Annotated in this window: 109 protein-coding genes and 2 tRNA genes (2 of these 111 running past the window's edge); 83 read left to right on the top strand and 28 right to left on the bottom strand. The window is 67.5% G+C overall.

Annotated elements, in window-relative coordinates; genetic code table 11:
• The 3 genes from serA to ACLJPD_RS02030 form a co-directional block, all read left to right on the top strand.
• A protein-coding gene (serA, locus tag ACLJPD_RS02040) for a phosphoglycerate dehydrogenase (RefSeq protein WP_410869965.1) crosses the window boundary here: on the top strand, positions 1-799 show its end. The gene continues 800 nt to the left of window position 1, outside the view; the window shows 799 of its 1,599 coding nt (coding positions 801-1,599); its start codon lies beyond the left edge, outside the window; it ends in the stop codon at positions 797-799.
• 117 nt (positions 800-916) lie between these two features.
• Positions 917-1,924: a 3-isopropylmalate dehydrogenase gene (locus ACLJPD_RS02035; RefSeq protein WP_410869964.1), complete on the top strand. Its 1,008-nt coding sequence runs from the start codon at positions 917-919 to the stop codon at positions 1,922-1,924.
• A gap of 224 nt (positions 1,925-2,148) precedes the next feature.
• On the top strand, positions 2,149-2,757 hold the full coding sequence (locus ACLJPD_RS02030) for a Uma2 family endonuclease (protein ID WP_410869963.1): 609 nt from the start codon (positions 2,149-2,151) through the stop codon (positions 2,755-2,757).
• Positions 2,758-2,848: 91 nt separating this feature from the next.
• On the opposite strand, the gene ACLJPD_RS02025 is transcribed toward ACLJPD_RS02030, so the two are convergent.
• A complete protein-coding gene (locus ACLJPD_RS02025) occupies positions 2,849-4,060 on the bottom strand; it encodes an MFS transporter (protein ID WP_410871893.1) in 1,212 nt (403 codons plus the stop codon).
• 303 nt (positions 4,061-4,363) lie between these two features.
• On the opposite strand from ACLJPD_RS02025, the gene ACLJPD_RS02020 reads away from it, so the two are divergent.
• The 4 genes from ACLJPD_RS02020 (at position 4,364) to ACLJPD_RS02005 (ending at position 6,995) form a co-directional block, all read left to right on the top strand.
• Positions 4,364-5,137 carry a fumarylacetoacetate hydrolase family protein gene (locus ACLJPD_RS02020; RefSeq protein WP_410869962.1) on the top strand — a complete coding sequence of 258 codons (774 nt, stop codon included), beginning with the start codon at positions 4,364-4,366 and terminating at the stop codon, positions 5,135-5,137.
• A gap of 20 nt (positions 5,138-5,157) precedes the next feature.
• On the top strand, positions 5,158-6,633 hold the full coding sequence (gltX, locus tag ACLJPD_RS02015; protein WP_410869961.1) for a glutamate--tRNA ligase: 1,476 nt from the start codon (positions 5,158-5,160) through the stop codon (positions 6,631-6,633).
• Positions 6,634-6,823: 190 nt separating this feature from the next.
• Positions 6,824-6,895 (top strand) — tRNA-Gln (locus tag ACLJPD_RS02010).
• A 27-nt stretch (positions 6,896-6,922) separates the two neighbouring features.
• A tRNA-Glu gene (locus ACLJPD_RS02005) sits at positions 6,923-6,995 on the top strand.
• 51 nt (positions 6,996-7,046) lie between these two features.
• Here the strand turns inward: ACLJPD_RS02005 and ACLJPD_RS02000 are convergent.
• Entirely contained in the window at positions 7,047-7,748 is a 702-nt protein-coding gene (locus ACLJPD_RS02000; protein ID WP_379234662.1) for an IclR family transcriptional regulator, read from the bottom strand.
• A gap of 63 nt (positions 7,749-7,811) precedes the next feature.
• Here ACLJPD_RS02000 and leuC point away from each other — a divergent pair, with 63 nt between their 5' ends.
• The 3 genes from leuC to ACLJPD_RS01985 all read left to right on the top strand — a co-directional run bounded on the left by leuC (position 7,812) and on the right by ACLJPD_RS01985 (position 10,683).
• Positions 7,812-9,236 carry a 3-isopropylmalate dehydratase large subunit gene (gene leuC, locus ACLJPD_RS01995; protein ID WP_410869960.1) on the top strand — a complete coding sequence of 475 codons (1,425 nt, stop codon included), beginning with the start codon at positions 7,812-7,814 and terminating at the stop codon, positions 9,234-9,236.
• 37 nt (positions 9,237-9,273) lie between these two features.
• Positions 9,274-9,882: a 3-isopropylmalate dehydratase small subunit gene (gene leuD / locus ACLJPD_RS01990; protein ID WP_410869959.1), complete on the top strand. Its 609-nt coding sequence runs from the start codon at positions 9,274-9,276 to the stop codon at positions 9,880-9,882.
• 156 nt (positions 9,883-10,038) lie between these two features.
• The gene (locus tag ACLJPD_RS01985) at positions 10,039-10,683 is read left to right on the top strand and encodes an HU family DNA-binding protein (protein ID WP_410869958.1); all 645 of its coding nucleotides are present in this window, start codon (positions 10,039-10,041) and stop codon (positions 10,681-10,683) included.
• A 123-nt stretch (positions 10,684-10,806) separates the two neighbouring features.
• On the opposite strand, the gene ACLJPD_RS01980 is transcribed toward ACLJPD_RS01985, so the two are convergent.
• The 3 genes from ACLJPD_RS01980 to cofC form a co-directional block, all read right to left on the bottom strand.
• A complete protein-coding gene (locus ACLJPD_RS01980; RefSeq protein ID WP_410869956.1) occupies positions 10,807-11,727 on the bottom strand; it encodes an NUDIX hydrolase in 921 nt (306 codons plus the stop codon).
• 17 nt (positions 11,728-11,744) lie between these two features.
• Positions 11,745-13,901, bottom strand: coding sequence for an RNA degradosome polyphosphate kinase (locus tag ACLJPD_RS01975; RefSeq protein WP_410869954.1), 2,157 nt, complete (start codon positions 13,899-13,901; stop codon positions 11,745-11,747).
• Positions 13,902-13,984: 83 nt separating this feature from the next.
• Entirely contained in the window at positions 13,985-14,659 is a 675-nt protein-coding gene (gene cofC, locus ACLJPD_RS01970; RefSeq protein WP_410869953.1) for a 2-phospho-L-lactate guanylyltransferase, read from the bottom strand.
• Positions 14,660-14,690: 31 nt separating this feature from the next.
• Between cofC and ACLJPD_RS01965 the strand changes: the two genes are divergently transcribed.
• A complete protein-coding gene (locus ACLJPD_RS01965) occupies positions 14,691-15,686 on the top strand; it encodes an NAD(P)H-dependent glycerol-3-phosphate dehydrogenase (RefSeq protein ID WP_410869952.1) in 996 nt (331 codons plus the stop codon).
• A gap of 44 nt (positions 15,687-15,730) precedes the next feature.
• Positions 15,731-16,822 (top strand): D-alanine--D-alanine ligase family protein, encoded by a 1,092-nt coding sequence (locus tag ACLJPD_RS01960; RefSeq protein ID WP_410869951.1) that lies wholly within the window; start codon positions 15,731-15,733, stop codon positions 16,820-16,822.
• A gap of 66 nt (positions 16,823-16,888) precedes the next feature.
• On the opposite strand, the gene ACLJPD_RS01955 is transcribed toward ACLJPD_RS01960, so the two are convergent.
• Positions 16,889-17,587, bottom strand: coding sequence for a DUF3515 domain-containing protein (locus ACLJPD_RS01955; protein WP_410869950.1), 699 nt, complete (start codon positions 17,585-17,587; stop codon positions 16,889-16,891).
• A gap of 119 nt (positions 17,588-17,706) precedes the next feature.
• On the opposite strand from ACLJPD_RS01955, the gene ACLJPD_RS01950 reads away from it, so the two are divergent.
• From ACLJPD_RS01950 to ACLJPD_RS01940, 3 genes are read left to right on the top strand one after another with little or no spacing between them, the layout of a single operon-like run.
• The gene (locus ACLJPD_RS01950) at positions 17,707-18,711 is read left to right on the top strand and encodes a thiamine-phosphate kinase (RefSeq protein WP_410871892.1); all 1,005 of its coding nucleotides are present in this window, start codon (positions 17,707-17,709) and stop codon (positions 18,709-18,711) included.
• A gap of 11 nt (positions 18,712-18,722) precedes the next feature.
• Positions 18,723-19,406 (top strand): uracil-DNA glycosylase, encoded by a 684-nt coding sequence (locus tag ACLJPD_RS01945; protein ID WP_410869948.1) that lies wholly within the window; start codon positions 18,723-18,725, stop codon positions 19,404-19,406.
• Positions 19,407-19,455: 49 nt separating this feature from the next.
• Positions 19,456-19,707 (top strand): hypothetical protein, encoded by a 252-nt coding sequence (locus ACLJPD_RS01940; protein WP_410869946.1) that lies wholly within the window; start codon positions 19,456-19,458, stop codon positions 19,705-19,707.
• Between the two features lie 185 nt (positions 19,708-19,892).
• Here the strand turns inward: ACLJPD_RS01940 and ACLJPD_RS01935 are convergent, their stop codons facing one another.
• From ACLJPD_RS01935 to rpmB, 3 genes are all read right to left on the bottom strand, one after another.
• Positions 19,893-20,681, bottom strand: coding sequence for an enoyl-CoA hydratase/isomerase family protein (locus ACLJPD_RS01935; protein WP_410869944.1), 789 nt, complete (start codon positions 20,679-20,681; stop codon positions 19,893-19,895).
• A 74-nt stretch (positions 20,682-20,755) separates the two neighbouring features.
• Positions 20,756-21,310 carry a GNAT family N-acetyltransferase gene (locus ACLJPD_RS01930; RefSeq protein ID WP_410869942.1) on the bottom strand — a complete coding sequence of 185 codons (555 nt, stop codon included), beginning with the start codon at positions 21,308-21,310 and terminating at the stop codon, positions 20,756-20,758.
• Between the two features lie 84 nt (positions 21,311-21,394).
• The gene (rpmB, locus tag ACLJPD_RS01925; RefSeq protein ID WP_039799620.1) at positions 21,395-21,586 is read right to left on the bottom strand and encodes a 50S ribosomal protein L28; all 192 of its coding nucleotides are present in this window, start codon (positions 21,584-21,586) and stop codon (positions 21,395-21,397) included.
• A 314-nt stretch (positions 21,587-21,900) separates the two neighbouring features.
• Here rpmB and ACLJPD_RS01920 point away from each other — a divergent pair, with 314 nt between their 5' ends.
• Together ACLJPD_RS01920 and recG are read left to right on the top strand one after the other, a co-directional pair.
• A complete protein-coding gene (locus ACLJPD_RS01920; protein ID WP_410869940.1) occupies positions 21,901-23,781 on the top strand; it encodes a DAK2 domain-containing protein in 1,881 nt (626 codons plus the stop codon).
• Positions 23,782-26,040 carry an ATP-dependent DNA helicase RecG gene (gene recG / locus ACLJPD_RS01915; protein ID WP_410869939.1) on the top strand — a complete coding sequence of 753 codons (2,259 nt, stop codon included), beginning with the start codon at positions 23,782-23,784 and terminating at the stop codon, positions 26,038-26,040.
• 28 nt (positions 26,041-26,068) lie between these two features.
• On the opposite strand, the gene ACLJPD_RS01910 is transcribed toward recG, so the two are convergent.
• Positions 26,069-27,529: a short-chain fatty acyl-CoA regulator family protein gene (locus ACLJPD_RS01910; protein ID WP_410869937.1), complete on the bottom strand. Its 1,461-nt coding sequence runs from the start codon at positions 27,527-27,529 to the stop codon at positions 26,069-26,071.
• A gap of 677 nt (positions 27,530-28,206) precedes the next feature.
• Here ACLJPD_RS01910 and ACLJPD_RS01905 point away from each other — a divergent pair.
• The 3 genes from ACLJPD_RS01905 to coaD are packed head-to-tail and all read left to right on the top strand — an operon-like array spanning position 28,207 to position 32,654.
• Positions 28,207-31,605 (top strand): pyruvate carboxylase, encoded by a 3,399-nt coding sequence (locus ACLJPD_RS01905; RefSeq protein ID WP_410869936.1) that lies wholly within the window; start codon positions 28,207-28,209, stop codon positions 31,603-31,605.
• The gene (gene rsmD, locus ACLJPD_RS01900) at positions 31,602-32,165 is read left to right on the top strand and encodes a 16S rRNA (guanine(966)-N(2))-methyltransferase RsmD (protein ID WP_410869934.1); all 564 of its coding nucleotides are present in this window, start codon (positions 31,602-31,604) and stop codon (positions 32,163-32,165) included. The genes ACLJPD_RS01905 and rsmD overlap by 4 nt, the downstream gene beginning before the upstream one ends.
• Before the next feature lie 3 nt (positions 32,166-32,168).
• Positions 32,169-32,654 (top strand): pantetheine-phosphate adenylyltransferase, encoded by a 486-nt coding sequence (coaD, locus tag ACLJPD_RS01895; protein ID WP_410869933.1) that lies wholly within the window; start codon positions 32,169-32,171, stop codon positions 32,652-32,654.
• Here coaD and ACLJPD_RS01890 read toward each other — a convergent pair.
• Positions 32,651-33,166 carry a GtrA family protein gene (locus ACLJPD_RS01890; RefSeq protein ID WP_410869932.1) on the bottom strand — a complete coding sequence of 172 codons (516 nt, stop codon included), beginning with the start codon at positions 33,164-33,166 and terminating at the stop codon, positions 32,651-32,653. The genes coaD and ACLJPD_RS01890 overlap by 4 nt on opposite strands.
• A 241-nt stretch (positions 33,167-33,407) precedes the next feature.
• On the opposite strand from ACLJPD_RS01890, the gene ACLJPD_RS01885 reads away from it, so the two are divergent.
• The 10 genes from ACLJPD_RS01885 (at position 33,408) to ACLJPD_RS01840 (ending at position 43,664) form a co-directional block, all read left to right on the top strand.
• Complete coding sequence (locus ACLJPD_RS01885) at positions 33,408-34,181, top strand: DivIVA domain-containing protein (RefSeq protein WP_410869931.1); 774 nt, start codon at positions 33,408-33,410, stop codon at positions 34,179-34,181.
• A gap of 87 nt (positions 34,182-34,268) precedes the next feature.
• A complete protein-coding gene (locus tag ACLJPD_RS01880; protein ID WP_410869930.1) occupies positions 34,269-34,874 on the top strand; it encodes a YceD family protein in 606 nt (201 codons plus the stop codon).
• Positions 34,875-34,954: 80 nt separating this feature from the next.
• The gene (rpmF, locus tag ACLJPD_RS01875) at positions 34,955-35,137 is read left to right on the top strand and encodes a 50S ribosomal protein L32 (RefSeq protein ID WP_040708879.1); all 183 of its coding nucleotides are present in this window, start codon (positions 34,955-34,957) and stop codon (positions 35,135-35,137) included.
• 24 nt (positions 35,138-35,161) lie between these two features.
• Positions 35,162-35,893, top strand: coding sequence for a ribonuclease III (gene rnc, locus ACLJPD_RS01870; protein ID WP_410869929.1), 732 nt, complete (start codon positions 35,162-35,164; stop codon positions 35,891-35,893).
• A gap of 3 nt (positions 35,894-35,896) precedes the next feature.
• A complete protein-coding gene (gene mutM / locus ACLJPD_RS01865; protein ID WP_410869928.1) occupies positions 35,897-36,757 on the top strand; it encodes a bifunctional DNA-formamidopyrimidine glycosylase/DNA-(apurinic or apyrimidinic site) lyase in 861 nt (286 codons plus the stop codon).
• A gap of 64 nt (positions 36,758-36,821) precedes the next feature.
• Entirely contained in the window at positions 36,822-37,403 is a 582-nt protein-coding gene (locus ACLJPD_RS01860) for a dihydrofolate reductase family protein (RefSeq protein WP_410869927.1), read from the top strand.
• Between the two features lie 5 nt (positions 37,404-37,408).
• Positions 37,409-38,446, top strand: coding sequence for a PHP domain-containing protein (locus tag ACLJPD_RS01855; RefSeq protein ID WP_410869926.1), 1,038 nt, complete (start codon positions 37,409-37,411; stop codon positions 38,444-38,446).
• An 89-nt stretch (positions 38,447-38,535) separates the two neighbouring features.
• The gene (locus ACLJPD_RS01850; protein ID WP_410869925.1) at positions 38,536-40,050 is read left to right on the top strand and encodes a PstS family phosphate ABC transporter substrate-binding protein; all 1,515 of its coding nucleotides are present in this window, start codon (positions 38,536-38,538) and stop codon (positions 40,048-40,050) included.
• A gap of 285 nt (positions 40,051-40,335) precedes the next feature.
• Entirely contained in the window at positions 40,336-41,505 is a 1,170-nt protein-coding gene (locus ACLJPD_RS01845) for a glycosyltransferase family 4 protein (protein ID WP_410871891.1), read from the top strand.
• Positions 41,502-43,664 carry a glycogen debranching N-terminal domain-containing protein gene (locus ACLJPD_RS01840; protein ID WP_410869924.1) on the top strand — a complete coding sequence of 721 codons (2,163 nt, stop codon included), beginning with the start codon at positions 41,502-41,504 and terminating at the stop codon, positions 43,662-43,664. Before ACLJPD_RS01845 ends, ACLJPD_RS01840 begins: the two co-directional genes overlap by 4 nt.
• A gap of 59 nt (positions 43,665-43,723) precedes the next feature.
• Here the strand turns inward: ACLJPD_RS01840 and ACLJPD_RS01835 are convergent, their stop codons facing one another.
• The 5 genes from ACLJPD_RS01835 to ACLJPD_RS01815 are packed head-to-tail and all read right to left on the bottom strand — an operon-like array spanning position 43,724 to position 48,522.
• Positions 43,724-44,593, bottom strand: coding sequence for a potassium-transporting ATPase subunit C (locus ACLJPD_RS01835; RefSeq protein WP_410869922.1), 870 nt, complete (start codon positions 44,591-44,593; stop codon positions 43,724-43,726).
• A gap of 1 nt (position 44,594) precedes the next feature.
• On the bottom strand, positions 44,595-46,682 hold the full coding sequence (gene kdpB, locus ACLJPD_RS01830; RefSeq protein WP_410869921.1) for a potassium-transporting ATPase subunit KdpB: 2,088 nt from the start codon (positions 46,680-46,682) through the stop codon (positions 44,595-44,597).
• A gap of 2 nt (positions 46,683-46,684) precedes the next feature.
• A complete protein-coding gene (gene kdpA, locus ACLJPD_RS01825) occupies positions 46,685-48,355 on the bottom strand; it encodes a potassium-transporting ATPase subunit KdpA (protein ID WP_410869920.1) in 1,671 nt (556 codons plus the stop codon).
• Entirely contained in the window at positions 48,356-48,442 is an 87-nt protein-coding gene (locus ACLJPD_RS01820; RefSeq protein ID WP_110035905.1) for a potassium-transporting ATPase subunit F, read from the bottom strand.
• The gene (locus ACLJPD_RS01815; RefSeq protein WP_067449012.1) at positions 48,439-48,522 is read right to left on the bottom strand and encodes a potassium-transporting ATPase; all 84 of its coding nucleotides are present in this window, start codon (positions 48,520-48,522) and stop codon (positions 48,439-48,441) included. Before ACLJPD_RS01815 ends, ACLJPD_RS01820 begins: the two co-directional genes overlap by 4 nt.
• A 272-nt stretch (positions 48,523-48,794) precedes the next feature.
• Here ACLJPD_RS01815 and ACLJPD_RS01810 point away from each other — a divergent pair, with 272 nt between their 5' ends.
• The 10 genes from ACLJPD_RS01810 (at position 48,795) to smc (ending at position 59,795) form a co-directional block, all read left to right on the top strand.
• Complete coding sequence (locus tag ACLJPD_RS01810) at positions 48,795-48,959, top strand: hypothetical protein (RefSeq protein ID WP_410869919.1); 165 nt, start codon at positions 48,795-48,797, stop codon at positions 48,957-48,959.
• Positions 48,956-51,478, top strand: coding sequence for an ATP-binding protein (locus ACLJPD_RS01805; protein ID WP_410869918.1), 2,523 nt, complete (start codon positions 48,956-48,958; stop codon positions 51,476-51,478). Before ACLJPD_RS01810 ends, ACLJPD_RS01805 begins: the two co-directional genes overlap by 4 nt.
• 4 nt (positions 51,479-51,482) lie before the next feature.
• Positions 51,483-52,199, top strand: a complete 717-nt coding sequence (locus ACLJPD_RS01800; RefSeq protein ID WP_410869917.1) for a response regulator — start codon at positions 51,483-51,485, stop codon at positions 52,197-52,199.
• 92 nt (positions 52,200-52,291) lie between these two features.
• Positions 52,292-52,735: an OsmC family protein gene (locus tag ACLJPD_RS01795; RefSeq protein ID WP_410869916.1), complete on the top strand. Its 444-nt coding sequence runs from the start codon at positions 52,292-52,294 to the stop codon at positions 52,733-52,735.
• Complete coding sequence (locus tag ACLJPD_RS01790) at positions 52,732-53,067, top strand: acylphosphatase (protein WP_410869915.1); 336 nt, start codon at positions 52,732-52,734, stop codon at positions 53,065-53,067. The genes ACLJPD_RS01795 and ACLJPD_RS01790 overlap by 4 nt, the downstream gene beginning before the upstream one ends.
• Positions 53,068-53,098: 31 nt before the next feature.
• Positions 53,099-53,743: a hypothetical protein gene (locus ACLJPD_RS01785; protein ID WP_410869914.1), complete on the top strand. Its 645-nt coding sequence runs from the start codon at positions 53,099-53,101 to the stop codon at positions 53,741-53,743.
• Complete coding sequence (locus tag ACLJPD_RS01780) at positions 53,744-54,907, top strand: glutathionylspermidine synthase family protein (RefSeq protein ID WP_410869913.1); 1,164 nt, start codon at positions 53,744-53,746, stop codon at positions 54,905-54,907. It abuts the gene before it with no gap.
• Between the two features lie 37 nt (positions 54,908-54,944).
• Positions 54,945-55,400 (top strand): DUF350 domain-containing protein, encoded by a 456-nt coding sequence (locus ACLJPD_RS01775; protein WP_410869912.1) that lies wholly within the window; start codon positions 54,945-54,947, stop codon positions 55,398-55,400.
• 87 nt (positions 55,401-55,487) lie between these two features.
• Complete coding sequence (locus ACLJPD_RS01770; protein ID WP_410869911.1) at positions 55,488-55,982, top strand: DUF1707 domain-containing protein; 495 nt, start codon at positions 55,488-55,490, stop codon at positions 55,980-55,982.
• Positions 55,983-56,168: 186 nt separating this feature from the next.
• Positions 56,169-59,795: a chromosome segregation protein SMC gene (smc, locus tag ACLJPD_RS01765; RefSeq protein ID WP_410871890.1), complete on the top strand. Its 3,627-nt coding sequence runs from the start codon at positions 56,169-56,171 to the stop codon at positions 59,793-59,795.
• A 31-nt stretch (positions 59,796-59,826) separates the two neighbouring features.
• Here the strand turns inward: smc and ACLJPD_RS01760 are convergent, their stop codons facing one another.
• Complete coding sequence (locus ACLJPD_RS01760; RefSeq protein WP_410869910.1) at positions 59,827-60,738, bottom strand: NmrA/HSCARG family protein; 912 nt, start codon at positions 60,736-60,738, stop codon at positions 59,827-59,829.
• Between the two features lie 122 nt (positions 60,739-60,860).
• On the opposite strand from ACLJPD_RS01760, the gene ACLJPD_RS01755 reads away from it, so the two are divergent.
• Complete coding sequence (locus ACLJPD_RS01755; protein WP_410869909.1) at positions 60,861-61,634, top strand: TetR family transcriptional regulator; 774 nt, start codon at positions 60,861-60,863, stop codon at positions 61,632-61,634.
• Here the strand turns inward: ACLJPD_RS01755 and ACLJPD_RS01750 are convergent.
• Entirely contained in the window at positions 61,618-62,007 is a 390-nt protein-coding gene (locus tag ACLJPD_RS01750; protein WP_014987060.1) for a DUF2237 family protein, read from the bottom strand. The genes ACLJPD_RS01755 and ACLJPD_RS01750 overlap by 17 nt on opposite strands.
• Positions 62,008-62,160: 153 nt before the next feature.
• Here ACLJPD_RS01750 and ftsY point away from each other — a divergent pair, with 153 nt between their 5' ends.
• From ftsY to ffh, 6 genes are all read left to right on the top strand, one after another.
• The gene (gene ftsY / locus ACLJPD_RS01745; protein WP_410869907.1) at positions 62,161-63,615 is read left to right on the top strand and encodes a signal recognition particle-docking protein FtsY; all 1,455 of its coding nucleotides are present in this window, start codon (positions 62,161-62,163) and stop codon (positions 63,613-63,615) included.
• 363 nt (positions 63,616-63,978) lie between these two features.
• Complete coding sequence (locus ACLJPD_RS01740) at positions 63,979-65,295, top strand: ammonium transporter (protein WP_410871889.1); 1,317 nt, start codon at positions 63,979-63,981, stop codon at positions 65,293-65,295.
• A gap of 5 nt (positions 65,296-65,300) precedes the next feature.
• Positions 65,301-65,639, top strand: coding sequence for a P-II family nitrogen regulator (locus ACLJPD_RS01735; protein WP_110036141.1), 339 nt, complete (start codon positions 65,301-65,303; stop codon positions 65,637-65,639).
• An 88-nt stretch (positions 65,640-65,727) separates the two neighbouring features.
• On the top strand, positions 65,728-68,169 hold the full coding sequence (locus ACLJPD_RS01730; protein WP_410869906.1) for a [protein-PII] uridylyltransferase: 2,442 nt from the start codon (positions 65,728-65,730) through the stop codon (positions 68,167-68,169).
• Positions 68,170-68,301: 132 nt separating this feature from the next.
• Positions 68,302-68,616, top strand: coding sequence for a hypothetical protein (locus ACLJPD_RS01725; RefSeq protein WP_410869905.1), 315 nt, complete (start codon positions 68,302-68,304; stop codon positions 68,614-68,616).
• Positions 68,617-68,696: 80 nt separating this feature from the next.
• Positions 68,697-70,262, top strand: coding sequence for a signal recognition particle protein (gene ffh / locus ACLJPD_RS01720; protein WP_410869904.1), 1,566 nt, complete (start codon positions 68,697-68,699; stop codon positions 70,260-70,262).
• A 57-nt stretch (positions 70,263-70,319) separates the two neighbouring features.
• Here ffh and ACLJPD_RS01715 read toward each other — a convergent pair whose 3' ends face one another.
• Positions 70,320-71,111 carry a 3-oxo-5-alpha-steroid 4-dehydrogenase gene (locus ACLJPD_RS01715; protein WP_410869903.1) on the bottom strand — a complete coding sequence of 264 codons (792 nt, stop codon included), beginning with the start codon at positions 71,109-71,111 and terminating at the stop codon, positions 70,320-70,322.
• Between the two features lie 104 nt (positions 71,112-71,215).
• Between ACLJPD_RS01715 and ACLJPD_RS01710 the strand changes: the two genes are divergently transcribed.
• From ACLJPD_RS01710 to trmD, 6 genes are all read left to right on the top strand, one after another.
• Entirely contained in the window at positions 71,216-72,034 is an 819-nt protein-coding gene (locus ACLJPD_RS01710) for a nuclear transport factor 2 family protein (RefSeq protein WP_410869902.1), read from the top strand.
• A gap of 131 nt (positions 72,035-72,165) precedes the next feature.
• Entirely contained in the window at positions 72,166-73,260 is a 1,095-nt protein-coding gene (locus ACLJPD_RS01705) for a metal-dependent hydrolase family protein (RefSeq protein ID WP_410869901.1), read from the top strand.
• A gap of 208 nt (positions 73,261-73,468) precedes the next feature.
• Positions 73,469-73,906 carry a 30S ribosomal protein S16 gene (gene rpsP, locus ACLJPD_RS01700; RefSeq protein ID WP_410869899.1) on the top strand — a complete coding sequence of 146 codons (438 nt, stop codon included), beginning with the start codon at positions 73,469-73,471 and terminating at the stop codon, positions 73,904-73,906.
• The gene (locus tag ACLJPD_RS01695) at positions 73,906-74,148 is read left to right on the top strand and encodes an RNA-binding protein (RefSeq protein WP_056811833.1); all 243 of its coding nucleotides are present in this window, start codon (positions 73,906-73,908) and stop codon (positions 74,146-74,148) included. The genes rpsP and ACLJPD_RS01695 overlap by 1 nt, the downstream gene beginning before the upstream one ends.
• A complete protein-coding gene (gene rimM, locus ACLJPD_RS01690; RefSeq protein WP_410869898.1) occupies positions 74,149-74,673 on the top strand; it encodes a ribosome maturation factor RimM in 525 nt (174 codons plus the stop codon). It begins immediately after the preceding gene.
• Between the two features lie 3 nt (positions 74,674-74,676).
• Positions 74,677-75,354 carry a tRNA (guanosine(37)-N1)-methyltransferase TrmD gene (trmD, locus tag ACLJPD_RS01685; protein WP_410869897.1) on the top strand — a complete coding sequence of 226 codons (678 nt, stop codon included), beginning with the start codon at positions 74,677-74,679 and terminating at the stop codon, positions 75,352-75,354.
• Between the two features lies 1 nt (position 75,355).
• Here the strand turns inward: trmD and ACLJPD_RS01680 are convergent, their stop codons facing one another.
• Entirely contained in the window at positions 75,356-75,724 is a 369-nt protein-coding gene (locus ACLJPD_RS01680) for a VOC family protein (protein WP_410869896.1), read from the bottom strand.
• A 401-nt stretch (positions 75,725-76,125) separates the two neighbouring features.
• Positions 76,126-76,971: a LuxR C-terminal-related transcriptional regulator gene (locus ACLJPD_RS01675; protein WP_410869895.1), complete on the bottom strand. Its 846-nt coding sequence runs from the start codon at positions 76,969-76,971 to the stop codon at positions 76,126-76,128.
• A 96-nt stretch (positions 76,972-77,067) separates the two neighbouring features.
• On the opposite strand from ACLJPD_RS01675, the gene ACLJPD_RS01670 reads away from it, so the two are divergent.
• From ACLJPD_RS01670 to ACLJPD_RS01600, 15 genes are all read left to right on the top strand, one after another.
• Positions 77,068-78,684, top strand: coding sequence for an AMP-binding protein (locus tag ACLJPD_RS01670; protein ID WP_410869893.1), 1,617 nt, complete (start codon positions 77,068-77,070; stop codon positions 78,682-78,684).
• Entirely contained in the window at positions 78,681-80,294 is a 1,614-nt protein-coding gene (locus ACLJPD_RS01665) for an AMP-binding protein (RefSeq protein ID WP_410869891.1), read from the top strand. The genes ACLJPD_RS01670 and ACLJPD_RS01665 overlap by 4 nt, the downstream gene beginning before the upstream one ends.
• Before the next feature lie 55 nt (positions 80,295-80,349).
• The gene (locus tag ACLJPD_RS01660; RefSeq protein WP_410869890.1) at positions 80,350-82,725 is read left to right on the top strand and encodes a Tex family protein; all 2,376 of its coding nucleotides are present in this window, start codon (positions 80,350-80,352) and stop codon (positions 82,723-82,725) included.
• Between the two features lie 24 nt (positions 82,726-82,749).
• The gene (locus tag ACLJPD_RS01655; RefSeq protein ID WP_410869889.1) at positions 82,750-83,655 is read left to right on the top strand and encodes a hypothetical protein; all 906 of its coding nucleotides are present in this window, start codon (positions 82,750-82,752) and stop codon (positions 83,653-83,655) included.
• A 156-nt stretch (positions 83,656-83,811) separates the two neighbouring features.
• Entirely contained in the window at positions 83,812-84,153 is a 342-nt protein-coding gene (gene rplS, locus ACLJPD_RS01650) for a 50S ribosomal protein L19 (RefSeq protein WP_071929278.1), read from the top strand.
• An 86-nt stretch (positions 84,154-84,239) separates the two neighbouring features.
• Entirely contained in the window at positions 84,240-85,004 is a 765-nt protein-coding gene (lepB, locus tag ACLJPD_RS01645) for a signal peptidase I (RefSeq protein ID WP_410869888.1), read from the top strand.
• Positions 85,005-85,081: 77 nt separating this feature from the next.
• Entirely contained in the window at positions 85,082-85,786 is a 705-nt protein-coding gene (locus ACLJPD_RS01640) for a ribonuclease HII (protein ID WP_410869887.1), read from the top strand.
• Between the two features lie 46 nt (positions 85,787-85,832).
• On the top strand, positions 85,833-86,138 hold the full coding sequence (locus tag ACLJPD_RS01635) for a DUF2469 domain-containing protein (RefSeq protein ID WP_011210678.1): 306 nt from the start codon (positions 85,833-85,835) through the stop codon (positions 86,136-86,138).
• A gap of 91 nt (positions 86,139-86,229) precedes the next feature.
• The gene (locus ACLJPD_RS01630) at positions 86,230-86,586 is read left to right on the top strand and encodes a YraN family protein (RefSeq protein WP_410869885.1); all 357 of its coding nucleotides are present in this window, start codon (positions 86,230-86,232) and stop codon (positions 86,584-86,586) included.
• Positions 86,586-88,094 carry a YifB family Mg chelatase-like AAA ATPase gene (locus ACLJPD_RS01625; RefSeq protein WP_410869884.1) on the top strand — a complete coding sequence of 503 codons (1,509 nt, stop codon included), beginning with the start codon at positions 86,586-86,588 and terminating at the stop codon, positions 88,092-88,094. The genes ACLJPD_RS01630 and ACLJPD_RS01625 overlap by 1 nt, the downstream gene beginning before the upstream one ends.
• The gene (gene dprA / locus ACLJPD_RS01620; protein WP_410869883.1) at positions 88,091-89,272 is read left to right on the top strand and encodes a DNA-processing protein DprA; all 1,182 of its coding nucleotides are present in this window, start codon (positions 88,091-88,093) and stop codon (positions 89,270-89,272) included. Before ACLJPD_RS01625 ends, dprA begins: the two co-directional genes overlap by 4 nt.
• A gap of 181 nt (positions 89,273-89,453) precedes the next feature.
• Positions 89,454-90,377: a tyrosine recombinase XerC gene (locus tag ACLJPD_RS01615; RefSeq protein WP_410869882.1), complete on the top strand. Its 924-nt coding sequence runs from the start codon at positions 89,454-89,456 to the stop codon at positions 90,375-90,377.
• 435 nt (positions 90,378-90,812) lie between these two features.
• Entirely contained in the window at positions 90,813-91,178 is a 366-nt protein-coding gene (locus ACLJPD_RS01610; RefSeq protein WP_410869881.1) for a YidH family protein, read from the top strand.
• Positions 91,175-91,471 carry a DUF202 domain-containing protein gene (locus tag ACLJPD_RS01605; RefSeq protein ID WP_410869880.1) on the top strand — a complete coding sequence of 99 codons (297 nt, stop codon included), beginning with the start codon at positions 91,175-91,177 and terminating at the stop codon, positions 91,469-91,471. The genes ACLJPD_RS01610 and ACLJPD_RS01605 overlap by 4 nt, the downstream gene beginning before the upstream one ends.
• Positions 91,472-91,621: 150 nt before the next feature.
• The gene (locus ACLJPD_RS01600) at positions 91,622-91,963 is read left to right on the top strand and encodes a hypothetical protein (RefSeq protein ID WP_410869879.1); all 342 of its coding nucleotides are present in this window, start codon (positions 91,622-91,624) and stop codon (positions 91,961-91,963) included.
• Between the two features lie 12 nt (positions 91,964-91,975).
• Here ACLJPD_RS01600 and ACLJPD_RS01595 read toward each other — a convergent pair whose 3' ends face one another.
• Together ACLJPD_RS01595 and ACLJPD_RS01590 are read right to left on the bottom strand one after the other, a co-directional pair.
• Positions 91,976-92,488: a DUF1990 family protein gene (locus ACLJPD_RS01595; RefSeq protein ID WP_410869878.1), complete on the bottom strand. Its 513-nt coding sequence runs from the start codon at positions 92,486-92,488 to the stop codon at positions 91,976-91,978.
• A 61-nt stretch (positions 92,489-92,549) separates the two neighbouring features.
• Positions 92,550-93,131: a M23 family metallopeptidase gene (locus tag ACLJPD_RS01590; protein ID WP_410869877.1), complete on the bottom strand. Its 582-nt coding sequence runs from the start codon at positions 93,129-93,131 to the stop codon at positions 92,550-92,552.
• A gap of 1,145 nt (positions 93,132-94,276) precedes the next feature.
• Here ACLJPD_RS01590 and rpsB point away from each other — a divergent pair.
• The 5 genes from rpsB (at position 94,277) to ACLJPD_RS01565 (ending at position 98,606) form a co-directional block, all read left to right on the top strand.
• Complete coding sequence (gene rpsB, locus ACLJPD_RS01585) at positions 94,277-95,173, top strand: 30S ribosomal protein S2 (RefSeq protein ID WP_410869876.1); 897 nt, start codon at positions 94,277-94,279, stop codon at positions 95,171-95,173.
• A gap of 108 nt (positions 95,174-95,281) precedes the next feature.
• Positions 95,282-96,106, top strand: coding sequence for a translation elongation factor Ts (gene tsf, locus ACLJPD_RS01580; RefSeq protein ID WP_410869875.1), 825 nt, complete (start codon positions 95,282-95,284; stop codon positions 96,104-96,106).
• A gap of 168 nt (positions 96,107-96,274) precedes the next feature.
• A complete protein-coding gene (gene pyrH / locus ACLJPD_RS01575; protein WP_358187503.1) occupies positions 96,275-97,003 on the top strand; it encodes a UMP kinase in 729 nt (242 codons plus the stop codon).
• 49 nt (positions 97,004-97,052) lie between these two features.
• On the top strand, positions 97,053-97,610 hold the full coding sequence (gene frr, locus ACLJPD_RS01570; protein WP_410869874.1) for a ribosome recycling factor: 558 nt from the start codon (positions 97,053-97,055) through the stop codon (positions 97,608-97,610).
• A gap of 111 nt (positions 97,611-97,721) precedes the next feature.
• Positions 97,722-98,606, top strand: coding sequence for a phosphatidate cytidylyltransferase (locus ACLJPD_RS01565; RefSeq protein WP_410871888.1), 885 nt, complete (start codon positions 97,722-97,724; stop codon positions 98,604-98,606).
• Positions 98,607-98,609: 3 nt separating this feature from the next.
• Here ACLJPD_RS01565 and ACLJPD_RS01560 read toward each other — a convergent pair whose 3' ends face one another.
• Positions 98,610-98,990 carry a lipopolysaccharide assembly LapA domain-containing protein gene (locus ACLJPD_RS01560; RefSeq protein ID WP_410869873.1) on the bottom strand — a complete coding sequence of 127 codons (381 nt, stop codon included), beginning with the start codon at positions 98,988-98,990 and terminating at the stop codon, positions 98,610-98,612.
• Positions 98,991-99,091: 101 nt separating this feature from the next.
• Between ACLJPD_RS01560 and rlmN the strand changes: the two genes are divergently transcribed.
• A complete protein-coding gene (gene rlmN / locus ACLJPD_RS01555; protein ID WP_410869872.1) occupies positions 99,092-100,201 on the top strand; it encodes a 23S rRNA (adenine(2503)-C(2))-methyltransferase RlmN in 1,110 nt (369 codons plus the stop codon).
• A 44-nt stretch (positions 100,202-100,245) separates the two neighbouring features.
• Here rlmN and ACLJPD_RS01550 read toward each other — a convergent pair whose 3' ends face one another.
• Positions 100,246-101,049 (bottom strand): transglutaminase-like domain-containing protein, encoded by an 804-nt coding sequence (locus tag ACLJPD_RS01550; RefSeq protein ID WP_410869871.1) that lies wholly within the window; start codon positions 101,047-101,049, stop codon positions 100,246-100,248.
• Between the two features lie 206 nt (positions 101,050-101,255).
• Here ACLJPD_RS01550 and ACLJPD_RS01545 point away from each other — a divergent pair, with 206 nt between their 5' ends.
• Together ACLJPD_RS01545 and ACLJPD_RS01540 are read left to right on the top strand one after the other, a co-directional pair.
• Positions 101,256-102,392, top strand: a complete 1,137-nt coding sequence (locus ACLJPD_RS01545; protein WP_410869870.1) for a serine/threonine-protein kinase — start codon at positions 101,256-101,258, stop codon at positions 102,390-102,392.
• A gap of 43 nt (positions 102,393-102,435) precedes the next feature.
• Positions 102,436-103,395 carry a LysR substrate-binding domain-containing protein gene (locus ACLJPD_RS01540; RefSeq protein ID WP_410869869.1) on the top strand — a complete coding sequence of 320 codons (960 nt, stop codon included), beginning with the start codon at positions 102,436-102,438 and terminating at the stop codon, positions 103,393-103,395.
• A 64-nt stretch (positions 103,396-103,459) separates the two neighbouring features.
• Here ACLJPD_RS01540 and ACLJPD_RS01535 read toward each other — a convergent pair whose 3' ends face one another.
• Entirely contained in the window at positions 103,460-103,729 is a 270-nt protein-coding gene (locus ACLJPD_RS01535; protein WP_410869868.1) for a DUF2631 domain-containing protein, read from the bottom strand.
• A gap of 95 nt (positions 103,730-103,824) precedes the next feature.
• Between ACLJPD_RS01535 and dxr the strand changes: the two genes are divergently transcribed.
• The 5 genes from dxr to ACLJPD_RS01510 all read left to right on the top strand — a co-directional run bounded on the left by dxr (position 103,825) and on the right by ACLJPD_RS01510 (position 110,630).
• Positions 103,825-105,018 carry a 1-deoxy-D-xylulose-5-phosphate reductoisomerase gene (gene dxr / locus ACLJPD_RS01530; RefSeq protein WP_410869867.1) on the top strand — a complete coding sequence of 398 codons (1,194 nt, stop codon included), beginning with the start codon at positions 103,825-103,827 and terminating at the stop codon, positions 105,016-105,018.
• A 251-nt stretch (positions 105,019-105,269) separates the two neighbouring features.
• Positions 105,270-106,466 carry a M50 family metallopeptidase gene (locus ACLJPD_RS01525; protein WP_410869865.1) on the top strand — a complete coding sequence of 399 codons (1,197 nt, stop codon included), beginning with the start codon at positions 105,270-105,272 and terminating at the stop codon, positions 106,464-106,466.
• Positions 106,467-106,687: 221 nt separating this feature from the next.
• On the top strand, positions 106,688-107,842 hold the full coding sequence (gene ispG / locus ACLJPD_RS01520) for a flavodoxin-dependent (E)-4-hydroxy-3-methylbut-2-enyl-diphosphate synthase (protein WP_410869864.1): 1,155 nt from the start codon (positions 106,688-106,690) through the stop codon (positions 107,840-107,842).
• Between the two features lie 86 nt (positions 107,843-107,928).
• A complete protein-coding gene (locus tag ACLJPD_RS01515; protein WP_410871887.1) occupies positions 107,929-108,783 on the top strand; it encodes a GNAT family N-acetyltransferase in 855 nt (284 codons plus the stop codon).
• A gap of 56 nt (positions 108,784-108,839) precedes the next feature.
• The gene (locus ACLJPD_RS01510; protein ID WP_410869863.1) at positions 108,840-110,630 is read left to right on the top strand and encodes a penicillin-binding transpeptidase domain-containing protein; all 1,791 of its coding nucleotides are present in this window, start codon (positions 108,840-108,842) and stop codon (positions 110,628-110,630) included.
• Between the two features lie 21 nt (positions 110,631-110,651).
• Here the strand turns inward: ACLJPD_RS01510 and ACLJPD_RS01505 are convergent, their stop codons facing one another.
• Together ACLJPD_RS01505 and ACLJPD_RS01500 are read right to left on the bottom strand one after the other, a co-directional pair.
• On the bottom strand, positions 110,652-110,858 hold the full coding sequence (locus ACLJPD_RS01505; RefSeq protein ID WP_410869862.1) for a hypothetical protein: 207 nt from the start codon (positions 110,856-110,858) through the stop codon (positions 110,652-110,654).
• A gap of 264 nt (positions 110,859-111,122) precedes the next feature.
• Entirely contained in the window at positions 111,123-111,620 is a 498-nt protein-coding gene (locus tag ACLJPD_RS01500; protein WP_410869861.1) for a peroxynitrite isomerase, read from the bottom strand.
• A gap of 116 nt (positions 111,621-111,736) precedes the next feature.
• On the opposite strand from ACLJPD_RS01500, the gene ACLJPD_RS01495 reads away from it, so the two are divergent.
• Both ACLJPD_RS01495 and ACLJPD_RS01490 read left to right on the top strand, forming a co-directional pair.
• On the top strand, positions 111,737-113,083 hold the full coding sequence (locus tag ACLJPD_RS01495) for a TIGR03118 family protein (RefSeq protein WP_410869860.1): 1,347 nt from the start codon (positions 111,737-111,739) through the stop codon (positions 113,081-113,083).
• A gap of 242 nt (positions 113,084-113,325) precedes the next feature.
• Positions 113,326-113,743, top strand: partial view of a hypothetical protein gene (locus ACLJPD_RS01490; RefSeq protein WP_410869859.1) — the 5' portion only. 26 nt of this gene lie beyond the right edge of the window; the window shows 418 of its 444 coding nt (coding positions 1-418); its start codon is at positions 113,326-113,328; its stop codon lies beyond the right edge, outside the window.

Genomic DNA, 113,743 nt, shown 5'->3' with positions numbered 1-113,743 from the left:
CGACTCGCCGCTGTTCGACCTGCCGCAGGTCGTGGTGACCCCGCACCTCGGTGCTTCCACCTCGGAGGCACAGGACCGCGCGGGCACCGATGTCGCCAAGTCGGTGCTGCTGGCGTTGGCCGGTGAGTTCGTGCCCGGCGCGGTGAACGTCACCGGTGGTTCCGTGACCGACGAGGTCGCCCCCTGGCTCGACGTCGTCCGCAAGCAGGGCGCGCTGCTTGGTGCCATCGCCAGCGAGCTGCCCGTCAGCGTCGAGGTGCAGGTTCGTGGCGAGCTGTCCGCGCAGGACGTGGCCGTGCTGGAGCTGTCGGCGCTGCGCGGTGTGTTCTCGGCGCTGGTCGAGGACCAGGTCACCTTCGTCAACGCGCCCGCGCTGGCCAAGGATCGTGGCATCACCGCCACCGTCACCACCGCCACCGAGAGCCCCACCCACCGCAGCGTCGTCGACCTGCGCGCGGTGTTCGGCGACGGTTCGACCCTGAACGTGGCGGGCACCCTGACCGAGCCGAACCTGGTCGAGAAGATCGTCAACATCAACGGCCGCAACTACGACATGCGCGCCGAGGGCCTGAACCTGGCCGTGCTGAACTACAGCGACAAGCCGGGTGCGCTTGGCAAGATCGGCACCCTGCTCGGCGAAGCCGAGATCGACATCCTGGCCGCGCAGCTGAGCCAGGACGTGGATGCCGAAGGTGCCACCGTGGTGCTGCGCGTCAACGCCGAGGTTCCGGCCGAGGTGCAGACCGCGATCGGCGAAGCCGTCGGCGCATCCAAGGTCGTACTCGTCGACCTGGTCTGAGTTGTTCGTCCCGGCACAGCCGGGACATCGGCAGCTGCGCGCCGTCACCTCACGGTGGCGGCGCGCACCTGTATCCCGGCGCGGCACGGTCCGCCCCGACTTCGAACGGAGCAGTTCATGAAACTCGCAGTTATCGCCGGTGACGGCATCGGTCCCGAGGTCATCGCCGAGGCGCTCAAGGTGCTCGACGTGGTGGTGCCCGGTGTGGAGAAGACCGAGTACGACCTGGGCGCCGCGCGCTACCACCGGACGGGGGAGATCCTGCCGGAGTCGGTGCTGCCCGAGCTCAAGCAGCACGAGGCGATCCTGCTCGGCGCGATCGGGGATCCGTCGGTGCCGAGCGGTGTGCTCGAGCGCGGGCTGCTGCTGAAGACGCGTTTCGCGCTGGACCACCACGTGAACCTGCGTCCGTCGAAGCTGCACGCCGGCGTCACCAGCCCCCTGTCCGGCAACCCGGATATCGACTTCGTGGTCGTGCGTGAGGGCACCGAAGGCCCCTACACCGGCACCGGTGGCGCGATCCGTGTCGGCACGCCGCACGAGGTGGCGACCGAGGTCTCCAACAACACCCGCTTCGGCATCGAGCGGGTGGTGCGCTACGCCTTCGCCACCGCGCAGGCCCGCCGCAAGCACCTCACCCTGGTGCACAAGAACAATGTGCTCACCTTCGCCGGCTCGCTGTGGCAGCGCACCGTCGACGAGGTCGCTACCGAATTCCCCGATGTGACAACGGCTTACCAGCACATCGACGCCGCCACCATCCACATGGTGACCGACCCGGGCCGCTTCGACGTGATCGTCACCGACAACCTGTTCGGCGACATCATCACCGACCTCGCCGCCGCCGTCAGCGGTGGCATCGGCCTGGCCGCCTCGGGCAATATCGACGCCTCGGGTGTGAACCCGTCGATGTTCGAGCCGGTCCACGGCAGTGCCCCCGATATCGCGGGTCAGTCCAAGGCCGACCCGACCGCCGCGATCCTGTCGGTGTCGTTGCTGCTCAACCACCTCGGCAACACCGAGGGCGCGACCCGCATCGAATCCGCCGTCGCCAAGGACCTGGCCTCGCGCACCGGTACCGCCTCCACCGTGGAGGTCGGCGACCGCATCGCGGCCATCGTCTAGGACAAATTCGACGGGAGGGCCTGCACCGGTGTGGATGGTGCGGGCCTTCCCGGTTCGGGCCGACTGTTTCGGTGGAACATGTGTGCGTTGGATCGTTGAATGCGTACGCGGCTCAGACGGTGGTGTGTATCGCAGACCGTGGTGACTAGACTGATCACATCGTGGCGTGTCCAGGTGGGCGGACAGGCAGATGGAGGGTGGAAGGCCCCAGATCGGGAGGCGAGATGACGGTGGACCGCGCTGTCGGTGACAGCGGCTTCGGCCCCTACACTGTGCTCGATCTGCACGACCTGTCGGAGGACGGCAAAGGGTTCGAACTCGAGGACGGGTGGTTGGTCGAGGTGGCTGCGGGGGCTCGGCACAACTGGATCGCGCACCGACTGGCTGAAATGGTACGAGGCGCACTGCCCAACGACTCACTGATGGTTCTCGACGGCGGTGAGTGGGAGATCAGCACCCCTTCGGGTGTGCGAAAGCCTGACGTACTCGTCGTTCCTCGGGATGTCGCACGATCGGTGATCGTGGACGAGGTGCCGAAAATTTTTCCGGGACTCGACGTCTTGCTCGTTGTCGAGGTGGTCTCGCCGGGCAGCGGAAGTGAACGGACCGATCGGGTGCGCAAGGTCGGCGAGTATGCGGCGTTGGGGATTCCCGAATATTGGATCGTGGAGCATCGGCCCGGCGTTCGAGTCATCCGACTGCTACTCGATGCGGGCACGGGCACCTATCGTGCCGATCCGGCGGTCGGATCCGGCTCGGTGTTCGACACAGTGTTGCAGGGGGACAGCGATGTTCGATTATCATTCGATCCCGAGCAGCTGATCGAATTCTGACCGCTTCACAGACAAAGGCTCGCTCCGGCTGAATGTCGGAGCGAGCCTTTGCCGTTGGTGGATCGCAGAGGTATTCGACTGTGCTGGAACGCTATTCGCGGTTCGACGATGAACTGACCAGCGGTGTGGCTACTTTCGGGACTCTGGGGACAAGGGGCACGGCAGCCACGGCGGCTATCGCGGCCAAGGCGTAGACGGCGGGGAAGCCGGTGACGGCGATGACGGCGCCGAAAAGTGGTGGGACGGCAGCTATCGCGAGGTTCTGGCCGGTGTTCTGGATGCCGAGGCCGCGGCCGCTCCAGAAGGGACCCGCGATCTCCGCCACGGCGGTGAAGGCCAAACCGTTGTCGGACACCGAGATCACCGACGCGGCGACCATCAGCGGGATGGCCGCCCACCACCAGTCGGTCCACGCGGTGACGGCCAGTGCCGCCATGGTGACGGCGGCGGCGACGGCTACCTGGCGCAGCGGGCCGAGGCGGGAGCCGACGCGGTCCGACCAGGCGCCTGCGCCGATTCTGCCTGCGGCACCGAGGAATTGGGTGACGGTCATGAGCGCGCCTGCCGCGGCCAGTGACCAGCCGAGGTCGCGGTGCAGCCACAGCAGACCGAAGGTCCACAGGGTGCCCTGGGGGATGACGAGCAGGATCGAGACACCGTGGATGCGCCACAGGGTGGAGTCGCCACGGTAGGGGTTCGCTCGGTCGGCGGCCTTGGCGGGCGGGCGCGGCGGGTCGATGATGCCGACCAGGCAGCCGATCGCGGCAACGCCGGCCATGAGCGCCGGGACGAGCAGGGCGGCGGGAATGCCGTGGTGCTGGGCGACCCACGGAATGGTCATCGCGCCGATGCCGACACCGAGCGGTTGCGCGGCCTGCCGGATGCCCATGGCCACGCCGCGCCGATCCGGCGGGAACCAGCCGACGATCAACCGGCCGCTGGCGCCGTTGGAGCTGGCAGCACCGATACCGCCGACGAACAGCAGCGCGCCGAACGCGATCGGGTTGTCCACCACCGCTGCGGCGACACCGGCCACGAACATCAGCAGGGTGCCCGCCACCAGCACGATGCGCTCGCCGATCCGGTCGACGATGTACCCCCAGGCGATCAGGGTGCAGACCAGACCTACGGTCGGTAATGCCACCAGCGCGCCGGCGGACGCGAGCGAATCGCCACGAGCGGTGAGTGCGGGCAGCAGGAACGGAGTGCCGTGGATGAAGATCGAACTCGAGGTCTGCGCGAAAACGCCGAGGGCGAGCATCAACCAGCGCCTGCCGTCACGGATCTGCGTCACTTCGGCCATCGGCCGCGCGTCTGTCACGATTCTCACCTCGCCGGATTGCACGATTGCATCTCACTATCTGAGATCGGTGTCTCATTTTCTGAACATCGATGATCACGCTACACCGATGACCCGCCGATGTTGCCCACCGGTGAGGTGTCTGACGGGTCACATCGGCGCACGCGCGAATCCCGCACGCGGGCAGTGGCTTCGAATTACCTCGGTGTGATCTCGGCCACGCTGGGCTGAATCGGCTATCGAGCGACCGTTGTCGCATCACGGGCGCGTTCGGGCAGGTAGTCACGTCTCGATAGACTCCGGAGCATGCGCTTAGGTCGAGTTGCCAGTCCCGATGGAGTCGCTTTCGTCAGCATCGAAGGTGACGGCAGCGATGCCGTCGCCAAAGAGATCGCCGAGCATCCGTTCGGCACGCCGACGTTCACCGGACGGAGCTGGCCGCTGGCCGATATCCGCCTGCTGGCGCCGATCCTGGCGAGCAAAGTGATCTGCATCGGCAAGAACTACGCCGCCCACGCGGCCGAAATGGGTGGTGAGGCACCGGTGGACCCGGTGATCTTCATCAAGCCGAACACCTCGATCGTCGGCCCGAACGCGTCGATCATCCTGCCGCCCAGCTCTTCTCAGGTCGATTACGAGGGTGAGCTGGCCGTGGTGATCGGGCGGCCGTGCAAGGACGTGTCCGCGGCCAAGGCCGCCGAGGTGATCCTTGGCTACACCGTCGCCAACGACGTGACCGCCCGTGATCAGCAGCGTCATGACGGTCAGTGGACGCGGGCCAAGGGCTATGACACGTTCTGCCCGCTTGGCCCGTGGATCGAAACCGCGCTCGACCCAAGCGATCTGGAGATCACCACCGAGGTCGACGGCGAGGTCCGCCAGCGCAGCCGCACTTCGCTGTTCCTGCACGACATTCCGAAGATCATCGAATGGATCAGCTCGGTGATGACCCTGCTGCCCGGCGACGTGATCCTCACCGGCACACCGGAAGGCGTCGGTCCGCTGCAGGCCGGGCAGAACGTGTCGGTCACCGTCGAGGGTATCGGCACCCTCACCAATCCTGTTGCCACCAAGCGCTGATACAGCGAAAGAAGAGAGTCATGACTGAAGTACGGGTCCGTTTCTGCCCGTCACCGACCGGCACGCCGCACGTCGGCCTGGTGCGCACGGCGCTGTTCAACTGGGCGTTCGCGCGCCACCACGGCGGCAAATTCGTGTTCCGCATCGAAGACACCGACGCCGCACGCGATTCCGAGGATTCCTACCGGGCGCTGCTCGACGCGCTGCGCTGGCTGGGACTGATCTGGGACGAGGGCCCCGAGGTCGGTGGGCCGTATGAGCCCTACCGCCAGTCGCTGCGCCGCGATCAGCATCTGGACGTGGTGCGCAGGCTGCTCGAGGCAGGCGAGGCCTATGAGGCGTTCTCGACGCCGGAGGAAGTCGAGGCCCGTCATCGTGCCGTCGGCCGTGATCCGAAACTCGGTTACGACAATTTCGATCGCGACCTCGGTGCCGAGCAGATCGCGGCGTACAAAGCCGAGGGCCGACCGGCTGTGGTCCGTTTGCGGATGCCCGACGAAGATCTCGGCTGGAACGATCTCGTCCGCGGGGAAACCACCTTCAAAGCCGGCACCATCCCCGATTTCGCACTCACCCGTGGCAATGGCGACCCGCTCTACACATTGGTGAATCCGGTCGACGACGCGATGATGCGGATCACCCATGTGTTGCGCGGTGAGGATCTGCTCTCCTCGACTCCGCGTCAGCTCGCGCTGTATGCCGCGCTGCAGCGTATCGGGGTTGCCGAGTTCACGCCCGAGTTCGGTCATCTGCCGTTCGTCATGGGCCAGGGCAACAAGAAATTGTCCAAGCGCGACCCGGAATCGAATCTGTTTCTGCATCGCGACCGCGGATTCATCCCCGAAGGTTTGCTGAATTACCTCGCCCTGCTCGGCTGGAGTATCGGCGAGGACCGCGATGTGTTCTCCATGCCGGAAATGGTCGCGGCATTCGATATCTCGACGGTGAATTCGAATCCGGCCCGCTTCGATCAGAAGAAGGCCGACGCCATCAATGCCGAGCAGATCCGCCTTCTCGAGCCGGGCGATTTCGGCCATCGGCTGCGTGAGTTCCTCACCGCGAAAGGCCATATCGGGGCCGAAATCGACGAGAAGACCTTCCTGGTCGCCGCCGAACTCGTGCAGACCCGCATCGTGGTGCTCGGTGACGCGTGGGATCTGCTGAAGTTCCTGTTCGTCGCCCCCGCGGAGTTCGCGATCGACCAGGCCGCGGGCACCAAGAACCTCGGCGCCGAAGCCGACCCGGTGCTCGACGCCGCGATCGCCGCTGTGGAGCCGCTGAGCGAGTGGACCACCCCGGCACTGGAGGAGGCGCTGAAAAAGGCGCTGATCGACGATCTGGGGCTCAAGCCGCGTAAGGCGTTCGCGCCGGTGCGGGTGGCGGTGACGGGCTCGCACATCAGCCCGCCGCTGTACGAGTCGATGGAGTTGCTCGGGCGCGAGGCCTCACTCGATCGCCTGCGTGCGGCCCGTGGTTGGGCTCCTGCCGCGCAGTAGCTGGGGGAGCGGGTGCGGCCGTGGCGTCGTACCCGCTCCACGAGTGTGAAAAGGGTCGAAAAGCGGCTTCTGACCAGGCGATTTGTAGTTTACCCCCTAGTGTTTGGTAATCTTCTCATCGCTGCGGAACACGGCCTCGCAACACCGACAACCACTCGGTGGAGATTGCAAGGTCGGGCGTTTCGGTCTTTGGGGTATGGTGTAATTGGCAACACAGCTGTTTCTGGTACAGCCATTCTAGGTTCGAGTCCTGGTACCCCAGCAAGGTTTCACACTGTGAGATCGTCCTGGCCCCGTCGTCTAGCGGCCTAGGACGCCGCCCTCTCAAGGCGGTAGCGCGGGTTCGAATCCCGTCGGGGCTACAAAGCAGAGTAAGGCCCCCGGTCGAATCCGACCGGGGGCCTTCGCTGTTTCTACAGCCGTTTGTGCAGTGCCTCGGCGGCCGCGACCAGATCGGCGGCCCAGCGCGCGCCCGGCCTGCGACCCATGCGATCGATCGGGCCCGACACCGACACGGCGGCCACGATCACCCCGCCCGCATCGCGCACCGGCGCGGACACACTCGCCACGCCCTGCGCGCGCTCGGCGGCACTCTGCGCCCAGCCACGCTTGCGCACCTCGGCCAGCGCGCGATCGCCGAACACCGCGTCGGCGAGAACCGTGCGTTGCAACTCGGGATCGGCCCATGCCAGCAACACCTTCGCCGCCGAACCCGCGGTGAGTGGTAGTCGCGAACCGATCGGCACCGTGTCACGCAGACCCACCGGGGGCTCCAGCGCGGCGATGCAGACGCGGGCGTGCCCGTCGCGGCAGTAGAGCTGGACGCTTTCGCCGGTGATCTCACGCAGCCGGGGCAGAATGGCAGCCGCGGCCTCCACCAGTGGATCGGCCGCCCCCGCCGACAGCTCGGTGAGCGCGGGCCCCGGACGCCACAATCCGTTGCCGTCACGGGCCAGCAGCCGGTGCGTCTCCAGCCCGACCGCCAGCCGATGCGCGGTGGCGCGTGGCAGGCCGGTACGGGTGCACAGGTCGTTGAGGCCGCACGGCTCGTCGGCGACGGCGTAGAGCACCGCCACGGCTTTGTCGAGAACACCGATACCGCTATGCTGTCTCATAGAACGATACTAACGTCTCAAATGCTGAGATACCAAGTATGCCCGTCGAAAGGTGATCAAGCAATGGCCGAGCGCGCTCGCACACTGGCCGAGAAGGTGTGGGAATCCCACGTCGTCGCCAAAGGCGAAGGCGACGGTTCCTCCCGCGAACCCGACCTGATCTACATCGATCTACACCTCGTGCACGAGGTGACCAGCCCGCAGGCCTTCGACGGGCTACGCGCGGCGGGCCGTCCGGTGCGCAGAACCGATCTCACCATCGCCACCGAGGACCACAACGTCCCCACCGCCGATATCGACAAGCCGATCGCCGACCCGATCTCGCGCACCCAGGTGGACACGCTGCGCCGCAACTGCGCCGAATTCGGCGTGCGCCTGCACTCGATGGGCGATGTGGAGCAGGGCATCGTGCACGTCGTCGGTCCGCAGCTGGGTCTCACCCAGCCCGGTATGACCGTGGTGTGCGGCGACAGCCACACCTCCACCCACGGCGCGTTCGGCGCGCTGGCGATGGGCATCGGCACCAGTGAGGTCGAGCACGTGCTCGCCACCCAGACGCTGTCGCTGCGGCCGTTCAAGACGATGGCCATCACCGTGGACGGTGAATTGGCGCCCGGCGTCACGAGCAAGGACCTGATCCTGGCCGTGATCGCCCAGATCGGCACCGGCGGCGGCCAGGGCTATGTGCTGGAGTATCGCGGCGAGGCGATTCGCAAGCTGTCGATGGAAGCGCGGATGACCATCTGCAACATGTCCATCGAAGCGGGCGCGCGCGCAGGCATGATCGGCCCCGACGAGACCACCTACGAATTCCTGAAGGGCCGCCCGCACGCACCGCAGGGAGCCGACTGGGATGCCGCAGTGGCCTCCTGGGACGCGCTGGTCACCGAGGAAGGCGCGGTGTTCGACGCCGAGGTCCACATCGACGCGAACACGCTGACTCCGTTCGTCACGTGGGGCACCAATCCCGGACAGGGCCTGCCGCTCGGCGCGAATGTGCCCGACCCGGCCCAGATCACCGACGAGAACGAGCGCGAATCCGCCGAGAAGGCGCTGCGCTACATGGACCTGACGCCGGGAATGCCGCTGCGCGAGGTGAGCGTCGACACCGTATTCGTCGGCTCCTGCACCAACGGCCGGATCGAGGATCTGCGGGCCGTCGCCGATGTGCTGAAGGGCCGCCAGGTCGCCGACGGCGTGCGAATGCTGGTGGTACCCGGCTCGATGCGGGTGCGCGCGCAGGCGGAAAAAGAAGGACTCGGCGAGATCTTCACCGCCGCGGGCGCGGAATGGCGTCAGGCGGGCTGCTCGATGTGCCTGGGGATGAATCCCGATCAGCTCGAACCGGGCCAGCGTTGCGCGTCCACCTCGAACCGCAATTTCGAGGGTCGACAGGGCAAGGGCGGTCGCACGCACCTGGTCTCGCCGCTGGTCGCCGCCGCCACGGCGGTCCGGGGAACGCTGTCCTCGCCGGCCGATCTGGCCTGAGTCACACCGAGCATCCACAGATCGAAAGGGAATCGTTATGGAAGCCTTCACCGTTCACAAAGGCATCGGTGTGCCGCTGCGCCGGTCCAATGTCGACACCGATCAGATCATCCCCGCCGTTTACCTGAAGCGCGTGACCCGAACGGGTTTCGAGGACGGCTTGTTCGCCGCTTGGCGTGCCGATCCGGCGTTCATTCTCAACACCGAGCCGTACAACCGGGGCAGCGTGCTGGTGGCCGGCCCGGATTTCGGCACCGGTTCTTCGCGTGAGCACGCCGTGTGGGCGCTGTCGGACTACGGCTTTCGAGTGGTCATCTCGTCGCGTTTCGCCGACATCTTCCGGGGAAATGCGGGCAAGGGCGGGCTGTTGGCCGCGCAGATGTCACAGAACGATGTCGAAATGCTCTGGAAGCTGATCGAGGAACAGCCCGGCATCGAATTGGTTGTCGACCTGTCCGCGCGCACCGTCACAGCGGGAACCGTCGTGTTGCCGTTCGATATTGACGACTACACCCGCTGGCGTCTGCTGGAGGGTTTGGACGACATCGGCCTCACGCTGCGACAGGCCGACGTCATCGGCGAGTTCGAAAAGGGAAGGCCGTCATGGAAACCCGTGACGCTGCCGGAGCCTATTTCGCGAGCGTAATCAGCTGGGGCGCTTAGGCGCGCATCCCGGGCGGCGGTAGCTGGACGTGTGCTAAACCACATGAATTTTGGCGTGGCACATAGACTCTTGCTCAAACTGGGTTTACCGTGGTACCTAGTCGGTCCGACGACGGGCCATTAGTCTGCGGAGGATTCAATGAACAAGGCGGAACTGATCGACGTTCTGACCGAAAAGTTGGGTACGGACAGGCGGACGGCTACCGCGGCTGTCGAGAATGTTGTCGACACCATCGTCCGTGCCGTGCACAAGGGTCAAAGCGTCACCATCACCGGATTCGGTGTGTTCGAACAGCGCAAGCGTGCTCCCCGGGTTGCCCGTAACCCGCGCACCGGTGAAACCGTGAAGGTGAAGGCCACTTCGGTGCCTGCCTTCCGACCGGGCGCGCAGTTCAAGGCTGTCATCGCGGGTAAGCAGAAGCTGGCCTCGTCCGGGCCCGCCGTCAAGCGTGGCGTGAATGCCCCGGTGGCGGCGAAGAAGGCAGCAGCCAAGAAGACCGCGGCGAAGAAGACCGCGGCCAAGAAGGCGACGCCGTCGAAGGGTCCGGCCAAGACCACCGCCCGCAAGGCCGCCACCAAGGCTCCTGCCGCCAAGAAGACCACGGCGGCGAAGACGGCGGCCAAGAAGACCACGGCGGCAAAGAAAGTGACGGCGGCCAAGAAGGCGCCCGCCAAGAAGGTCACGGCCGCCAAGACCACGGCGGCCAAGAAGACCACTGCTGCGAAGAAGGCTCCTGCAAAGAAGACTGCTGCCAAGAAGACTGCCGCCCGTCGTGCTCGTTGATCCTGCCGCAGCGGGATCAGGTCGGGGAATGTGCACGTAAAAGCCGCATCACCCACCACTGGACCGAGAACGGCCCCGGGAATCCCGGGGCCGTTTCGGCTGTTTCGAGCCGGTGCGCGTGACTCAGGCGGTGAGGATTGCCGTCGACAGCGAACGGTCCATATGGTCCGCGGCGACTAATCGGTCCTCGACGAACGACAATGCCCAGACGCTGCCCTTGCGATTGCGGGCGGCGGGCAGCGTGAGGCCACCTCGCGCCGCGAGCCACTGCGTGAGATCGGGAATCACCCCGCCTTGACTACACACCACCGGCACCCCCCGATCGGTAACCAACGACAGAAATCGTTGCCGCGCGGAGCTTTTCGCTGAATCGTAACCTTGCTCGGAAAACATTGGCTCGCAATTGATTTCGGCGTTGAGCTGTTCCGCCAACGGGGTCACGGTTTGGACGCAGCGCAGTGGATCGGCGGAATAGATCTCGGATGCGCCGAACGCCAACAGATTCGGTGTCAATCCCTTCGCCTGCAGTTCCCCGGCGGGCTCGAGCGGTCGCGAGTCGTCGGGTCCGTCGAACCGATGGCGCTTGCCCGCCTTGGCGTGGCGCACCAGCAGCACGGTGTTGGTGCGCGCGGGCAGCCGGGCGAAGATCCGCACGATCTGGCGGTCCATCGGATACGACAACTGGTCCATCACCTGCGCCAGCGGGAACCAGCGCAACTGGTCGACCTCGTCGTTGACGGCGAAGTCGCCCTCGGCGGCCTCGGCGGCCCAGTAGTCGACCCGTTTGAGCTTTCGGTGGCCCGGGACCGGATAGGTGACGTGGCCGAGATAGCGCCCCAGCGTGGCGGCCAGGCCGGTTTCCTCGCTCACCTCGCGCACGGCCGCGACCACCGGAGTCTCGCCGGGATCGAGCTTGCCCTTCGGCAGCGACCAGTCACCGTACTTCGGCCGGTGGATAACGGCGATCTCCACGCCCTCGCCACCGCAACGCCACAGGAGCGCGCCCGCCGCATGGATATTGGGCCGCACCCGCGGATCGCGCATCGACGCGTCCTTTCCGCTCACGGCTGATCGGGACGACGTCGGCGCATGAGGAATGCCTGGTGATCACGCACCTGGCCGGCCTCGACATCGGTCGGACTCGCCTGCCAGGTCCCGTCCGGGAGCAGGATCCAGCAGCGGGTCGCCGGATCGAGCGCGGAGTCGAACACCTGGGCGAGCTGTGCGACGAGCTTGGGATCTTTCACCTGCACCATCACCTCGACGCGACGGTCGAGATTGCGGTGCATCATGTCGGCGCTGCCGATCCAGGTCTGTTCCTGCGCACCGAATTCGATGAGGCGAGAGTGCTCGAGGAATCGGCCGAGGATCGAGCGCACTTCGATGTTCTCGCTCAGGCCGGGCACGCCCGCGCGCAGGCCGCAGATGCCGCGCACCACGATCTGCACCGGCACACCGGCCTGGGAGGCGCGGTAGAGGGCGTCGATGATCTGCTCGTCGACGATCGCATTGGCCTTCATCCGGATCCGCGCCGCCGCACCCTGTCCGGCCAGCTCGATCTCGCGATCGATACGCTCGATGATGCCCGCGCGCACACCCAGTGGCGCGACCATCAGGTTGCGGTAGTCCTCCTTGCGGGAGTAGCCGGTCAGCGAATTGAACAGGTCGGTGAGATCGGCGCCGATTTCGGGTGCGGCGGTGAACAACCCGACGTCCTCGTACAGGCGCGCGGTCTTCGGGTTGTAGTTGCCGGTGCCGATGTGGCAGTAGCGGCGGATCGTCGAGCCCTCGCGGCGCACCACCAGGCAGGTCTTGCAGTGGGTCTTCAAGCCGACCAGGCCGTAGACCACGTGCACGCCCGCCTGTTCCAGCTCGCGCGCCCATTTGATGTTGGCCTGCTCGTCGAAGCGGGCCTTGATCTCGACCAGCGCGACGACCTGCTTGCCCGCTTCGGCGGCATCGATCAGCGAATTGATGATGGGGGAGTCGCCGGAGGTGCGGTAGAGGGTCTGCTTGATCGCGAGCACCTGCGGGTCGGCCGCGGCCTGTTCGATGAAACGCTGCACGCTGGTGGAGAAGGAGTCGTAGGGGTGGTGCACCAGCACGTCGCCCTCGCGCAGCGCGGTGAAGACATTGCGCGGGGTCTCGCGTTCACCGAACGCCGCGGGGGTGGCCGGAACGTAGGGCGCGTCCTTGAGTTCGGGGCGGTCGACGCCGTAGACCTGCCACAGGCAGGACAGGTCGAGCAGGCCGGGCACCTGGATCACATCGGCGGGGTCGACCTCCAGCTCACGTAATAGAAGCTCCAGCATGTGCTCGGTCATGTCGTCGGAGACCTCGAGGCGCACCGGCTTGCCGAAACGGCGACGGGCCAGTTCGCGCTCCATCGCCTGCAGCAGGTCCTCGTCGCGGTCTTCGTCGACCTCGAAATCGGCGTTGCGGGTGATCCGGAACGAATGCGTCTCCACCACGGTCAGACCGGGGAACAGCAGGTCGAGGTGGGCGGCGATGAGGTCTTCCATCGGCAGGAACGCCGCGATCGCCGACGGCGCGCCGGTGCGGCGAACGCGCACGAAGCGGTCGACGTTGTCGGGCACCTTCACGCGGGCGAAGTGCTCGCCGCCGGTGCCGGTGTCGCGCACCGTCACGGCCAGATTCAGGCTCAGGCCGGAGATGTAGGGGAACGGGTGCGCCGGGTCGACGGCGAGCGGGGTGAGCACCGGGAACACCTGGTCGGTGAAGTAGCCCGAAAGGCGTTCGCCTTCATCCTCGTCGAGGTCGCCCCAGCCGATGATGTCGATGCCCTCGGCGGCCAGTGCCGGGTTCACGTCGTCGATGAACACGCGTGCGTGGCGGTCGGCGAGTTCCTGGGCGCGGGCGGTGATCATCTCCAGTTGCTCCGACGGTGAGCGACCGTCGGCGGAGCGCACCGAGAGACCGGTTTCGGCACGGCGTTTCAAACCGGCGACGCGCACCATGTAGAACTCGTCGAGATTGGACGCGAAGATCGCGAGGAACTTGGCCCGCTCCAGCAACGGCAGCGACGCGTCCTCGGCCAGCGCCAGGACGCGGGCATTGAAGTCGAGCCAGCTCAGTTCGCGGTTGAGGTAGCGATCTCTGGGCAATCGTTGGGTGCTCGCGTCCCCGCCCGAGGTGATGGCGGCCGCGGGTGGCGGGGAAATCAGGGGCAGCGGCTTGATGGTTTCCGAATCGCTCACGGATCAATCATCCCTCGAGGAAGCGGCCCCGCGCATCACGACATCGCACGAAACATCGCAGCCGGTCCGATTGTGGCGATCTGCTAGCACACGGTGCGAACGGGATCACTTCTGTGCGATGAGAATCCGAAGTCGCGCAAAGTCGACTCGGTGAATTCACCGACTCCCAGCACGCGGACAACGTCGAGATCCTCGGGGGTGTCGACGTCGCACCGCAGGCCGGGCCAGTGCCCGGACAGCGCTACGGCGCCCGCGTCGCGGTGCGCGCGCGCGGAATCGGCACCGAAGCGGGGCAAAAGGCTCGCCGCGCCATCACGGACAAGCAATGCGGCCGTGCCGGTGCCCGTGTGATCGATCACCACCGAGCGGGCGCCGACGGCGGCGACGGTAAGGACGTCGGCCAGTTCGGACGCGCGCAGGGCAGGGAGATCGGCCTGCAGGGCGAGCAGATGGGCGGGCCCGTGGCGATCCCGCACGTCCGCGGCACCGGCGGCGAGCGCGGTATTGAGCGGATCGGCACCGGCCGCGGGTTCATCGATCACGTGCGCGCCGAGCTCGCGGGCGCGGGCGGCGATGAGCGGATCGGGGGTGACCACGGTCAGCGACGACAGGGCGGGCACGGCGGTGGCGGCCACGACCGTATCGGTGAACATGGCCAGCACGAGCTGGGCGCGCTGCTCGACGCTCAGCAGGCTCGCCAGCCTGCTCTTGGCCCGGTCGATGTGTTTGACCGCCATCACGGCGTGCACGGTGTGCATGGCTTCGATCCTTGCATGGCATATTGGGCTGATGACGAGGGCGGCGGTTATGGGTGCGGGGTCGTGGGGAACTGCGTTCGCGAAGGTGTTGGCCGAGGCGGGGACCGACGTCACGATCTGGGCCAGACGGGCCGAGGTGGCGCAGGCGATCGATACCGAGCATCGCAATCCGTTCTACCTGCCCGGGGTGCAGCTGCCGCCGGTGCGTGGCACCGACGATCATCGGGTCGCGCTGGACGGGGCGGATCTGGTGGTGCTCGCGGTGCCGTCGCAGTCGTTGCGGGCGAATCTGGATCTGTGGAAGGGCGATATCGACGTCGACGCCACCTTGCTGAGTCTGGCCAAGGGGATCGAGACCGGGACGCTGCTGCGGATGAGTCAGGTGATCGCGGAGGTCACCGGGGCCGAGCCGAGCCGGATCGCGGTGCTGTCGGGTCCGAACCTGGCGCACGAGATCGTCGAACGTCAGCCCGCGGCGACGGTGATCGCGTGCACCGACACCGAGCGCGCCGGGGTCGCGCAACGGGCATGTGCCACCGGATACTTCCGGCCCTACACCAACACCGATGTGATCGGTTGTGAGATCGGTGGCGCGTGTAAGAACGTCATCGCGCTCGCTTGCGGCATCGCCTCGGGGATGGGTCTGGGCGACAACTCGGTCGCGAGTCTGATCACGCGCGGGCTCGCCGAGGTGATGCGGCTCGGTGTGGCGCTCGGGGCGCAACCGGTGACGCTGGCCGGGCTCGCCGGCGTCGGCGATCTGGTGGCTACCTGCACCTCGCCGCTGTCGCGCAACCGGTCCTTCGGGTATGTGCTCGGTGCCGGTGGCTCGATGGCCGCGGCGCAGGAAGCGACCAATGGGCAGGTCGCCGAAGGTGTGAAGTCGTGCACATCGGTGCGGGCACTGGCCGCCGAGCACGGGGTGGAGATGCCGCTCACCGACGCGGTGCACAACGTGTGCCACGGGGGGCTATCGGTGAGCGAGGCGGTCGGCAGCCTGCTCGGCAGGCGGATCAAGCCCGAATAAGGGCGATAGCGCCATGACGGCGTGAACCTACTACGGTGACGTTCATGACGGAACGGATCAGGGTAGCTGTGGTGTTCGGCGGGCGCAGCAGCGAGCACGCCGTCTCGTGTGTGTCGGCGAGCAGTGTGCTGCGCAACCTCGATCCGGCGCGCTACGAGGTGATGCCGATCGGCATCACCTCCGCCGGCGCCTGGGTGTTGGCCGACGGGATCGGCGAACTGGCGTTGAGCCACGGTGTACAACCGCAGGTCGACGCGTCGGGGACCGCCCTCACCCTCGCCGCCGACCCCAGCCGTTCCGGTGCGCTGATCGCGCTCGACTCGAGCGCGGTGCTCGGCAACGTCGACGTGGTGTTTCCGATCCTGCACGGGCCCTTCGGTGAGGACGGCACGTTACAGGGCATGCTCGAACTGGCCGGGATTCCGTACGTCGGCGCGGGCGTTCTCGCCAGTGCGGCGGGCATGGACAAGGAGTTCACCAAAAAATTGCTGGCGGCCGAATCGTTGCCCGTCGGGGTGCAGGTTGTGCTGCGGCCGGGTGTCGAGACGTTGTCCGCCGCGGACCGGGATCGGATCGGGCTGCCCGCCTTCGTGAAGCCCGCGCGCGGTGGTTCCTCGATCGGCATCACCAAGATCACCGACTGGGCCGATCTTGCCGCGGCGATCGCCGCCGCCCGTGCGCACGACCCGAAGGTGATCGTCGAAGCGGGCATCGTCGGACGCGAAGTCGAGTGTGGCGTACTGGAATTCGCCGATGGCGAAGTGCGTGGCAGTGTCGTCTCCGAGATCCGGATGCCCGATGCCGACGCGGCCGCGCCCGAGTTCTACGACTTCGCCACCAAATACCTCGACGACGTGTGCGAATTCGATGTGCCCGCCAAGCTCGACGACGATGTCGCCGACGAGATCCGCGAGCTGTCGGTGCGTGCGTTCCGCGCGCTGGACTGCCAGGGGCTGGCGCGGGTCGACTTCTTCGTCACCGAGAACGGTCCGGTGATCAACGAGATCAACACGATGCCCGGGTTCACCCCGATCTCGCAGTACCCGCGGATGTGGGAAGCCACCGGGATCGACTACCCGACGCTGGTGTCGACGCTGATCGAGACAGCCCTCGCGCGCGGGACCGGGCTGCGCTAGTTCCGTTCGGCCGCAGGGCTTTCGGCGCAGTGGTGCTCGAAAGTTCTACCGCGCCAGACTGTTAACTCAAAGTTCGCCCGGAGTCGGTTCGCGGGCAGGCAGATTCGCGTTGATGGTGTCGGAGACGGTCTGTACCGCGCTGGTGCCAGAGCCGTCGGGGACGGTCAGGGCGATGTAGGTCTCGCGGTCGACGGCGAACCAGGTGCCGGTCTTGCCGACCTCGTCGCGGATCTGGAACCACTTCACGCCGTCGATGACCGTCAGCGGGGACGCGCGGTTGAACTCGAGGGGACGGTCGAGGCCGCAGCGCAGGGTGATCGGGTCGCCGCCCTCGGGGAGTTGCCAGGCGCGGGTGGCGGGCGGGGCGGGTTCGACGAGGGTGGCCTTGGTGTAGTCGCCGAGCTCGGCGGGCAGGGCGGGGAGCAGAGCTTGGCAGGCGGGGCCGTCGGCGGCGGGGGCCGGAACGGGGCCGAGGGCGAGGGGCTCGCGTTCGACGGGGGCGCGCAGGGCGATGAAGGCAGCGACCAGGACCCCGACGATCAGCACGACGGGCAGGGCGATCGCGGTGGCGATGAGTGCGGGGGAGTGGTGCGATTCGAAGTCGTCGTCCGAGTCGGCTGTATCAGCGTCGGCGTCCTTGATGGCGTCGGCGTCGCGGGCGGTGTTCGCGTCCGTGGCGGCATCGCCGGGCGACTTCGCGTCGGCGGTGGCGGTGTCGTCGGGGGTGTTCGCCTCGTCGCGATCCTCCGGTGTCGAGTCCGCCATAGCTGTGTGGTCCTTCCGTTCGCGGGTTCGCCTGCACCGTCGGTGGTGCCCGATCGCCTCCGAAAGGGTACCGTCGGGGCGATTTCATCGGTCAGCAGCACAGCGGGAAGGGGTCGGTCATCAGCGAGGACACTCGCCCGCAGACGGTTCGTGAGCTGGGCGAATTCGCCTTGATCGATCGGATCAACGCCGGTCGAGAGCAGGCCGCGCACGTGCTGCTCGGACCAGGGGACGACGCCGCGCTGATCGCCGCCCCCGACGGGCGGTTCGTGGTGAGCACCGACATGCTCGTCGAAGGCAGACACTTCCGGCTCGACTGGTCATCGCCCGTCGACATCGGGCGCAAGGCGATCGCGCAGAACGCCGCCGACGTAGTGGCGATGGGGGCGCGGCCGACAGCGTTCGTGGTCGCGCTCGGCTGCCCGGCCGAAACCCCCGTGTCGGTGGTCGAGGGGATCGCCGACGGGATGTGGATCGAGGCGAGCCGCGCCGGGGGTTCCATCGCGGGCGGCGACCTGGTGCACAGCGAGCAGTTGGTTGTCTCGGTGACCGCGTTCGGCGATCTCGGCGGGCAATCCGCGATCACACGATCCGGTGCGGTGGTCGGCGACATCGTCGCGGTGGCAGGCGAACTCGGCTGGTCCGGTGCTGGGCTGGCCGTATTGACCGGTGACGCGGACAGATCCGATCCTGAGTTCACCTATGCCCTTGCCACACATCGTGTTCCGCAGCCGCCCTACGCGGCGGTGATCGACGCGTTCGGTACGCAGACCCCGACCGCTCTCACCGACATCTCCGACGGACTGCTAGCCGACCTCGGACATCTCGCCGCGGCATCGAACGTCGCGATCGACGTCCACAGTTCGGCGCTGTCGGACCCCGAACTCCGCGCCGTCGCGAAACTGCTCGATGCCGATGCCGCGCAATGGATTCTGGCCGGTGGCGAGGATCACGCCTTCGTCGGAACCTGGCCCGCCGACATCGCGCTGCCCGCGGGCTGGCGCCCGATCGGCGTAGTAAACGCAGGCAGCGGCGTCACGGTCGATGGCATGGCACCCACCGGCGGCACCGGCTGGGAATCGTTCCGTGGGGCGGACGCCACACCCGACCACGACGAACGATAGGTTGTGCGGTCATGGGCGCCAAACCACTGTCGGAGATCATCGATCCGGGCTGGGCCCGGGCACTGGAGCCGGTCACCGACCGCATCAGCGAAATGGGCGAGTTCCTACGCGAGGAGAACGCGGCAGGCCGCGGCTACCTTCCCGAAGGGGAGAACGTGCTGCGCGCGTTCCAGCGACCGTTCGACAAGGTGCGCGTGCTCATCGTCGGCCAGGACCCGTACCCGACGCCCGGCCACGCCATGGGCCTGAGTTTCTCTGTCACACCACAGGTTTCGCCGGTCCCGCGCAGCCTGTCCAACATCTTCGCCGAATACAGCAAGGACCTCGGCTTCGATACGCCGACCTGTGGCGACCTGAGCCCCTGGTCGGATCAGGGTGTGCTGCTGCTGAACCGAGTGCTCACCGTCACCCCCGGCGCGCCCGCCTCCCATCGCGGCAAGGGCTGGGAAGCGGTCACCGAGCAGGCGATCCGGGCACTGGTCGACCGCGACGAACCGCTGGTCGCCGTGCTGTGGGGCAACGACGCACGCTCGCTCAAGCCCACACTCGTCGACGCCGAGGTGCCCTACGTCGAATCCGCGCACCCCTCACCACTGTCCGCCTCGCGCGGGTTCTTCGGTTCACGACCCTTCTCGCGGGTCAACGAACTGCTCGACGAACTCGGCGCCGACCCCGTCGACTGGCGGCTGCCCTGACCCGGGGCGTCGCCCGCACCAGAAGAGAATGATGAAGGAGCACAACCCGATGCACATCTCCACCGTTCGCGTTGCCCTCGCGACCGCCGCCGTCGCCGCCGCCATCACCGCGGGCGCAGGCTCGGCCACCGCCGCAGGCCTGCAGCTCGAGCCCTACAACGAGCAGGCCGCACCGGTGGCCACCACCCAGGTCGGCGAGGAATGGACCTCCACCGGCACCTCCACGATCTCCTCGGGTGTGAACGCGAAGGTGACCTGCCTCCTGCAGAACACCTTCAGCGCCCTCGGCGCAGCCTGCTGAATCATTAGCGGCTGGCGCCGCGGGGTTTTCGGCCCTGTGGGCCTCACATCCGAAGGGCGATACTGCGCCTTCGGCGTTCCGTCTCGCCCTTCGGATGCGAGGCGGCCGAAAACCCGTGGTGCTGAGTCCCGGCGTGGCGTTGGTCGCGCCGGGTGGGTCATTTCACTCGCGGGAGTGGGTGACTTCTAGGTGAGTCCGACGTAATTCGGCTTTCTCTTGGCCACAAAGGCGTCTACGCCTTCGCGGCCGGTGTTGCTGTTGGCGGCGGCGGCGATGCTGTCGCGTTCGGCATCGAGCTGCTGGTCCAGGATCGCTGTGGGCGACTGGGCCAGCAGCTTTTTCATGGCCGTGTAGGTGGCGCGGGGGCCGGTGACGAAGGTCTGTGCCAGACGCAGGGCCTCGGCGCGGATGTCCTCGTCGGCGACGGTGCGGCTCAGGATGCCGAGGCGCACGGCTTCTTCGGCGTCGATGACGGCGTCGGTGAGCAGGATCTCGGTGGCGCGGCTGAGGCCGACGATGCGGGGGAGCAGCCAGGACATGCCGCCGTCGGGGGACAGGCCGATGCCGGGGTAGGCGGGGCGCAGCTTCGTCGACGGGCCGCCGATCGCGATGTCGGCGGCGCAGACCAGGCTCATGCCCGCGCCTGCCGCCCAACCCTGCACGGCGGCGATCACGGGGACGGGGGCGGCCGCGAGCGCGCGGACGAAATCGTGGAGTTCGTCGGCCAGCTTGTGCAGGTAGGCACCGCGGTCGTCGGACGCGGCGAAATTGCGGACGTTGCCGCCCGCGCAGAAGTTCGCGCCCGCGCCGGTGAGCAGCACAGCGCCGACCGATGGATCGAGGGCGCGCAGGGCCGCGGTGCCCGCGTTGATCAGGTCGAAATCCATCGAGGTGCCCGCGGCGGAGGTGGCGATGGTCAGCTGGAGCACGCCGTCGATGATCTCGGCGGCGGGGACCGGTTCGGTGGTACTCATGAGCGTCACCTTAATCGGGCCCGGACGCGCGGTGTTCCGCGGTGCTTCGAGCACGGCGGCACCGACAGTGGTCCTCAGTCGCGGCGCCACCATTGTTCGGGCAGCAGGGTGAACGGGTCGGTGCGGCGGACGCCGGTGTCGGTGAAACCGTGCCTGCGGTAGAAGGCGTGGGCGCGCGGATAGTCGGCGAAGACCCAGAGGGTGCACGGTGATCCGGGGGCAGCCGCTTCGATCAGTGCGTCGGCGACGCCGGTGCCGTGCCAGGCGCTGCGCACGTAGAGCGCTTCGAGTTCGGTCTCGGGGTGTGCGGATCGGCCTGCGCACGACTGTCGACCGGAGCCGGCGGGTTCAGCCTCGCCCGCGCTCGTCTCGTTTCGCCGACCGGACGTGGACGATCCGGTCGCGGCGGCGAAGCCGATCAGGCGGTCGTCGACCAGCGCGATCGGTAGCCGGTGGGTGCCGGTGGCCCGGCGACGTTCCCAGGTGATCGCGGAGCGTTCGAGGTCGAAGCTGTCCAGGACGTGGCCGGGGACGAGGGCGCCGTAGGTCTCGCGCCAGCTGGCGATGTGGCAGGCGGCCAGTTCGGTGATCCGGTTCGCCGTGAGCGGCGCGATCCGCCAGTCAGGCACGGCGAATCAGATCGTGGACGACAAAGCCCCGGATCACCCACGAGGGGTGCCGGGGCGCTGTCGGCAGAATGTACGGGCTGAAAATCAGCCGCGGGCGACCTTGCCCGCCTTCAGGCAGGAGGTGCACACGTTCATCCGGCGGGTGTTGCCAGGGGCAACCTGCGCACGCACGGTCTGGATGTTCGGGTTCCAGCGACGGTTGGTGCGCCGGTGCGAGTGCGAGACCGACTTCCCGAAACCGGGGCCCTTGGCGCAGACGTCGCAAACGGCAGCCATGTCGCGAGCTCCTTCATGTCATAAGCGGACAGCGGCGCACGTATGCCCGCTGAACCGGAAACTGATGTCGTCAAAATGCCTTGCCGACTGACGTCGGCCAGCGCAGACCCACGTGGGCCGCACGAGGCAACCCTGCAAGACTAGCGGGCCGGGCCTCGAAGTTCCAAACCGGGTGCCCCGGTCGGCACACCGAGCACAGCCCGGATGAGGGCCCGTCCGAGGTCAGCATAACCGCGTCGGTCAGTGCCGCTAACCTGGCGTGCGTGCTCGGCGCGCGGGTACGCAGAACGGGGAGCGAGGTGGCGGTGGCGCACGTGCGGGACTCTCTCGACGGCCACGACCTGCTGGTCTGGGCCCGCAATTGCCGAACCGACCTGGAACTACGCCGCGCCGAGATCGACGCGCTCAACGTTTTCCCCATCGCCGACGCCGACACCGGCACCAATCTCCTTGCCACCATGCGAGCCGCGGTCGCGACCGCGGACCGAGCGGTGCTCGAGCTGGAGTCCGCCGATTCCGGTGTTTCGGCTCATCTCATCGCCCAGGCCTTGGCCCGCGGTGCGACGACGGGCGCGCGCGGAAACTCGGGCATCATCCTGTCGCAGGTCCTACGCGGGATCGCGGAGGCCGTTGTCGATGGTCCGTTGACCGGTGCGCGGCTGCAGGTGGCGTTGCGACGGTCGGCGGTGCTCGTTCGCACGGGTCTGAGCGCCCCGGTCGAGGGCACGATCCTGACAGTTCTCGACCGCGCCGCGGTGGCGGCCGTCGGGGCCACCGAACCCTCGCTGGAGCAGGTGGCTCGGTCCGCCGCCGAGGGCGCCGCGCGTGCGCTGAGTCAGACTCCGACCCAGCTCGGGGTGCTGCGGGCGGCGGGCGTCGTCGACGCGGGGGCGCGTGGGCTGCTGGTGCTGCTCGACTGCCTCGTGACGGAAGTCTGTGGTGAGGCGCCCGCGCGAGTCAGATACACGTGCGGCGAACGGGCGGACCACGGGCCGCATCGGCGGCCGGTCGACGCCGACGCCCGAGTCGACGAGGCGCAGACGCACGTTGTCGACGGGAGCATCGACGACAGGCAGGCCGCAACTCTGCCCAGCCGATCCGGTGACAACGATCACGGACGCGCGGGCGACGGCGCCAGAGGGCTCGTTCCCGACGGTCGGGAGCGCCGGATGGGCGCCTCCCGTGACGACCATGATCACCGAGATCAGGACGCTGATCCGCACTTCGAGGTCATGTACGTGATCTCCGACACCGACGAGACCGCCGCGGGTGGCCTGCGAGATCGGCTCGCCGTTCTCGGTGATTCGGTGGTGGTGGTCGGCGACGGTGACAGCACCTGGTCCGCCCACGTGCACTGCCGTGACGCGGGGGCCGCGATCGAGGCGGGGCTCGCGGTGGGAACCCTGACAAAGATCCGAATCGAGAGCTTCGCGGTGACCGCGCCGCACAGCGACCACCACGAACACCGCATCGACGGGCTCGCCGCGCAGCACACCCAGAGCGGGGACGGCATCTTCGGCGATCCAGCCGGTGTCCTTGCCGACCGTGGCGTTCTGGCGGTGGTCGTCGGCGCTGCTGCCGTGCGCCTGTTCGAAGACGCCGGGGCGGTGGTGTTGCGGGGGGATCGGCAGGTCGATACGAGCGCGCTGCTGACGGCGATCCGGCGGATGCCGCATCGGGAGGTGCTCGTGTTGCCGAACGGGGCGTTGCCCGCGCCGGAGTTGGTGGCCGCGGGTGTGGCCGCGCGTGACGGGTCGCGTGATGTGTTGTTGCTGCCGAGCGCGTCGATGGTGCAGGGGCTCGCGGCGCTGGCGGTGCACGATCGGGGGCGGATCGCGGTGGACGACGCGTTCGCGATGTCGGAGGCGGCGGCGACCACGCGGTGGGGTGCGTTGCGGGCGGCGCGGGTGCGGGCGTTGACCATGGTCGGAATGTGTTCTCCCGGTGACGGATTGGGTCTGGTCGGCCACGATGTGGTGGTGATCGATCCCGATGTGGTCGGCGCCGGACGCATTCTGCTCGACCGGATGCTCGGTCTCGGTGGGGAATTGGTGACACTGCTGATGGGCGCCGGCGCGGGGCCCGAGCTGTCGCAGGTGCTCGCCGATCACGTGACGGCCGGTTTCCCCGGCGTCGAGGTGGTCGTGTATTCCGGTGGACAGCAAGCGGATCTGGTGCAGATAGGGGTCGAGTAGATGACGACGTTGAGTGACCGGCTCGACCACGTGCTCGGCGTCAAGGCGGCCGACCGGCTGACCGAGGCGTTCGACATGACCACCGTCGAGGATCTGTTGCGTCACTATCCGGTGCGCTACGCCACCCAGGGTCAGCCCCTCACCGAGGAGGAACCCGAAGAGGGCGCGCACATCACCGTGATCGGGCGCATCGCGAAAACCGAACTGCGCCCGATGAAGAACCGCCGCGGCTCCCTGTTGAAGGTGCAGCTCGACACCGGCGCCCAGCGACCGCTCGAGGCCACCTTCTTCAACGGTGACAAGGTGCGCTATCTGGTGAAAGAAGGTGTGCGAGCGATGATGTCGGGCACCGTGCACTGGTGGCGTCCCGATCGCTGGAACCTCTCACACCCCGACTACCTGATCCTGCCCGACAAGCCGGAAGCAGGCGTGGAGGAACTCACCTCCGTGCGTGGCAGCGGTGCCTTGCGAGGATTGGCACAGAGTGCGAAAGGCGCGGGGGGAGTGGACGCCTCGTTCTTCGAGCGCGAATTCGTCCCCGTGTATCCGGCCACCGCGAAGGTCCAGAGCTGGGACCTGCTGGCCTGCATACGGCAGGTGCTCGACCAGCTGGACCCCATCGATGACCCGTTGCCCGCCGACCTGCGCGAGGAACGTCAATTCCTTCCGCTCTCGGAAGCGCTGCGCCTGATCCACCTGCCGGAGCACAAGCTCGATATCGAAAAGGCCAGGGAAAGACTCCGTTTCGATGAGGCCCTCGCACTTCAGCTGGTGCTGGCCGAACGCCGCCACGAGGTAGCGGGCCGTACCGCCCCGGCCTGCCCGCCCTCGGCCGACGGTATCGCCGCCGCGTTCGACGAGCGCTTGCCGTTCGAGCTCACCGAGGGCCAGCTGCAGGTGCTCGCGGAGATCTCCGAAGACCTCTCCCGCACCCGCCCGATGCACCGACTGCTCCAGGGTGAGGTTGGCTCGGGCAAGACGATCGTGGCGCTGAACGCCATGCTCCGAGTAGTGGACTCGGGCCGCCAGTGCGCACTGCTCGCGCCCACCGAAGTCCTCGCGGCCCAGCACTATCGCTCGCTGCGCGCGATGCTCGGTGACCTCGGCAACGCGGGCGAACTCGGTGCCGCCGAGAACTCGACGAAGGTCGTACTGCTCACCGGATCGATGTCGACGGCCGCGAAGAAGTCGGCACTGCTGGACGCGATGACCGGCGAGGCGGGCATCGTCATCGGCACCCATGCCCTCATCCAGGACGCCGTCGAGTTCTACGACCTCGGCCTCGTGGTGGTCGACGAACAGCACCGCTTCGGTGTCGAACAGCGAGACGCGTTGCGTGCCAAGGCGAAAAACGGCATCAGCCCGCACCTGCTGGTGATGACCGCGACACCGATCCCGCGCACCATCGCGATGACCACCCTCGGCGACCTCGAAACCTCAACGCTCACCCAGCTTCCCAAGGGCCGCTCGCCGATCGTGTCGAAAGTCGTTCCGCGCAAACTGCATCCGGGCTGGGTGGAGCGCGCCTGGGAACGGATCGTCGAAGAGGTCGGCCAGGGCAGGCAGGCGTATGTGGTGTGCTCGCGCATCGGCGAGGATCCCGACGCGCCACCGGCCAAGGGGAAGAAGGCGGAGAAGGAGGGGCCGACCACGGCGGCCGCCGTCGAGATGTACGAGACCTTGAGCGCCGGTCCACTGGCAGGTACGCGCGTCGGCCTGTTGCACGGCAGGCTGCCGTCCGACGAAAAAGACCACGTGATGCGCCAATTCAACGACGGCGCCATCGACGTCCTGGTCTGCACCACCGTTGTCGAGGTCGGTGTCGACGTGCCGAACGCGACCGTCATGGTGATCGTCGACGCCGACCGGTTCGGCGTGAGCCAGCTGCACCAGTTGCGCGGTCGGATCGGACGCGGCAAGCATCCCGGCCTGTGTCTGCTGGTCACCGATGCCGCGCCCGGCGGTACGGCGATGGCGCGGCTCGAGGCGGTCGCCGCGACCACCGACGGTTTCGAACTCTCGGTGCTCGACCTGCGCCAGCGCCGTGAAGGTGACGTTCTCGGCTCGGCGCAGTCCGGCACCGCCCGGTCGCTGCGCCTGCTCTCGCTCCTCGACGACCTCGAAGTGATCACCGCCGCACAGGAACTCGCGCGACAGGTCGTCGCCGAGGACCCAGGTCTGGTCAACCACCCAGGCCTGGCGGGCATGATGCACGCCGCCGTCGACGGTGAACGCATCGAATACCTCGCCAAATCCTGACCCGCCGAACGGACTCGACGCGAGCGCGCTACGCCGGCGCCGCCCGCGCGACGGAGTTCGCGGCGGGGTGTGGCAACCGTGGATAGGGCAGATCGGTGCTGGTGTGTTCGACCACGGCCAGCGGCCGCCCGATCTGCGGGAACGCGCGCTGCGGGCACGCGGGCCGCTCGCACACCTTGCACCCCGCCCCGATCGGGACAGCCACCAGCGGATCGTCGACCTGCATCCCCTGCGAATACACCAGCCGGTCGGCGTATTCGATATCGCAACCAAGTGCGATGACGAAGTTCTTCGACGCCGTCCCGAACCCCTGCGCGGCCGGGGGTGTGGTGCGCGCGATCCAGAGGTAGCGGCGCCCGTCGGGCATCTCCGAGACCTGGGTGAGGATGCGACCGGGATGGGCGAAGGCCTCATGGGTCACCCACAGCGGGCAGCTGCCGCCGACCCGCGAGAAGTGAAAAGCGGTGGCGGACTGGCGCTTCGAGATGTTGCCTGCCCGGTCGGTGCGGACGAGGAAGAACGGCACCCCGCGCTGACCCTGACGTTGCAGCGTGGCCAGCCGATGGCAGACCGTCTCGAAACCGACCTCGAATCGCAGGGCGAGCAGGTCGACGTCGTAGCGCAATTCCTCGGCCGAGCGCAGGAAGCGACCGTAGGGCAGGATCAGCGCACCGGCGAAGTAGTTGGCCAGCCCGACCCTGGCCAGCGTGCGGGATTCGCCGGTGAGGCCACGGGATTCGGTGAGCACGTTGTCGATCTCACGGCCGTAGAGCAGCAGGCCAAGGGTGGTCGCGATCTGGAAGGCGCGCTGCCCGGGGCGCAGCCGCCTGGCCAGGGTGAGGGTGCGGGTGTCGGGGTCGTAATGGCGTTTCGGGATGGTCGGGTCGGCGCCGTCGCCGCGTACCAGCACCGTGACGCCCGCGCGTTCCTCGGCGATCCTGGCCAGCTGACGATCCAGTGAGCCGATGCTCAGACCGGATTCCTCGAACAATTGCTCGGCGGCGTGATCGAGGGTCGAGATGTGATTGCGGTGGTCGTAGAAGAAGTCGCGCACGTCCTCGTACGGCATGGGTGCGCCCGGCGCGCCGGTGGGCGTGTCGACGCGCGAGGACAGCAGGTCGAGCTGGTCGGTCGCCGCGCGCAGGCGCCGGTGCATCGCGATCACGATGCGCGCCACCTCGGGCAGGCGGGTCGCCAGTTCCTCGACCTCGGTGATCGGTGCGGTGTCACCGCCGCCCGCTGCTTCCACCAGTACCTCGTGCAGATCCGAGACCAACCGCGCGTCGGAGTCGGCGGCGAAGAACTGCACGTCGAGGTCGAAGGTCGAGTTCAGTTTCAGCAGAACAGGAATGGTGAGCGGACGCTGATCACGCTCTAGTTGATTGAGATAGCTGGGTGAGAGGTCGAGCGACTTCGCGAGCGCTGCCTGAGTCATCCGCCGTTCTTCGCGCAACCTTCGTAGCCTGGCCCCCGCGTACATCTTCCGCACAACGAAGATCCTAACGCGACCTGTTCGCAATATTCGCTGAAAGTCGGGATTGCCGAAGGAGATGTCCAGTGCCGCAAGGGATTTTACGTGACGCTACTGGTGCGTAACGTGCGAAGAGTGCGCTGGTAGGGCACGTGGGCTCCCCGGTACGCCGTACGCACCGGGGGGAACTTCGCCGCGGTCACCGACTTCCGCTTGACGTCGCTCACGAAAATACGCCTGTTCCTGCTGTTTCGGTAGAGATAGCGGTCTCCGTACGCCTGAATCGCAGTCGGGAGTTCGCCCGATCCCGCCATGGCGAACAGACTCGGATCCGGGGGAGTGGTCGTCCAGCGCAGTGACGCCGCGGTGCGCGGCGACGGCTGGATCGCCACCCGGAAGTGAGCTCGGCGGCATTCCAGGTGGAGTTGTCCCTGGGCTTCGCCGCGGCGGACGAGGTCGATGGCAGGGCTTCGTCCGGGTAGTCGAATGGTAGGGGTCGGTCCGGCGGGGGGCTTGACTGGTGTGACCTGGGGTTTCCCGCGGGGACGTCCGGGCGCACCGCAGGGCGGTTTCCGCGGTGAGATGTGACGGCCTGATGAACGCAACTTCGCAGGTGGGCGGGTGTGCGGTGTGAAGAGTGTGGCGAAGTCACCTTGCGTGTCCGGCCTCGGGTCGGGTCCGGGTACCGTAGGCCAATGTTCTCGAAAGTCTTGGTCGCAAATCGTGGTGAGATCGCTATCCGTGCCTTCCGCGCGGCCTACGAACTCGGCATCGGAACGGTCGCGGTGTTCCCGTACGAGGATCGCAATTCCGTGCATCGCCTCAAGGCGGCCGAGTCCTACCAGATCGGCGAAGAGGGTCACCCGGTTCGCGCGTATCTGTCGATCGAGGCGATCATCGAGGCCGCCAAGAGCGCGGGCGCCGACGCGATCTACCCCGGCTACGGTTTCCTGTCGGAGAACCCCGACCTCGCCGCGGCCTGTGCCGCCGAGGGCATCACGTTCATCGGCCCCACCGCCGAGATCCTCGAGATGGCGGGCAACAAGGCCACGGCCATCGCCGCGGCGAAGGCGGCAGGCCTGCCGACGCTGAAGTCGAGTGAGCCATCGGCCGATATCGACGAACTGATCACCGCCTCGGCCGAACTCGAATACCCGATCTTCGTCAAGGCCGTCGCCGGTGGTGGTGGTCGTGGTATGCGCCGGGTCGCCGCGCCCGAGCAGTTACGTGAGTCGATCGAAGCGGCCTCGCGCGAAGCGGAGTCGGCGTTCGGTGATCCGACCGTGTTCCTCGAGCAGGCGGTGGTGAACCCGCGCCACATCGAGGTGCAGATCCTGGCCGACCAGCACGGCAATGTGATGCACCTGTTCGAGCGGGACTGTTCGCTGCAGCGTCGCCATCAGAAGGTGATCGAGCTCGCGCCCGCCCCCAATCTGTCGCCCGAACTGCGGACGCGTATCTGCGCCGATGCCGTGGCGTTCGCCCGCCAGATCGGCTATATCAACGCGGGCACCGTGGAGTTCCTGCTGGATGAGCGCGGCAAGCACGTGTTCATCGAGATGAACCCGCGCATCCAGGTGGAGCACACGGTCACCGAGGAGATCACCGATGTCGACCTGGTGCAGTCGCAGCTGCGCATCGCGGCCGGGGAATCGCTTGCCGACCTGGGTCTGAGCCAGGAGACGGTGCAGATTCGCGGCGCCGCGCTGCAGTGCCGCATCACCACCGAGGACGCGGCCAACGGCTTCCGCCCCGACACCGGCCGCATCACCGCCTACCGCACCCCCGGCGGCGCGGGTATCCGTCTTGACGGCGGCGCGAACCTGGGCGCGGAGATCGGCGCCTACTTCGACTCGATGCTGGTCAAGCTCACCTGCCGTGGTCGCGACCTGCCCGCAGCCGCCGCGCGCGCCCAGCGCGCGCTGGCCGAATTCCGTATTCGTGGCGTAACGACCAACATCCCGTTCCTGCAGTCGGTGCTCGACGATCCCGATTTCCAGGCGGGCCGGGTGACCACCTCGTTCATCGACGAGCGTCCCGAGTTGCTCACCTCGCGTGGGTCGGCCGACCGTGGCACCAAGATCCTCACCTATCTGGCCGACGTCACCGTCAACAAGCCCAACGGTGATCGCCCGACCACGGTGTACCCGTACGACAAGCTGCCCGCAGTCGACCTGACGGTGGCGCCGCCGGACGGTTCGCGTCAGCGCCTGCTCGCCCTCGGACCGGAGGGTTTCGCGAAAGCTCTCCGCGAACAGAAGGCGGTCGGCGTCACCGACACCACCTTCCGTGACGCGCACCAGTCGCTGCTGGCGACCCGCGTGCGCACCAACGGTCTGCTCGGCGTCGCGGGTCACGTCGCGCGACTGACCCCCGAACTGCTCTCCATCGAGGCGTGGGGTGGCGCGACTTACGATGTGGCACTGCGGTTCCTGCACGAGGACCCGTGGGAACGCCTTGCCGCCTTGCGCGAAGCCGTGCCGAACATCTGCCTGCAGATGCTGCTGCGCGGTCGCAACACCGTCGGCTACACGCCCTACCCCGAAAAGGTCACGCGCGCTTTCGTTTCCGAGGCCGCCACCACCGGCATCGATATCTTCCGCATCTTCGACGCGCTCAACAATGTCGACCAGATGCGTCCGGCGATCGACGCGGTCCGCGAAACCGGAACCGCTGTAGCCGAAGTCGCGCTCAGCTACACCGGCGACCTCATGGATCCGAACGAACAGCTCTACACCCTCGACTACTACCTGAAGCTGGCCGAGCAGATCGTCGACGCGGGCGCGCACGTCCTCGCGATCAAGGACATGGCCGGTCTGCTGCGCGCTCCCGCGGCCGCGAAACTGGTGACGGCGCTGCGCAGTAACTTCGACCTGCCGGTGCACGTGCACACCCACGACACCCCGGGCGGGCAGCTGGCCACCTACCTGGCGGCCTGGCAGGCCGGTGCCGACGCGGTCGACGGCGCGTCCGCGGCTATGGCGGGCACCACGTCACAACCCGCGCTGTCGGCGATCGTGGCCGCCACCGCGCACACCGATCGTGACACCGGTCTGAATCTGCAGAATGTGTGCGATCTCGAGCCGTACTGGGAGGCGCTGCGCAAGGTCTACGCACCGTTCGAGTCGGGCCTGCCCGCGCCGACCGGGCGCGTGTACACCCACGAGATTCCGGGTGGTCAGCTGTCGAATCTGCGTCAGCAGGCGATCGCGCTCGGCCTCGGTGATCGGTTCGAAGAGGTCGAGGCGAAGTACGCGGCTGCCGACCGGCTGCTCGGTCGCCTGATCAAGGTGACCCCGTCGTCGAAGGTCGTCGGTGACCTCGCGCTGGCCTTGGTCGGCACCGGTGTCGATATCGAGGACTTCGCCGCCGATCCGGGCCGCTACGACATCCCCGACTCGGTGATCGGCTTCCTGCGCGGCGAGCTCGGCACCCCCGCGGGCGGTTGGCCCGAGCCGTTCCGCAGCAAGGCACTGGCCGGGCGCAACGAACCCAAGCCCGAGACCCCGCTGAGCCCGGCCGACCAGAAGTTGCTCGACGGGTCGTCGGCGCAGCGTCGCGAAACGCTAAACCGGCTGCTGTTCCCCGGCCCGACCGCCGAGTTCAACGCCCACCGCGAGAAGTACGGCGACACCACCGGGCTGTCGGAGAACCAGTTCTTCTACGGCCTGCGCCGCGGCGAAGAGCACCGTGTGCAGCTGGAGAAGGGCGTCACCCTGCTCATCGGCCTAGAGGCGATCTCCGAGCCCGACGAGAAGGGCATGCGCACGGTGATGTGCATCATGAACGGGCAGCTGCGCCCGGTCGCGGTGCGTGACCGGTCCGTCGCCTCCGAGGTGCCAGCGGCGGAGAAGGCCGACAAGAACAACGCCGGTCACATCGCGGCGCCGTTTGCCGGAGTGGTCACCCTTGCGGTGTCGGAGGGCGACGAAATCCACGCCGGCGACACCGTCGGCACCATCGAGGCGATGAAGATGGAAGCGGCCATCACCGCACCGCGCGGTGGCGTGGTCGGCCGGATCGCGACCGCCAAGGTGGCCCAGGTCGAGGGCGGCGACCTGCTGGTGGAACTGGTCACACGCGAGTCGGAATGACACGCATCGTCGCGGGTGTGGCGGGCGGGCGGCGCCTCAAGGTGCCGCCCGTCGGTACCCGGCCCACGTCGGATCGGGTGCGCGAAGCCGTGTTCAGCGCGATCGACGCCCGTCTCGATCTGGACGGGACACTGGTCCTGGACCTGTATGCGGGCTCGGGTGCGCTGGGCTTGGAAGCGCTCTCGCGCGGGGCCGAGCGAGCGCTGCTCGTGGAGTCGGACCGCAAAGCGGCGGACGTGGTGCGCGCCAATATCGCCGAACTCGGTCTGCCCGGCGCCGAACTGCGGCTCGCCAGCGTGTCCTCGGTGCTGAAACAAGCCGCGCCAAGGGCATACGACGTGGTGTTCTCGGACCCGCCCTACGACGTGAGCACCGAGGACGTGATCGCCGACCTCACCGCCCTTGCGAGCAACGGCTGGCTCGCGCCGCAGGCACTGGTGGTAGTGGAACGGTCGAGTCGTTCACCCGAAATCGCCTGGCCCACAGGCTATCTGCCCTTGAAGACCCGCAAATACGGGGAGACCAGAGTCGAACTCGCCGAGTTCGGTGCTAGCGTCTGATACATGGCTGCAGCACTGTGCCCCGGCTCCTTCGACCCGGTCACCAACGGTCACCTCGACGTGTTCGCCCGCGCGGCCGCACAGTTCGACGAGGTGATCATCACCGTCAATGTGAACCCCAAGAAGCAGGGCATGTTCACCGTCGAGGAGCGCATGGAACTGCTGCGTGAATCCGTCGCGCACCTGCCGAACGTGCGGGTCGCCTCCTGGCAGGGCCTCACGGTCGACTTCGCCAAGCAGGAAGGCGTCAGCGCGATCGTCAAGGGTCTGCGCGACGCGGGCGACTTCGGCTACGAACTGCAGATGGCCCAGATGAACCACAAACTGGCCGGCGTCGACACCTTCTTCATCGCCACCAACCCGTCCCTGAGCTTTCTGTCCAGCTCGCTGGTCAAGGAAGTAGCGGCCCTTGGCGGCGACGTGAGCGACATGCTCCCACCCGCCGTCCACAAGCGTCTCCTCGACCGCCTGGCCGAACGTAAGGGCTAGGCAGTCGCGGGAAGCCGGAACAAGCCGCGCAGTGCCAGGAAGCGCAGGCCGCCTACCGCGGCGGTGATGGCGAGGACCGTCAGTGCCTGGGTGATGTCGCCCAGACCGGGCGCCCAGAAATCCAGTCCGGCCAAGCCCGCGGTCGTGATCGCGAGCCCGATCAACGCGATCCCGCCACCTTCCCACTGCGCCGTGAACCAGGTGACCCGGTCGGTGGCGTGGAACGTGAGCTGACGGTGGAATTCGTTGGCGATGACCGTGCTCACCAGCGACCCGGCCACATTGGCGATCAGCGGGCCGACGCTGTGCATCGCGAAGAACAGCAGCACATAGGCGATATTGCTCGACCCGCCGACGAGGGCGAATCGGAACAGCTGGGGAAGGGCCCGGTCGCCGCGTAGATAGGTGAGCGCGCCCACGAACTGCGGACGCAGCGCGGGTGCGACTTCACTCGGTGCCACCACGGGAAACGGACCGGTCCATGGAGTGAACATGCCAGCGACGTGCGACACCGGACTCCTAGGGGTTTCCAGGAGGGTCATGTTCGACTCCGATCCCAATGAACAGACGCGGACGGCGTTGTTTGCCTACCGATGGTAGCCGAAGTGGAGGGCTGCACTCCACTTGATATCTGTGCGATCTTGGACACTGTCGCGACACACCGCGACGACATTCGGCACACGCGCCCCAGAAGGGCACACTGGGCGACGGCGGTAGTGGTTTCGCCGGGATCGAAGCAGGAGGGTAGTGAGCATGTATCGCGTATTCGAAGCACTCGACGAACTGGTCGCCATCGTCGAAGAGGCGCGCGGCATCCCGCCGACTCGCAGCTGCATCGTGCCGCGCGGCGATGTCCTCGAGCTCCTCGACGACGTCCGCGACGCGCTGCCCGGTGAACTCGACGACGCCCAGGATGTCCTCGACCACCGCGACAAGATCGTCGGCGATGCCCGCAGCGGCGCCGAGGCGACGGTCACCACGGCCAACGAGCAGGCGCGCGCCACCATCGACTCCGCCCGCGCCGAGGCCGATCGCATCCTCGCCGACGCGAAGGACCACGCCGACCGGATGGTCGCCGAGGCCACCGCGCACGCCGACCGCCTGGTGAGCTCCGCCCAGGCCGAGGCCGATCAGGTCGTCGCCGACGGCAATGCCGAATACGACGAGCTCACCGGCCGCGCCCAGATCGACGCCGACCGGGCCATCGAGGCGGGCAAGGCCTCCTACGAGCGTTCGGTCGCCGACGGCAAGGCCGAACAGGCCCGCCTGGTCGCGCAGACCGAGGTGGTGCGGGTCGCGCACGCCGAATCCGCCCGCCTGATCGACGAGGCGCAGGCCGAGTCCGACCGGGTGCGCACCGAATGCGACGACTACGTCGACGAGCAGATGGCCGATTTCGGCAACCGGCTCGCCGCGATGGAAGAGACGCTCAACACCACCAGGCGCTCGATCACGCGCGGTCGTCAGCAGATGCGCGGCGCACCGGGCGCCGAATACCCCGAATACGCTGCCGACCACCGCCGCTGACCGATCCGCGCGTTTTGAGTTCCGGCGGGGTCCTGCCGTACTGTTGAGTGGTTGCCCATCATCCCCTCAACGGTTAGCGAGTCAGTGATGTCCGCCGGTTCCGGTTCGCCCGCGCGTCCACGCAAGACCAATGGTCCTGTGTCGGAGGCGGGTTTCGTGCTGGACGTCCGCAATCTCGGCCGTCGGCCGGGAACCATGCGGGAGCTGCGTCGCACTGTCACCGACCACGAGCGGCTGGGTCTGGACCTGATCGCCATCCCGGCCGATGCCGAGGTGGAACTCGATCTGCAGCTGCAGGCGGTCTCGGAGGGTGTGCTGATCACCGGCACGGCGTCCGGACCGACGGCCGGGGAGTGCTCGCGTTGCCTCGAACCGTTCGAGAACCAGGTGCATGTTCGTCTGACGGAGCTGTTCGCCTATCCGGACAGCACCACCGAGCAGACGACCGAGGATGCCGAGGTCTACCGCATGGAAGACGACCTCGTCGACCTCGAACCGGTGATCCTCGATGCCATCGGGCTGGAGCTTCCGCTGCAGCCGCTGTGCTCGCCGGACTGTGCGGGCCTGTGCCCCGAGTGCGGTGTGCGGATGGCGATTGCGGGTCCTGATCATGGGCATGAGATACTGGACCCTCGCTGGGCGAAGTTGGCGAATTTCGCCACTGACGAGCCCGGTACCGGCGACCCCGCCTGAGGGTTCCACCACCAAGACCGAACCGCTGCCGCGGCATCTGATGCCGGTGTAGTCAGCGAAAACCAAGAGGAGAAGTAGCCGTGGCTGTTCCCAAGCGTCGGATGTCGCGTTCCAACACCCGGTCGCGGCGCAGCCAGTGGAAGGCCACCGCGCCGACCCTGGTCACCTGCCCGAACCGCGCGTGTGGTGAGAAGACCCTCCCGCACATCGCGTGCCCGTCCTGCGGTACCTACAAGGGCCGCCAGGTCACCTCTGCAGTCTGATCGTTGTAGATCATTCCTAGCAACGTGACAGCCAGTAAAGACAATGTGGGCGCGGCCGATGAGGCCAGCCTGCTCACCGCCCTCGGTGTCGACGTACGACCGGAGCTTCTGCGCCTGGCGCTGACGCACCGGTCGTACGCGTACGAGAACGGCGGTCTGCCGACCAACGAGCGCCTGGAATTCCTCGGCGACTCGGTACTCGGCCTCAGCATCACCGAGCGCCTGTATACCGAGCACCCCGAGAAGTCCGAGGGTGAACTCGCGAAACTGCGCGCGAGCGTGGTGAACATGCACGCGCTCGCCGAGGTGGCGCGTGGCCTCGGCGACGGCGGACTCGGCCAGTATCTGCTGCTCGGTAAGGGCGAAGAGCTCACCGGTGGCCGTGACAAGCCGAGCATCCTCGCCGACGGCATGGAGTCGCTGCTCGGTGCGGTGCACCTCGAGCACGGCATCGAAACCGCGCGCGTGGTGGTGCTTCGCCTGTTCGCCGATCTGCTCGAGCGCGGCCCCCGCATGGGCGCGGGCCTCGACTGGAAGACCAGCCTGCAGGAACTCACCGCCGAGCGTGGTCTCGGCGTGCCCGCCTACGAGATCACCTCCACCGGACCGGACCACAACAAGGAGTTCACCGCCACCACGGTGATCGCCGGTCGTCCGTACGGCACGGGTGTCGGCCGCTCCAAGAAGGAAGCCGAGCAGAAGGCAGCCGGTACGGCCTACAAGGCACTTACCGACGAATCCGCGGTAGAAGCCTGACCTGTGCCCGAACTGCCCGAGGTAGAGGTCGTTCGGCGCGGTCTCGCCGAGCACGCGGTCGGCCGGGCCATCGATACCGTCACGGTCACCCACCCGCGAGCTGTGCGCAGGCACGTCGCGGGTGGTGCTGATCTGGCGGCCCGGCTCACCGGGTTGCGGATCGACTCCGCGCAGCGGCGCGGGAAATATCTCTGGCTCACCTTCGACGAGCCCGATACCGCGCTGGTCGTGCATCTGGGCATGAGCGGTCAGATGCTCGTGCAGCCCGCGGGCGCGCCCGTCGAGAAACACGCGCACATTCGTGCGGTGCTCGGTGACGGTGCCGAATTGCGCTTCGTCGATCAGCGCACCTTCGGTGGCTGGGCGCTGGGCGAGCTCGTCGAGGTGAACGGGACCGTGGTGCCCGATGTCGTCGCGCACATCGCGCGTGATCCGCTCGACCCCCTCTTCGACCGTGAGGCCGTGGTCGCGGCCATCCGCGCCAAGAACACCGAGATCAAGCGCGTGCTGCTCGATCAGACGGTGATCTCGGGGATCGGCAATATCTACGCCGACGAAGCACTGTGGCGGGCCGGTCTGCACGGCACCCGCATCGCCGCCGACCTCACCCGCCCGGTCCTGCGCACTCTGCTCGACGGGGTCACCGCGGTCATGACCGAGGCGCTGGCCGTCGGTGGCACCTCCTTCGACGCCCTGTACGTGAATGTGAACGGCGAATCCGGCTATTTCTCCCGGTCGCTGGCCGCGTACGGGCGGGAAAACGAACCCTGCGATCGGTGCGCGACGTTGTTGGTGCGGGAACAATTCATGAATCGGTCGTCGTTTTCCTGTCCGAAGTGTCAACGGAAGCCGCGCCGCCGCTGATCCGGGCACGCTAACGTTTCCCCTGACAGGTCGTGACAGACCGGGTCCGTGCAGGGAGGACGTTATGCGCAAGCTGACCTATTTTGTGGCATCGACGATCGACGGTTTCATCGCCGCCGATGACGGGACGCTGGATTTCTTCCCGGTAGGCGGGGATCACGGGCCCGCGATCACCTCGCAGTACCCGGAGACCCTGCCCACCAAGGTGCGCGAGGCGCGCGGCATCGGGGCGGGCAACATCTACTTCGACACCGTGATCATGGGCCGCAAGACCCACGACTTCGGGGTCCGCACCGGTACGGCGAGCCCGTATGAACACCTACGCCAATACGTGGTGTCGACGACGCTGCCGGAATCGCCCGCGCCGGGGGTGGAACTGATCGCCGAGGACCCGACCGCGGCGGTGCGGGAACTCAAACGCGAAGACGGATTGGGGATCTGGCTCTGCGGTGGTGGTGAACTGGCGCAGACTTTGCTGCCCGAGATCGACCAGGTGTTCCTGAAGCTGCATCCGGTGGTGCTCGGGACCGGCAGGCCGCTGTTCGGCGGTGGGGCGAAACTGCCTGCGCCCGAACGGTTCCGGGTGATCACCAGCCGGGTGTATGCCGACGGTGTCGCCTTCCTCAAGTACGGCCGGATCAAGTAGCCGCGATGACATCGGCGGCGAGTCCGGGTCCGGTGGCGGCGCTTCGTGAGGTCGGGTTCTGGCTCGAACGCAGTCGCGCGGAAACGCACCGGGTGAAGGCTTACCGGCGCGCCGCCGATGTTGTCGAAGGGCTGTCCGAGGGTGAATATGCCACTCGCGCATCCGAACACAGTTGGCGCGAGCTCGCCGGGATCGGGCCCAAGACGGCGGCGATCATCGAGCAATCCTGTGCCGGTGAGGTTCCCGACTACCTTGCCGAGCTCCGCAAGGAGGCGAAGCCGATCGCACCGGCGGGCGAGGAGTTGCGCGCCGCGCTGCGTGGCGACCTGCACACCCACTCGGACTGGTCCGATGGTGGAAGTCCGATCGCCGAGATGATGGGTGTCGCGGCCGCGCTCGGCCACGAATACTGCGCGCTGACAGACCATTCGCCGCGGCTGAAGGTCGCCAACGGCCTGTCCGCCGACCGGTTGCTGCGCCAACTCGACGTGATCGCCGAACTCAACGAGCAGATGGCGCCGTTTCGCATCCTCACCGGCATCGAGGTCGACATCCTCGACGACGGCACGCTCGACCAGCGAGCCGATCTGCTCGAACGTCTGGATGTCGTTGTCGCCAGTGTGCATTGGCACCTGCGCGACGACAGCGACACGATGACCAAGCGGATGGTCTACGCGGTCGCGAACCCCAACGTCGATATCCTGGGCCACTGCACCGGCCGCCTCGTGGAAGGGGCTCGCGGCACCCGACCGGAGTCGTCGTTCGACGCCGAACTCGTCTTCGAAGCCTGCCGCCGCTACGGCACCGCCGTCGAAATCAACAGCCGTCCCGAACGCCGTGATCCACCCGGGCGATTGATCGAACTGGCGGTCGAGATGGACTGCTTCTTCTCCATCGACACCGATGCCCATGCGCCCGGCCAATTGGCTTGGCAGGGTTACGGATGCGAGCGGGCGCTGGCACACGGTGTATCGGCCGAGAAGGTTATCGATACCTGGCCGGTCGAGGAGCTATTGGCCTGGTGCCGGAAATCCGATGAGTGAAGACTTGCCCAACAACTGATTTCGCTTCGCGAAAGTGGAGCCATCGCCTGGTAATAATCAACTCGCCGCGTGGGGTAGGGGGTGAGCTGGTGAACGAGTTTCCGATCGAGATCGTGCTGTCGCTGCTCGGTATCGTCGTCGCATCGGCGGCCTTCCTGCGCGAGTTCGTGCTGGTCGGCCGCAGACGCCTGGGATACCGGGTGCAGATGGATACGCCGGTGACCGGTGAAACCGAATCCGCGCTGGCCGGTGCGCTGCGTAATCTCCGCACACCGGAAGACGGTGGCCAGGCGTGGGAGTTGGCGAACCTGTCGCTGGTGCTGGTGCGCATCGAGAACGCGGGCAGCTTGCGCATCGACGACAACGACTACACGATGCGCAATGCCGAATCCGACCGGGTGGGGCTGCATCTGGTCTTTCCCGAGCGCAAGGTGATCGGACTCGCCGTCAACGAACTGTCCGGCGTGCCTGCCGACAACCTGGGTCCCGGCTCCGGTCTCGGCAAGTGGGACAGGGTCGAAGGGACGAGATTCGAAGGACTCATCGACCTTCCGAAGGTGCCGTTGGAACGGGGGCACCACTACAAGATCCTCGCGATCCTGAATCGGGAGCAGGGCACGGGCGAGCCCAAGCCGCCGACGTTGATCGGCGCCGTCAAGGGCGGCAAAGTAGCGCCGACGGAAAGCAAGTCGGGGCCCTCGGTGAAGTTGATGGCACTGTGCGCGTTCCTGGTCGCGGTGGTCGTCGTTCAGTTGGTCGTCGCCCTGGTGCAAGCTGATCCGCCGCCGCGTGACTGTGCCGCGGGTGAACTCACCGTCGTCGGGTCGACGGCGATGGCGCCGATGATCCGCAAGGCCGCACAGGACTATGAGAAAACGTGCACCGACGCGAAATTCAGCTTCGCGTTCGAGGGGACGGAACCGGGCCTGCGCACACTGGCCCGTGCCGGTCACACGCAGAACATGCTCGCGATCGGTGACGGCTCCAAGGGCAATTCCTTCGAAGCGCTGACCGAACACCCGCTCGCGCTCGGCTCGTTCTCGATGATCGTGCACCCCGGTGTCGGCCTGACGAACCTCACGACTGCGCAGATCCGGGACCTGTACCGGGGAAATATCAAGAACTGGAACCAGATCGGCGGCCCCGACTTGCCGGTGGTGCTGATCGACCGGACCGCGGGCTCGGGCACCCGCCGCGCGCTCGAATCCCGGCTACTCGAGGACAACCGCAAGGTGTTTCCCTATACCAGTTGCATCGGGATGGCGGCCGGTGGCGCGCAGTGCGAGGTCGACGTCACCGAGGAAGTGGCAGCGTTCGTTGCCAAAATCCCCGGCGCGGTGGGCTATCTGGAGACCTCGGCGGTCGGTGCCGAGGTCAGGGCTGTGTCGATCGACGGGGCCAGCGCTTCGGCGGACGCGATGCGCACCCGTCGGTACCCCTTCGTCGGCGTCGAGTACGCCCTCACCCACGGTCCGATCGCCGGTGATTCGCTGGTTACCCAATTCATCGACTATCTGGCCAATGGTAAGGCCAGGCTCACCATGGTGGAGTTCGGTAATATTCCGTGCTCTGACCGTGTTGATCTTGAAATCTGTACAGCGTAGAGCGCTTTTGACCGCGTAAACTCCTGTACTGGTAGGGAATCGAAACAGAACAATTCCAGCAACACGCTGGTTTACTCTGCGGTAGCGGGGTACGTTCCTTGACGGCCCCTCTGTTCAGACGGGCACCCGAAACGGTGCGTTCTGCGTCTGGCCAGGCCAACCATGCCCCATGGACGGCGGTGAAGCTCTCGTCTCCACCTCCGCCGAGGCGGCCACCTCTTGTTCGCGCAAGTGTTGCGAGGTTGCGTCCCTGGAAGGAAGGTCATGAGTACAGACACGTCGGCAATGTCGCCGATCGGTTTGTCCGCGTCCGATCTCTATTCGATCGATCACCACGGTGGTCCGCTCCGGATCGCCATGGTCGTTCCACCGTATTTCGATGTTCCACCCAAGGCCTACGGCGGCGTCGAGGCCGTAGTCGCCGATCTGGTCGACTCACTGTGTGAGCGTGGCCATCACGTCACCCTGTTCGGTGCCGGTGTCGACGGCACCCAGGCGAATTTCGTTCCGCTGTGGGACCGGATCCAGCCCGAACGGCTGGGCGACCCGTTCCCGGAGATCGTGCACGCGCTGCGGGTGCGCCGCGCCATCGAGCGCCTGGCCGATACCGAAGGCATCGACCTGGTCCACGACCACACCTTCGCCGGCCCGCTGAACGCGCCCGCCTACGCCAATCTCGGGTTGCCGACGGTGGTCACCGTGCACGGCCCGGTGCAGGACGACTGCTACCGCTACTACAAGGAACTGGGCCAGGAGTGCTCGCTCGTCGCGATCAGCGACCGTCAGCGCGCGCTGGCGCCCGATCTGCCGTGGGCGGGCCGGGTCCACAACGCGCTGTGTCCCGATCAGTGGCCGTTCGAGACCGAGAAGCAGGATTACGCACTGTTCCTCGGCCGTTTCAGCGACGACAAGGGCCCCCATCTGGCGCTCGACGCCGCCCACGCCGCCGGCATGCCGCTGATCCTGGCGGGCAAGTGCAGTGAGCCGCCGGAGAAGGCCTACTTCGAGGAGTTCGTGCGGCCGCGAATGACCGATCAGGATCAGATGTTCGGTCTCGCCGATGCCGCCGCCAAGCGTAAACTCCTCTCCGGAGCTAAGTGTCTGCTGTTCCCCATTCGATGGGAGGAGCCGTTCGGCATGGTGATGATCGAGGCGATGATCTGCGGAACGCCGGTGGTCGCGTTGCGCGGCGGTGCGGTGAGCGAAGTGGTGGTCGACGGGGTCACGGGGCGGATCTGTGACGATCCGGCCGAACTGCCCGCCGCCATCGCCGAAGTGCAGACCTACGATCCGGCTGTCTGCCGCAAGCACGTGGTCGACAACTTCAGCGCCGACACCCTCGGTCGCGGGTACGAACAGGTGTACCGGGAACTGCTCGCGCGCACCACGATCGGGTACGACACCGCCTACGCGATGCCGATGCCCATCGGGGCGGCAGTCAACGGGCGCGCATGAGCACCGACAGCGCCTCGGCGCCGAGCCCCTTCAACGCGGGGGAACCCGCAGGGCTCGGTGGCGGTGGCGGCAACATCACCCTTGTCGAAGGCGGCACGTTCTGCCTATCCGACCGGCTCGGCGATATCGAGCCGGGTAAGCCGCAGGGCTTGTTCTTCCGTGACGCCAGGGTGATTTCGCGCTGGGAGCTGATGATCGACGGCAAACGGCCCGAGGCGCTGTCTGTGCTGAGCCCGGAGGCCTTCGCGGCACGCTTCGTGCTGCGCAGGCCCCCGCAGCAGGGTCGGGCCGACAGCACCCTGCTCGTGGTGCGTGATCGGCTCGTCGCCGAGGGGATGCACGAGGTGATCACCCTCGAGAACATGAGCCGCGAGGCGACGGCGGTGGTGCTCGAACTACACGTCGACGCCGATTTCGTGGATCTGTTCGCGGTGAAAGAAGGTCGCACGAACGGTCGGCGCGCGGAGATGACGACCGCCGACGGCGAACTGCTGCTGCACGACCGCGCCGATCTGTCCCGTGGGCTCGCGCTCACCTCGACCGTCGAGCCGATGGTGCTGCCCGGCACCATGATCTGGCGGGCCATCGTCCCCGCGGGCGGGCGCTGGCAGACCGAGATCACCGCGCAACCAGCGGGCGCCGCGCAACGCCCGCAGACCTCCGGCTCGGTGGGCGAGCGTTACCGGGCCAGCGAGCCGGTGCGCAAGATCCAGGCCTGGCGGGCCACCGCCACCGACATCTCCGCCGATTCGGGGCTGCTCAACCAGATCCTGCGCCGCAGCGAAAGCGATCTCGGTGCGTTGCAGATCCATACCGACTCGGGCACCAACCGGCCCTTCGTGGCGGCGGGTGCGCCGTGGTTCATGACGCTGTTCGGCCGCGACTCGCTGCTCACCGCGTGGATGTCGCTGCCGCTGGAAACCGATCTGGCACTGGGTACTCTGCAGCAGCTGGCGGAGCTGCAGGGCCAGACGATCGACCCGCTCGTCGAGGAAGAGCCGGGTCGGATCATGCACGAGATGCGGCGCGGGCCTTCGGTCGGGCAGGTGCTCGGCGGGCAGATCTATTACGGAACAGTCGATGCCACACCACTTTTCGTGATGCTGCTCGCGGAATGTCTACGGTGGGGCGCCGATCCGGCCTCGATCGCGACCCTGCTGCCCGCGGCCGACGCCGCGATCAGTTGGATCACCGATTTCGGTGACCGCGACGACGACGGTTTCGTCGAGTACGTGCGCGCCACCGATCGCGGCCTGATCAACCAGGGCTGGAAGGACAGTTTCGACGGAATCAACGACGCCGCGGGACATATCGCCGAAGCCCCGATCGCGCTGGCCGAGGTGCAGGGCTATGTGTACGCGGCGTTCCTGGCCCGCGCGGAACTGGCCGACCAGTTCGACGACCCCGAGTTGGCCGTGCGGATGCGGGAACGAGCCGACGAACTGCGCACCAAGTTCGCCGAACAGTTCTGGCTACCCCATTACGGGTGGTACGCGGTGGCGTTGGACGGCCGCAAACGGCAGGTGGACGCGCTGACCAGCAATGCGGCACATTGTCTGTGGTCGGGCATCGCGACCGACGAACACGCCGAGATCCTGATCCGGAATCTGTCTCGGACAGAGATGGATTCGGGATTCGGGCTGCGGACATTGGCATCGGATATGGGCGCCTACAACCCGATGAGTTACCACAGCGGGTCCGTCTGGCCGCATGACACGGCGATCGCTGTCGCCGGGTTGATGCGGTACCAGCATGTGCCGGGCGCGGTGGAACTGGCGACGAAGCTGTCGGGTGGTCTGCTCGACGCGGCCGCGGCGTTCGACGGCCGATTGCCCGAGCTGTTCTGTGGGTTTCCGCGGTCGAGATTCGCCGCGCCCGTGCCGTATCCGACGTCGTGTTCGCCGCAGGCGTGGGCGAGTGCGGCGCCGCTGCTGCTGGTGCGCTCGTTCCTCGGGCTCGATCCCGATGTACCCGCCAAGACGTTGACCTTGCGGCCGCAGGTGCCCCCGGCGTGGGGGTGCGTGCGGATGTCGGAATTCCGGCTGGGTGACGGGGTGACGGTGGATCTCGAGGTGTGTGGGTCGGCGGTGACCGTGACAGGCCTGCCCGAAGGATGGGCTTTGGTGACAGACGAGGATTCGCACCAGGCCGGGATCTGACTCCTTGAACGCGCGATCGGGGCCGGGACCAGCGTGGTTCCGGCCCCGATCGCTGTGTCTCAGCCCTGGAACGGGTAGCGGGCGTCGAGGTCGAGGTTGAGTTCGACGACGTTCACCCGTGGCTCGCCGAGGAATCCGAGCGTGCGCCCGGCGGTGTGCGTGGTGACCAGCTCACGAACCTCAGCGGCGGTGACACCGCGCGCCTTCGCCACCCGCTCGACCTGGATGGTCGCGTACTCGGGGGAGATGTGCGGGTCGAGTCCGCTGCCGCTCGCGGTGACCGCGTCGGCGGGGACGGCAGCCTCGGCCGGTGCGTCACCCAGGATCGGGATGATCCGGCCGACGGAGTAATCCTCGCCCGCCTTCGCGCACTCCACGGCGACGCCGCGGAACGTGGCCAGGAACGGCTGCGCCGGGCAGAGTTCGTTGACGCTGACCACCTGCACCGGCTGCGACACATCGCCGTCGGCATCGCGCGGCCCGATCACCGAGAGCACCGCGCCCACACCGTCTTTCGTGCAGAACTGCCGGGCGCCGTCGACCCCCTCACGGTCGCCGACCTCCTTCGAGCGGCCGCACACGGTGGTCAGCAGGCTGGTGCGGTCGGCGGTGTCGACGATGTCTTCCGGGCCGAGATTGCTCGCGCCGGTGGACAGCGGGTCGTACCCGTCGCCCGCGGCCGACGGGCGGCTCTGGAAGTACTGCGCCAGCGCGGTGCCGTCGGCATCGGTGAACGACTGCCCGATCAGGCTGGAGCCCACCAGTTTTCCGTCCCGCTCGATGAGCGAGCCGTCCGCGTTCTCGTTGAGTCCCGGCAACTGGGCGATCGCGAAAACGGCTAGGGGATAGACGATTCCGGTGATCACGGTCAGTACGAGCAGGGCGCGCAGAGCGGCCAGGTGCTGGCGGATCCAGGTCGACAAGCGCATTTCAGGCCATCCCGGGGAGGAGTTGGACGAGCAGATCGATGAGTTTGATGCCGACGAACGGCGCGATGATGCCGCCGAGGCCGTAGATGGTCAGGTTGCGGCTCAGCAGTTGCGAGGCATTGCTCGCCCGGTAGTTCACGCCGCGCAGGGCGAGCGGAATGAGGGCCACGATGATGATCGCGTTGAAGATGACCGCGGACAGGATCGCCGACTGCGGGCTGGCCAGGCGCATGATGTTGAGTGCGTCCAGGCCGGGGAACAGGGCCACGAACAGCGCGGGAATGATCGCGAAGTACTTGGCGATGTCGTTGGCGATGGAGAACGTGGTGAGCGCGCCACGGGTGATCAGCAACTGCTTGCCGATCTCCACGATCTCGATCAACTTGGTCGGATCCGAGTCCAGATCGATCATGTTGCCCGCCTCTTTGGCGGCCGAGGTGCCGGTGTTCATCGCGACACCGACGTCGGCCTGGGCCAGTGCCGGGGCGTCGTTGGTGCCGTCGCCGGTCATCGCGACCAGGCGCCCACCGTCCTGCTCGGATTTGATCAGGGCGAGTTTGTCCTCGGGGGTGGCTTCGGCGAGGAAGTCGTCCACGCCTGCCTCGTCGGCGATCGCCTTGGCGGTCAACGGATTGTCGCCGGTGATCATCACGGTGCGGATGCCCATGCGGCGCATCTCGTCGAAGCGCTCGCGCATGCCCTGCTTCACCACGTCTTTGAGGTGGATGACGCCGAGCAGACGTGGTTTTCCGTCGCGGAGTTCCCCGACCATGAGCGGCGTGCCGCCGGTGGCGGAGATGCCGTCGACGATCGCTGCCGCCTCAACCGGCACCGAACCCCCCTGGGCGCGAACCCATTCGGTGACCGCACCGGCCGCCCCCTTGCGGAGCTGGTGCCCGTCGGCGAGGTCGACGCCCGACATGCGCGTCTGCGCGGTGAATTCCACCCACGTCGCGCCCGGCAGTTCACCGGCGCTGCGTTCACGCTTGTTGAAGACCTCCTTGGCGAACACGACGATCGAGCGACCCTCCGGAGTTTCGTCGGCCAGGCTCGACAGCTGTGCCGCGTCGGCCAACTCGTCGTCGAGAACCCCGGGGACAGCGACGAATTCGGCGGCTTGCCGGTTGCCGAGGGTGATGGTGCCGGTCTTGTCCAGCAGCAGCGTGTTCACATCGCCCGCGGCCTCCACCGCGCGCCCGGACATGGCAAGCACATTGCGCTGCACGAGACGATCCATGCCCGCGATGCCGATGGCCGAGAGCAGCGCGCCGATGGTGGTCGGGATGAGGCAGACCAGCAGCGAGACCATCACGATGCCGGTGATGCCGTGTGCGTCCAGCGCTGAAGTGTCAGGGACGCCAGGGTTGTTCGCCTTGGCGAAGATCGCCAATGGTTGCAGGGTCGCCACGGCGAACACGAAGATGATGGTGAGTGCGGCCAGGAGGATGTTGAGTGCGATCTCGTTGGGCGTCTTCTGCCTGCTCGCGCCCTCGACCAGCGCGATCATCTTGTCGATGAAGCTGGCGCCGGGCTCCTGGGTGATCTTGACGACGATCCGGTCCGAGAGGACAGTGGTGCCGCCGGTGACCGCCGAACGGTCGCCGCCGGATTCGCGGATCACCGGCGCGGACTCACCGGTGATGGCCGATTCGTCCACGGACGCGATGCCTTCGACGACGTCGCCGTCGCCCGGGATCACCTGTCCGGCTTCGACGACGACGAAGTCACCGCGACGCAGTTCGGGTGCGGCGACGCGTTGCTCGACGATGCGGCCGCCGGGGGTCCAGTCGGCCAATCGGCGAGCGACGGTGTCGGTCTTGGCTTTTCGCAGTGTGTCGGCCTGCGCCTTGCCGCGCCCTTCGGCGACGGCCTCGGCCAGGTTGGCGAATATCACGGTGAGCCAGAGCCAGACGACGATCGCCGAGGCGAAGAAGCTCGGATCACCGATCGCCAGGATCGTCGCCCACACCGCGCCGATCTCCACGATCAGCATGACGGGGTTCTTCCACAGGGTGCGTGGGTCGAGCTTGCGTACCGCCTCGGGAAGGGACGTGAGCAGCAGCTTCGGATCGAGGGTTGGACTGTTCATTGTCAGTGGATTCCTTCGGCGAGCGGCCCGAGTGCGAGAGCGGGCAGGAAGGTGAGCGCGACCAGGATCACCGTCACACCGACGACCATGCCGACGAACTGCGGCCGGTGCGTCGGCAGCGTGCCGATCGACGCGGGAGTGGTGCCCTGTGCGGCCAGGGACCCGGCCAGGGCCAGCACGAAGATGATCGGCAGGAACCGCCCGAACACCATCGCCAGGCCGAGCGCGGTGTTGAACCACTCGGTGTTGCCGGTGAGACCGGCGAAGGCGGAGCCGTTGTTGTTGGCGGCGGAAGTGAAGGCGTACAACACTTCCGAGAGTCCGTGCGGGCCGGAGTTGAGCATGCTCGCCCGTTGACCGGGCAGCGCCATCGCGACGGAGGTGCCGATCAGCACGATCAGCGGACTCACCAGGAAATAGGAAGCGGCCAGCTTGATCTCGCGCGGCGTGATCTTCTTGCCGAGGTACTCGGGCGTGCGACCGACCATCAGACCGGCCACGAAAACCGTGATCACCGCGAGGATCAGCATGCCGTAGAGACCGGAGCCGACACCGCCCGGCGCCACCTCGCCGAGCTGCATGTTGAACATCGTCATCATGCCGCCGAGGCTGGTGTAGGAATCGTGGAACGAGTTCACCGCACCGGTGGAGGTGAGGGTGGTCGCGCCGGCGAAGGTGGCCGAATCCGCCACGCCGAAGCGGGTTTCCACCCCTTCCATCGACGCGCCGATCGCGGTCGGCACCGTGCCGTGGTGTCGCAGCTGGAAGAAGTTGGTCAGTGCGATGCTGGTGAGGGCGATCGTGCCCATCACCGCGACGATCGCGTAACCCTGCTTGGTGCTCCCGACCATCCGGCCGAACGTGCGCGGCAGCGAGAACGCGATCACCAGGAGCAGGAAGATCTCCAAGAAGTTCGTCCAGGTCGACGCGTTCTCGAAGGGGTGCGCCGAGTTGGCGTTATAGAAGCCGCCGCCGTTGGTGCCGAGTTCCTTGATCACTTCCTGGCTGGCCACCGGTCCGCCGGTCAGGGTCTGCTGAGCGCCGCCGACGGTGTGCGCGACCTGGTCGTGCAGGTGGAAGTTCTGGATCACACCGCCCGCGACCAGGACGATCGCGAAGACGAACGCGATGGGCAGCAGGATGCGCAGGGTGCCGCGCACCAGGTCGACCCAGAAGTTGCCCAGCTCGCCGGTGTGGCGGCGGGCGAAACCGCGCACCAGAGCCACCGCCACCGCCATGCCGACGGCCGCGGAGACGAAGTTCTGCACCGCCAGACCGGCCATCTGCACCAGGTGACCCTGGGTGGACTCCCCGGAGTAGTTCTGCCAGTTGGTGTTGGTGACGAAGCTGACCGCGGTGTTCCAGGCCAGCGCCGGGGTCATCTCGGTGCCGGGATCGTTCAGATGCAGCGGCAACGCGCCCTGGACCAGCTGGAAGAAGAACAGGAACAGGATGCCGACCGCCGAGAACGCCAGCACACTGCGGGCGTAGACCGGCCAGGTCTGCTCGACCTCGGGCTTCGCGCCGATGGCGCGGTAGATCAACCGTTCGGCGCGAGAGTGCTTGTGGCCGTTGTACACCCGGAACATGTAGTCGCCGAGCGGCACATGCACCAGGGCCAACGTGATGACCAGGGCCGCCACGAAGGCGATCCCCGCGGTTGTCGTGTTCACCTAGAACCTCTCGGGAAAGAGCAGGGCCGCGACCATGTACACGGCGACGAGAACGGCCAGGGCGAGGCCGACAAGGTTCGCGATCACAGCTTCTCCACCCCCCGCTGGATCAGACCCAGCAGTGCGAAGATCGCCACGGTGAGCACCGTGAACACCACGACAGACATTTCCAACCTCCTCGACGCTCCGAGGTGAAGCGCCGCAGTGAGTGAAACGCCGATTTCGGGCTCGACGGGGTTTCCTTACGACTCCTTAGCGCCGGAGGGCGCCGCTTTTGCGAAATGTTGACGCGCGAGGCGTGTGGATGCCGTCAATGCGGGGCCGATAGCCGTCAACACTCCGTAAAGATCGAGACCAGGTGAATTTCGCGCGGTAGACAGTGGGGTACCGGCAGGCGAAGGGCGTTGCCGGTTCCCAGGACACGGAAAGTGAGATCGCGGTGTCTGTTGTGACCCTTGCGGTGATCTTCGGTTTCGTCGGATCACTGCTGTTGATCCGGGTGCTCGGTCGGCTGAACACCTCGCACGCACCGATGGTGACGGTCGGTGTGTTGGCGGTGCGCCCGCCGACTCCGGCGCGACGGCACGCGATGATGGACCGGTGAAACGCGGACAACTGCGCATCTACCTCGGTGCGGCGCCAGGCGTCGGCAAGACCTACGCCATGCTCGGCGAGGCGCACCGGCGGTCCGAACGCGGCCGTGATGTGGTCGCGGCCGTCGTGGAGACGCACGGGCGTAAGAAGACCGCCGACCTCTTGGACGGCCTCGAGCGGATTCCGCCGAAGATGGTCTCCTACCGGGGGACCGAGTTGCCCGAACTCGACGTCGACGCGGTCTTGGCGCGCAAGCCCGCGGTAGTGCTGGTCGACGAACTGGCGCACACGAACGCGCCCGGCAGCGTGCACGAGAAGCGCTGGCAGGACGTGGCCCAACTGCTGGACGCGGGTATCGACGTCATCTCCACGGTGAACGTGCAACACCTCGAGAGCCTCAACGACGTGGTCCAGCAGATCACCGGCATCGAGCAGCGGGAGACAGTGCCCGACGCGGTCGTGCGCGGCGCCGATCAGGTGGAGCTGGTCGATCTGACGCCGGAAGCCTTGCGGCGCAGGCTTTCGCACGGGAATGTCTACGCCGCCGACAAGGTCGACGCGGCGCTGCGCAACTACTTCCGGCCCGGCAATCTCACCGCGCTGCGTGAACTGGCGCTGCTGTGGCTGGCCGATCAGGTCGACGCGGCGCTGGCCAGGTACCGGGCCGACCACAAGATCACCGAGCTGTGGGAGGCGCGCGAACGGGTCGTCGTCGCGGTCACCGGTGGTCCCGAGTCGGAGACGGTGGTGCGCCGGGCCGGGCGGATCGCGTCCAAGTCGAGTGCGGATCTGGTCGTGTTGCATGTGGTGCGCGGCGACGGGCTGGTCGGGGTGTCGACCGAGCGGCTGACCAAGCTGCGCGGTCTCGCCGCCGGGCTCGACGCGTCGTTGCACACCGTGACCGGCGATGATGTGCCCACCGCGCTGCTCGAGTTCGCGCGTGAGGTCAACGCCACCCAGTTGGTGCTCGGCACCTCGCGGCGCTCGCGGTGGGCGCGGATGCTCGACGAAGGCATCGGCTCCACCGTCGTGCAGCGCTCGGGCAAGATCGATGTGCACATGGTGACCCATGAGGAGGCCCATCGCGGGGCGCGCAGGCATTGGCTGCGTCCGCGGCGGCCGGTGACCGCGTGGTTGGCCGCGATCGTGGTGCCGGTGCTGGTGAGTGTGATCTGCGGTGGGTTGCTCGACCGGTGGCTGGAGCTGGGCGGGCTGAGCGCGATGTTCTTCGTCGGTGTCGTCGCGGTCGCGCTGTTCGGTGGGGTGCTGCCCGCCGCGGCGTCGGCGCTGCTGTCGGGACTGCTGCTGAACTGGTTCTTCACCTCACCGCGCTACAGCTTCACCATCGCCGAGCCGGACAACTTCGCCACCGTGGTCGTGCTGCTCATCGTCGCGGTGGCCGTCGCCGCGCTGGTCGATGTCGCCGCGAAGCGAACATCGCAGGCGCGCAAAGCATCTCGTGAAGCGGAGCTGTTGACGATGTTCGCCGGTTCGGTGCTGCACGGCGCCGATCTGACCGATCTGCTCGAGCAGGTCCGCGAAACCTATGGGCAGCGTGCGGTGAGCGTGCGGTGCGGCGATCAGATCGTCGCCGCGGTCGGCCCCGAGCCACCGACCCGACCCGCCGATGCCGAGACCGTCATCGAAGCGGGTGACGCGCGCAGTCAGCTGCTGCTGGCCGGGCGGTCGATCGACTCCAGCGACCGGCCGGTGCTCAACGCGGTCGCCAATCAGGCGGTCGGGTTGGTGCGCCAGGCTCGGTTGACCGAGGAAGCCGGCGCGGCGGCGGCGCTGCTGGAAGCCGATCGACTGCGTCGCGCGCTGCTGTCGGCGGTCAGCCACGATCTGCGCACACCACTGGCAGGCGCGAAAGCGGCCGTGTCGAGTCTGCGCAGCGACGACATCGAGTTCTCGGCGGAGGACACCGGCGAACTGCTGGAAGCGATCGAGGAATCCGTCGACCAACTGACCGCGCTGGTCGGCAATCTGCTCGACTCCTCACGGCTGGCGGTCGGTGTCGTCACGCCGCAGTTGCGGCAGGTGTACATGGACGAGGCGGCCCATCGCGCGCTGGTGAGCGTCGGCATGGGCACCCGAGGCCTGCGCCGGGCGGCCATGGACCGGGTGAAGGTCGAGGTCGGTGAGGTTTCCGTGCTGGCCGACAGCGGCCTGCTCGAACGCGTACTGGCCAACCTGATCGACAACGCCCTGCGCCATTCCGGCCGCGAGTCCCCCGTGCGGGTGACCGCCGAACACGACGGCGACCGAGTGTCGATCGCCGTCATCGACGTCGGCCCCGGCGTCCCCGCCGGCACCGAAGAACAACTGTTCGAACCCTTCCAACGCCTCGGCGACCGAGACAACACCACCGGCGTCGGCCTCGGCCTTTCGGTGGTCCGCGGCTTCGTAGAGGCGATGGCAGGCACCGTCCACGCCGAGCCAACTCCTGGCGGCGGCCTGACCATGCTCGTCGACCTGCCGTCCGGCGCACCCGCCGTGGAGCCGCAAGTCGACCCGCGAGGAAAGTGAGCACATGGGTAACTCATCGGGGACGGGCGAACCGGGCGGGACCGTGAGGGTGCTTGTCGTTGATGACGAGCCGCAGATCGTGCGTGCGTTGCGGATCAATCTGTCCGTGCGCGGGTACGAGGTGATCACTGCGGGCAACGGTGCCGCGGCGTTGCGCGCCGCTGCCGAAAAGCATCCCGACGTCGTCATTCTCGACCTGGGCTTGCCGGATCTGGACGGGATCGAGGTGCTGGCCGGGCTGCGTGGGTGGACCTCGGCGCCGGTGATCGTGCTCTCGGCGCGCACCGATTCGGCCGACAAGGTCGAGGCGCTCGACGCGGGCGCCGACGACTATGTCACCAAACCGTTCGGGATGGACGAGTTGCTCGCGCGGCTGCGGGCGGCAGTTCGGCGTGGGGCAAGTGCGACCGACGCCGCGGATCCGGTCGTGGTCACCGACTCGTTCACCGTCGACCTCGTCGCCAAGAAGGTCACCAAGAAGGGCGCGCCGGTGCACCTCACCCCGACCGAGTGGGGGATGCTCGAGATGCTGGTGCGCAACCGCGGAAAACTGGTGGGGCGCAAAGAATTACTGCGCGAGGTGTGGGGTCCGGCCTATGCGACCGAGACCCATTACCTGCGCGTCTACCTCGCGCAGTTGCGACGCAAACTCGAGGACGACCCGGCCAACCCGCGGCATCTGCTCACCGAGGCGGGGATGGGTTACCGCTTCCAGGAGTGAGCGTGGACCGGGTCACAATGCCGGAATCTCGCCCGGTGCGTAGGCGTTGCCGGTGATGAAACGTGTCCGACGTGAATGGCAGGATGACGCATATGGCTGAGCAGACCGCACCCGTGACCAATGCCCCGACCGAACTGTGGGTGGAGCGCACCGGAACGCGTGCCTACACCGGGCGCAGCAACCGTGGCGCCGAGGTGTTGATCGCCTCGCAGGGTGTTCCGGGTGCCTTCACCCCCGGTGAGCTGCTGAAGATCGCGCTCGCCGGGTGCACGGGGCTCAGCTCGGACCTGCCGCTGTCGCGCCGCCTCGGCGACGAGTTCGACGCCACCATCCGCGTCTCCGGCGACGCCGACCGCGAGAACGAGCTCTACCCGCAGCTCGACGAGGTCCTCGAACTCGATCTGTCCGAACTCGACGAGGCCGCCCGCGAACGACTACTGGTCACAGTGCAGCGCGCCGTCGACAAGGTGTGCACCGTCGGCCGCACGCTCAAGGCGGGCACCAAGGTGACGTTGACGTTCACCATCGACGCATGAGCGACGAGCCGGTTCGGCTGAGCGCGTGGGTGCACGGGTATGTGCAGGGCGTTGGCTTTCGGTGGTGGACACGGTCGCGCGCACTGGAACTCGGCCTCGTCGGTTACGCGCGCAATCACAGTGACGGTCGCGTCCACGTTGTGGCCGAAGGGCCACGAACGGCGGGCGAGAAATTGTTGGAACTGCTACGGTCCGGCGAAGCACTCGATAGCTCGCACGCCATCGGGCACGCGACACACGGTCTGTCCGGGAGTGCTCCCGGGCGGGTAGACCTGGTGGTGGAAAGCTGGGAGCCCGCGCGGGGCGACCTGACCGGATTCGAGGAGCGCTAGTGGTGACTTCGGGGGCTAGGGGGCGGCAGCGGTGAGCACACAGAACCCTGGCCCGCCCGATCAACCAGAACAACCGCCGACACCACCCGTTTTCGGTTCGGGTGGGCATCCCGTCGGCGAGCCGCGTCCCGGTCGGATGGCCAGGCAGGAACCCGGCGTCACCCAGCCGCGTCCGCCCACCGTCGGCGAGGCGCGCGCCAGGGACAAGTCCCGCAGGCAAGCCGAGGAGGCCGAGCGGGCGTCGGCCGCGGCGGCAGAGGAGAAGCGGCGCAACCGTAAACGCGTGATGATCGGCGGTGTCGCCATCGTCGGCGTCGCCGCGCTGGTCGGTGGCGGCTACCTCACCTACCGCGCGATCACCGCGCCCGACAAGGTGACCGCCTCGTGTGTGCAGATCGACGAGAAGGGCCAGGAAGTCGTTGTCCCCGATGAGAACTGCGGCGACGGCAAGACCAATTTCCGCAGTGAGGGCACCGGCGGGGGCCACGTCGGCGGGCTGCTGATCCTGGGCTGGCCGCAGTACCGCTACCACTACGGCGGCACACCGACGATCGGCAAGCCACCGACGGGCGGCACCTCGGTGAAACCGCGCAATGCCCAGATCACGACCAAGAGCGGCACCACGGTGCAGCGCGGCGGACTCGGCAGCAAGTCGACCGGCGGGAGCGGATCGTAGATGCGGCGCACCACGAGCACGCCACGTCAGGACTGGCAGCAGATCGTCGAGAAGCAGGGTCTGGTCTACGGCGCGCCGGGACGCGACGCCAGCGGTCAGCCGCGGCCGTACTGGGACGAATCGGTGCACTACGAGTTCTCGATGGACGAGATCCTCGCGCTGGAAGCCGATGTGGAACTGCTGCAGTCGATGTGCCTGCACGCCGCCGAACACGTGGTGCTCACCGAGCGCTTCGCCGATTTCGGTCTGCCGGAATGGACTTGGGGTCCGATCGCCGAATCCTGGCGTCGCAGTGACCCTTACGTGTACGGCCGCTTCGATCTGCGCTACGACGCGCGCCGCCCGGCCAAGCTCCTGGAGTACAACGCCGACACGCCCACCTCGCTGCTCGAGGCCGCGATCATCCAGTGGCACTGGCTGCAGCAGATGTATCCCGGTGGCGACCAATGGAATTCGCTGCACGAGAAACTGGTGGAGCGCTGGACCGAACTGCGCGGCGTACTGCCCGGCACCGAACTGCACTTCACCTGGTCGGGCGCCGACGCGACCGGCGAGGACAACGTGACCACCGCCTACATGCAGGAGACGGCGGCCGAAGCCGGTTTCGACACGGTGGCGCTGCCGATCGAGGAGGTCGGTTTCGACACCGAACTGAACCGGTTCGTCGACCTGGCCGAAGCGCCGATCGAGGCGATCTTCAAGCTGTATCCGTGGGAGTGGATCCTCGACGACGACTTCGGCAAGCGCGTCGTCGGCAGTCTGCCCGCCACCGCGTGGGTCGAACCGCTGTGGACCACGCTGCTGAGCAACAAGGCGATCCTGGCGGTCCTGTGGGAGATGTATCCCGGCCACCCGAACCTGTTGCCCGCCTACCTCGACAACCCGCACGAGCTCACCGAATACATTCGCAAACCCAAGCTCGGCCGCGAGGGCGCGAACATGACCATCGTCGGCCCCGGCATGGAGACCGCGACCGGCGGCGTCTACGGCGCCGAGGGTTTCGTCTACCAATTGCTCGACCCGCTACCGGAATTCGACGGCATGCGTCCGGTGCTCGGCGCCTGGGTCGTCGGTGACACCGCGGCGGGGCTCGGCATTCGCGAGACCGCAGGCCTGATCACCGATGACGGCGCCGCGTTCGTGCCGCACCGCATCGTCGACTGACACCCATGACCTCACAACATTGTTCGAAAGGACCACGATGACCGCCCTCGCCCTGGAATCGGGTTATTGGAGTGCGCTCGGTGAAGGCGTCGGCGCCATCATCCTGTACTGCCTGATCGGCCTCGTCCTCATGCTGATCGGCTTCTTCGCCATCGACCTCACCACGCCCGGCAAGCTGCGCGACCTGGTGGTGGCGGGCAAGCCGAACGCGATCATCGTCTCCGCGGCCGGGATGATCAGCATGGCGTTCATCGTCGTGTTCGCGATCCTGGCCACCGGCGGCAGCGGCAAGCTGTCGGAAGGGCTGATCGCGGCGATCGTGTACGGCCTGGTCGGCATCATCGCGCAGGTGATCTCGGTGCGCGTGATCGAGAAGGTCACCGGCATCGATATCGGCCGCACGCTGCACGCCGAGACCTACACCCCCGAGGTCCTCGTCGTCGCCGCCGCGCACTTCGCGCTGGGTCTCGTGGTGGCGTTCGCCATCCTCTGACCGCGGGTGAGCGGTTGACATCGCACTGTGGAGGGTGGACGCTGGAAACCAGCACTCCATCGTGGATGTGACCGAGAGGACATCGGCATGGACATCACACCGGGTACCCGCGCGTCCGACGCCGAACGCAATGCGATCGTCGCCCAGTTGGGCACGCATCTGGCCGACGGCAGGCTCGATCTGGGCGAATACGATCTGCGCGTGGCCAAGGTCTACGCCACCACCACGCGCGACGAACTCGCCGTGGTCCTGTCCGACCTGCCGCAGCAGCAACAGAACGCGGCCCCCGTCGAGCGCCAGGCCGGTACGCGGTTCCCGATCTGGCAGCGCATCGAGGCGGGTAGCTGGCTCGGCGTCAGCGTGATCGTGCTGGTCATCTGGGGTCTGATCTCGTTGACCGCGGGGGAGCTCACCTACTTCTGGCCGATGTGGGTGATCGGCCCGTGGGGCGCGGTCCTGGTCTTCCGCGTGATCACCGGCTGGGAAGCCACGCCCGGCACCCAGACCCATATCCGTCAGCTGCAGAAACAGATGAAGCACCTCGACCCACACGCGAAGCCCATAGACCCGCAGCAACCGTGAATTGCCTGCGCTGTGGCCGACATGCCGAGGTAAGAACATCGGTAACTCGTCGGGCACGGGCAGACTCGGCTATCGAGATGACCGCCGCTCGCCTGCGGTAAAGCCCCACGCGCCTGGGTCTGGCCTGAGTCCCGGGGAGGCGGAGGAGCTAGCATGGTTGCTCGCGCGCAGGAAGGGTCCTTTGTAGTGCATTTGAAGAGCTTGACGTTGAAGGGGTTCAAGTCCTTCGCGTCTGCGACCACTTTGCGCTTCGAACCGGGCATCACCTGCGTTGTCGGTCCGAACGGGTCGGGTAAGTCCAATGTCGTGGACGCGCTGTCCTGGGTGATGGGCGAGCAGGGTGCCAAGGCGTTGCGGGGCGGGAAGATGCAGGACGTCATCTTCGCCGGAACCGTCGGACGGGCCCCGCTCGGGCGCGCCGAGGTGACCTTGACCATCGACAACTCCGACGGCGCGCTACCCATCGACTATGCCGAGGTGTCGATCACCCGGCGCATGTTCCGCGACGGCGCGGGCGAGTACGAGATCAACGGCAGTACGTGTCGACTGATGGATGTGCAGGAACTGCTGTCGGACTCCGGTATCGGGCGCGAGATGCACGTCATCGTGGGTCAGGGCAGGCTGTCGGCGATCCTGGAATCGCGGCCGGAGGATCGGCGCGCGTTCGTCGAAGAAGCCGCGGGCGTGCTCAAGCACCGCAGGCGCAAGGAGAAAGCGGTCCGCAAGCTCGACGCGATGCAGGCCAACCTCGCCCGGCTCACCGACCTCACCACCGAACTGCGCCGCCAGCTCAAGCCGCTCAGCCGGCAGGCCGAGGTCGCCCGCCGCGCGCAGACCGTGCAGGCCGATCTGCGCGACGCCCGGCTGCGGCTGGCCGCCGACGACCTGGTGACCCGCCGCGGCGAGCTGGAATCCCAGCTCAGCAAAGAGGCATACGCCCGCGAAAAGCAGATCACCGTGCAGACCGAACTCGACGCCGCCAATGCCGCACTCGCGCAGCAGGAGTTCCAGCTGTCGCGGCTGAGCCCGGCGGCCGAAGCCGCCGCGCAGACCTGGTTCCAGCTCTCGGCGCTGGCCGAACGAGTGAACGCCACCATCCGGATCGCCAGTGACCGGGCCAGGCACCTGCACACCGAGGCACCGGTCGGCACCGGCCGCGATCCCGACCAGCTCGAAGCCGAAGCCGACCGGGTCGAAGCCGAAGAAGCCGAGCTGCGATACGCGGTCGACATGGCCACCGAAACACTCGAAGCGGCGCGCGAAGCCCTCGCGGACCGCGAACACGCGGCCAAGGCCGCCGAACAGGCCCACCTGGCCGCCGTGCGGGCGATCGCCGACCGTCGTGAAGGGCTGGCGCGGCTGTCCGGTCAGGTCGACACTCTGCGCACCCGCGCGCAGTCCGTGGACACCGAGATCGCGCGACTGTCGGTGGCCATCGCCGACGCCAGGCACCGTGGCGAGACCGCGCAGGTCGAGTACGACTCGGTGCAGGACGAACTCGGCGAGCTCGACGCGGGCGAGAAGGGCCTGGACGCCCAGCACGAACACGCCGTCGCCGCCCAGGGACTCGCCGATGAGCGGGTGCGGGAACTGCGTGAGCTGGACCGTGAGGCGAGCAAGCTCGTCGCCCGGCTCGGTGCTCGGATCGAAGCGCTCGGTATGAACCTGGCGCGTAAAGACGGCGCTGCCTGGCTGCTCGAACACGGGGTGAGCGGGCTCGGCGAACGGCTGTCCGGGCTGTTGCGTGTGCAGCCCGGGTTCGAGGCCGCCGTCGCCGCACTGCTGGGGCCGCTCGCCGATGCCATCACCGCCGACACCGCGACCACCGCCGACTCGGCTGTCCGGGAATTGCGCAGCGGTGACGGTGGTCGGGTGGCGTTCGTCTTCGCCACCGAGGCAACGATTCCGAGTGGTCGGGGTGAGCTGCCCGCCGGTGCGCAGTGGCTCGCCGATGTGCTCGACGGTGACGACCGGGTGCGACCGGCCTTGGCCGCGCTCACCGCAGGCGTCGTGGTCGTGGACGATCTGGCTGTCGCCACCGAGCTCGTCTCGGTGCGCCCGCAACTGCGCGTGGTCACCCGTGCGGGTGATCTGGCCGGCGCGGGCTGGATCGTCGGCGGTTCGGAGCGGATGCCGAGTCAGCTCGAGGTCCAAGCCGACATCGACGCGGCCACCGCGGAATTGGCGGCCGCGCAACGTCGGGCCGAGGAGCTGGAAGCGGCGCTGGCCGGCGCGCTCGCCGAACAGTCCGACCGAAAAGACGCCGCTGACCACGCGCTGATGGCGCTGCACGAATCCGATCAGGCACTGCTCGCGATCTACGACCGCCTCGCACGCGTGGGGCAGAGTGCGCGCGCGGCACAGACCGAAGGGGAGCGGCTGGCCACCCAGCGCGCGGAAGCCGAAGCGGCACGGGAGAAGTCACTCGCCTCCCTCGCCGAGCTCGAGGACCGGCTGCGGCACGCCGAGATCGAACACGACGGCAGCGATGACAGTTTCGGTGCCGCGAGCACGGAGACCGCGGGCTACGCGCGTGAGGAAGCCGCCGCCGCGCTGGCCGAAGCTCGGACCATGGAGGTCGAAGCGCGACTGTCCGTGCGTACTTCGGAGGAGCGTGCGGAATCTGTTCGTGGCAAAGCGGATTCGCTGCGCAGGGCGGCCCGTGGCGAGCGGGAGGCCAGGGCGCGCGCGGAACGTGCGCAGGCTGCGCGGCGCCAGGCTGCTGCTGTGGCCGCGGCGGTCGCCGAGTCGGGTGCCAAGATCAAACACGAGCTAGAGCAGGTCGTGGCCACCGCCGCGGCACGGCGCGACGAATTGGTCCGTCGCCGTGGGGAATGCGCGGCCGGGCTGGAACAGGTGAAGGAACGCGCGCGGGCACTGAACACGCAGCTGGCCCAGCTCACCGACGCCGTGCACCGCGACGAAGTCGCCAAAGCCCAAGCGGCCCTGCGCATCGAACAGCTCGAGACCACCATCTCCGAACAGTTCGGCATCGCGCTGGCCGACCTCGTCGCCGAATACGGGCCCGATGTGCCGTTGCCGCCGTCGGCGCTGGAGTTGCACGAGTACGAGGAGGCCAAGGAGCGCGGCGAGCAGGTCAGCGCGCCGCAGCCGATGCCGTACGACCGGCCCACCCAGGAGCGCCGCGCCAAACGTGCCGAGAAGGATCTCACCACCCTCGGCAAGGTGAATCCCCTTGCGCTGGAAGAGTTCGCGGCACTGGAGGAGCGCTACACCTTCCTCGCCACCCAGCTCGAGGACGTGAAGAACGCGCGCAAGGACCTCCTCGACGTGGTCGCCGAGGTCGATGCCCGCATCCTCCAGGTGTTCACCGAGGCCTACGCCGACGTGGAACGCGAATTCGTCGGCGTCTTCGGGAAACTGTTCCCCGGCGGCGAGGGCAAGCTGGTGCTCACCGACCCGTCGGACATGCTCACCACCGGCATCGAGGTCGAGGCCCGCCCACCCGGCAAGAAGGTCAAACGCCTCTCGCTGCTCTCCGGTGGTGAGAAGTCGCTCACCGCGGTCGCTTTGCTGGTCGCGATCTTCCGTGCCCGCCCCTCCCCGTTCTATGTGATGGACGAGGTCGAAGCCGCCCTGGACGACACCAACCTGCGCCGACTCATCGGATTGTTCGAGCAGCTGCGCGAGAAGAGCCAGTTGATCGTCATCACCCACCAGAAGCCGACCATGGAGATCGCCGATGCCCTCTACGGCGTGAGCATGCGCGGCGACGGCATCACCCAGGTGATCTCCCAGCGCCTCAACCGAGCCGAGGTCACCGACCCCGACCCGGTACCGGCCTCGGCGTAGCCGAAAGCCGCTGTGCTGACTCGCGAAGGAGTCAGCGGGCCGGGGCGGTGGCGCCGAGTCGGTCGAGGATTCGTTGCGTGCCGCCGCGTGCGAGCCAGTCGCGCAGGGAGGTCAGCTCGGGGTGTAGGGCACGCAGGGCGGAGAGGTCGGCGTGCCAGCCGCCGGTTTCGCGGATCAGGCGCCAGGTGTCGCCGAGTTGGGGTCCGATCGCGTCGGCTTCTTCCTCGGTGACCTCGCGGTAGTGGACGGGGTGGCCGATGGCGGCGCTGATCGTGGCAGCCGCGTCGACGGGGGTGATGGCGTCGCCCGCCAGTTCGAGAGTGCGGGCATGCCAGGATTCGGGGTCGGCGAAAGCCAGAGCGGCGAAAACGGCGATGTCGTCGAGAGCGATCATCTGGAGCGGGCGATCGGCGGGGAACATGTGCGGGTGTTCGCCACCTGCGCGGATGCCGTCGACGGGGGAGCCGTGCAGCAGGTAGTTCTCCATGAATCGGACGGGGCGCAACACGGTGTAGCGCAGACCTGATGCCGCCATGGCCTCTTCGATCTGGCGTTTGCCCTGCTGGCCCCACGACTGCGCGTCGCCCATCGTGGCGACGCCGGTGAAGACGATCTGTTCGACGCCGACGGCGCGGGCCGCGTCGATCATGGCGGTGCCGCGCCTGGCTTCGGCTCCCTCACCCCACCCCTGCGCGCTGTAATCGGCTGGGGGAACGAGGAATACGGCGCGGGTGCCGGTCGCCGCGGCACGCAGGGACGAGGGATCGTCGAAGTCGCCGACAGTCAATTCCGCACCGGCGGTGGTGAGTGCGTGGGCGGCGGGGGAGTCGGGGTCGCGCACCAGAGCGCGGACCCGATGTCCGTCGGTGAGCAATCGGCGGGCGGTCGCGCCACCCTGCTTGCCGGTCGCGCAGGTGATCAGGACGGGGAGTGCTGAAGTCATCGCGGAGGAGTGCCGTTCGTGGTCGATCGTGTGCCTACAATCGGGTCGGCTGACCCGTATTCCGGACGTTACGGCCGGGCTCACCCGGTTGGCCAGGTCCGGTGCAGGGAAGGCGTAACGAAATGACGGTCGACAACGGTGTGGAACCAGCGATCCGGGCCGACGCGCGACGCAACCGCGCGCTGATCCTGGCCGCAGCCCAGCGCGCACTCGCCGAGCGTGGCACCACCGTCTCGCTGGCCGAAGTGGCCCGCCGCGCCGGTGTCGGGGCGGGCACCGTCCACCGGCATTTCCCCACGAAAACCGATCTGCTGGAAGCGGTTATGCAACAGCGCGTCGATCGACTGGCCGCGCTGGCCACCCAACACCTCACCGATTCGGACCCGGGCGCGGCCTTCTTCGCCCTGTGCACCCACGTCATCATCACGACGCCGGGCAACAAGGATCTCTGTGACCTGGTGCAATCCGACGACGGCTGGCCCCGAGCCCTGCTCCGCGGCGCGGGCAACCGCTTCCACCGTGCCCTCGGCGCGCTGCTCGCCTCAGCGCAACATCATGGCGCGGTTCGCCCCGATGTGGTGGTCACGGACGTACTCGACATCTTCACGGGATGCGTTGCCATCCAACGGCATCGACGTGCGGACGATCCGTTGGCCCCGGCCGTGGTCCTCATCCTCGACGCCCTGCGAACCCACCCGCCCCTCGTCACGGAACTCCCACAAATTGACCGTAACGAAATGGGAGAAGGTAACGAAACTCCGCCGACGTGCCCCGTCTGCGGCGGTCGACTCGGTCGCTCCACCACCGGCAGGCCCGCCCGCTACTGCTCGGCGGCCTGCCGACAGAAGGCCCACCGCAGGCGGAACGCGGCGCGGCCCTTCACAACAGGTCGCTGACGTCGTCCGGCACATCGACGGCGTACTTGCGCAGGATGTCCATCGAGATGACCTCCAGCGCGTTCTCGTGGGTTGCGGCCAGCACCACGGGTGCGGCTACGCCGTCCTCGTGGGCGTGCAACCAGCGGACCGCTACTACACACCAGCGGTCGCCCGGTTGCAGGCCTGGGAAATTGTTCTCTGGGCGGGGGGTACTGAGGTCGTTGCCGATGGAGGCCTGATGCTCCAGGAATTCCGCCGTCACGACGGTGCACACGGTGTGGCTGCCGAGATCCTCCGGACCGGTGCTGCAGCAGCCGTCCCGGTAGAAGCCCGTGAGAGGATCGGCGCCGCACTCTTCCAGCGGCCCCCCAAGCACGTTTCGATCGGTCACTCCGCTGATCCTATGGGGCAAGCGCCAGAAGTTCCGCAGGACAACGAATCTGTAGTCTTTCCGCCATGTGGCGACACACCCGCAATCGGTTGCCGACCCGCCGCGCAGACGCCGCCGACGTGCGGTAACTCCCCGCCCGAATAGACTCGCCGGGTGAGTTCGCAAGCGTGGATCCTGATCGCCGCGATCGCCGCCGTCCTGTTGGTGGCGCTCGTCGCGGGTTTCGTCCTGTACAAGCGACGCCAGATTTCGCTGGCCCCGCCCGAGCCGGACAAGGAGTTGACGGACCGCTCCGGTGGTTACACCGCGTCCGGTGGGTTCAGCTTCAGCCAGGGCGGCTCGACGGCGACCGTGCCCAAGCCCGAGCCCGTCGGAGAGCGCACCGACACCGACGGCCAACCGCACGTCGGCGACGACGCCGCTATCCCGCGTGACGCCCCGCGCCGCGGCATCACCGACGTTCCGCTGCCCGAGGGCGATGTCGCCGTCGACGAGACCGTGGTGGTCCCCGACGACGCGTCCACCCTCGACACCGTCGCCCCGGCCGAGCCCGACACCGCAGCCGCTGTGCCGACCGAGACGGTGCCCACTGACACCGCACCGACCGACACCACCCCCGCCGAGATCGACACCACCCCCGCCGAGATCGACGCGACCACCACCGCGATCGACGAGATCGACCCGACCACCGGCCGCCTCGTCCGCCTGCGCGGGCGCCTGGCCCGCTCCCAGAACGCCGTCGGCAAGAGCCTGCTCGGCCTGCTCGGCGGTGGTGACCTCGACGAGGACTCCTGGGAAGAGATCGAGGACACCCTGGTGCTGGCCGATATCGGCACCGCGAGCACCGCGAAGATCGTCGAACGGCTGCGGGAGGAGATGGCCTCGCGCAGCGTGCGCACTCCCGAACAGGCGCGTGGTGTCCTGCGGGACGTGCTCGTCGAAGCGCTGCGCCCCGATCTCGACCGTTCCATCCATGCCCTCCCGCACGGCGACAAGCCCGCGATCCTGCTCGTCGTCGGTGTCAACGGCACCGGTAAGACCACCACCACCGGCAAACTGGCCCGCGTGCTCGTCGCCGACGGCCGCCGCGTGCTGCTCGGCGCCGCCGACACCTTCCGCGCCGCCGCCGCCGATCAGCTGCAGACCTGGGGCGAACGGGTGGGAGCCGAGACCGTGCGCGGTAAGGAGGCCGCCGACCCGGCCGCCGTCGCGTTCGACGCGGTCACCGCGGGCATCGACGGTGGCGTCGACGCGGTGCTCATCGACACCGCGGGCCGCCTGCACACCAAGACCGGCCTGATGGACGAGCTGGGCAAGGTCAAGCGGGTCGTGGAGAAGAAGGGCGAGGTCGACGAGGTGCTGTTGGTCCTGGACGCGACCGTCGGCCAGAACGGCCTGATGCAGGCGCGGGTGTTCGCCGATGTCGTCGACATCACCGGCGTGGTCCTCACCAAGCTCGACGGCACCGCCAAGGGCGGCATCGTGTTCCAGGTGCAGCACGAACTCGGCGTGCCGGTGAAACTCGTCGGTCTCGGCGAGGGCGCCGACGATCTGGCCCCGTTCGAGCCCGGTGCGTTCGTCGACGCCCTGCTCGGCGGTACCGCGTAGCGAACGGTTGCGATGCCCGTCCGATCCAGCGATCGGGCGGGCATCGTTGTTTCACCCCGCTGACATCAGTGTTCTCAGGGGAATCGCGGCAGGTGAATCGCCGCGCGAACTCGCGGCGAATCGCACTTACGTACCAACCTCACCGTGAGCTGACAGGCTGTGGCTGAGCACACGAAACGTGGACGCAACACAACAGCGCTATCCGTTCACTCAGGCGAAACACCACAGCTCAACGGATGAAACACCGAGTGGCGACCCTCTGTACAGGTCCTTTTTGCCGTCATCGGCGAGGCCCGAGATGAGGAGGAAGACAAGGTGGCATTTCCACTGATCGGTACACCGGATACCGGTGACACCGCTTGGATGCTGGCGTCGGCAGCACTCGTGCTGTTGATGACGCCGGGTTTGGCGTTCTTCTACGGCGGCATGGTCCGCGGTAAGAACGTGCTGAACATGATCATGATGAGCGTCTCCGCGATGGGTCTGGTCACCATCCTGTGGTGTCTATACGGCTTCTCGATGACGTTCGGCGAGGACAAGAGCAATCTGATCGGTGATCCTCTCCAGTACTTCGGTCTGAAGAGCATCTTCGGTGGCACCGCCGCGGATTCGGCGGGCATCCCGCTGTTCACGGCGACCCCGGAGGACCCGACGGCCCCGATCACCGCGGGTATCCCGCTGACGGTCTTCGTCGCCTTCCAGCTCATGTTCGCGATCATCACGGTCGCTCTCATCTCGGGCGCGGTCGCTGACCGCATGAAGTTCGGCTCGTGGCTCGTATTTGCCGGAATCTGGGCCACCGTCGTCTACTTCCCCGTCGCGCACTGGGTCTTCGCCTTCGACGGTTACACCGCCGAGGCAGGCGGCTGGATCGCCAACAACCTCAAGGCGATCGACTTCGCCGGTGGCACCGCGGTCCACATCAACGCCGGCGCCGCCGGTCTGGTGCTTTGCCTCGTCCTCGGCAAGCGCAAGGGCTGGCCGAAGACGCCGTTCCGTCCGCACAACCTGCCGTTCGTGATGCTCGGCGCCGGTCTGCTGTGGTTCGGCTGGTACGGCTTCAACGCCGGTTCGGCGCTCGGTGCCAACGGCATCGCCGGTGCCACCTTCCTCACCACCACGATCGCCACCGCGGCCGCGATGATGGCCTGGCTGCTCGTGGAGAAGATCCGCGACGGTCACCCGACCTCGCTCGGTGCCGCCTCGGGCATCGTGGCCGGTCTGGTCGCGATCACCCCGGCCTGTTCCTCGGTGAACGTGGTCGGCGCTCTGGCCATCGGTGTGGTCGCCGGTGCGCTGTGCGCCCTGGCCGTCGGCCTGAAGTTCCGCTTCGGTTTCGACGATTCGCTCGACGTGGTCGGCGTCCACCTGGTCGGTGGTCTGGTCGGCACCCTGATGGTCGGTCTGGTCGCTGCGAGCGAAGCTCCCGCGGGCGTCACCGGCTTGTTCTACGGTGGTGGAGTCGAGCAGTTGAAGCTGCAGGCTGTCGGTGCTTTCGTCGTCTTGGCCTACTCGCTGGTCGCCACGGCCGTCATCGCGTACGCGATCAAGTTCACGATCGGCCTGCGCGCCAGTGAAGAATCCGAATCGGCGGGCCTGGACGAGTCCGAGCACGCGGAAACCGCTTACGATTTCGCTGCTGTGGGTAACACGGCACGCTCACTCGTCAAGGAGGCATGACGAACATGAAACTGGTTACGGCAATCGTCAAACCGTTCACGCTCGAAGATGTGAAAACCGGGCTGGAGCAGGCAGGCGTGCTCGGCATGACCGTCAGCGAAGTCCAGGGATACGGTCGGCAGAAGGGCCACACCGAGGTCTACCGCGGTGCCGAGTACTCGGTGGATTTCGTGCCCAAGGTCCGGGTCGAGGTCGTCGTGGACGATGCGTCGGTCGAGAAGGTCGTCGAGGTGATCGTCGAAGCCTCGCGCACCGGCAAGATCGGTGACGGCAAGGTGTGGGTGACCCCGGTGGACACCATCATCCGTGTCCGTACCGGCGAACGCGGAAGCGACGCACTGTAATTCGGTAAGGCACGCACGAGGAATCGATCGAGCGGCGGCCCCGCTCCCACCGGCGAGAATCCGGTCGGGGCGGGGCCGCCCGCATGAAATGGTGGTGTGGGCTGTGGCACAGCGGAATGGTGGTATTCAGAACAACGGAGCGGCGGATCTGGTCAAGGCCAGGGCGCAGCTGCTCGACGGGGCGGGCACCCGCAATCCACGGCTCGATCCGGAATCGCTGCGCGAGGCCCTGGTCGACCTGTTCGAACTGTGGCTCACCAGCAAAGGCAATGAACTCGGTATCACCGCCGACAGCGGCCTCTCGGTCGTGGCGGTCGGCGGACTCGGCCGCCGCGAGATGCTGCCCTACTCCGATCTCGACCTGGTGCTGTTGCACGACGACGTCGATCCCAAGGTGGTCTCGGAGGTCGCCGATCAACTCTGGTATCCCCTGTGGGACGCCCATATCAAGCTCGACCACAGCGTGCGCACCGTGCCGCAGGCCCTACGGGTGGCCTCCGACGACATGATCGCCGCGCTCGGCCTGCTCGAAGCCCGCCACATCGTCGGCGACCATGACCTCAGCAATCTGCTGATCGGTGGCGTGCGCCGGGAATGGCGCACCGGAATCCGGTCGCGCTTCGACGACCTCATCGCCCAGACGACGGCACGCTGGCAGCGCAGCGGCGAGATCGCCCACCGCGCCGAACCCGATCTCAAGAACGGCCGCGGCGGCCTGCGCGACATTCAACTCCTCGACGCGCTCTCGATCGCCCAATTGACCGACGCCATGCCGGGATTGGGCCCCGAGGTCCCCGGCGGCGGCCTGAAGGCGGCGCACCGCAGACTCCTCGACGTGCGCACCGAACTGCATCGCGTGGCCGGTCGCGCCCGCGATCAACTGCGCGCACAGGACGCCGACGAGATCGGCGCCGCGCTGCGCATCGGCGACCGCTTCGATCTCGCCCGGACACTGACCGATTCGGCGCGTACGGTGAGCTATTCGTGCGACGTCGGTCTGCGCACGGCCGCCAATGCGCTCCCGCGGCGCGGCCTGGCCAGACTGCGCCGGATGCCGGTGCGCCGACCACTCGATGAGGGGGTGGTCGAGCACTCCGGCGAGGTGGTGCTGGCCAGAGACGCACGCCCGCAACGCGATCCCGGGTTGATCCTGCGGGTGGCCGCGGCGTCGGCGCAGACCGGGCTGCCGATGTCGGCGACCACGCTCAACCGCCTGTCCGAGGACGCGCCCGAACTGCGCGAACCGTGGCCCAAGGACGCACTCAACGATCTGCTCGTGCTGCTCGGTGCGGGCCGCGGCAGCATCGACGCGGTCGAGGCACTCGATCGAACGGGCTTGTGGGGCAGGCTCTTTCCCGAATGGGGCGCGGTACGCGATCTGCCGCCACGCGACGCGCTGCACACCTGGACCGTCGATCGGCACCTGATGGAGACGGTCGCCTACGCGAGTGGGCTGAGCACCAGGGTCGCCCGGCCCGACCTGCTCGCCCTCGGCGCACTGCTGCACGACATCGGCAAGGGCCGAACGGGCGACCACAGCATCGTCGGCGCCGAACTGGCCACCCACATCGGCCGCAGGCTCGGCCTGTGGCCCTCGGATGTGCGCACGCTCAGCGCGATCGTGCGCCACCACCTGCTGCTGCCCGACACCGCGACCCGGCGCGACCTCGACGACCCGGCGACAGTGCAGCGGGTAGCCGACGCGCTCGACGGTGACGTCGGCCTGCTCGAACTGCTGCACGCGCTGGCCGAGGCCGACTCGATGGCGACCGGCCCCGGCGTATGGGGCGACTGGAAGGCCTCGCTGATCGGTGAACTGGTGCGCCGCTGCCGGCTCGTCATGGCGGGCGAGGCGCTGCCGCAACCGGAACCGATCGACCCGGAGCTCGTGGACAAGGCCAGGGCGGGCGGTGTGCACGTCACCCTCGCGCCCGGCGACGGTAAACACACGTACGTGGTGACAGTGATCGCCCCCGACGAGCCCGGCCTGCTCTCCGACGCGGCGGGCGTGCTGGCACTGCACTCGCTGCGGGTGCTGTCGGCCTCGCTGGGCGGAGCGGGTGATTCGGCCATCAACACGTTCGTGGTGATGCCGAAATTCGGCGATCCGCCGGACGCGGGACTGTTGCGTCAGGAATTCATCCGAGCCACCTCCGGCGCGCTCGACCTGCCCGCGGTGCTGGCCAAACGCGAAGCCGAAGCGCTCGGGACCGGGCCGGGCCGCTACGCGCGTGCCGCACCGCGACTGATCTGGTCACCGACCAGCACCTCCGGTCAGGTGATTCTGGAGCTGCGCGCCGACGATCGGATCGGTTTGCTGAGCAGGTTGGCGGGTGCCTTCGCGGCGACGGGCGCCAATGTCCGGTGGGCCAAGGTGGTCACGATGGGCTCGGCGGTGGTCGACGCCTTCTGCCTCGATCTGGGCGACACCGACAGCCCGGCCCTGCGCGACCGCATCGAAAAGGCCGTCCTCGCGGTGGTTCCGCAGCCGGCTCCCGCCCCGCCGCCGGACACCGACGGCGCGGCCTGACAGTGTAAGGACACGGTTTACTCACTGATTGCTATCAGGTTGCTACACAGTGTCATCGCGGCCTGATAAGGCGAGATGTCACCTATAGCATTCCTCTGGTCCGGCTGTCACTCGTACGAGGGGAGCTGATCCGTGGCTATCGAAGTCGTTTCCGCATCGATGATGACCAGCGACGCGACCGCGCACATCGCGCGCTGCGTCGGTGGTGACCTGTGGGTGGTTTCGTGGTTGCCGGGACGCACCCTCAGTGGTGCGCAGGCGTTAGCCGCGATGACCATCGCCTCGACCGCCGCCCACCACACCGACAGCGCCGATTCCGAATGGCTGCGGATCGAGTCGCTCTCCCGCGAACTCGGCCTCACCGGCAGAGAAGCGGTGTACCTGGTGAACTTCGAATCGCACGAGTTGCGCCGCACGGCGCCACCGCACGTGCAACATACCGAATAACCTCCACTACCCTGGGAGGGCAAGAGACGTCCGACTTCGGTCAGACGACCTGAGACCCTTTCAGATCAGGAGCGCGATCGGTGTTCGAATCCCTGTCCGACCGGCTTACCGGTGCACTGCAGGATCTGCGCGGTAAGGGGCGTCTGTCACCGGCCGACATCGACGCCACCGCGCGTGAGATCCGACTCGCACTCCTCGAGGCCGACGTCGCGCTGCCCGTGGTGCGCGGCTTCATCGCCAACGTCAAAGAACGCGCCAAGGGCGCGGAGGTCTCCGGCGCGCTCAATCCCGCGCAGCAGGTCGTCAAGATCGTCAACGAGGAACTCGTCGCGATCCTCGGCGGCGAGACCCGTCGCCTGAACCTCGCCAAGAACCCGCCGACGGTCATCATGCTGGCCGGCCTGCAGGGTGCGGGTAAGACCACTCTCGCGGGCAAGCTGGCCAAATGGCTCAAGGGTCAGGGGCATCAGCCGTTGCTGGTGGCCTGTGACCTCCAGCGTCCCGGCGCGGTCACCCAGCTGCAGGTCGTCGGTGAGCGCGCGGGCGTGCCCGTGTTCGCCCCGCACGGCGGCACCTCCATCGGCGGCGGCGCGAACCCGCTCGGGATCACCGCGGCCGACCCGGTCGCCGTCGCCGCGGCCGGTATCGAAGAGGCCAAGGCCAAGCAGTACGACGTGGTCATCGTCGATACCGCGGGCCGCCTCGGTATCGACGCCGAGCTGATGCGCCAGGCCGCGGGCATCCGCGATGCCGTGCAGCCCGACGAGACGCTGTTCGTGCTCGACGCGATGATCGGTCAGGACGCGGTCAGCACCGCCGAGGCCTTCCGCGACGGTGTCGGCTTCACCGGTGTCGTGCTCACCAAGCTCGACGGTGACGCCCGCGGTGGTGCGGCGCTGTCGGTGCGCAATGTCACCGGCGCGCCGATCATGTTCGCCTCCACCGGTGAGAAGCTCGAGGACTTCGACGTCTTCCATCCCGACCGGATGGCCTCGCGCATCCTCGGCATGGGCGATGTGCTCACCCTCATCGAGCAGGCCGAACAGGTCTACGACGCCGAGCAGGCCGAGGAGACCGCGCGCAAGATCGGCAGCGGCGAACTCACCCTCGAAGACTTCCTCGACCAGATGCTGGCCATCCGCAAGATGGGTCCGATCGCCAACCTGCTCGGGATGCTGCCGGGCGCGGGTCAGATGAAGGACGCGCTGGCCGCGGTCGACGACAAGCAGCTCGATCGGGTGCAGGCGATCATTCGCGGCATGACGCGCGCCGAGCGGGACAACCCGAAGATCATCAACGCCTCGCGGCGGTTGCGTATCGCGAACGGCTCCGGCGTACAGGTCTCCGACGTCAACCAGCTCGTCGACCGGTTCTTCGAAGCCAAGAAGATGATGGCCGCGATGGGCAGGCAGATGGGGATGCCGGGCGCGCGCCGAGGCAACAACAAAAAGGGCGGTAAGAAGGGCAAGAAGGGCGGGCGCGGGCCCACTCCGCCGAAGGCGCGCGGTGGGTTCCCCGGGATGCCCGCCGGGATGCCGGGGCTGCCGCCGGGCATGGATCTGTCGAACATGCCGCCCGGGTTGGACCAGTTGCCGCCGGGGCTCGAGGGGATCGACCTGTCGCAGTTCAAGTTCCCCAAGAACTGAGATCCGTACAACGAAAGCCGTGGTAGGTGACCGTCTACCACGGCTTTCGTCATCAGTTCAGAGGATGCCGGGGATCAGCGCTTTCCGGTTCGTCGGATAGTCGGCGAACTTCTCTCGGTACCAGCGGTGGGTGGCGAAGGCGCGTGGCACCAGGTTGCCCGCGGTGATCAGGAAGATCACGACACCGGCCAGCGACCAGGTGAGCAGCGCGAACCCGGCCCAGGCGATCAGCTCGCCGAGATAGGCCGGACTGCTGACGAAGCGGAAGCCCGCGCCGTGCGGAACGCGGTACTCGGCGGTGCCGGGGTTGTTCTTGTCCCGCAGATTGCGCACGATCGCCTCGGACCGCACCAGCAGTCCGAATCCGCACAGGTACACCACCACGCCGATCAGGAATCGCGGGTCGGTGAGCCAGGCGGTGCCGTACTGATTCTTGTAGTCGTTGCTGAAGAACGCGCCGTTGAGATAGCCGTGCAGGGCCGTCACCAACACGCCCGCCGCGACCACCGAGACGTTGAAACTGCTCTTCTTGCCCGGCACCTGCCGGATGGAGAGCGGGAAGAACCAGCCGCGATTGCCGTAGTGCAGCAGCCAGATGGCGGCCAGCACCAGCGGCACCGGTTCGAAGCGGTCGGGGCCGCTGAGATAGAACACCGCGAACACGACGGTCGCGGGCAGCTCCATCAGCCACCAGCCCAGCTTGGGGTTCAGATTGAAGCCGACCTTGTTCGAGGCGAAGCGGCCGTAGGGGCTCTGCGCGAACAGTCCGCCGACGATCACGAACGCGGCGAAGCCGAAGGCGATGGCCAGCACCGTGTCGTAGGTGGTGTTCCCGGTGTACCAGTCCATCGAGATCCTCTTGTCCAACGGGCGTCGCACACGATCGCCGACGCAAAACTAGAACACGTTCTATCATGGATCGCGCAGGGGGATCACGACTATGGAGGACGTACATGCCGTTGGACCGGACCGCCGAGGACCTGCTCGCGGCCGTGCGGGAGTCACCGCGAGCCGTGGCCGCGCACGACAAGGAGGCCTGGGTCGGGCTGTTCGCCGACAACGCCGCGGTGCACGACCCGTACGGCTCCCGCGAACACATCGGCCCCGACGCGATCTCGCGCTTCTACAACGTCTTCATCGCGCCGAATTCCATCGCGTTCAGCGTCGACCGCGACCTCGTCGTCGGCCACACGGTGGTGCGCGACCTGCACATCGAGACCACGATGTCGACCGGCGCCACCGTCACCGTGCCGATGCATCTGCGCTACGACCTGGTCCGGACGGACGACGGTTGGCGGATCGCCCGGCTCGCCGCGCACTGGGAGCTGGGGGTGATGATCGCGCGACTGCTGCGCACGGGGCCGTCCGGATTGCTCGCGGGCGCGAAGCTCGGCCCGCAGCTGGTCGCCGAGCTCGGCGTAGGCGGAGCGATGGGGATGATGCGGGCGCTGCGCGGTGTGGGCGGGTCGGGCAAGCGGACCGTTCGGCGACTCTTCGCCGCGGCGGCGGCCGGTGACTCGGGTGGTGTGCGGGCGCTGCTCGACGAGCGCACGGTGGTGGAGCTGCCTGCCGGGCACCCGGTCGCGGTGGCGGATTTCGTCGATCGCGCGCGAGACATGGAGTGGGACAAGATGATCGCCGCTGGCCGCACGGTCAGTGTGAGCGTGCGGGTGGGCGCGTCGCACGGCGTGGCGTTCGTCGACTTCGCCCCGGATCGACCGCGTATCACTGCTGTGCGGGTCTTTCTCGACGATGATCCAGCAGGCGGCTGACGGCTCGCTCGAAGGCGCCGTGCTTGTGCCCGCGCTCGGCGGTGCAGGTGTCGGCGGTGAGTTCTTCCGCGGTGTGCGGGTGCTGATCGTGCGCGGTAGGTTCGTTCTCTGGCCGACGTCTGGAGGTTCGTGTGCATCTGCGTGGTGTGGTTCTGCCTGGTGACGATGAGCGCGACCTCTGGGTTGTCGATGGGGTCGTGACGTTCGAGCCCGTGCGTGAAGCCGAAACCCTGTGTCGCACAGGGTGGATCGTGCCCGGCCTCGTGGACGCCCACTGCCATGTCGGCATCCGCTACGGCGGCGGCGACGAGACCCACGAGGGCGCGATCGAGCAGGCCGAGACCGAACGTGACGTCGGCGCGTTGCTGCTGCGCGACGCGGGTTCGCCGATCGACACCCGTTTCATCGACGAGCACGCCGAGTTGCCGCGGATCATCCGCGCGGGCCGCCACATCGCCCGCCCCAAGCGCTACATCCGCGAACTCGGCATCGAACTCGACGACGAACGCGACCTGCCCGAGATCGTCGCCGAGCAGGCGCGCTTCGGCGACGGCTGGGTGAAGATCGTGGGGGACTGGATCGACCGTTCCGTGGGTGACCTGCGGCCGCTGTGGAGCGACGACATCCTGAAACAGGCCATCGACGCGGCTCACGCGAACGGCGCTCGGGTCACCGCGCACGTGTTCGGGGAGGACGCGCTGCCGGGTCTGATCAACGCGGGCATCGACTGCCTCGAACACGGCACCGGCATCACCGACGACACCATCGAGCTGATGGTGGCCAACGGCACCGCCCTGGTCCCCACCCTGATCAACATCGACACCTTCCCCGGCATCGCCGACAGTGCCACGAAGTTCCCGGTCTACGCCGCCCACATGCGCGACCTGCACCGCCGCGTCCGCGAGACCGTCGGCAAGGCCCACGAGGCGGGCGTGCCGATCTATGCCGGCACCGACGCGGGCGGCTCCATCCGCCACGGCCGCATCGCCGACGAGATCACCGCCCTGTCCGGCGCGGGCCTGTCACCCCACGACGCCCTTGGTGCCGCCTCCTGGAACGCGCGCACTTGGCTCGGCCGTCCCAGCATCGAAGAGGGCGCCCCGGCCGACTTCGTCGTCTACGCCGACGACCCCCGCGTGAACCCCCGGTCGCTCACCGACCCACAATGGGTTGTGCTGCGTGGCCTGGTGGTGAAGACCCCAGATCCGGTTACCGGGCACCGCTGAATCGGCGTTGCGCGGCGATAGCGGAGGCGATTTCCGGCCTCGCCTGGTCGTCTGGCAGAATGAACCCTCGTCCTTCCTGGACAGTGTCAGCCCGTCTCCGGTTACGTACCGCGCGGCGGTCACGCACACATGCGCGAAACCGGACCCGCAGACCATGCGGGTCGCTGAATCGCGTGGTGACCAAACTACTGAAAGAAGACTGAACCCCATGTCTGTCAAGATCAGGCTCACCCGTCTCGGCAAGATCCGCAACCCGCAGTACCGCGTCGTCGTCGCCGACGCCCGTACTCGTCGTGACGGCCGGGCCATCGAGTCCATCGGCCTGTACCACCCGAAGGAAGAGCCTTCGCTGATCCAGATCGACGCCGAGCGCGTCGCGTACTGGCTGTCCGTCGGCGCGCAGCCGACCGAGTCGGTGCAGCGTCTGCTGGAGATCACCGGCGACTGGCAGAAGTTCAAGGGCCTGCCGGGCACCGAGGGCACCCTGAAGGTGAAGGCCCCGAAGACCTCCAAGCTGGACCTGTTCAACGCCGCGCTCGCCGCCGCTGACAACGCGCCCACCACCGAGGCCGTCACCCCGAAGAAGAAGGCCGCCAAGAAGGAAGAGGCCGTCGCTGAGGAAGCCGCCACCGAGGCTGCCGAGTAATGACTGCTGTTGTTGCCGATGCCGTCGAACATCTGGTTCGCGGCATCGTCGCCAACCCTGACGACGTCCGTGTCGAGCTGCTCACCGGCCGTCGTGGACGCACTGTCGAGGTGCACGTTCACCCTGAAGACCTGGGCAAGGTGATCGGGCGCGGTGGTCGTACCGCGACCGCGCTGCGCACCCTGGTCGCCGGCATCGGCGGCCGTGGGATCCGGGTCGACGTGGTCGATACCGACGCCTAGATGGAACTCGTCGTAGGTCGGGTCGCCAAGTCGCACGGCGTGCGCGGCGAACTCGTCGTCGATGTACGCACCGACGAGCCCGACGTCCGGTTCGCGCCGGGCGTCACGCTGCGCGGCAGGATGCCGAAGTCCTCGGCGACCCGTGACTACACCGTGAAGTCGGCCCGAGAGCACTCGGGCCGACTTCTGGTGTACGTCGACGGTATCGACGACCGCACCGCCGCCGACGCCCTGCGCGGCACGTTGTTCGTCATCGACAGCGATTCGCTGCCGCCTTCGGAGGATGACGACGCCTTCTACGACCACGAACTCGAAGGCCTTCGCGTCGAGTTCACCGACGGCACCGCCGTCGGCACGGTCACCGAGGTGCTGCATTCGGCCGCGGGCGAACTGCTGTCGGTGCGTGCCGCCGACGACGGTCGCGAGATTCTCATTCCCTTTGTCACCGCCATCGTGCCGACGGTTTCCCTCGCCGATGGACTGGTGATCATCACACCGCCCGAGGGCCTGCTCGATCCGGAGTAATTCGTGCAACTCGACGTCGTCACGATCTTCCCGGAGTATCTCGAGCCGCTGCGTACCGCGCTGCTCGGCAAGGCCGTCGACAAGGGCCTGATCTCGATCGGTGTGCACGACCTGCGCAATTGGACGCAGGACGTGCACAAATCGGTCGACGACTCGCCCTACGGCGGTGGCCCCGGCATGGTCATGAAGCCCACCGTCTGGGGCGACGCCCTGGACGAGGTCTGCCCCGACGACGCACTGCTCGTCGTCCCCACTCCCGCCGGTGTGCCGTTCACCCAGGCCACCGCGCAGCGCTGGGCCACCGAGAAACACCTCGTCTTCGCCTGCGGGCGCTACGAGGGCATCGATCAGCGCGTGTTCGACGACGCCGCCCGCCGCGTGCGTGTCGAAGAGGTGAGCATCGGCGACTATGTGCTCATCGGCGGCGAGGCCGCGGTACTGGTGATGACCGAGGCTGTGGTGCGCCTGATCCCCGGCGTGCTCGGCAATCAGCTGTCCCACCAAGAGGATTCGTTCTCCGACGGGCTCCTCGAAGGTCCCAGCTACACCCGGCCGGTGTCGTGGCGTGGCCTCGACGTACCGCCGATCCTGCTCTCGGGCGACCACGCCAAGGTAGCCGCGTGGCGCCACGAACAGTCACTGGAACGAACCGCGCAGCGTCGGCCCGATCTGCTGCCCTGACCTATCCCGCGATCACCCGGGTGGTGATACAGAACGGATGGCCTGCGGGGTCGAGCAACACTCGCCAGCGTGGATCCGGTTGTACCGGTGCGGGTTTGGCGCCGATCGCGAGAGCGTGCTGTTCGCACAGATCCAGATCGGCATCGGCGGCGAGGTCGAGGTGCACCGCGGCGGTGCCCGGCCACTGCGGCGGAAAGTAGTCCGCCACGTGCTGCGCGGCGATGGTCAGTCCCGACGGGATACGGATCCCGACGCTGTGCGCGTCGTTCCACAGGACACGGCCACCGAGCAGCCCGAGGTAGAAGCGGGCGAGGGACTCGGGGTCGTCACAGTCCAGTGAGAGGCCGGCCAGCTGAAAAGGCTCCGTCATCGGACCGACGGTACCGGGCCGAATAGGCGCCGAGATTGTTTTCCGCCAAAGACATTTGGGTATCCATAAGGGCCATTCGTTGTGTGAACGTCCAAAGTGAGGATTGCTGGTTCCATACGGAATGTGCTGTGCGCCAGTGCTTGTCCGCGCGATCGTGCCGAACGTGATCGGGCAGAACCGGCGGGTGCCGATGTTCCCAGTACAAGCAGTGTGCCCCTTGCCGATCGGTCGCGGTGGCACCACGGCATGCGACCTTCGATGTAGAAGGTCGCATATCCGCGAGGGCGAGACGTAGCCTGCCCGATGGTCCGCGCAGGGGCATCGGGACTGTCACGACAGGCGAATGAGAGTGATATATCCCATATTTGACGTCGGCGTCGAACGGCTCGTGGCACAGCAGATCAGGGCAGCAGCCCGTGCCGACGTGCTCGCACCACGGCCTCGTGCCTGGTGCCCGCGTCGAGCTTGCTCATCGCCTGCCGCAGGTAACTCTTGACGGTTTCGGCGCCGAGCGAGAGGCGCAGCGCCACTTCCTGATTCGTGCAGCCGAGCGCGATCTGGGCGAGCACATCGAGCTCACGTCGCGACAACCGCGGCGCATCGCCCACGGGCTCGCCGGTCAGCACCCCGGTGAGCCGTTCGCACACCCCGGAAATCCGGTCGCGTAGCCCGGGCTCGTCGGTCGCGGCCGCGATGGCGCGGAGTTCGGCGTGCAGTTCCCGTAACTCCTCTGCCGCCGCGGGCGTGGCCCTCGGCAGCGGTGTCGCGAGGTCGAGCAGCCGGATCCGCCGGTCCACTTCGTCGCGGACGGCGATCTCGGCGGCCAGCCGCCTACCTGCCCGCAGGATCACCTCGGCGGTGCGGTCGCCGAGGGCATCCGCGCCACGAGTGGCCGCGTAGAGCACGGCGCGCGGTCGGTCGGCGACCAGGACCGGCACAGCCATCACCGACCGCAGCCCTTCGCCGACGACCGCGGCGTCGTAGTGGTGGGTGATGGCGGACGAACCCTGGTAGTCGGTCACCCTCGCGGGCCTGCGGTACTCCATCGCCTGCCCGCCGAGCCCGGAGGCGCGCAGCACCGACAGCCCACGCAAACCGGTGGTGATCGTGCCGAAGAACTCGGTGAGCAGCAGGGTGTCCTCGTCCACCGCGCCGCCGAACACCACCGGGACGCTCGCCCGGCCCGCCACCCAGCGGATCTCGGCACGCAGCGCGTCACCGTCGCGCGGGCGCAACACCGAAGTCATGGATCACCCCTTTTCGGGGGTAGTGGTGGACGTGAGCTATGCCACATTCTAGGGCAGAGCCGGTGACCGATACCCGGGGTGTGAGGAGAAGCTGCGATGACGACCGATCTGGATGCGCGGGTGCGCGACCTGCTCGACCACTACGACGGACCCGAGGCCTGCGTGGCCGATCTGCTCTGCGATCGGCATCCGGCCGGGCAGATCGCGTTCACGGTGGTCGAGTCCGACTTGCGCGTGCACGAGCTCACCTACGGTGAGCTGCGGGAGCGCTCCGCCCGGTTCGCCGCCGCGCTGGCCGAACTCGGCGTCGAACCCGGCGACCGCGTGGCGACATTGATGGCGAAGTCCGCCGAGCTCGTGGTGTCGCTGCTCGGCATCTGGCGCCGCGGCGCGGTGCACGTGCCGTTGTTCACCGCGTTCGCGCCACCGGCGATCGAGTTCCGGCTGACGGTGAGCCACACGAAAGTCGTTGTCGCCGACGCCGACCAGGCGTCGAAACTCGCGGCGACCGAGTACCGAACGATCGTTGTCGGCGACGCCGAGATTCCCGCAGCGCTGCGCTTCGACGATCTGCTCGACGGGCACCGGCCCGACGATCCCCGCGCGACGCCGGTGGTGGTCGGTGGTGACGGCCTGCTGGTCCAGTTGTTCACCAGCGGCACCACCGGCACCCCCAAGGGCGTGCCGATCCCGGTGCGCGCGCTGGCGTCGTTCCACGCCTACCAGGAATTCGCACTGGACGTGCGCCCCGACGACGTCTACTGGAACGCGGCCGATCCGGGTTGGGCGTACGGCCTCTACTACGCGATCCTGGCGCCGCTGGCCACCGGCGTGCGCAGTCTGCTGCTGCACGCGGGCTTCTCGCCGACGCTCACCTGGGAAGTGTTGCAGCGCTTCGGCGTCACCAACTTCGCCGCCGCGCCGACCGTCTACCGGGCGTTGCGCGCCGACGGCGGTCCGGTTCCGGACGGATTCGCCCTGCGCAGGGCGTCGTCGGCGGGCGAACCGTTGACCCCCGATGTGGTGGCCTGGTCGCAGCGGACACTCGGGGTGGCGGTGCGTGACCACTACGGCCAGACCGAGCACGGCATGGTCATCTGCCACGCGTGGCAGCCCGATCTCGATGCCGCCGTTCCGGTCGGTTCGATGGGCAGGCAGCTGCCCGGGTGGTCCTGCGCGGTGCTGGCCGAGGACGCCGACATCGAGGCGGCGCCCGGTGCGATCGGCCGGGTCGCCATCGACGCCGAGCGCAGCCCGCTGCTCTGGTTCCTCGGCTATCTCGACGATCCGGAGCGCACCGCGAGCCGATTCACCGCCGACGGACGCTGGTATCTGACCGGTGATGTCGGTGCCCGCGACCCCGACGGCTGTTTCCGCTTCAGCTCCCGCGACGACGATGTGATCATCATGGCCGGCTACCGGATCGGCCCGTTCGAGGTGGAGAGCGTGCTGGTCCTGCACGATCAGGTCGCCGAGGCCGCCGTGGTCGGGATGCCCGACGAACTGCGCGGTGAAGTGCTCGAGGCCTTCGTGGTGACCCGTGGCGACGGCGAGGGCAGCGCCGAACTGGCCGCCGAACTACAGCAGCTTGTCAAGGACGAGTTCGCCGCCCACGCCTATCCGCGAACGGTCCACTTCGTGGCCGAGCTACCCAAGACACCGAGCGGCAAGGTGCAGCGATTCCTGCTGCGCGGCAAGGAGACCCGGCGATGACCGAACTCAGCTACACCTGTGGTCCGGCCGACACCGCGCTGCTCGGTGACACCATCGGCGCCGACCTCGACCGCACCGTCGCCGCCCACCCGACGCGCGACGCGCTCGTCGACTGCCCGACGGGACGCCGCTGGACCTATCGCGAGCTGGGCGCCGCTGTCGACGCCGTCGCGACCGGCCTCGCCGCCCATGGCATCGACCCCGGTGATCGGGTCGGCATCTGGGCGCCCAACTGCGCGGAATGGTTTCTCGTGCAGTACGCCACCACGAAGATCGGCGCGATCCTGGTCACCATCAACCCCGCCTACCGGACCAGCGAACTCGAATACGTCCTCGGTCAGGCCGGGGTGCGCATGCTGATCGCCGCACCGGAATTCAAGACCTCCGACTACGTGGCGATGATCGAGCAGGTCCGGCCGAACTGTCCCGCCCTGGAACAGGTCCTGATCCTCGGCACCGCGCAGTGGCAGCAGGTGGCCGCGACCGCGCCGGACGACGAACTGCTCGCCGCGATCGCCGAGACGCTGTCGGCCGACGACCCGATCAATATCCAATACACCTCGGGCACAACAGGTTTCCCAAAGGGTGCGACGTTGAGCCATCACAACATCCTCAACAACGGGTTCTTCGTCGGCGAGCTCTGCGGATACACCGAGGTAGACCGCATCTGCCTACCGGTTCCCTACTACCACTGCTTCGGCATGGTGATGGGCAATCTCGCGGCCACCTCACACGGTGCGGCCGTGGTGATTCCGGCACCGTCCTTCGATCCGGCCGCGACCCTGGCCGCCGTCGCCGCGCAGCGTTGCACCTCGCTCTACGGCGTGCCGACCATGTTCATCGCGATGCTGGCCGAGCTCGACTCCGGCGTCGACCACGACCTGTCGAGCCTGCGCACCGGCATCATGGCGGGCTCACCGTGCCCGGTCGAGGTGATGAAGCGGGTGATCGATCGGCTCGGGATGAGTGAGGTGGCGATCTGCTACGGCATGACCGAGACCAGCCCCGTCTCCACCCAGACCCGTCGCGACGACAGCATCGAGCGCCGCACCGCCACCGTCGGACGTGTCGGCCCGCACCTCGAGGTCAAGGTGGTCGACCCGGTCAGCGGGCGCACGCTGCGCCGAGGCGAGCCCGGCGAACTGTGCACCCGCGGCTACTCGGTGATGCTCGGCTACTGGAAGCAGCCCGACAAGACCGCCGAGTCCATCGACGCGGCGCGCTGGATGCACACCGGCGACATCGGCGTCATGGACGCCGACGGCTACCTCTCGGTCACCGGCCGGATCAAGGACATGGTCATCCGCGGCGGCGAGAACATCTACCCCCGCGAGATCGAGGAATTCCTCTACACCCACCCCGACATCGTCGACGCCCAGGTCATCGGCGTACCCGACGACAGATACGGGGAGGAGCTCATGGTCTGGATCCGGTTGCGCGACAACGCGACACCACTCGACGCCGCCGCCCTGCGCGACTTCTGTACCGGCCGTCTGGCGCACTACAAGATTCCGCGCTACGTCCATATCGTCGACGAATTCCCGATGACCGTCACCGGCAAGGTCCGCAAGGCGCAGATGCGCGAGATGGCGGTCGATCTTCTCGACTGAGGCGCTGACCTGGGTTCGAATCGGGTGTCGGGGCAGGGCTGTAGTCTCTGCGGCTGTGACGACAGCGCCCGATATCGCCGACAGCACGACCACCATCGCCAGCGTAGGCAGGCGGATCGCCGATGAGCTGGGGGTGCGCGAGACCCAGGTCCGCGCCGCCGTCGAACTGCTCGACGGCGGTTCGACGGTTCCGTTCATCGCGCGATATCGCAAGGAAGTCACCGACGGCCTCGACGATGCCCAGTTGCGTCAGCTCGAGGAACGGCTCGGCTATCTGCGTGAGCTCGACGAGCGGCGCGGTGCGATCATCGAATCCATTCGCGGCCAGGGCAAACTCGATCCCGCCCTGCACTCGCAGCTCATGCTCGCCGAGACCAAGGCGCGCCTGGAGGACATCTACCTGCCGTACAAGCCCAAGCGCCGCACCAAGGCTCAGATCGCGCGCGAAGCCGGGCACGAGCCGGTGGCCGACGCGCTGATCGGCGACCCGAACACCGATCCGGGGGCCTACACGGCCGAACAGCTCGACGGTGCCCGCTCGATCCTCGTCGAGCGCTTCGCCGAAGACGCCGACCTCGTCGGTGAGCTGCGCGAGCTGATGTGGAACCGCGGCCAGGTCACCTCGACGGTGCGCGCGGGCAAAGAGGAAGCGGGGGCCAAGTTCTCCGACTACTTCGAGTTCAGCGAGCCCTTCCACAAACTGCCCTCGCACCGGATCCTGGCGCTGCTGCGCGGGGAGAAGGAGGAGATGCTCGCGCTGCATCTCGACGCCGACATCGACGAGCCCGCGCCCGGCGAGCGCACGATCTACGAGGGCCGCATCGCGGTCGCCTTCGGCATCGCAGACAAGGGCCGTCCGGCCGATTCGTGGCTGCTCGACACGGTCCGCTGGGCCTGGCGCACCAAACTGCAGGTGAGTCTGGGGATCGACACCAGGATGCGGTTGCGTCAGGCGGCGGAGAAGGACGCGGTCGACGTGTTCGCCGCGAATCTGCGCGACCTGTTGCTCGCCGCGCCCGCCGGTACCCGCACCACCATGGGCCTCGACCCGGGTTACCGCACCGGTGTGAAGGTCGCCGTCGTCGACGCCACCGGTAAGGCCGTCGCGACCGAGGTCATCTACCCGCACAAGCCGCAGGGGCAGACCGAGAAATCCCTCGCCGTGCTGGCCGCGCTCGTCGCCCGGTTCAACGTGGAGCTCATCGCCATCGGCAACGGCACCGCCTCGCGCGAAACCGATGCGCTTGCGGTGGAACTGATCTCGCGGATCCCGGAGAACAAGCCGACCAAGATCGTGGTGTCGGAAGCGGGCGCCTCGGTGTACTCCGCGTCGGCCTACGCCTCGGCCGAACTGCCCGACATGGACGTGTCGCTGCGCGGCGCGGTCTCCATCGCCCGGCGTCTGCAGGACCCGCTCGCCGAACTGGTGAAGATCGATCCCAAGTCGATCGGCGTCGGCCAGTACCAGCACGATGTGTCCGAGACGCTGCTCGCGCGTTCGCTGGGCGCGGTCGTCGAAGACGCGGTGAACGCGGTCGGTGTCGATGTGAACACCGCCTCGGTGCCGCTGCTCTCGCGCGTGTCGGGTGTGTCCGGGTCGGTGGCGGAAAGCATTGTGGCTCACCGTGATCAGAACGGGCCCTTCCGCAGCCGTACCGCTCTGCTCGAGGTGCCGCGCCTCGGTCCCAAGGCTTTCGAACAGTGCGCGGGCTTCCTGCGCATCCGCGGTGGCGTCGACCCTTTGGATACCTCCGCCGTGCACCCCGAGGCCTACCCGGTCGTGCGCCGCATTCTCGAGCACACCGGCCGTGAGATGGCCGAGGTCATCGGCAACACCAGCACCTTGCGTGCGCTGAAGCCCGGCGATTTCACCGATGAGAAGTTCGGTGTGCCCACCGTCAGCGACATCATCGCCGAGCTGGAGAAGCCGGGCCTTGACCCGCGTCCGGAATTCAAGACCGCGGAATTCGCGGCGGGCATCGAGAAGGTCGCCGATCTGAAACCGGGGATGGTGCTCGAGGGTGTCGTGACCAATGTGGCCGCGTTCGGCGCGTTCGTCGATGTCGGCGTGCACCAGGACGGTCTCGTGCACGTGTCCGCGCTGTCGCACAACTTCGTCAAGGATCCGCGCGAAGTGGTGAAGTCCGGTGACGTGGTGAAGGTGAAGGTACTCGAGGTCGACGTCGCCCGTCAGCGGATCGGACTCACTCTGCGTCTCGATGACGAGCCGGGCAAGCCCGCGCAGGGGGACAATCGTGGTGGCGGTGGTGCGCCGCGCGGTCAGGGCCGCGGACAAGGTGGCCAGGCACCCGCTCGTAAGCAGGGACAGGCACGACAGGGCAACGGCGGAGGCAACCAGCGCAAGCCGGCTGCCGCACCAAGTGGATCGATGGCCGACGCGCTGCGCGCGGCCGGTTTCGGCAAGAAGTAGGCACTCGACGACAGGGCAGGCGGCATGCGACGGTGGCTTGAACACGAGGTGATCGCGCACGGCCGCCTGCCCCTGCTCTGTTTCCTGCTGGGGTTCATCCTCGGATTCCTGGTGATCCGGCTCAGCGTGCGCATGATCCGGGCCAATGTGCGTTGGTGGCCGGGCAATGTGAAGGCGGGCGACACCCACATCCACCACATGGTGTTCGGTGTGATCACGGTGCTGCTCTCGGGCATCGGGTTGATCGCCACCGCCGAGGACGGCACCCAGGTCACCTCCAGCGTGCTGTCGGCCCTGTTCGGGATCGGCGCCGCGCTGGTGCTCGACGAGTTCGCGCTGATCTTCTATCTGCGTGACGTCTACTGGGCCGAACAGGGCCGCACCTCGGTGGACGCGGTGTTCGTCGCGTTCGCGGTGACCGGGCTACTCCTGCTCGGCGTGCAGCCCGCGACGTTTCTGGACTACGACGAATTCCGCGAGTCGGCCGGTGTCGGGGTGCGAGTGGGTGTGGCGATCACGGTGGTGGTGAATCTGGCGCTCGCCGCGGTGGTGATCGCCAAGGGCAAGATCTGGACCGGGCTGTTCGGCATGTTCTTCACACCGTTCCTTCTGGTGGGGGCGGTGCGGTTGAGCAGGCCCGGTGCCCCGTGGGCGCGCTGGCGCTACGGGAACCGACCCAAGACCATGAGCCGGGCCATCGCCCGCGAGCGGCGCTATCGTCGACCGGTTATCCGCGCGAAGATCTTCGTCCAGGACCTGATCGCGGGCAAACCCGACGTCGAACACGCACGCACCGCCGCCGAGGCCGTTTTGGCGCGCACCGTCGTCGCGGCGCCGCCCGCCCCGCTGCCGCACCCGCATCTGTTGCCGCGCCGCCGGACCGACTCCGCGGCGGAAAACACCGCGTCCGACCAGCACGGCGACGAGTAGGCCCGATTTCGGGAGCGGCTACCCGGTCTGGCACAATGAACCGGTTGCCTTGGACGAGTCATGTTCGAGAGCACTCCTGTTCTGAGCATGAACCGGTCGAGCGCGCGAGTGCCGCCAGGTTCCTCTGTTCACGCAAAGAATCCGAAAAGGTGGAAAATGAACACCCTTGATTTCGTCGACGAGAAGTCGCTGCGTAGCGATGTCCCCGACTTCCGTCCGGGCGACACCCTGAACGTGCACGTGAAGGTCATCGAAGGCTCGAAGGAGCGCATCCAGGTCTTCAAGGGCGTCGTGATCCGGCGTCATGGCGGCGGCATCGGCGAGACCTTCACGGTCCGCAAGGTGTCCTTCGGCGTCGGTGTCGAGCGCACCTTCCCCGTGCACAGCCCCAACATCGACCACATCGATGTCGTGACCCGCGGTGACGTGCGTCGCGCCAAGCTGTACTACCTGCGCGACCTGCGCGGCAAGGCTGCCAAGATCAAGGAAAAGCGCTGATCTCGCAGTAGCACTTGGCAGTACCAGATTTCTTCAGGTAGCCCGGCACCCGACTCACGTCAGGGTGCCGGGCTACTCTGTTCGGCGTGGCAGACGAAAGTGGGTCGGTGTCGGTGTCCGATTCGGGTGACGAAGGTGGACGGCGCAGAAAAAAGCGCGACGACAAGAAGCAGCGCCCGTTCTGGCAGGAGTTGCCGATACTGGTGGTGATCGCGGCGGTGATCGCCGCGCTGATGGTGACTTTCGTCGGCCGGCCGTATGTGATCCCCTCGCAGTCGATGGAGAACACGCTGCTCATCGGTGATCGCATCTACGTCCAGAAGATCAGCTACTACGGCTCCGAACCCGGCCCCGGCGACGTCGTGGTCTTCGTCGGACCGCCGTCGTGGAACGGGCACTACAAGTCGGTGCGCTCCGACAACTCCGTGGTGCGCGGTATCCAGAACTTCCTTTCCTACTTCGGGCTGGTCCCGCCGGACGAGAACGATCTGGTCAAGCGGGTCGTCGCGGTCGGCGGGCAGACCGTGCAGTGTTGTGATCCGCAGGGCCGCGTGATGGTCGACGGTAAACCGCTCGACGAGCCGTACATCAAGAAGGATTACCCCTGGTACACCGACCGCCCCAACGCCGTCTACCCGGCGGGTCGAGTGTTCGGTCCGGTGAAGGTGCCCGAGGGCAATCTGTGGGTGATGGGCGACAACCGCAACGAGTCAGCTGATTCGCGCGCCCACGTCAGCGACGATCTGCAGGGCACGGTGCCGGTGGACAATGTCCGCGGCAAGACGGTGTTCAAGATCTGGCCGCCCAACCGCATGGGCCCGGTAAAAACCCAGAACGCGCAAGAGAACTAACAAATGGGGATGGCCGTTCTGGGCCCGGTGAAGGCCCAGAACGCCCAGGAGAACTGACGCGACGGGACAATCGAACTGTGGGGCAGGATCGGACCAGCTGGCCGCCGCGGATGGTGATGCGCCGGGCGGGCGGACTACGCACGCTCGAAGCGGCGCTCGTGCGCGGAGGCCTCGCGCCGGTGGCCGGTGTCGACGAGGCGGGGCGTGGACCCTGCGCGGGCCCGTTGGTGGTCGCCGCGTGCCTGCTGGCGCCCAAGGCCTACGACAAGCTCGCTGGGCTCGACGACTCCAAGAAACTCACGGAGGCGGCTCGTGAGGAGCTGTTCCCGGTGGTTCAGCGTTTGTCGCTGGCCTGGAGCGTCGTCGTAGTGCCCGCTTGGGAGATCGACTCGATCGGCATCCACGTGGCCAATATCGAGGGCATGCGCCGAGCCGTCGCAGGCCTGGGCCGCACCCCCGGCTACATCCTGACCGACGGATTCAAGGTCCCCGGCCTGCCCGCACCGTCGCTGCCGGTGATCGGCGGCGACGGCACCGCGGCCTGTATCGCGGCGGCGAGCATCCTGGCGAAAGTGACCAGGGATCGGATGATGGTCGAGCTCGACGCGCAGCTGCCCGGCTACGGTTTCGCCGCGCACAAGGGCTACAACACGCCCGAGCACACCGCGGCACTGCGGCAGCTGGGACCCAGCACCGAACACCGCCGTTCCTGGCGTAATGTGCGTGAGCTCGAGGTGCCCGGAGGTAGCCGAGTGGCTACTCGCACGGCACATGCGCGATGATGTCAGCAATGAACGCGGCGCTGCTAGCAGGAGGACGTCCCACCCGATGAGTGCTGAGGACCTCGAGAAGTACGAAACCGAGATGGAACTGTCCTTGTACCGCGAGTACAAGGACATCGTCGGCCAGTTCTCGTATGTGGTGGAGACCGAACGGCGCTTCTACCTGGCCAATTCGGTCGAACTGCGGCCACAGAACGCCGACGGTGAGGTGTATTTCGAAGTGCGGATGAGCGATGCGTGGGTGTGGGACATGTACCGCCCGGCACGGTTCGTCAAGCATGTGCGGGTGATCACGTTCAAGGACGTGAACATCGAGGAGTTGGAGAAGCCGGACCTGCGCCTGCCGGAGTAGTTGTCCACAGGGCGGAAGTTATCCACAGGTTTTCTGTTTGCCCAGGTCGCGCGAGTCAGCCGCGTGACGGGGTGTGGCCATGCTTTCGCTCATGGCACACAAACAGGCGCTCGGCGCATACGGGGAGAAGCTGGCCGCGCAGTATCTGTGCGAGGCGGGGCTGGAGATCGTCGCCCGCAATTGGCGGTGTCGATACGGTGAGCTGGACCTGATCGTCCAGGATCCGTCCGTCACCGTGTTCGTGGAGGTGAAGACGCGGTCGGGGCTCGGGTTCGGAACTCCGGCCGAGGCGGTCACCTTCAGCAAGCAGCAGCGGATCCGGCGACTCGCCCTGCTGTGGCTGGCCGAGCAGGACGGGCCGTGGCGGCGAATTCGCTTCGATGTCGTGTCGGTGCTGGTCCCGCGGGGACGCGGGCCGGTCATCGACCATCTGACCGCGGCCTTCTGATGGCACTGGGACGGGCGTTGTCGGTAGCGGTGACGGGGGTCGATGGGCAGCTGGTGGAGATCGAGGCCGATATCGGCCAGGGTCTGCCCTCGGTGAACCTCGTCGGCCTGCCCGATACCGCGCTGCAGGAATCGCGCAACCGGGTGCGGTCCGCGGTGGCGAACACGGGGGAGAAGTGGCCGGACGGCCGGGTGATCCTGGCACTCTCGCCCGCGACGCTGCCGAAAGTGGGCAGTGTTTACGACCTTGCGCTGGCGGTCTCCGTGCTCGATGCCTCCGGGGCGGTACCCGGCGAGCGGCTGGTGAAAACGGTGCTGCTGGGGGAGTTGGCGCTGGACGGGCGGGTGCGGCGGGTGCGTGGGGTGTTGCCCGCGGTGATCGCGGCGCGTGCGGCCGGGCTGCCGACGGTGGTCGTGCCCGCCGAAGCGATTGCCGAAGCGGGACTGGTCGAGGGCATCGAGGTACTCGGGGCGACGAGTCTGCGGGCGGTCGTGGCGTGGTTGCGCGGGGAGGGCACGTTGGTCGAGCCCGACGGTGTCGCGCCGGGAACGCAGACGCCGTGCGGCGACCTCAGCGATGTGGTCGGCCAGGACGAGGCGCGCTGGGCGTTGGAGGTCGCGGCGGCGGGCGGGCATCACCTGCTGCTCACCGGGCCGCCCGGGATCGGCAAAACGATGTTGGCGCAACGTCTTCCAGGGCTGCTGCCACCGCTGTCGGAGGCGGAATCCCTGGAGGTGACCGCGATCCACTCGATGGCGGGATCGCTCTCGGCTGAGCAGCCCTTGCTCACGCTGGCTCCCTTTGTCGCACCGCATCATTCGACATCGGTGACCGCCATGATCGGCGGTGGTTCCGGCATGGCTCGTCCCGGCGCGGTGAGCCGGGCGCATCGTGGGGTGCTCTTTCTCGACGAGTGCGCCGAGATCGGTACCAAAGTCCTGGAGGCACTGCGTACTCCACTCGAGGAGGGGGAAGTGCGCATCGCCCGGCGCGACGGCGTCGCCCGGTACCCGGCCCGCTTCCAACTCGTGCTGGCGGCCAATCCCTGTCCATGCGCGCCCGCGCGTGATGTGGATTGCATCTGCGCGCCGCTGGCACGACGGCGCTACCTGGGCAAACTGTCGGGCCCCTTGCTCGATCGCATCGACATCTGGGTCCAGATGCACGGGCAGGCCGGTGCGACGTTCGGCGATGAACAAGCCGAGAGCAGCAGCACGGTGGCCGAACGGGTGGCCCGGGCCCGAGCCCGCGCCGCGCAGCGGTGGAGCGCGGACGGGTGGACGACCAATGCCGAAGTGCCGGGTCACATCCTGCGCAAGCGCTTCAAGTTGCCACGGGAATCGATCGCGCCGATCGAGGCGGCCTTACGGCTCGGGCGCATGTCGGCGCGAGGCGCCGACCGGGCGATCCGGGTCGCCTGGACGGTCTGCGATCTGCGCGAAGGGGAGTTGCCCACCGTGCAGGATGTGATGTCGTCGTTGAACTTCCGGCAGCGGGGTGCGCAATGAGTGAGTTGCGTGCGGTCGGCGATGTGGTGGATCTGGACGGCGATCGAGACGATCGCAGGCTCGCCTGGGTGTATCTGTCGCGGGTGGTGCAGGGGCCGTGCGCACCGCTGTCGGCATTGATCGCCTCGGTCGGTGTGTGCGAGGCGGCGCGTGCTGTCCGCGAGCACGAGTTGCCTGCGGCTCTACGCGGTCCTACTGCTGTTCGACGTGAGATCGACTCGGCAGCAAAGGATTTGGACACTATCGCTCGTCTCGGCGGGCGGGTCATTACCCCCGATGACGAGGAATGGCCCGGCTGGCGGATGCTCGGGCTCGACCAACTCGACACCGAACGTGATCGAGAGGCGGCCGTCCCGCTGGTGTTGTGGGCGCGCGGCCCACTCTCGCTCCACACCGCATCGGAACGTGCCGTCGCGGTGGTCGGTTCGCGTTGCAGTAGCGGGTACGGGTTGCAGGTGGCGAGTGAGATCGCCTGCGACCTGGCAGGTCGGGGCTGGACGATCGTCTCCGGGGCGGCCTTCGGTATCGACGCGGCGGCCCATCGGGCGGCGCTGGCCGTCGGCGGGACCACCGTGGCGGTCCTCGCCTGCGGTGTCGACCGTCCGTATCCGGCGCAGCACGACCGCTTGCTCGCCGCGATCGCCGAAAGTGGTCTCGTGGTCAGCGAATACCCGCCCGGCATCTCGGCGCAGAAACACCAGTTCCTGGCCCGAAACCGGTTGATCGCGACTCTCGGGGACGGTGTTCTGGTGGTCGAGGCGGGTCTACGCAGCGGTGCGCGCAACACCGTGAAATGGGCCCGCAGGTTGGGTCGACCAGCCATGGCTGTGCCGGGGCCCGTGGGGTCGGCCTCTTCGGCGGGCTGCCATCGAATGATCAGAGATGGCGAAGCGCTCCTGGTCACCCGCGCCGAAGACATCATCGACGAAGCAGGCCCCCTCCGCCTGCCCGTCACCGAAGGCGATCCGGTGGACCCCGCCGCCCACCTCCGTGGTGCCGAAGCCGAAATCTACGCGGCGCTGCCCGCCATCGGTTCCCGCCTTCCCCGCGAACTGTCGCAACAATCCGGCCTGGACCTGGCCACCGTCCGAGCGGTTCTGCCGAGCCTGGAACTTGCCGAACTGGTCGGCTGCGACTCCGGTGGGTGGTTTCGGACATCCGGTCGACGGGCGAGCTGACGGGCTGCTCAGCGAGCGGGCGACGCGGGTACGTCGCCCTTCGGGCGGGGCCGAGATCGGCCCGGCTGCGCGGCACGTCTCGAGCAGGATCGCGATCGGACAGTTCACCGGGTACCCGGTGTCAGCTGTCAGGGCGGCGTGGTGGGTTGCGTGGGTGGCGGGGAGGGGCGACGGTTGGGGGATGGATGTGTTGCCTGATGATCTGACCGCGTTGCTCACCGAGTTCGGGCGGCATCTGCGGTTGGGGCGCAACAGGTCGGCGCATACGGTGCGGGCGTACCTGGGCGATGTGCGGTCGTTGCTGGAGCACCTGTATGCGCGGTCGGCGGATTCCGCGGTGCGGGAGCTGGATCTGCCGTTGTTGCGGTCGTGGTTGGCGGAGCTCGCGGCGGCGGGCGTGGCGCGCACGACATTGGCACGGCGGGCCTCGGCGGCACGGACTTTCACCGCGTGGTTGACCGAGACCGGGCGGCTCGGCGTCGATCCGGGTTTGCGCCTGCAGGCCCCGAAAGCGCATCGGGTGCTGCCCGCGGTGCTCGGCCGCAACCAAGCCGAACAAGCTATGGACGCGGCGGAATCCGGTGCCGCACAGCAGGATCCGATGGCGTTGCGCGATCGGCTGATCGTGGAGTTGTTGTACGCCACGGGGATTCGCGTCAGCGAGTTGTGTGGTCTCGACATCGACGACATCGATCGGGAGCGTCGACTGGTACGGGTGCTCGGCAAGGGCAACAAGGAACGCTCGGTGCCGTTCGGTGGCCCCGCCGACACCGCCCTCGACGCCTGGCTCCGCGCCGGCCGCCCCGCCCTTGTCAACGCCAACTCCGGCCGTGCCCTGCTGCTGGGCCAACGCGGCCGCCGCCTCGACCAGCGCCAAGCCCGCACCGTCGTCCACGAGGTCATCGCCGCGATCCCCGGCGCCCCCGACATGGGCCCCCACGGCTTACGCCACACCGCCGCCACCCACCTCCTCGAAGGCGGCGCCGATCTCCGCGTCGTCCAAGAGCTCCTCGGCCACGCCAGCATGGCAACAACCCAGCTCTACACCCACGTCTCCGTCGAACGCCTGAAACGAGTCCACGACCAGGCCCACCCCCGCGCTTGACACCTGGAATGTGCGGGCGTCCCGCAGCGATTCGTACCCAGCTCATCCGGCGTACACGTCCGAATGATTCGCGACCAGCTCGATCCGGTGCCGGGTCGCCGCCAGGTGAGAACGCTGCCGGGTGTGCTGGACCGGAGCACTCGTCAAGCGCTACGCGGCCCGCGCCGGTGGCCGCGCAGACGTGGCGGCACCGAGCAGGCCGAGGGCCATGGCATACGAAGTCGTGGCCCCGGTGGACGCGCTCGGCAACGAGCTCGTCGTCGATCAGTTAGGCGAGCGGAGACAAGTGGGCCGGTGACATCGAGGGGCGCGCCCTCCGGCAGTGTGCGACTACGTCGGCGAGATCGGGGAGATGCAGCGGCGGCGGCGCGCGCTTGCGGTGCTCGACGGCGGATCGATCGGGGTAGCGCATGATGGGGGTAGGAGGTGGTGGTCGTGACGTTGCCCGAGGTGGGGGCGGAATCCGGGGACGGCGAAGAGGAGGTCGACTACCGGTTCACCCTTGCCAATGAACGGACGTTTTTGGCGTGGATCAGGACCGCGCTCGGTCTGCTCGCGGGCGGTCTCGCGGTGCACACTCTGGTCCAACCGACGCGTCTGGCCGGATTCGCCGGCGCCATCTCGATGATCTGCCTGGTCCTGTCGCTCGCTGTCGCCCTCGCCGCCTTCCGGCACTGGCGCCGGGTGAACCTCGCGATGCGCGCCGGTGGACCGCTGCCGGGAACGATCCTGGTTCCCGTCCTGTCGGCCGGAATCGCTGTGGTCGCCGCACTCGCCTGTGTGGCGGTAGTGCTGTCGTGACCGCACCAACTCTGGCCATGGAGCGCACCGCGCTGGCCTGGCGGCGCACATCTCTCGCCGCCGCGGCGTGCGCCATGCTCTTCGTACACGAAGCAACCATCGACGGTCGCCGGACAGTGGTGCTCCCGCTCGCCGCCGCCACGGTCGCCCTGCTGTTGGCCTGCGTCGGCTGGCTTCGCGGCCATGCACTCGACCGCGGACGCGCGGGGATCGGACACGGCCCAGTCGCGACCACCACCGTCGCCATCGCGATCGTCGCGATCGTCGCCGTGGTCAGTGTGCTGTTCGAGTAGTGCGGGGCAGGCCGCCGCGTTGCCCGTGCTGACTGCCCCGGTTCGTAGTGGTCTGACTGGTTCTCGACCGAATAGATCAGGTTGGTCGGCGAGTCGACCGCCGAATAGAATTCGGTCGACGACCGCGGCACCGGAAAATAGTGTGGTGGCGTGACTTCCTTGCGTGAGCGGCTGCGTGCCGCGTTGAAACCGGCGATGAAAGCCCGCGACCGTGACGCGGTCTCGGCGTTACGCTCGGCCCTGGCAGCGATCGACAACGCGGAGGCGGTCGATGTCGGTGACGCGAAAGCCGGTGCGCTGGAGGACAGCCCGGTTGGCCTCGGTGCGGCCGAGGCCAGGCGCCGAGACCTCACCGCCGTCGAGATCGAGGCGATAGTCCGCCGTGAGGTCGACGAAAGACGCGTCGCAGCAACCGAATACGACAGACTCGGTGCGACCGACCGCCGCGATCGGTTGACCGCCGAGGCAGACGCGCTGGTCGCACTGCTCTGACGGCTCGCGGCGTCAGTCGTTGGTGGGCAAGGTGTTCAGGTAGCGGTGGGTGAACCAGCGCTGGATCAGGCGGACGACGGGGCCGCCGAGGCGGACGTACCAAACGCCCGGCTTGGAGAACGCGGTGATCAGGCCGTAGACGGTGTCGTCAGTCGGGTCGTATTCGACGGCGAACAGTTCCTCGCCGACCTCGGGGTGTCCGGGCAGGGTGCCGTACGCGAAGCCTCGGCGGTCGGGTTCGTCGAGGACGTATACGACGCGGCAGGGCGCGGTGAAGGTCAGTGGCCCGAGTCGGAGAACGACCGTCAATTCGGTTCCGGGCTGCGCTGTCTCGGTGTCGGCCCCTCGGAAGGTGCCCACGCCCTTCTGAATTCCGTAGTCGAGGATGTGAGCGGCCGCGCGGTCGAACAGCTCGCGGCCGTGGCCTATCCGCCGACGATTCCGGAATTGGTGGTATCCGTCGGGCGCGGTGGTGCGGGTGGCACCGACTTCGGCGTAGGTGAAAGGCGCTGATTCTGTGGGCACCTCTCGATTGTCGTCTCCTGACGGTCGGTACAGGGCACGGCGGGTGGAGTGGTTCGTCACGTCAGGGCTCCAACGGCTTGAGGCGGACCGGCACCTCGTGCAGGAGTCCGAGCGGGTCGACGTATTCGCGGCGGTTGTGCGCACCGGACTCGCGGCGGGCGCCCCAGTGCAGGCAGGCCGCGGCCGGACACCCCTCGTGTCCGGCCACCAGCGTGCCGATCGGCGTCCCCCTGCTCACCCGGCTGCCCACCGAGACCTTCGCCTCCACCGGTTCATAGGTGGTCCGCAGGCCGCCCGGATGATCGACCGACACCACCGGTTTGCCCGCAACTTCCCCCGCGAACACCACGATGCCGTCGCCCGCCGCCAGCACGGCCTGCCCGGCGGCACCCGCCAGATCCACCCCCCGATGCCCCGGCAACCAATTCCGCTCGGGCTTGTCGAACCCTCGCTCCACCGTGGGCCGCGGCCGCAACGGCCACCCGAACGCCCCCGATTCCGCCGCGTCGGCCGGCACCGCCCCACTGAGCACGATCGCCACCAAACAGAGGACACCCAGCACCCGCCCGAGAATCGACCGCGTCCGCAGCGCGATGCGCCGCCTTGTCGAGTGTGTGCGCGAACGCTGGCTGCGATCGGTCATACCCGGCCACGGCACGGCGTCGGGCCCGGGGTGATCGGGCCGTGGAGGACGACTCGTCACCTGCTGGTCGGCAGGGAACCTTTCGGACATCGAGGCCTCAGCGGTGAGGTCGTGGTGTCGGCACGCGCTGCTGCTTGCCCAGCGAACGCAGCACCTCCCGCAGGACTGCGGGGAGTTCCGCCGCTGAACCACTTCCGACGCTCGCTCGCACCATGATCCCGATCTCCGACCGAGCCCCCTGACTCTGATCCGTGCCCTGCGGCCGCGCGGGTGCGGAACCGAGGTCGTGGATCGTCACCTGGACTGGAACAGGTGCGGGAACAAGCTCTCGCCGCGGCACGATCACCGGCACCACGATCGGTGCTCGGCCACATGGCCCCGCGGTGTCGGACGGGCGAGCAGGCGATCGAGCCGGCAATCCGTCGACTCCCGGAGCTTCCGATGCCTGCGAAGGCGTCGGGACCTTGCCGGGCGTCGCCGCACGCGGTGATGGGTACACCTGCCGACCCACCCGCTCGGGCAGTCGGGCGAGGACAACGGCCCCTCCACCCACACATATCGGCGATGGACCAGCGTGGTGGGGGACCGTCGACGCACCTTCGGCCGCAGAGGGCCGAACGGCGGGTGGAGCGCCGATCTCAGGATGCGCCGCGGCCGGTGCGGCGGCGACGCCGGCTACGCAGAGCAGCGGAAAAGCCGTGATCAGAGTGCGTGTCAGTATGTTCATGCCCCCAACTCTGAAGGCCGGACAACCGCACTGGGACAACGATTTCACGAATGTGGACAACTTCCCCACATGTGGATATCTCCTGCTTCATCCACGAGATGGGCGGCCGATGCGCAGGGGCGATTTCGGACCTGGCCCACCTCCGCGTAGACTGAACAAGCGGTTTGTGCTCAGCAGCCATTGCGTGTGCACAGCACGGACCGACTTCGCGCGCCACCCGTGCTCGTCCATCCGGTCGTCGCTCGCAATGCAGACTCCTCCGTGAGGGCATGTCAGCGCGAGTTCTTCAGCGGATGAACAGGTAAATCGTCGGCTGGTCCCGGATTCTTCGAATCGGGTCCGGCGGTTTCGGTGGCGCCAGGGCAGTCGATCGCCGATCGACCGCGACAACCGGCAACGAAAGAGAGATACGAAGGCTATGCCTGTCGTAACCATGAAGCAGCTGCTCGACAGCGGCGCGCACTTCGGCCACCAGACTCGTCGGTGGAACCCGAAGATGAAGCGGTTCATCTTCACCGACCGCAACGGCATCTACATCATCGACCTGCAGCAGACGCTGACCTTCATCGACAAGGCCTACGAGTTCGTCAAGGAGACTGTCGCCCACGGTGGCACCGTTCTCTTCGTCGGTACCAAGAAGCAGGCCCAGGAGTCGATCGCTTCCGAGGCGCTGCGCGTCGGAATGCCCTACGTCAACCAGCGTTGGCTCGGTGGCATGCTCACCAACTTCTCCACCGTGCACAAGCGCCTGCAGCGCCTCAAAGAACTCGAGGCGATGGAGCAGACCGGTGGCTTCGAGGGTCGCACCAAGAAGGAAATCCTCATGCTCACGCGTGAGATGACCAAGCTGGACCGCACCCTCGGCGGTATCCGTGACATGGCCAAGGTTCCCTCGGCCATCTGGATCGTCGATACCAACAAGGAGCACATCGCCGTCGGCGAGGCGCGCAAGCTGAACATCCCGGTCATCGCGATCCTGGATACCAACTGCGACCCCGACCTGGTCGACTACCCGATCCCGGGTAACGACGACGCGATCCGTTCCGCCGCACTGCTCACCAAGGTCGTCGCCTCCGCGGTGGCCGAGGGCGTGCAGGCCCGCGCGGGCCAGGCTTCCGGCGACGCGAAGCCCGAAGCCGGCGCAGGCGAGCCGCTGGCCGAGTGGGAGCAGGAGCTCCTGTCCTCGGCGACGCCCGCTGCCGAAGCCGATGTCGCTGCCGCGACCGAGGCCCCGGCCGTCGAGACCGAGACCCCGGCCGAGGCTGAGGCCGAGGTCAAGGCCGACCCGGCGCAGCACACCCCGGCCGACTTCTGAGCTGACCGGTAGCTTTACGTTCACCTTGCCGGCCCTTCTGAATTCAGAAGCGGTCGGCAAGGTGGTGTTAACACCCAAGCACCCCACACACGAGGAGGGTCGCCACATATGGCGAACTACACCGCTGCTGATGTGAAGCGGCTCCGGGAGCTCACCGGCTCCGGCATGATGGACTGCAAGAACGCGCTGGCCGATTCCGACGGCGATTTCGACAAGGCCGTCGAGGTGCTGCGCATCAAGGGCGCCAAGGACGTCGGCAAGCGTGCCGAGCGTGCGACCGCCGAGGGTCTGGTCATCGCCAAGGACGGCGTCATGGTCGAGATCAACTGCGAGACCGACTTCGTCGCCAAGAACGCCGAGTTCCAGCAGCTGGCCGAGGCCGTCGTGACCGCGGCTGCCGCGGGCAAGCCCGCCGACCTGGACGCGCTCAAGGCGCTGAAGCTGACCGACGGCACCGTTGACGACGCCGTGCAGGCGCTGTCGGCCAAGATCGGCGAGAAGCTGGAACTGCGTCGCGTCGTGTCCTTCGAGGGCTCGGTCGCCACCTACCTGCACAAGCGTGCTTCGGACCTGCCGCCCGCCGTCGGCGTGCTGGTGGAGTACGAAGGCACCGGCGACGCCGCTGCCGACGCCGCGCGTGCCGCGGGCATGCAGGTCGCCGCGCTCAAGGCCAAGTACCTGACCCGTGAAGAGGTGCCCGCCGACATCGTAGATGCCGAGCGTCGCATCGCCGAGGAGACCGCGCGCGAAGAGGGCAAGCCCGAAGCCGCGCTGTCGAAGATCACCGAAGGCCGCGTCAACGGCTTCTTCAAGGACGTCGTGCTGCTCGAGCAGTCCGCCGTCACCGACTCCAAGAAGACCGTCAAGGCGCTTCTGGCAGATGCGGGCGTGACCGTGAAGCGTTTCGCTCGTTTCGAGGTCGGCCAGGCCTGATCCGCCTGAACTTCACGAAAAGCCTCTTCGGCGCGGTGTGAGCCGCGCTGAAGAGGCTTTCCTCGTCTGACGAGGTGACCCCACTTCTGGGTGACCGCAACCTGATAGGGCAGGATAGATGCCGCCTGCTCGCCCCACTCTCGACCTCGCCGAAGGAGACCGACACCCATGACCGACCCGGGTAACGACCGCCCTGGATACCGCCGGGTGCTGCTCAAGCTGGGTGGGGAGATGTTCGGTGGCGGCGGAGTCGGCCTCGACCCCGATGTCGTGCAGACGGTGGCCGAGCAGATCGCCGAGATCGTCGAGACCGGTGTGCAGGTGGCCGTGGTGATCGGCGGCGGTAACTTCTTCCGCGGCGCCGAGCTGGAGGAACGCGGCATGGAGCGAGCCCGCTCCGACTACATGGGCATGCTCGGCACCGTGATGAACAGCCTCGCCCTCCAGGATTTCCTACAGCAGCAGGGTGTGGACACCCGCGTGCAGACCGCCATCACGATGGGCCAGGTCGCCGAGCCCTACCTGCCGCTGCGCGCCAAGCGTCACCTGGAGAAGGGTCGCGTTGTCATCTTCGGCGCGGGCATGGGCATGCCCTACTTCTCCACCGACACCACCGCCGCCCAGCGCGCGCTGGAGATCGGCGCGGACGTGGTGTTGATGGCCAAGGCGGTCGACGGCGTGTTCGACGCCGACCCCCGCGTCGACCCGAATGCGAGCATGTTCACCGAGATCACGCACAAGGAAGTGATCGAAAAGGGTCTGAAGGTGGCCGATGCCACCGCTTTCAGTCTCTGCATGGACAACCAGATGCCGATGCTGGTGTTCAATCTGTTGATCAAGGGCAATATTGCCCGCGCGGTCGCCGGTGAACCCATCGGCACCCTGGTTCGGTCGTGACCCCGCACCCGCGGACGATGACGATGACGACGCTGTGGAGGATTCGGTCGTGATTGATGAAGCGCTCTTCGATGCCGAAGAGAAGATGGACAAGGCCGTCACGGTGGCGAAGGACGACCTGGGCAGCATCCGTACCGGCCGCGCCAACCCGGGCATGTTCACCCGCGTGCTGATCGAGTACTACGGCTCGCTGACGCCGATCACCCAGGTCTCGAGCATCACCGTGCCCGAGCCGCGGATGGTCGTGATCAAGCCCTACGAGCAGAGCTCGCTTGGCCTGATCGAGAACGCGATCCGCAACTCCGACCTGGGCGTGAACCCGACCAACAACGGCGACATCCTGCGCATCTCGGTGCCGCAGCTCACCGAGGAACGTCGCCGCGAGATGGTCAAGATGGCCAAGGGCAAGGGCGAGGACGCCAAGGTCTCGATTCGCAACATCCGCCGCAAGGCGATGGAAGAACTCGGCCGGATCCAGAAGGATGGCGAAGCGGGTGAGGACGAGGTCGGGCGCGCCGAGAAGGAGCTCGACAAGACCACCGCCAAGTATGTGGGTCAGGTCGACGAGCTGGTCAAGCACAAGGAAGCCGAACTGCTCGAGGTCTGAGCGCCAGATCTCGCCAGTCCCGCTCGTGCGGGCGATGAACGGAACGACGAGTTGAGCGACGGGACAATCGTGGCCGAAGACGCCGCCGCCACCGGGGCGGCACCGGATCCCATGCCGGACACGGTCGAGGAGACCGCGACCACGGCCGTGCCGCAGGACGAGCAGCCGCCTGCCCCGGCTTCAAGGGCGGGGCGCAATCTGCCCGCGGCTCTGGCTGTCGGGCTGACGCTCGGGCTGTCGCTGATCGCGATCCTGTTGTTCGTCCCGAAGGTGTTCATCGCGGTCGCGGGGCTCGCTGTCGGCGTCGCGACCTGGGAGGTCACCAAGCGACTGCGTGAGGCAGACGTGCTGGTGCCGCGGATTCCGCTGCTGGTGGGCGGTCAGGCGGTGTTCTGGCTCGGCTGGCCGTGGGGCGCGAGCGGGGTGCTCGGCGCGTTCGCCGCCACCGCGCTGGTGTGCATGGTGTGGCGCCTGTTCGATCACGGACTCAGTACCGCGCCGAAGAACTTCCTGCGTGACACCGCGATCGCGGTGTTCACGCTCACCTGGATCCCGCTGCTCGCCGCGTTCTCGACGCTGCTGCTGCTGGAACCCGACGGCAATCTTCGGGTGCTCACGTTCATGATCCTGGTGGTGTGCTCCGATGTCGGTGGCTATGTCGCCGGTGTGCTGTTCGGCAGGCATCCGATGGTCCCCGCGATCAGCCCGAAGAAGTCGTGGGAGGGGTTCTGCGGTTCGCTGGTGTTCAGCGTGATCGGCGGTCTGCTGACCGTCACCCTGCTGCTCGAGGCGAATTCGATGATCGGTGTCGTGCTCGGTGTCGGCCTGGTGGCCGTGGCGACCATCGGTGACCTGATCGAGTCGCAGATCAAGCGCGAACTCGGCATCAAGGACATGGGAACGCTGCTGCCGGGGCACGGCGGAATCATGGATCGTCTCGACTCGATGCTGCCCTCGGCCTTCGTCTCCTGGCTGGTGCTCAGCGCCCTGATCTGAGGATCAGGAAACTCTCTTGGCGGCGTGCCGCAGTTGCAGGATGCGTACCCCGCCGACCAGGCCCATCACCAACGCGCCCGCGATCACCGACAGCAACACGGTGATACCGAGCGGCAGTTCGAACTCCCAGAACAGCAGGTCGGTTTTGACCTTGTCGAGATTCTGGATGATGAAGGTCAGCAGCACGATGCCGAGCAGGGCGGCGGCCAGCAACGCGATCCAGGTGTAGCCGGTGCGCGATCCGTGCACGGCGTCGTGCGGGACCGGTACCGGCTTGGTGGCAGGCTTCGCCGGGGCGGCGGGCTCGGTGTGTTTGCCGGTGAGATCGGTCGACGTCGGGTCGTGCTCGGCCGGTGACGCACCGGATTCTGCGTGAGTACTCATGTATCGATCATTGCTGACCGCTATCGCTCGTGCACGCATCTTGTCGATAACGTTGCCCGGCGTGGCAACCGCGACGTCGCGTTTGGGACAATGGTGAAACTATGGCCATCTCCCTGCCCCTCGTGTTCGATGCCCCGCGCCGCGGCATGCCGCCGCGTCACCTCGCCGATCTCGACTCGGACGAACGCAAGGCCGCGGTGCAGGAGCTGGGACTGCCGAAGTTCCGGGCCGACCAGTTGGCCCGTCAGTACTACGGTCGCCTGCAGTCCGATCCGGCGCTGATGACCGATCTGCCCGCGGATGTGCGCGAGAAGGTCGGTGAAACGCTGTTCCCGCCGCTGCTGTCGGTGGTGCGCAATATCGCCTGCGACGAGGGCGATACCCGCAAAACGCTGTGGAAGGCGCACGACGGGACGCTGCTGGAGAGCGTGCTCATGCGCTACCCCGACCGCAATACGCTGTGCATTTCCAGTCAGGCCGGGTGCGGGATGGCGTGTCCGTTCTGCGCGACCGGGCAGGCGGGTCTCACCCGTAACCTCTCGACCGCCGAGATCGTCGACCAGGTGCGCGCGGCCGCGGCCGATCTGCGCGACGGTGCGGTGCACGGCGGTCCGGGCCGGCTGTCCAACATCGTGTTCATGGGGATGGGCGAACCGCTGGCCAACTACAAGCGGGTGGTGAACGCGGTGCGCCGGATCACCTCGCCCGCGCCCGACGGTCTTGGCATCTCGCAGCGATCGGTGACGGTGTCGACCGTCGGCCTCGCGCCCGCGATCCGCAAACTGGCCGACGAGGACCTGTCGGTGCGGTTGGCGGTGTCGCTGCACACCCCCGACGACGAACTGCGCGACACCCTCGTACCGGTGAACAATCGGTGGTCCATCGCCGAAGTGCTCGATGCCGCACGGTATTACGCCGACAAGTCCGGGCGCCGGGTGTCGATCGAGTACGCGCTGATCCGCGATATCAACGATCAGCCGTGGCGCGCCGACCTGCTCGGCAAGAAACTGCACAAGGCGCTCGGCCCGCTCGTGCACGTGAACCTGATCCCGCTCAACCCGACACCGGGCAGCGAGTGGGATGCCAGCCCCAAGCCGGTCGAGAAGGAGTTCGTGCGCCGCGTGATCGCCCAGGGTGTGTCGTGCACGGTGCGCGACACCCGCGGACAGGAGATCGCGGCGGCCTGTGGCCAGCTCGCCGCCGAGGGCTAGACAGACATCCGCGCACGGTCCGGTCTCGCGCGGGGAGCGCGCGGTCAGACGATGCTGGTCGGTGTGCGGAAGTCGTCGTAGGGCAGTGGGCCCGCGACGAAGGCGTTGACCGACATGAAGTTCAGGGTGATGTCGCCCCCGAGGTTGTCCAGGAACGCGATATCGGAGGCGTCGCGGCCGGTGGCGATGCGGACCAGACTCGAGCGCGGCGCGAGGCCGGTCGGGTCGTAGGTGCGCCACTGACCGTCGATGTAGGCCTCGCAGACGGCGTGGAAGTCCATCGGCACACAGCCCGGCGCGTAGACCGCGGCGACCCGGGCGGGGACGCCGACCGCGCGCAGCAGCGCGACCATCAGGTGGGAGAAGTCGCGACACACACCGGTGCCCGACAGCAGCGTTTCCACCGCGCCGTCGATGGGTGTGCTGCTGCCGGGGACATAGGTGATCCGGCGGCCGATCCACGACGAGACGCGGTTGGCTACCTCGGGATCGGCGATGCCGTAACCGAATTCGGCCGCCGCGAAGCCGAGCAGTTTGTCCGACTCGGCGTAGCGGCTCGGTCGCCGGTACAGCGCGAGGTCGTAGTCCGACGGCGGTTCGATGGTGGCGGTGCCGAGGACGGTCGCCTGATAGTCGATCCGGAGGGTGCCCGCGCGCACGTCGAGCACGTGGATCCGGGATCCGTGCTGGCCGACCACTTCGCGCGGCGTGAGGAACTCACCGTCGAGCGAGCATGTCATGGACTCGATCAGGTCGAGGCCGGGCCCGCGGGCGACGGCGATCTGACACTGCAGCATCGAATCGGCATGGACCGCGACCTCGAGGCGAGCAGAAACGTCACGTTTCACGCCCACAGACTGACAGGCGAAGCGGGATCAGGCGAACCGAACCGCTCGCAAGGGTTGCGGCCCAGGCATTATCGTCGCGGCACCGGATCGACGCGCGTCGCGGACCGTTGGCTACGCGTACCTCCGGTAACCAACGCCTGCGACGTGGCGAACAGCGCTTTGGTAGGGTCCAGCCGTCGGACGACGAGCGAGATTCGGGGGTCAGAATGGTTTCTGACGGGACGGTGTTCGCCGGCTACACGATCGATCGGCAGCTGGGTCAGGGCGGGATGGGGTCGGTCTATCTGGCCAGGCATCCGCGACTGCCCCGGTGGACCGCGCTCAAGTTGCTGAATCGGGAGTTGTTCTCCGACAAGGAGATCCGGGCCAGATTCGAGCGGGAAGCCGATCTGGTGGCCCAGCTCGATCATCCCAATATCGTGACCGTGTTCGATCGCGGGATGGAGGGCGATCAGCTGTGGATCAGCATGCAGTACATCGACGGGATCGACGCCTCCATGCTGAATCCGCTCAACCTACCGACGGATCGGGCGCTGCAGATCATCGGTGAGACCGCCGCCGCGCTCGACTACGCGCATCGCGCGGGCGTGCTGCACCGCGACGTGAAGCCCGCCAACATCCTGCTGGCGCGTTCGAGCAGCCAGGAACGGGTGTACCTCACCGATTTCGGCATCGCACGTCTGCGCGACGATTCGGGGCACCTGACCGAAACCGGATCGTTCACCGCCACGCTGGCCTATGCCGCACCCGAACAGCTCACCGGCGCCGCGCTGGATCACCGCGCCGACCAGTACTCCTTGGCCTGCACGCTGTACACACTGCTGACCGGCAGCGCACCCTATGAATCGACCAGCCCGGCCGCCGTCATCACCGGGCACCTGCAATCGCCCCCGCCGCCGGTGAGCCCGCGCCGTGCCGGTCTGTCGCCTGTGCTCGACGCCGTCATGGCCCGCGCGCTGGCCAAGCGACCCGCCGACCGGTTCGCCTCGTGCGAGGAGTTCGTGGACGCCGCGAAGCGGGCGGTCCGCACCGGAACCACCGGTGCCAGTCCGCTCGCCCGGCCGACCTCGGGTGCGCACGCTCAGCCGTTCGTCGGCATGTCACCCATGCGCCCGGTGAGTTCCACGGGCACCCCGATCCCGCCGTACATCCCGGCCCCGATGCCGCCGCGGATGCCACAGCCGCAGTACGCGCCGACACCGCAGTACTGGCAGCAACCGGCCCGGATCCCGAATCCACCACCGCAACGCGGCGGCTGGGGGTCGGCGTTGGGCACCTACGCGGTCCTGTTGATCGTGGTCATCGTGATCGCCGGCGTGATCGCGCTGCTGGCAAACCTCTGATCGGCGCGCCGACCCGATCGGCGGGTGCCATATTCTGGTCAGAATGAGCGACTTCGACGTCACCGCCGCCGACACCATCGACCTCGACCGGTTGCGTCGTTTCGTCGCCGTCGCCGAGGAACTGCACTTCGCGCGCGCCGCCAAGGCCCTGCGCATTCCACGGCAGGCGCTGAGTGCCACTGTGATCGAGTTGGAGGAAGAGCTCGGCACCCGCCTCTTCGTGCCCGGCGCCTCGCCCACCCAGCTCACCGACGACGGCGGCGCGCTGCTCACGCGGGCCAGGGACCTGATCCGGGTACAGGAGCAGGCCGAACGGGAGCAGGAGCCCGACGCCCCCGCGAGCCTGCGGGTGGGTTTCGTGCCGGGGGTGACTGTGTCGAAGTGGGCGCGGATCTGGGGCGATCGACTGCCGGACCATCCACTCGCGGTAGTCGGCGTCGCGCAGGGTGAGCAGGAGTCGGTGCTGCGCGAGGGCCGCGTCGATCTGTGCTTCGTCCGGCTGCCCATCGACCGGACCGCCACGAACGCGATCCCGCTCTGGCAGGAGACACCGGTCGCGGTGGTACGCAAGGACGACGCGCTGTCGCTGCTCGAGTCGATCAGCCCCGCGGATCTGGCCGACGAGACGATCCAGGACGCGACCGATCTCGATCAGGCCGTAGATACCCTCGCCTTGGTCGCCGCGGTCGGTGGCGCGGCGATCATGCCGCAGTCGATCGCCCGCCTGCACAACCGCCGTGACCTGGTCTACCGCCCGATCAGCGACACCGAGTTCACCGAGATCGCGCTGGCCTGGCCCGCCGGGACCGATACCGATCTGCTCGAGGAGTTCGTCGGCATCGTGCGCGGCCGCTCGGCCAACAGCTCGCGCGGCGTGGCGGAACCGGAACAGCGCGCCGCGGCGCCCGATCGCAAGCCCGCGGCGAAGAAGCCCGCGGCCAGGAAACCGGCGCCGAAGAAGCCGGTCGCGCGTGGTCGCAAACCTGCCCGGCGCGGTCGCTGACGCACGAAAACGCCTGCGGCGCAAGTGATTTGCCGCAGGCGTGGACGTTCGTGTAGTCGAAGAGCTACTTCGGTATCCGCTGGGTGAGCGAGGAGACGATCATGATGAGCGCCATCAGGCCCGCCAAACCGATGAGGAAGAGATCCTCGACGTGACCCTGGTGGTTGCCGATGGTCATGCCGAGCAGAGCCACGACGACGACCCAACCCGCGATGAGGAAGGTCTTGCGCGACTCACCGCTCCAGCCCCATGCTGCCGAGGGCACCTCGGCGGGGTCGACGCTGGTGGCGACGGCGCGCTCGGTGCTGGCTTTATCGAGGTCCGTGGCTGCCACGATCGCTCCTTAGGGCTCGAGTTCTGGTTGGGCGAGTGAGCATATCGTGGCATACGACCGTCCGTCGTAGCCAGCAGCCCTGCCACAATGGGCCCGTGTCCCACCCCGCAACGCGTGCCGCGCACGACAGTTCCCCGTCCACCGATCGGGTGAAGGTGCTGCTCCTCGGCAGTACCGGTTCGATCGGTACCCAGGCGCTCGAGGTGATCGCCGCCAATCCCGACCGTTTCGAGGTGGTCGGCCTGGCGGCGCGCGGCGGTAATCCCGCCCTGCTCGCCGAGCAGATGGCGGCCACCGGCACCCGCAATGTCGCCGTCGCCGATCCCGCCGCCGCCCAGACGCTCGAGCTGGAATTGGGCGGCCCCGACGCGGTGACCGAACTGGTCCGCCGGACCGACGCCGATGTCGTCCTCAACGCGCTGGTCGGTTCCCTCGGCCTCGGACCCACGCTGGCGACCCTGCAAGCAGGCACCCGACTGGCGCTCGCGAACAAAGAATCCCTGGTGGCCGGCGGTTCCCTGGTGACCCGCGCCGCCGCGCCCGGCCAGATTGTGCCCGTCGACTCCGAGCACTCCGCACTGGCCCAGTGCCTGCGTGGTGGCCGCGCCGACGAGGTGGACCGCCTCGTTCTCACCGCATCGGGCGGCCCGTTCCGCGGCTGGACCACCGAAATGCTCGAATCCGTGAACCCCGCCGAGGCCAAGACTCACCCGACCTGGTCGATGGGCCCGATGAACACCCTGAACTCGGCCTCGCTGGTCAACAAGGGCCTGGAACTGATCGAGACCCATCTGCTCTTCGGCGTGCCATACGACCGCATCGACGTCACCGTCCACCCGCAGTCGATCGTGCACTCGATGGTCACCTTCACCGACGGCTCGACCCTGGCCCAGGCCAGCCCCCCCGACATGAAACTCCCCATCGCCCTGGCACTCGGCTGGCCCGACCGCATCCCCGGCGCGGCCGCCGCCTGCGACTTCGGCACCGCCGCCACCTGGACCTTCGAGCCGGTCGACGACGAGGTCTTCCCCGCCGTCCGCCTGGCCCGCCAGGCAGGCGAAGCGGGCGGCAGCGTCACCGCGGTCTACAACGCCGCCAACGAGGTCGCGGTCCAAGCCTTCCTCGACGGCAAGATCACTTTCCCCACCATTGTGCGCACCGTCACCCGCGCGGTAGAGGCCGCCGACCGCTGGCACGCCGAACCCGATACCCTGGACGACGTCCTCGCGGCCGACCGCTGGGCACGGGAGTACGCCGCGAAGATCATCGACACCAAGACCACACCCTGACCCCAAAACCCCAAGAGGGCCGAAGCCCCGCAACGCCACCCGCCGACAACACAGAACTCAGAACCACTTGTCGCGAGTGAAACGCCGCACCCGACGAGCCCACCTACGGACTCCCAACCTGACCACCACGTTTTCGGCCGCCCCGGATCCGAGGGGCGAGACGTAACGGCGAAGCCGCAGTATCGCCCCTCGGATTCGGGGTCACGAGGCCGAAAACCCGCGGCGCCAGCCGCCAAAAGAGAAGGGCCCACATGGTTTTCGCGCTGGGGTTCGCACTGTTCGCCCTCGGTATCACGATTTCGATCGCGCTGCACGAGTGCGGGCACATGTGGACCGCGCAGGCCACCGGCATGAAGGTGCGCCGCTACTTCATCGGCTTCGGGCCGAAGGTGTTCTCGTTCCGTCGCGGTGAGACCGAGTACGGCCTCAAGGCGCTGCCGCTCGGCGGATTCTGCGATATCGCGGGCATGACGGCGCTCGACGAGCTCGAGCCGGAGGAAATCGACCGGGCGATGTACCGCCAGTCGACCTGGAAGCGCCTGGTCGTGATGTTCGGTGGCATCGGCATGAACTTCCTGCTCGGGTTCATCCTGCTGGTCGCCCTGGCGATCGGCTGGGGTCTGCCGCAGCTCGAACAGCCCCCGGCCACCGCGCTGGGCACCATGAGCTGCGTCGCGCAGGAGACCCCGGAGAAGACCCTCGCCCCCTGCACCGGCGACGGACCCGCCCAGCGTGCCGGGTTGCGGCGTGGCGACGTGGTGAAGGCCGTCAACGGCGTCGAGGTGAGCACCTGGGCACAGTTCCAGGCCGAAACCCAGAAGCAGACCGGCACTTTCACCTACACGATCGACCGCGACGGTCAGACGCTGACGGTCGCGGTCACCCCGGAGCGGGTCGTGCGCTCGCCCAAGGAAGGCCCGAGCCGTGAGGTGAGCGCGGTCGGCGTCGGCCCCGACTACGCCGAGCCGCAACAGTACGGCCCGATCGCCGCGATCCCGGCCACCATCTCTTTCACCGGCGACTTCTTCGTCGAAACGGTGAAGTCCCTGGCGAAGATGCCGCAGAAGGTGTCGGCACTGTGGGAAGCGGTCACCGGCGGCGAGCGCGATCCGGAGACACCGGTCAGCGTCTACGGTGCCAGCCGCCTCGGTGGTGAGACCGCCGAGCGTGGCCTGTGGGGCATGTTCATCCTGATCCTGGCCAGTTTGAACTTCTTCCTCGGCGCGTTCAACCTGCTGCCGTTGCTGCCGCTCGACGGCGGTCACATCGCGGTGGTGCTCTACGAGAAGGTCCGCAACACGATCCGAGGCTGGCGCGGCAAGGCCCCCGCAGGCCCGGTCGACTACCTCAAACTGTTGCCGCTGACGTATGTGGCAGTGGTGATCGGTGGTGCGTTCATGCTGCTCACACTGGCCGCCGACATCGTCAACCCCATCAGCCTTAGGTAATATTTGCGGCTGGCGCCGCGGTTTTCGGCCTCGTAACCCCGAATCCGAGGGGCGATACTGCGCCTTCGGCGTTCCGTCTCGCCCCTCGGATCCGGGGCGGCCGAAAACTGCGATGTGTTCACTGTCGTGGCCCTCACAGGGCGGTCGGTCACCCTGCGCGACTAAGCTCGGCAACATACACCCGGTCTATCCGAGAACCGTACGAAAGAAGGCAGCCGACCGTGACCACCACCATCGGATTGGGGATGCCCGCCGCTCCCGCTGCTGTTCTCGCACCCCGGCGCAAGACCCGTCAGCTGATGGTCGGCAATGTCGGCGTCGGTAGCGATTCGCCGATCTCGGTGCAGTCGATGACCACCACCAAGACCCACGACATCAACGCCACCCTGCAGCAGATCGCCGAGCTCACGGCCTCGGGCTGCGACATCGTGCGGGTCGCTTGTCCGCGTCAGGAAGACGCCGACGCACTCGCCACGATCGCGAAGAAGTCGCAGATCCCGGTGATCGCCGACATCCACTTCCAGCCGCGCTACATCTTCGCCGCGATCGATGCGGGCTGCGCCGCGGTGCGTGTCAACCCGGGCAACATCAAGGAATTCGACGGTCGCGTCGGCGAGGTCGCCAAGGCCGCGGGCGCCGCCGGTATTCCGATCCGCATCGGCGTGAACGCCGGTTCGCTGGACAAGCGGATGCTGGAGAAGTACGGCAAGGCCACCCCCGAGGCGCTGGTCGAGTCGGCGCTGTGGGAGGCGAGCCTGTTCGAGGAGCACGGCTTCGGCGACATCAAGATCTCGGTCAAGCACAACGACCCGGTGATCATGGTGGAGGCCTACCGCCAGCTCGCCGCGCGCAGCGACTACCCGCTGCACCTCGGCGTCACCGAGGCGGGCCCGGCGTTCCAGGGCACGATCAAGTCCGCGGTGGCCTTCGGCGCGCTGCTCAGCGAGGGCATCGGCGACACGATCCGCGTCTCGCTCTCGGCGCCGCCCGCCGAGGAGATCAAGGTCGGCGACCAGATCCTGCAGTCGCTGAACCTGCGCCCGCGCAAGCTCGAGATCGTGTCCTGCCCGTCGTGTGGACGCGCCCAGGTGGACGTGTACACCCTGGCCGACGCCGTCGCCGCCGGTCTGGACGGCCTGGAAGTGCCGCTGCGCGTCGCGGTGATGGGCTGTGTCGTGAACGGGCCCGGCGAGGCACGCGAGGCCGACCTCGGTGTCGCCTCCGGCAACGGCAAGGGTCAGATCTTCGTCAAGGGTGAGGTCATCAAGACCGTGCCCGAGCATTTGATCGTGGAGACCCTGATCGAAGAGGCGATGCGCATCGCCGAGGAGATGGGCGAGCAGGCGGGCGGCGAGCCGGTCGTCACCGTCAGCTGAGGCGAGCAAACTCTCGGTCAGGAGTCGGATTCGGCGGACCCGTACCGCTCGGCGTGCTTTCATGGCAGGCTGGTGGCGTGCGGAGTCTGCTGGAGCCGACGCGACGGTCCAAAACCGCTTCTGCGCGCCCGGTTGCCGTGCGAGATCTCGGCGAAGTGTTACGTGTCCTCGATGACGACCCGGTGGCGTCGTGCATGATCGCCGCCCGCGTGCAGGAATTCGGGCTCGACGCGCGTACCGGCGTCGGCGAGCTGTGGAGCCGCGGCGGCCCGGCCGATTCCCTGTGTTTCTCCGGCGCCAACCTGGTGCCGCTGCGCGGTGACCAGCAGGCTCTGCGTGCGTTCGCCGATCGGGCAGGCCGTTGGCCACGGGTGTGTTCCTCGGTGGTCGGCAGGCAGGAACTCGCGCTGCCGCTGTGGGAGATGCTGCTCCCGTCCTGGGGTCCCGCGCGGGAGTTACGCGCCGACCAGCCGCTGCTCGCCCTCGCCCAGCCCGCTACCGCGCGCGCCGACGGGGGAGTGCGCCGCGTCCGACCCGACGAGATCGACCGCTACCTGAATGCCGCGATCGCGATGTTCATCGAAGAGGTCGGCATCGACCCGCGCACCGGCGACGGCGGCCGCGGCTACCGACGGCGGATCAAGAGTCTCATCGAATCCGGCAGGGCCTGGGCACGTTTCGAAGACGGCGAGGTCGTCTTCAAGGCCGAGATCGGTGCCCTGTCCCGGCGTACCGGCCAGATCCAGGGCGTGTGGGTGCATCCCGAACACCGGGGTACCGGTGTCGGCACCGCGGGCACCGCGTCGGTCGCCAATGCTGTTGTCGCAACGGGCCGTACGGCCAGCCTCTACGTCAACGATTACAACCGCATCGCCCGCCGCGCCTACAGCCGCGTAGGTTTCCGCCAGATCGCCACCTTCGCAACTGTCCTGGTGGACTGAAACTTTGGCGCGTGGCGCCGATGTCAGCGGGCTGTTCGCCGCTACCATCGGTGCCGATGAGGACACGGATGCTCACCACATGCGCGGTGGTCGCCCTCGCGGTAGGGGCGACCGCTTGTTCTTCCGGTGCCCAGGGGCCGGTGCCCGCCGCCGACGCCTTCGCCGCGGCCTTCGCCGAAAACGACCTGTCCGCGGCTGCGGCGCTCACCACCGCTCCCGAGAAGGCAACGGCGGCACTGACTTCGACGTGGCAGGCATTGCAGGCGGAGAAGTTGTCGATCCGCACCGGCGACGCGCGCGTCAACGGTGACACCGCGACGGTCGACTACACCTACGAATGGACCCTGCCCAAGGGCCGCCAGTGGACCTACTCCGGCGAACTGCAGATGGGCCGCAGCGATGGGCGCTGGCTGGTCCGCTGGAGCTCCGCCGACATCCACCCCGAACTCGGTGACACCCAGAGCATGGAATTGCGCACCCGCCCCGCCCCGCGGGCCAGGGTGAACGAGGCGGCGGGCAGCGACGTGCTGGTCCCCGGCAAGGTCTCGCGAGTGAAATTCACCGTGGCTGACGCCCCCGACCCGACCCGCGTCGCCGGCGCGCTCGCCGCGGCACTGAGCCGCATCGACCCCGTCGCCTACACTCCCCAGTCCATCCTCACCGCGGCGCGCAGGACCGATGGCGCGCACACCGTGATCCTGCTCAACGAATACGAGGCCGAGACCATCGGCGGCGAACTGATCGGTCTGCCCGGCGTGACCCTGACCCAGGAGTGGGACATGGTGCCCACCGACCGCAAATTCGCACCCGACCTGCTCACCCAGGTTCGTAAGACGGTGATCGCCGAGGTCGACGGCAAGGCCGGCTGGAGTGTGGTCACCCGCAATGCCGACGGCGCCGATCTCGCTGTGCTGCACGAGGAAGCGGCCGAACCCGCGCCGTCGTTCGCGTTGAGCATCGACCGATTCGTCCAGAATTCCGCCCAGCACGCCGTTGACCTGCGCACCGAGCAGGCGATGATGGTGGTGCTTCGCCCGTCGACCGGTGCGATCCTGGCGGTGGCCCAGAACAAGCTCGCCGACCGCGACGGGCCGGTGGCCACCAGCGGGCAGTACCCGCCGGGCTCGATCTTCAAGACGGTCACGGCGTCGGCGGCGATGGCCTCGGGGCTTGCCACGCCCGAGACCGTGCTTGCCTGTCCGAGCAGCACCATCATCGGCGAACGCACCATCCCCAACTACAACATGTTCACCGTCGGTGAAGTGCCGATGGCCACCGCCTACGAACGCTCGTGCAACACCACGTTCGCGAGGCTGGCCAGCAAGCTCGAACCCGACGCGCTCACCGTGGCTGCGGCGCGCCTCGGCGTCGGCCAGGACTACAAGGTCGAAGGTCTACCGACCATGTCCGGTTCGGTGCCGAGGGCCGAGGGGCTGGTCCAGCGCGCCGAGGACGGCATCGGCCAGGGCAGAGTGGTGGTGAGCCCGTTCGGGATGGCGGTGATGGCCGCGACAGTCGCCCACGGCGCCACGCCGGTGCCGTATCTGATCGCGGGCAGGCCCACCGAGATCACCGGTGATCGCCCCGCGATCGCGCCGGAGGTGGTCGATGGGCTGCGTTCGATGATGCGCATGGTGGTTACCGGCGGCACGGCCGAACGCATCAGGGATCAGGGTGAGGTCTACGGCAAGACGGGCGAGGCCGAGGTCGAGGGTGGTTCGCACTCGTGGTTCGTCGGCTATCGCGGGGATATCGCGTTCGCGACACTGCTGGTGAAGGGCGGCAGCTCCGACAATGCCGTCGCCACCACCCGGGATATGTTCGCCGCGTTGCCCGCCGGCTATTGAGTCGTCCGCGATCGAGTCGGGTCAGCCGGCGCGCTCGGTCGCCAGCAGACCCCGCACGACCGCGAGCGAGGTGCTCTCGGTGTGGGATGACGCCGTGTCGTGCAGGATGTTGTAGCTGACAACGGGTTCCGGTGCGGCCCCCATGGCCGCGCCGTCGAGGATATCGATGGCGGCCGCGCCGCCGAGGATCATCCCCGCAGTGGTCAAGATCAGAGTGGAACGCCTCATAGTTCGTCTCCCTCATTCAGGGTTTCGACGTGTTCGCGGGGCAGCTTTCGATTGTCTGAGGATTAGCTGGTGCACAACCGTAGATCGACGGTTACTGCGGCAACAGGCGACGTCAGTAAGCGACACACAATTGTTGCCCTATGTGCGGGCGTGTTCGAACACAACTGCTACCGCGCCGTGATGAAAAGGTGAAATATCGGTTTCGATCGACTGAACGCGCTGATCAGAGGTCATGTTCGGGTAAATTACCGAATTACACGTGACTCAGCCGCGTTGCAGAGTTGCCGCTAAGTGATGCTGCAAAGATTCACCGACAGCCGCCATCCGCACCGTGTACTCGATCATGTCGCCGGTCACGTGGAACGACCTGCCCACCGCGGTAACCGACTTTGCGGATTCGCTCAGGCCGATATTCGTGGAGTTGAATTCGAGGCGAATTCCGTCGACCGTTTCGGTGATCGTGCCTTCACAGATCTCGGTGATTCCGGTCGGATGGGCGAGGATCAGTTCGACCCGGCCGGGCGCCGGGCTGCGCAGGTAACCGGTCTCGGCGTGCAGCGGTCGGCCGTCGGAGCCCGCCTTGGTTCGCTGCTGGTAGGTGAGGAACGGTTTGCCCAGGTGCCCGAAGGTGATCTCCTCGACGTAGTCGAAGGATTCGATGGTCGGGTATTCGCCCCTGCCCCGGCCGCGCCAGGTACCGAGCAGTGGTGCCAGAGCGGCGATGTCGGGATGCGGGGCGATGTTGGGGGAGGGTTCGACCACGGCCGACAGCGTAGCCCTGCGGTTCCTGCGGCGGTCACGGCACACCGCTGCATCAGCCACGATAAGGTCAGCCTCGCCTGAACGCCGTCCGGCGGAAGGTCGAAAGGACAAAGAACGTGAACGGACATGTGAGGGGTGCCCGCGGGGTGCGGTCCGGGCTGGTGCGCGGTGCGGTACTCGGCGCGGCAGTGTTGCTCGCCGCGGCGTGCTCGAACACCGAGCCCTCGACCGACAGCGTGGCCGCCTTGGACGGCAACCGCTACAGCCAGACCAACCTGGCCGCCGACAAGGACTCCTATCACGCCCAGTTCACGCTGCCCGGCATGGTCAACGCCTGGGGTCTGGCGGATCGGCCGAAGGGCGCGGGCGGACACTTCTGGGTCGGCGCCGGTGGCAAGTCGTTCCAGTTCGTCGGTGACGTGCAGGAGTCCTCGGATCCCAAGCTGCAGAAGCTGACCCAGGATCAGCTCAAGCTGGTCGCCATCCCCGGCGCCGACGCCGACACCTCCGACAAGAGCATCGGCAAGGCCACCGGCGTCGTGTTCAACCCGGCGCCGATCACCTCGGATCTGTTCGTGGTGCGCGACCAGTGGGTCGATGTGGACGGCATGCCGATCCCGCTCGGCGGTTCCGCGCGCTTCATCTTCGCCACCGATTCGGGCAAGATCTCGGCCTGGACCGAGCAGGCGCCCGACGGTGCGATCGTGCGACGCGACGGCGGCGCGAACCAGGTGTTCGACGGCTCCGCGCAGGGCATGGCCTTCTTCGGTATCGCGATGGCGCCCTCGGGCGACAAGCTCCTAGCGGCCGATTTCGGCACCGACCCGCAGGTGCGCACCTTCGACAAGAACTGGCAGCCGGTCGCGACCACCGGTTTCGCCAACCCGTTCGCCACCGGCGAGGTGATCGACGCCTCCTCGCCCGAGAAGGGCAAGAAGGCCGTGCCCGGCGACCCGGCGCCGTTCAACATCACCACGCTCGGTAGCCGAGTGTTCGTGTCCTATGCCATCACCGCGCCCGACGAGAAGGACCCGAAAGCCTTCGACAAGGGTGAAGAGGCCTCGCTCGACGCCGACCAGGACAAGGCCTCGGCCGGTAAGCCGGACAGGGGCAAGGTCGCCGAGTTCGACGGCGCGGGCAAGCTGGTGCGCATCATCGACGACGGCGGCAGGCTGAACGCACCGTGGGGTGTGGCGATCGCACCGTCGAACTTCGGCGCGCTCTCTGGCAAGCTGCTGATCGGCAATTTCGGTGGCCTCGGCCGCGTGCTGGCCTACGACGACACGACCGGTACCTTCGTCGACTACCTGCGCGACGGCGAAGGCGAGCCGGTCGAGATCGCCGGCCTCTGGGCGCTGATGTTCGGCAACGGCGAAAGCCTCGGCGACGCGAACGCCCTCTACTTCACAGCAGGTCCCGAAGACGAAAAGGACGGCCTCTTCGGCAGCCTCCGCCTGCAGTAGGTGCGGACGGACAAGGTAGGCGTACCGGACAATTCGATTGTCCGGCGGAAAACTGCTCTCGTCGGGGGCATTGTGAGGGACAGTGGTGGCGGAATAGTTGCCGGGCTGCGCGATCCGCGTCCGCTCGGTGCATTTCGTCCGCACGCTATGGCACCTCCACCGGGGTGTCGTGCCCGAGCCGGAGGTGTGCCAGATGAAGGTTTCGCGCGTTGACGTCGGTGGTTCGGCGGGGGAGCGGTGAAATGCTGCATTCGGCACGAGAGGCGATGCTGCCCGGCCGGGACGTGCTCCTGGCCGCCTTCCGCGGTTTGCCACACGATGACCACCCGATTCTCGACGCAGCGGGCGAGCTGGCGCTGCTGCACCAGTTACGCGAACGCACCCCGCTGAGCGAGTCCGAGCGCATCGACCGCCGCCGCGCCCAGTTGATGCGCGCGATCGACCGCTGGGTCATCCTCGCCGCCCCCATACCGCCCGCCGCGGCCGACGAACACTGCGAAACCCTCGGCGGGCTGGTCGACCGCCTCGCCAAACACTGTTCCCAGACCTTCGTCGCCCTGGCAGACGCCCCCGAATCGGTCTTCTACGACGAGTGGATCCGCCTCGATGACCTCGCCGAAAGCTACGACCGCCTGATCGAGGACCTCTGGTCAGGAGTGT

Source organism: Nocardia sp. A7 (assembly GCF_046549215.1).
Classification (GTDB): domain Bacteria; phylum Actinomycetota; class Actinomycetes; order Mycobacteriales; family Mycobacteriaceae; genus Nocardia.
Note: the sequence above shows the minus strand (reverse complement) of the source record. Positions and strands in the feature narration are given on the sequence as shown.

Bases quoted from the DNA above. Each gene is read 5' to 3' on its own strand.
- ACLJPD_RS01775 (WP_410869912.1), top strand. From the start codon at position 54,945: ATGACCGCCCTCGCCCTGGAATCGGGTTATTGGAGTGCGCTCGGTGAA.
- ACLJPD_RS01855 (WP_410869926.1), top strand. From the start codon at position 37,409: ATGACATCGGCGGCGAGTCCGGGTCCGGTGGCGGCGCTTCGTGAGGTC.
- ACLJPD_RS02020 (WP_410869962.1), top strand. From the start codon at position 4,364: ATGCGCTTAGGTCGAGTTGCCAGTCCCGATGGAGTCGCTTTCGTCAGC.
- ACLJPD_RS01540 (WP_410869869.1), top strand. From the start codon at position 102,436: ATGAGCGACTTCGACGTCACCGCCGCCGACACCATCGACCTCGACCGG.
- rpmB (WP_039799620.1), bottom strand. From the start codon at position 21,586: ATGGCTGCCGTTTGCGACGTCTGCGCCAAGGGCCCCGGTTTCGGGAAG.
- ACLJPD_RS01755 (WP_410869909.1), top strand. From the start codon at position 60,861: ATGACGGTCGACAACGGTGTGGAACCAGCGATCCGGGCCGACGCGCGA.
- ACLJPD_RS01615 (WP_410869882.1), top strand. From the start codon at position 89,454: ATGGATGTGTTGCCTGATGATCTGACCGCGTTGCTCACCGAGTTCGGG.
- ACLJPD_RS01960 (WP_410869951.1), top strand. From the start codon at position 15,731: ATGACGGAACGGATCAGGGTAGCTGTGGTGTTCGGCGGGCGCAGCAGC.
- ACLJPD_RS01510 (WP_410869863.1), top strand. From the start codon at position 108,840: ATGAGGACACGGATGCTCACCACATGCGCGGTGGTCGCCCTCGCGGTA.
- ACLJPD_RS01675 (WP_410869895.1), bottom strand. From the start codon at position 76,971: ATGACTTCGGTGTTGCGCCCGCGCGACGGTGACGCGCTGCGTGCCGAG.
- ACLJPD_RS01780 (WP_410869913.1), top strand. From the start codon at position 53,744: ATGCGGCGCACCACGAGCACGCCACGTCAGGACTGGCAGCAGATCGTC.
- rimM (WP_410869898.1), top strand. From the start codon at position 74,149: ATGGAACTCGTCGTAGGTCGGGTCGCCAAGTCGCACGGCGTGCGCGGC.
- rsmD (WP_410869934.1), top strand. From the start codon at position 31,602: ATGACACGCATCGTCGCGGGTGTGGCGGGCGGGCGGCGCCTCAAGGTG.
- ACLJPD_RS01905 (WP_410869936.1), top strand. From the start codon at position 28,207: ATGTTCTCGAAAGTCTTGGTCGCAAATCGTGGTGAGATCGCTATCCGT.
- ACLJPD_RS01980 (WP_410869956.1), bottom strand. From the start codon at position 11,727: ATGCGCGATCCGCGGGTGCGGCCCAATATCCATGCGGCGGGCGCGCTC.
- ACLJPD_RS01800 (WP_410869917.1), top strand. From the start codon at position 51,483: ATGGGTAACTCATCGGGGACGGGCGAACCGGGCGGGACCGTGAGGGTG.
- ACLJPD_RS01630 (WP_410869885.1), top strand. From the start codon at position 86,230: ATGGCACACAAACAGGCGCTCGGCGCATACGGGGAGAAGCTGGCCGCG.
- ACLJPD_RS01985 (WP_410869958.1), top strand. From the start codon at position 10,039: ATGAACAAGGCGGAACTGATCGACGTTCTGACCGAAAAGTTGGGTACG.
- ACLJPD_RS02030 (WP_410869963.1), top strand. From the start codon at position 2,149: ATGACGGTGGACCGCGCTGTCGGTGACAGCGGCTTCGGCCCCTACACT.
- pyrH (WP_358187503.1), top strand. From the start codon at position 96,275: ATGACCGACCCGGGTAACGACCGCCCTGGATACCGCCGGGTGCTGCTC.
- kdpB (WP_410869921.1), bottom strand. From the start codon at position 46,682: ATGAACAGTCCAACCCTCGATCCGAAGCTGCTGCTCACGTCCCTTCCC.
- ACLJPD_RS01815 (WP_067449012.1), bottom strand. From the start codon at position 48,522: ATGTCTGTCGTGGTGTTCACGGTGCTCACCGTGGCGATCTTCGCACTG.
- leuD (WP_410869959.1), top strand. From the start codon at position 9,274: ATGGAAGCCTTCACCGTTCACAAAGGCATCGGTGTGCCGCTGCGCCGG.
- ACLJPD_RS01635 (WP_011210678.1), top strand. From the start codon at position 85,833: ATGAGTGCTGAGGACCTCGAGAAGTACGAAACCGAGATGGAACTGTCC.
- ACLJPD_RS01590 (WP_410869877.1), bottom strand. From the start codon at position 93,131: ATGACCGATCGCAGCCAGCGTTCGCGCACACACTCGACAAGGCGGCGC.
- ACLJPD_RS01790 (WP_410869915.1), top strand. From the start codon at position 52,732: ATGAGCGACGAGCCGGTTCGGCTGAGCGCGTGGGTGCACGGGTATGTG.
- ACLJPD_RS01740 (WP_410871889.1), top strand. From the start codon at position 63,979: ATGCTGGCGTCGGCAGCACTCGTGCTGTTGATGACGCCGGGTTTGGCG.
- gltX (WP_410869961.1), top strand. From the start codon at position 5,158: ATGACTGAAGTACGGGTCCGTTTCTGCCCGTCACCGACCGGCACGCCG.
- ACLJPD_RS02035 (WP_410869964.1), top strand. From the start codon at position 917: ATGAAACTCGCAGTTATCGCCGGTGACGGCATCGGTCCCGAGGTCATC.
- cofC (WP_410869953.1), bottom strand. From the start codon at position 14,659: ATGCACACCGTGCACGCCGTGATGGCGGTCAAACACATCGACCGGGCC.
- ACLJPD_RS01715 (WP_410869903.1), bottom strand. From the start codon at position 71,111: ATGGACTGGTACACCGGGAACACCACCTACGACACGGTGCTGGCCATC.
- ACLJPD_RS01625 (WP_410869884.1), top strand. From the start codon at position 86,586: ATGGCACTGGGACGGGCGTTGTCGGTAGCGGTGACGGGGGTCGATGGG.
- ACLJPD_RS01835 (WP_410869922.1), bottom strand. From the start codon at position 44,593: ATGCGCTTGTCGACCTGGATCCGCCAGCACCTGGCCGCTCTGCGCGCC.
- ACLJPD_RS01665 (WP_410869891.1), top strand. From the start codon at position 78,681: ATGACCGAACTCAGCTACACCTGTGGTCCGGCCGACACCGCGCTGCTC.
- ACLJPD_RS02025 (WP_410871893.1), bottom strand. From the start codon at position 4,060: ATGGCCGAAGTGACGCAGATCCGTGACGGCAGGCGCTGGTTGATGCTC.
- ACLJPD_RS01680 (WP_410869896.1), bottom strand. From the start codon at position 75,724: ATGACGGAGCCTTTTCAGCTGGCCGGCCTCTCACTGGACTGTGACGAC.
- ACLJPD_RS02000 (WP_379234662.1), bottom strand. From the start codon at position 7,748: ATGAGACAGCATAGCGGTATCGGTGTTCTCGACAAAGCCGTGGCGGTG.
- coaD (WP_410869933.1), top strand. From the start codon at position 32,169: ATGGCTGCAGCACTGTGCCCCGGCTCCTTCGACCCGGTCACCAACGGT.
- dprA (WP_410869883.1), top strand. From the start codon at position 88,091: ATGAGTGAGTTGCGTGCGGTCGGCGATGTGGTGGATCTGGACGGCGAT.
- tsf (WP_410869875.1), top strand. From the start codon at position 95,282: ATGGCGAACTACACCGCTGCTGATGTGAAGCGGCTCCGGGAGCTCACC.
- ACLJPD_RS01710 (WP_410869902.1), top strand. From the start codon at position 71,216: ATGCCGTTGGACCGGACCGCCGAGGACCTGCTCGCGGCCGTGCGGGAG.
- recG (WP_410869939.1), top strand. From the start codon at position 23,782: ATGACGACGTTGAGTGACCGGCTCGACCACGTGCTCGGCGTCAAGGCG.
- ACLJPD_RS01940 (WP_410869946.1), top strand. From the start codon at position 19,456: ATGCACATCTCCACCGTTCGCGTTGCCCTCGCGACCGCCGCCGTCGCC.
- rlmN (WP_410869872.1), top strand. From the start codon at position 99,092: ATGGCCATCTCCCTGCCCCTCGTGTTCGATGCCCCGCGCCGCGGCATG.
- ACLJPD_RS01505 (WP_410869862.1), bottom strand. From the start codon at position 110,858: ATGAGGCGTTCCACTCTGATCTTGACCACTGCGGGGATGATCCTCGGC.
- ACLJPD_RS01730 (WP_410869906.1), top strand. From the start codon at position 65,728: ATGGTGGTGTGGGCTGTGGCACAGCGGAATGGTGGTATTCAGAACAAC.
- ACLJPD_RS01885 (WP_410869931.1), top strand. From the start codon at position 33,408: ATGTATCGCGTATTCGAAGCACTCGACGAACTGGTCGCCATCGTCGAA.
- ACLJPD_RS01760 (WP_410869910.1), bottom strand. From the start codon at position 60,738: ATGACTTCAGCACTCCCCGTCCTGATCACCTGCGCGACCGGCAAGCAG.
- ACLJPD_RS01795 (WP_410869916.1), top strand. From the start codon at position 52,292: ATGGCTGAGCAGACCGCACCCGTGACCAATGCCCCGACCGAACTGTGG.
- rplS (WP_071929278.1), top strand. From the start codon at position 83,812: ATGAACACCCTTGATTTCGTCGACGAGAAGTCGCTGCGTAGCGATGTC.
- ACLJPD_RS01695 (WP_056811833.1), top strand. From the start codon at position 73,906: ATGACTGCTGTTGTTGCCGATGCCGTCGAACATCTGGTTCGCGGCATC.
- ACLJPD_RS01525 (WP_410869865.1), top strand. From the start codon at position 105,270: ATGGTTTTCGCGCTGGGGTTCGCACTGTTCGCCCTCGGTATCACGATT.
- ACLJPD_RS01560 (WP_410869873.1), bottom strand. From the start codon at position 98,990: ATGAGTACTCACGCAGAATCCGGTGCGTCACCGGCCGAGCACGACCCG.
- ACLJPD_RS01840 (WP_410869924.1), top strand. From the start codon at position 41,502: ATGAGCACCGACAGCGCCTCGGCGCCGAGCCCCTTCAACGCGGGGGAA.
- ACLJPD_RS01565 (WP_410871888.1), top strand. From the start codon at position 97,722: ATGCCGGACACGGTCGAGGAGACCGCGACCACGGCCGTGCCGCAGGAC.
- ACLJPD_RS01845 (WP_410871891.1), top strand. From the start codon at position 40,336: ATGTCGCCGATCGGTTTGTCCGCGTCCGATCTCTATTCGATCGATCAC.
- rpsB (WP_410869876.1), top strand. From the start codon at position 94,277: ATGCCTGTCGTAACCATGAAGCAGCTGCTCGACAGCGGCGCGCACTTC.
- ACLJPD_RS01880 (WP_410869930.1), top strand. From the start codon at position 34,269: ATGTCCGCCGGTTCCGGTTCGCCCGCGCGTCCACGCAAGACCAATGGT.
- ACLJPD_RS01545 (WP_410869870.1), top strand. From the start codon at position 101,256: ATGGTTTCTGACGGGACGGTGTTCGCCGGCTACACGATCGATCGGCAG.
- ACLJPD_RS01770 (WP_410869911.1), top strand. From the start codon at position 55,488: ATGGACATCACACCGGGTACCCGCGCGTCCGACGCCGAACGCAATGCG.
- ACLJPD_RS01655 (WP_410869889.1), top strand. From the start codon at position 82,750: ATGCGACGGTGGCTTGAACACGAGGTGATCGCGCACGGCCGCCTGCCC.
- ACLJPD_RS01735 (WP_110036141.1), top strand. From the start codon at position 65,301: ATGAAACTGGTTACGGCAATCGTCAAACCGTTCACGCTCGAAGATGTG.
- ACLJPD_RS01955 (WP_410869950.1), bottom strand. From the start codon at position 17,587: ATGGCGGACTCGACACCGGAGGATCGCGACGAGGCGAACACCCCCGAC.
- ACLJPD_RS01935 (WP_410869944.1), bottom strand. From the start codon at position 20,681: ATGAGTACCACCGAACCGGTCCCCGCCGCCGAGATCATCGACGGCGTG.
- ACLJPD_RS01670 (WP_410869893.1), top strand. From the start codon at position 77,068: ATGACGACCGATCTGGATGCGCGGGTGCGCGACCTGCTCGACCACTAC.
- ACLJPD_RS01860 (WP_410869927.1), top strand. From the start codon at position 36,822: ATGCGCAAGCTGACCTATTTTGTGGCATCGACGATCGACGGTTTCATC.
- rpsP (WP_410869899.1), top strand. From the start codon at position 73,469: ATGTCTGTCAAGATCAGGCTCACCCGTCTCGGCAAGATCCGCAACCCG.
- leuC (WP_410869960.1), top strand. From the start codon at position 7,812: ATGGCCGAGCGCGCTCGCACACTGGCCGAGAAGGTGTGGGAATCCCAC.
- ACLJPD_RS01965 (WP_410869952.1), top strand. From the start codon at position 14,691: ATGACGAGGGCGGCGGTTATGGGTGCGGGGTCGTGGGGAACTGCGTTC.
- ACLJPD_RS01945 (WP_410869948.1), top strand. From the start codon at position 18,723: ATGGGCGCCAAACCACTGTCGGAGATCATCGATCCGGGCTGGGCCCGG.